At 65.6% G+C, this 94,031-nt stretch carries 78 protein-coding genes, 1 tRNA gene and 1 pseudogene; 52 read left to right on the top strand and 28 right to left on the bottom strand.

The window, feature by feature from the left end; all coding sequences use genetic code 11:
- Positions 1-319: 319 nt before the first annotated feature.
- From BLEFHOIH_RS25115 to BLEFHOIH_RS25100, 4 genes are all read right to left on the bottom strand, one after another.
- Positions 320-3,397: an efflux RND transporter permease subunit gene (locus BLEFHOIH_RS25115; protein WP_088348804.1), complete on the bottom strand. Its 3,078-nt coding sequence runs from the start codon at positions 3,395-3,397 to the stop codon at positions 320-322.
- On the bottom strand, positions 3,394-4,473 hold the full coding sequence (locus BLEFHOIH_RS25110) for an efflux RND transporter periplasmic adaptor subunit (protein ID WP_088348803.1): 1,080 nt from the start codon (positions 4,471-4,473) through the stop codon (positions 3,394-3,396). Before BLEFHOIH_RS25110 ends, BLEFHOIH_RS25115 begins: the two co-directional genes overlap by 4 nt.
- On the bottom strand, positions 4,470-5,552 hold the full coding sequence (locus tag BLEFHOIH_RS25105; RefSeq protein WP_088348802.1) for an efflux RND transporter periplasmic adaptor subunit: 1,083 nt from the start codon (positions 5,550-5,552) through the stop codon (positions 4,470-4,472). Before BLEFHOIH_RS25105 ends, BLEFHOIH_RS25110 begins: the two co-directional genes overlap by 4 nt.
- Positions 5,553-5,754: 202 nt before the next feature.
- Positions 5,755-6,618 (bottom strand): outer membrane beta-barrel protein, encoded by an 864-nt coding sequence (locus BLEFHOIH_RS25100; RefSeq protein ID WP_170937372.1) that lies wholly within the window; start codon positions 6,616-6,618, stop codon positions 5,755-5,757.
- Positions 6,619-6,980: 362 nt separating this feature from the next.
- Here BLEFHOIH_RS25100 and BLEFHOIH_RS25095 point away from each other — a divergent pair, with 362 nt between their 5' ends.
- The 10 genes from BLEFHOIH_RS25095 (at position 6,981) to BLEFHOIH_RS25055 (ending at position 18,691) form a co-directional block, all read left to right on the top strand.
- Positions 6,981-8,597, top strand: a complete 1,617-nt coding sequence (locus tag BLEFHOIH_RS25095) for an ABC transporter substrate-binding protein (RefSeq protein WP_088348800.1) — start codon at positions 6,981-6,983, stop codon at positions 8,595-8,597.
- A gap of 23 nt (positions 8,598-8,620) precedes the next feature.
- Positions 8,621-9,598: an ABC transporter permease gene (locus BLEFHOIH_RS25090; protein ID WP_088348799.1), complete on the top strand. Its 978-nt coding sequence runs from the start codon at positions 8,621-8,623 to the stop codon at positions 9,596-9,598.
- Positions 9,595-10,524 carry an ABC transporter permease gene (locus BLEFHOIH_RS25085; protein ID WP_088348798.1) on the top strand — a complete coding sequence of 310 codons (930 nt, stop codon included), beginning with the start codon at positions 9,595-9,597 and terminating at the stop codon, positions 10,522-10,524. Before BLEFHOIH_RS25090 ends, BLEFHOIH_RS25085 begins: the two co-directional genes overlap by 4 nt.
- Entirely contained in the window at positions 10,521-11,513 is a 993-nt protein-coding gene (locus tag BLEFHOIH_RS25080; RefSeq protein WP_088348797.1) for an ABC transporter ATP-binding protein, read from the top strand. The genes BLEFHOIH_RS25085 and BLEFHOIH_RS25080 overlap by 4 nt, the downstream gene beginning before the upstream one ends.
- Positions 11,510-12,505 (top strand): oligopeptide/dipeptide ABC transporter ATP-binding protein, encoded by a 996-nt coding sequence (locus BLEFHOIH_RS25075; protein ID WP_210191716.1) that lies wholly within the window; start codon positions 11,510-11,512, stop codon positions 12,503-12,505. Before BLEFHOIH_RS25080 ends, BLEFHOIH_RS25075 begins: the two co-directional genes overlap by 4 nt.
- Positions 12,506-12,686: 181 nt before the next feature.
- Positions 12,687-13,034: a hypothetical protein gene (locus BLEFHOIH_RS26460; protein ID WP_125461887.1), complete on the top strand. Its 348-nt coding sequence runs from the start codon at positions 12,687-12,689 to the stop codon at positions 13,032-13,034.
- A 148-nt stretch (positions 13,035-13,182) separates the two neighbouring features.
- On the top strand, positions 13,183-14,610 hold the full coding sequence (locus tag BLEFHOIH_RS25070) for a M20 family metallopeptidase (protein WP_088348795.1): 1,428 nt from the start codon (positions 13,183-13,185) through the stop codon (positions 14,608-14,610).
- 949 nt (positions 14,611-15,559) lie between these two features.
- Entirely contained in the window at positions 15,560-16,009 is a 450-nt protein-coding gene (locus BLEFHOIH_RS25065) for a MarR family winged helix-turn-helix transcriptional regulator (RefSeq protein ID WP_088348794.1), read from the top strand.
- Between the two features lie 58 nt (positions 16,010-16,067).
- Positions 16,068-17,312: an MFS transporter gene (locus BLEFHOIH_RS25060; RefSeq protein ID WP_170937371.1), complete on the top strand. Its 1,245-nt coding sequence runs from the start codon at positions 16,068-16,070 to the stop codon at positions 17,310-17,312.
- On the top strand, positions 17,309-18,691 hold the full coding sequence (locus BLEFHOIH_RS25055; protein ID WP_088348792.1) for an MATE family efflux transporter: 1,383 nt from the start codon (positions 17,309-17,311) through the stop codon (positions 18,689-18,691). The genes BLEFHOIH_RS25060 and BLEFHOIH_RS25055 overlap by 4 nt, the downstream gene beginning before the upstream one ends.
- Before the next feature lie 217 nt (positions 18,692-18,908).
- On the opposite strand, the gene BLEFHOIH_RS25050 is transcribed toward BLEFHOIH_RS25055, so the two are convergent.
- The 3 genes from BLEFHOIH_RS25050 to BLEFHOIH_RS25040 form a co-directional block, all read right to left on the bottom strand.
- A complete protein-coding gene (locus tag BLEFHOIH_RS25050) occupies positions 18,909-19,673 on the bottom strand; it encodes an SDR family oxidoreductase (RefSeq protein WP_088348791.1) in 765 nt (254 codons plus the stop codon).
- A gap of 61 nt (positions 19,674-19,734) precedes the next feature.
- Positions 19,735-21,132 carry a hypothetical protein gene (locus tag BLEFHOIH_RS25045; RefSeq protein ID WP_088348790.1) on the bottom strand — a complete coding sequence of 466 codons (1,398 nt, stop codon included), beginning with the start codon at positions 21,130-21,132 and terminating at the stop codon, positions 19,735-19,737.
- A 79-nt stretch (positions 21,133-21,211) separates the two neighbouring features.
- Positions 21,212-21,664: a hypothetical protein gene (locus BLEFHOIH_RS25040; protein WP_088348789.1), complete on the bottom strand. Its 453-nt coding sequence runs from the start codon at positions 21,662-21,664 to the stop codon at positions 21,212-21,214.
- Between the two features lie 265 nt (positions 21,665-21,929).
- On the opposite strand from BLEFHOIH_RS25040, the gene BLEFHOIH_RS25035 reads away from it, so the two are divergent.
- The 3 genes from BLEFHOIH_RS25035 (at position 21,930) to BLEFHOIH_RS26970 (ending at position 23,425) form a co-directional block, all read left to right on the top strand.
- Positions 21,930-22,667, top strand: a complete 738-nt coding sequence (locus tag BLEFHOIH_RS25035; RefSeq protein WP_088348788.1) for a hypothetical protein — start codon at positions 21,930-21,932, stop codon at positions 22,665-22,667.
- A gap of 131 nt (positions 22,668-22,798) precedes the next feature.
- Complete coding sequence (locus BLEFHOIH_RS27590) at positions 22,799-22,927, top strand: hypothetical protein (protein WP_280950391.1); 129 nt, start codon at positions 22,799-22,801, stop codon at positions 22,925-22,927.
- 339 nt (positions 22,928-23,266) lie between these two features.
- Entirely contained in the window at positions 23,267-23,425 is a 159-nt protein-coding gene (locus BLEFHOIH_RS26970; protein ID WP_170937370.1) for a hypothetical protein, read from the top strand.
- A 51-nt stretch (positions 23,426-23,476) separates the two neighbouring features.
- On the opposite strand, the gene BLEFHOIH_RS25030 is transcribed toward BLEFHOIH_RS26970, so the two are convergent.
- Entirely contained in the window at positions 23,477-23,788 is a 312-nt protein-coding gene (locus BLEFHOIH_RS25030) for a hypothetical protein (protein WP_088348787.1), read from the bottom strand.
- A gap of 122 nt (positions 23,789-23,910) precedes the next feature.
- Between BLEFHOIH_RS25030 and BLEFHOIH_RS25025 the strand changes: the two genes are divergently transcribed.
- Both BLEFHOIH_RS25025 and BLEFHOIH_RS25020 read left to right on the top strand, forming a co-directional pair.
- A tRNA-Ser gene (locus BLEFHOIH_RS25025) sits at positions 23,911-24,000 on the top strand.
- A gap of 235 nt (positions 24,001-24,235) precedes the next feature.
- Positions 24,236-25,399, top strand: a complete 1,164-nt coding sequence (locus BLEFHOIH_RS25020) for a diphosphate--fructose-6-phosphate 1-phosphotransferase (RefSeq protein ID WP_088348786.1) — start codon at positions 24,236-24,238, stop codon at positions 25,397-25,399.
- An 88-nt stretch (positions 25,400-25,487) separates the two neighbouring features.
- Here BLEFHOIH_RS25020 and BLEFHOIH_RS25015 read toward each other — a convergent pair whose 3' ends face one another.
- Entirely contained in the window at positions 25,488-26,201 is a 714-nt protein-coding gene (locus tag BLEFHOIH_RS25015; RefSeq protein ID WP_088348785.1) for an SDR family oxidoreductase, read from the bottom strand.
- Between the two features lie 131 nt (positions 26,202-26,332).
- Between BLEFHOIH_RS25015 and BLEFHOIH_RS25010 the strand changes: the two genes are divergently transcribed.
- On the top strand, positions 26,333-27,286 hold the full coding sequence (locus tag BLEFHOIH_RS25010; RefSeq protein WP_088348784.1) for a LysR family transcriptional regulator: 954 nt from the start codon (positions 26,333-26,335) through the stop codon (positions 27,284-27,286).
- Between the two features lie 11 nt (positions 27,287-27,297).
- Positions 27,298-27,930: a class I SAM-dependent methyltransferase gene (locus BLEFHOIH_RS25005; RefSeq protein ID WP_088348783.1), complete on the top strand. Its 633-nt coding sequence runs from the start codon at positions 27,298-27,300 to the stop codon at positions 27,928-27,930.
- Between the two features lie 93 nt (positions 27,931-28,023).
- Here the strand turns inward: BLEFHOIH_RS25005 and BLEFHOIH_RS25000 are convergent, their stop codons facing one another.
- From BLEFHOIH_RS25000 to BLEFHOIH_RS24965, 8 genes are read right to left on the bottom strand one after another with little or no spacing between them, the layout of a single operon-like run.
- Positions 28,024-28,872 carry an amidohydrolase family protein gene (locus BLEFHOIH_RS25000; protein WP_088348782.1) on the bottom strand — a complete coding sequence of 283 codons (849 nt, stop codon included), beginning with the start codon at positions 28,870-28,872 and terminating at the stop codon, positions 28,024-28,026.
- 19 nt (positions 28,873-28,891) lie between these two features.
- A complete protein-coding gene (locus BLEFHOIH_RS24995; protein WP_088348781.1) occupies positions 28,892-30,139 on the bottom strand; it encodes a DegT/DnrJ/EryC1/StrS family aminotransferase in 1,248 nt (415 codons plus the stop codon).
- A gap of 38 nt (positions 30,140-30,177) precedes the next feature.
- A complete protein-coding gene (locus tag BLEFHOIH_RS24990) occupies positions 30,178-30,945 on the bottom strand; it encodes a glucose 1-dehydrogenase (protein WP_088348780.1) in 768 nt (255 codons plus the stop codon).
- Complete coding sequence (locus BLEFHOIH_RS24985; RefSeq protein ID WP_088348779.1) at positions 30,942-31,661, bottom strand: XRE family transcriptional regulator; 720 nt, start codon at positions 31,659-31,661, stop codon at positions 30,942-30,944. Before BLEFHOIH_RS24985 ends, BLEFHOIH_RS24990 begins: the two co-directional genes overlap by 4 nt.
- Positions 31,654-32,457 carry an ABC transporter permease gene (locus BLEFHOIH_RS24980; RefSeq protein WP_088348778.1) on the bottom strand — a complete coding sequence of 268 codons (804 nt, stop codon included), beginning with the start codon at positions 32,455-32,457 and terminating at the stop codon, positions 31,654-31,656. The genes BLEFHOIH_RS24985 and BLEFHOIH_RS24980 overlap by 8 nt, the downstream gene beginning before the upstream one ends.
- On the bottom strand, positions 32,454-33,287 hold the full coding sequence (locus tag BLEFHOIH_RS24975) for an ABC transporter permease (protein ID WP_088348812.1): 834 nt from the start codon (positions 33,285-33,287) through the stop codon (positions 32,454-32,456). Before BLEFHOIH_RS24975 ends, BLEFHOIH_RS24980 begins: the two co-directional genes overlap by 4 nt.
- 59 nt (positions 33,288-33,346) lie before the next feature.
- Positions 33,347-34,468, bottom strand: a complete 1,122-nt coding sequence (locus tag BLEFHOIH_RS24970) for an ABC transporter ATP-binding protein (protein WP_245297186.1) — start codon at positions 34,466-34,468, stop codon at positions 33,347-33,349.
- Positions 34,465-35,502: an ABC transporter substrate-binding protein gene (locus BLEFHOIH_RS24965; protein WP_170937369.1), complete on the bottom strand. Its 1,038-nt coding sequence runs from the start codon at positions 35,500-35,502 to the stop codon at positions 34,465-34,467. The genes BLEFHOIH_RS24970 and BLEFHOIH_RS24965 overlap by 4 nt, the downstream gene beginning before the upstream one ends.
- A 210-nt stretch (positions 35,503-35,712) precedes the next feature.
- Between BLEFHOIH_RS24965 and BLEFHOIH_RS24960 the strand changes: the two genes are divergently transcribed.
- From BLEFHOIH_RS24960 to BLEFHOIH_RS24945, 4 genes are all read left to right on the top strand, one after another.
- Entirely contained in the window at positions 35,713-36,705 is a 993-nt protein-coding gene (locus BLEFHOIH_RS24960; protein WP_088348776.1) for an aldo/keto reductase, read from the top strand.
- Between the two features lie 12 nt (positions 36,706-36,717).
- On the top strand, positions 36,718-37,305 hold the full coding sequence (locus BLEFHOIH_RS24955) for a DUF1349 domain-containing protein (RefSeq protein ID WP_088348775.1): 588 nt from the start codon (positions 36,718-36,720) through the stop codon (positions 37,303-37,305).
- 23 nt (positions 37,306-37,328) lie between these two features.
- A complete protein-coding gene (locus BLEFHOIH_RS24950) occupies positions 37,329-37,763 on the top strand; it encodes an RbsD/FucU domain-containing protein (protein WP_088348774.1) in 435 nt (144 codons plus the stop codon).
- A 192-nt stretch (positions 37,764-37,955) separates the two neighbouring features.
- Positions 37,956-39,173: a heparan-alpha-glucosaminide N-acetyltransferase domain-containing protein gene (locus BLEFHOIH_RS24945; protein ID WP_088348773.1), complete on the top strand. Its 1,218-nt coding sequence runs from the start codon at positions 37,956-37,958 to the stop codon at positions 39,171-39,173.
- Positions 39,174-39,280: 107 nt separating this feature from the next.
- Here BLEFHOIH_RS24945 and BLEFHOIH_RS24940 read toward each other — a convergent pair whose 3' ends face one another.
- The gene (locus BLEFHOIH_RS24940) at positions 39,281-39,469 is read right to left on the bottom strand and encodes a hypothetical protein (protein WP_088348772.1); all 189 of its coding nucleotides are present in this window, start codon (positions 39,467-39,469) and stop codon (positions 39,281-39,283) included.
- A 287-nt stretch (positions 39,470-39,756) separates the two neighbouring features.
- Here BLEFHOIH_RS24940 and BLEFHOIH_RS24935 point away from each other — a divergent pair, with 287 nt between their 5' ends.
- From BLEFHOIH_RS24935 to BLEFHOIH_RS24900, 8 genes are all read left to right on the top strand, one after another.
- Positions 39,757-42,324, top strand: a complete 2,568-nt coding sequence (locus BLEFHOIH_RS24935) for a calcium-binding protein (protein ID WP_088348771.1) — start codon at positions 39,757-39,759, stop codon at positions 42,322-42,324.
- Between the two features lie 162 nt (positions 42,325-42,486).
- Positions 42,487-44,319, top strand: a complete 1,833-nt coding sequence (locus BLEFHOIH_RS24930; RefSeq protein WP_245297185.1) for a type I secretion system permease/ATPase — start codon at positions 42,487-42,489, stop codon at positions 44,317-44,319.
- Positions 44,316-45,653, top strand: a complete 1,338-nt coding sequence (locus tag BLEFHOIH_RS24925) for an HlyD family type I secretion periplasmic adaptor subunit (protein ID WP_088348770.1) — start codon at positions 44,316-44,318, stop codon at positions 45,651-45,653. Before BLEFHOIH_RS24930 ends, BLEFHOIH_RS24925 begins: the two co-directional genes overlap by 4 nt.
- Before the next feature lie 148 nt (positions 45,654-45,801).
- The gene (locus BLEFHOIH_RS24920; protein WP_170937368.1) at positions 45,802-46,446 is read left to right on the top strand and encodes an acetyltransferase; all 645 of its coding nucleotides are present in this window, start codon (positions 45,802-45,804) and stop codon (positions 46,444-46,446) included.
- On the top strand, positions 46,440-47,546 hold the full coding sequence (locus BLEFHOIH_RS24915) for a DegT/DnrJ/EryC1/StrS family aminotransferase (RefSeq protein WP_088348768.1): 1,107 nt from the start codon (positions 46,440-46,442) through the stop codon (positions 47,544-47,546). The genes BLEFHOIH_RS24920 and BLEFHOIH_RS24915 overlap by 7 nt, the downstream gene beginning before the upstream one ends.
- Complete coding sequence (locus BLEFHOIH_RS24910) at positions 47,543-48,316, top strand: glycosyltransferase family 2 protein (RefSeq protein WP_088348767.1); 774 nt, start codon at positions 47,543-47,545, stop codon at positions 48,314-48,316. The genes BLEFHOIH_RS24915 and BLEFHOIH_RS24910 overlap by 4 nt, the downstream gene beginning before the upstream one ends.
- On the top strand, positions 48,309-49,508 hold the full coding sequence (locus BLEFHOIH_RS24905; RefSeq protein WP_170937367.1) for a glycosyltransferase: 1,200 nt from the start codon (positions 48,309-48,311) through the stop codon (positions 49,506-49,508). The genes BLEFHOIH_RS24910 and BLEFHOIH_RS24905 overlap by 8 nt, the downstream gene beginning before the upstream one ends.
- 12 nt (positions 49,509-49,520) lie before the next feature.
- Positions 49,521-50,696 carry an acyltransferase gene (locus BLEFHOIH_RS24900; protein WP_088348765.1) on the top strand — a complete coding sequence of 392 codons (1,176 nt, stop codon included), beginning with the start codon at positions 49,521-49,523 and terminating at the stop codon, positions 50,694-50,696.
- On the opposite strand, the gene BLEFHOIH_RS24895 is transcribed toward BLEFHOIH_RS24900, so the two are convergent.
- Positions 50,669-51,454, bottom strand: a complete 786-nt coding sequence (locus tag BLEFHOIH_RS24895; protein WP_088348764.1) for a methyltransferase domain-containing protein — start codon at positions 51,452-51,454, stop codon at positions 50,669-50,671. The genes BLEFHOIH_RS24900 and BLEFHOIH_RS24895 overlap by 28 nt on opposite strands.
- A gap of 280 nt (positions 51,455-51,734) precedes the next feature.
- Between BLEFHOIH_RS24895 and BLEFHOIH_RS24890 the strand changes: the two genes are divergently transcribed.
- The 5 genes from BLEFHOIH_RS24890 (at position 51,735) to BLEFHOIH_RS24870 (ending at position 57,912) form a co-directional block, all read left to right on the top strand.
- Complete coding sequence (locus tag BLEFHOIH_RS24890; RefSeq protein WP_088348763.1) at positions 51,735-52,508, top strand: class I SAM-dependent methyltransferase; 774 nt, start codon at positions 51,735-51,737, stop codon at positions 52,506-52,508.
- Positions 52,509-52,594: 86 nt separating this feature from the next.
- Positions 52,595-53,962 (top strand): hypothetical protein, encoded by a 1,368-nt coding sequence (locus tag BLEFHOIH_RS24885; protein ID WP_088348762.1) that lies wholly within the window; start codon positions 52,595-52,597, stop codon positions 53,960-53,962.
- A gap of 196 nt (positions 53,963-54,158) precedes the next feature.
- Complete coding sequence (locus BLEFHOIH_RS24880; protein WP_088348761.1) at positions 54,159-54,689, top strand: (2Fe-2S)-binding protein; 531 nt, start codon at positions 54,159-54,161, stop codon at positions 54,687-54,689.
- Positions 54,686-55,702 carry a xanthine dehydrogenase family protein subunit M gene (locus BLEFHOIH_RS24875; protein WP_088348760.1) on the top strand — a complete coding sequence of 339 codons (1,017 nt, stop codon included), beginning with the start codon at positions 54,686-54,688 and terminating at the stop codon, positions 55,700-55,702. The genes BLEFHOIH_RS24880 and BLEFHOIH_RS24875 overlap by 4 nt, the downstream gene beginning before the upstream one ends.
- 5 nt (positions 55,703-55,707) lie before the next feature.
- On the top strand, positions 55,708-57,912 hold the full coding sequence (locus BLEFHOIH_RS24870; protein ID WP_088348759.1) for a xanthine dehydrogenase family protein molybdopterin-binding subunit: 2,205 nt from the start codon (positions 55,708-55,710) through the stop codon (positions 57,910-57,912).
- Here BLEFHOIH_RS24870 and BLEFHOIH_RS24865 read toward each other — a convergent pair.
- On the bottom strand, positions 57,909-58,895 hold the full coding sequence (locus BLEFHOIH_RS24865) for a zinc-dependent alcohol dehydrogenase family protein (protein WP_088348809.1): 987 nt from the start codon (positions 58,893-58,895) through the stop codon (positions 57,909-57,911). The genes BLEFHOIH_RS24870 and BLEFHOIH_RS24865 overlap by 4 nt on opposite strands.
- A 113-nt stretch (positions 58,896-59,008) precedes the next feature.
- Between BLEFHOIH_RS24865 and BLEFHOIH_RS24860 the strand changes: the two are divergent.
- The 5 genes and pseudogenes from BLEFHOIH_RS24860 to BLEFHOIH_RS24840 form a co-directional block, all read left to right on the top strand.
- Positions 59,009-59,256, top strand: a pseudogene (locus BLEFHOIH_RS24860) (LysR family transcriptional regulator); the annotation flags it as partial.
- Positions 59,257-59,536: 280 nt separating this feature from the next.
- Positions 59,537-62,728 carry an efflux RND transporter permease subunit gene (locus BLEFHOIH_RS24855; RefSeq protein ID WP_088348758.1) on the top strand — a complete coding sequence of 1,064 codons (3,192 nt, stop codon included), beginning with the start codon at positions 59,537-59,539 and terminating at the stop codon, positions 62,726-62,728.
- A complete protein-coding gene (locus BLEFHOIH_RS24850; RefSeq protein ID WP_088348757.1) occupies positions 62,725-64,128 on the top strand; it encodes an efflux RND transporter periplasmic adaptor subunit in 1,404 nt (467 codons plus the stop codon). The genes BLEFHOIH_RS24855 and BLEFHOIH_RS24850 overlap by 4 nt, the downstream gene beginning before the upstream one ends.
- Before the next feature lie 285 nt (positions 64,129-64,413).
- Positions 64,414-64,635, top strand: coding sequence for a hypothetical protein (locus BLEFHOIH_RS24845; protein WP_125461886.1), 222 nt, complete (start codon positions 64,414-64,416; stop codon positions 64,633-64,635).
- A gap of 216 nt (positions 64,636-64,851) precedes the next feature.
- Positions 64,852-65,847, top strand: a complete 996-nt coding sequence (locus BLEFHOIH_RS24840; RefSeq protein ID WP_088348755.1) for an AraC family transcriptional regulator — start codon at positions 64,852-64,854, stop codon at positions 65,845-65,847.
- Positions 65,848-65,929: 82 nt separating this feature from the next.
- On the opposite strand, the gene BLEFHOIH_RS24835 is transcribed toward BLEFHOIH_RS24840, so the two are convergent.
- The 3 genes from BLEFHOIH_RS24835 to BLEFHOIH_RS24825 form a co-directional block, all read right to left on the bottom strand.
- On the bottom strand, positions 65,930-68,413 hold the full coding sequence (locus tag BLEFHOIH_RS24835) for an autotransporter outer membrane beta-barrel domain-containing protein (protein ID WP_125461885.1): 2,484 nt from the start codon (positions 68,411-68,413) through the stop codon (positions 65,930-65,932).
- 126 nt (positions 68,414-68,539) lie between these two features.
- The gene (locus tag BLEFHOIH_RS24830; protein ID WP_088348753.1) at positions 68,540-70,447 is read right to left on the bottom strand and encodes a response regulator; all 1,908 of its coding nucleotides are present in this window, start codon (positions 70,445-70,447) and stop codon (positions 68,540-68,542) included.
- A gap of 18 nt (positions 70,448-70,465) precedes the next feature.
- Positions 70,466-76,765, bottom strand: coding sequence for a HAMP domain-containing protein (locus BLEFHOIH_RS24825; RefSeq protein WP_088348752.1), 6,300 nt, complete (start codon positions 76,763-76,765; stop codon positions 70,466-70,468).
- 293 nt (positions 76,766-77,058) lie between these two features.
- Here BLEFHOIH_RS24825 and BLEFHOIH_RS24820 point away from each other — a divergent pair, with 293 nt between their 5' ends.
- Entirely contained in the window at positions 77,059-77,859 is an 801-nt protein-coding gene (locus BLEFHOIH_RS24820) for a CDP-alcohol phosphatidyltransferase family protein (protein ID WP_088348751.1), read from the top strand.
- A 69-nt stretch (positions 77,860-77,928) separates the two neighbouring features.
- Here the strand turns inward: BLEFHOIH_RS24820 and BLEFHOIH_RS26965 are convergent, their stop codons facing one another.
- From BLEFHOIH_RS26965 to BLEFHOIH_RS24805, 3 genes are all read right to left on the bottom strand, one after another.
- Positions 77,929-78,105 (bottom strand): hypothetical protein, encoded by a 177-nt coding sequence (locus BLEFHOIH_RS26965; protein ID WP_088348750.1) that lies wholly within the window; start codon positions 78,103-78,105, stop codon positions 77,929-77,931.
- Between the two features lie 80 nt (positions 78,106-78,185).
- Positions 78,186-78,572 carry a response regulator gene (locus BLEFHOIH_RS24810; RefSeq protein ID WP_088348749.1) on the bottom strand — a complete coding sequence of 129 codons (387 nt, stop codon included), beginning with the start codon at positions 78,570-78,572 and terminating at the stop codon, positions 78,186-78,188.
- 76 nt (positions 78,573-78,648) lie between these two features.
- Positions 78,649-80,541: a sigma-54-dependent Fis family transcriptional regulator gene (locus tag BLEFHOIH_RS24805; protein WP_088348748.1), complete on the bottom strand. Its 1,893-nt coding sequence runs from the start codon at positions 80,539-80,541 to the stop codon at positions 78,649-78,651.
- 467 nt (positions 80,542-81,008) lie between these two features.
- Between BLEFHOIH_RS24805 and BLEFHOIH_RS24800 the strand changes: the two genes are divergently transcribed.
- From BLEFHOIH_RS24800 to BLEFHOIH_RS24745, 12 genes are all read left to right on the top strand, one after another.
- Positions 81,009-82,052 carry an NAD(P)-dependent alcohol dehydrogenase gene (locus tag BLEFHOIH_RS24800; protein ID WP_088348808.1) on the top strand — a complete coding sequence of 348 codons (1,044 nt, stop codon included), beginning with the start codon at positions 81,009-81,011 and terminating at the stop codon, positions 82,050-82,052.
- On the top strand, positions 82,049-82,390 hold the full coding sequence (locus BLEFHOIH_RS24795; RefSeq protein WP_088348747.1) for a hypothetical protein: 342 nt from the start codon (positions 82,049-82,051) through the stop codon (positions 82,388-82,390). The genes BLEFHOIH_RS24800 and BLEFHOIH_RS24795 overlap by 4 nt, the downstream gene beginning before the upstream one ends.
- A 41-nt stretch (positions 82,391-82,431) precedes the next feature.
- Positions 82,432-82,683 carry a hypothetical protein gene (locus BLEFHOIH_RS24790; RefSeq protein ID WP_245297184.1) on the top strand — a complete coding sequence of 84 codons (252 nt, stop codon included), beginning with the start codon at positions 82,432-82,434 and terminating at the stop codon, positions 82,681-82,683.
- A gap of 166 nt (positions 82,684-82,849) precedes the next feature.
- Positions 82,850-84,514: an aromatic/alkene/methane monooxygenase hydroxylase/oxygenase subunit alpha gene (locus BLEFHOIH_RS24785; protein WP_088348746.1), complete on the top strand. Its 1,665-nt coding sequence runs from the start codon at positions 82,850-82,852 to the stop codon at positions 84,512-84,514.
- A gap of 74 nt (positions 84,515-84,588) precedes the next feature.
- Positions 84,589-85,638 (top strand): 2Fe-2S iron-sulfur cluster binding domain-containing protein, encoded by a 1,050-nt coding sequence (locus BLEFHOIH_RS24780; protein ID WP_088348745.1) that lies wholly within the window; start codon positions 84,589-84,591, stop codon positions 85,636-85,638.
- Between the two features lie 36 nt (positions 85,639-85,674).
- Positions 85,675-86,772 (top strand): aromatic/alkene monooxygenase hydroxylase subunit beta, encoded by a 1,098-nt coding sequence (locus tag BLEFHOIH_RS24775; protein ID WP_088348744.1) that lies wholly within the window; start codon positions 85,675-85,677, stop codon positions 86,770-86,772.
- A gap of 32 nt (positions 86,773-86,804) precedes the next feature.
- Positions 86,805-87,164: an MmoB/DmpM family protein gene (locus BLEFHOIH_RS24770; RefSeq protein WP_088348806.1), complete on the top strand. Its 360-nt coding sequence runs from the start codon at positions 86,805-86,807 to the stop codon at positions 87,162-87,164.
- 39 nt (positions 87,165-87,203) lie between these two features.
- Complete coding sequence (locus BLEFHOIH_RS24765; RefSeq protein WP_088348743.1) at positions 87,204-88,208, top strand: amidohydrolase family protein; 1,005 nt, start codon at positions 87,204-87,206, stop codon at positions 88,206-88,208.
- A 13-nt stretch (positions 88,209-88,221) separates the two neighbouring features.
- Positions 88,222-88,989 carry an iron-sulfur cluster assembly protein gene (locus tag BLEFHOIH_RS24760; RefSeq protein WP_088348742.1) on the top strand — a complete coding sequence of 256 codons (768 nt, stop codon included), beginning with the start codon at positions 88,222-88,224 and terminating at the stop codon, positions 88,987-88,989.
- Positions 88,990-89,013: 24 nt separating this feature from the next.
- Positions 89,014-90,651: a molecular chaperone GroEL gene (locus BLEFHOIH_RS24755; protein WP_088348741.1), complete on the top strand. Its 1,638-nt coding sequence runs from the start codon at positions 89,014-89,016 to the stop codon at positions 90,649-90,651.
- Between the two features lie 176 nt (positions 90,652-90,827).
- Complete coding sequence (trpC, locus tag BLEFHOIH_RS24750; RefSeq protein ID WP_088348740.1) at positions 90,828-91,622, top strand: indole-3-glycerol phosphate synthase TrpC; 795 nt, start codon at positions 90,828-90,830, stop codon at positions 91,620-91,622.
- A 385-nt stretch (positions 91,623-92,007) separates the two neighbouring features.
- Positions 92,008-92,622 (top strand): TetR/AcrR family transcriptional regulator, encoded by a 615-nt coding sequence (locus tag BLEFHOIH_RS24745; protein WP_088348739.1) that lies wholly within the window; start codon positions 92,008-92,010, stop codon positions 92,620-92,622.
- Positions 92,623-92,831: 209 nt separating this feature from the next.
- Here the strand turns inward: BLEFHOIH_RS24745 and BLEFHOIH_RS24740 are convergent, their stop codons facing one another.
- Together BLEFHOIH_RS24740 and BLEFHOIH_RS24735 are read right to left on the bottom strand one after the other, a co-directional pair.
- Positions 92,832-93,038, bottom strand: coding sequence for a hypothetical protein (locus BLEFHOIH_RS24740; protein WP_088348738.1), 207 nt, complete (start codon positions 93,036-93,038; stop codon positions 92,832-92,834).
- Positions 93,039-93,215: 177 nt separating this feature from the next.
- Positions 93,216-93,827 (bottom strand): DUF938 domain-containing protein, encoded by a 612-nt coding sequence (locus tag BLEFHOIH_RS24735; RefSeq protein WP_088348805.1) that lies wholly within the window; start codon positions 93,825-93,827, stop codon positions 93,216-93,218.
- Positions 93,828-94,031: the final 204 nt, after the last annotated feature.

The raw sequence follows: 94,031 nt of genomic DNA, 5'->3' as shown, positions 1-94,031 counted from the left end.
AGTGGAGAGGCGAGTGGGCCCCGGCTCTAACGGCCGGGGCGAAGGAATCGAAGTTTTGCAAAGGTCTTCCATGGGAGCGGGAATTTGGCTGCGGATTGGATCGAGCCGGGGTCGGCCGCGAGGCCGTCGAGGCGCCGTCCAGGAGGTGGCATTTGCCTCTTAAGGCCACCAACAACATTGTCATTTTTTGCGAAGGCGGGGTTCCAGTACCCCGCAGCAACCGCGGCGAGGCAGTGCCGACATACCGAGTTTGTAAATACTGGATTCCCGGCCTCGCGGGGATTTCGGGCTCGTTCGTTTGAACGGATCTCGCGCTGGCCTAGGACGATGCAGTGGGCTCTGCCCCGGCCTCCTTCGCCCCTTCCGGCTTGATACCGAACCACGCCACATAGAGCGCGGGCAGGAACAGCAGCGTCAGGATGGTGCCGACGATGATGCCGCCCATCATCGCATAGGCCATCGGTCCCCAGAAAATCTCGCGCGCGATCGGGATCAGCGCCAAGCTTGCCGCCGCCGCCGTCAAAAGGATCGGGCGCATACGGTGCTCGGTCGCCTCCAGCACGGCCTCCCAGGGCGGGCGGCCCTCCTCGCGCAAATGCTCGATCTGCACGATCAGGATCACCGAATTGCGGATCAGGATGCCGATCAGCGCCAAGACGCCGAGAATGGCGACGAAGCCCAGCGGCGACCCGCTCGGCAGCAGGGCCGCGACGACGCCGATCAGCGCCAGCGGCGCCACCGCGAAAACCAGGAACAGGCGGCTGAAACTCTGCAACTGGATCATCAGCACGGTCGCCATGATGAACAGCATCAGGGGCAGCACGGCGATGATCGGCCCTTGCGCCTTGGCGCTTTCCTCCACGCTGCCGCCGACCGCGACGCCAAAGCCGGCGGGCAGCTTGGCGATGAAGGCGTCCACCTGCGGCTGAAGCTGGCTGACCACCGTCGCGGGCTGGACGGAGTCGAGGATGCTGGCTTTGATGGTGATGGTCGGCAGCCTCGTGCGGCGCCAGATCAGCGGCTGCTCGATGTCATAATGGAAGGTCGCGATGGCGGCGAGCGGGACGGATTGGCCATTCGTGCCCGGCAATTGCAGATTCTGCAGCGTCTCGATGGAACCGCGCTCGGTGGATTTGGCACGGGCGATGACATTGATGAGATAGATGCTGTCACGCACCTGGGTCACCGCCGTGCCGTCGACGATGCCGTTCAGCGCCGTGGCGATGTCCTCGGAGGTGACGCCGAGCTGGCGCGCCTTGTCCTGCAGCACGTCGACCTTGACGACGCGGGCCGGCTCCATCCAGTCGAAGGTCAGGTCGCCCAGATGCGGGTTCTTGCCGACGATGCCCGCCAGTTGCTGGGCGAGCGTCCGCACGGTCGGCACATCGGGGCCGCTGACGCGGTATTGCACCGGACGGCCGACCGGCGGTCCGATGTCGAGCAGATGCACGAAGGCGTCGGTGCCGACGAAGGTTTTGGTCAGATAGTCCTGCAACTGCCAGCGCACCTTGTCGCGCACGGCGAGGTCCTTGGTGACGATGACGACCTGGCCGAAGGTGACGTCGGCGGGCTGCACGTCGAAGGAGAGCACGAAGCGTGGCGCGCCCCGGCCGACATAGGTCGACCAATGGTCGATATCCGGATTGCCCGCCAGCGCCTCGCGCTCGAACCGCTCCATCTGCGCGTTGGTCTCGGCGATGGAGCTGCTCTGCGGCAGGTTCCAGTCGACGATCAGCTCGGTGCGGTCGGAGGCGGGGAAGAATTGCTGCTGCACGAAGCCCATGCCGACCAGCGACAGGGCAAAGGCGGCGAGCGTCACCCCGATGGTGATCCAGCGCCAGCGCATGCAGACGCCGAGCAGCCAGGCGAAAGCGGCACCGAAACGGCCCTTCTGCTCGCCGTGATGCTTCAGCGCTTCGGGCAGGATGGTGACGCCGAGCAGCGGCGTGAACAGCACCGCGACGACCCAGGAGACGATCAGCGACACGGCGATGACGACGAACAGGGTGAAGGTGAACTCACCCGCCGCGCTGTTATTGAGACCGATCGGCACGAAGCCGGCGACGGTGACGAGCGTGCCGGTCAGCATCGGAAAGGCGGTCGAGGTGTAGACATAGGTCGCCGCCTTGTGCAGCGTGTCGCCGACCTCGAGCCGGGCGACCATCATCTCGACCGCGATCATGGCGTCATCGACCAAGAGGCCGAGCGCGATGATGAGCGCGCCGAGCGAGATGCGCTGCAGGGAGATGTCGAGATAGGCCATCACCAGGAAGGTGATGGCCAGCACCAGCGGGATCGAAATGGCGACGACGAGCCCGGCCCGCAGGCCGAGGCTGATGAAGCTGATGGCGAGGACGATGGCGACCGCCTCGAACAGCGCCCTGGTGAACTCGCCCACGGCATGTTCGACGATCAGCGGTTGGTCGGAGACGAGGTGCACGCCGATGCCGATGGGCAGATCGCTGACCAGCCGGTCCATCTCGGCCTTCAGCGCGTCGCCGAATTCGAGCAGGTTGGCGCCGGGCTTCATGCCGATGGCGAGGCCGATGGCGGGCTGGCCCTTGAAGCGGAACAAGGCGGTCGGCGGATCGGCATAGCCGCGCGTGATGGTGGCGACGTCGGTCAGCGGGAAGAAGCGGTCGTTGATCCGGAGATTGATCGCCCGGAGGCTTTCCTCCGACGTGAACTGGCCGCCGACGCGGATGCTGATCCGCTCCGGCCCCGCCTGCAATTCGCCCGAGGGGGTGACGGCGTTCTGGGCACGCAGGGTCGCGAGGATGGCGGAGATGTCGAGGCCGAGCGCGGCGATCTGGCGGGTGGAGAATTCCAGGAAGATCACCTCGTCCTGCGCGCCGATAATGTCGACACGGCCGACATTGCGCACGGTCAGCACCCGCGCCCGCACATCCTCGATGCGGTCGCGCAATTGCCGCTGGGTCAGCCCGTCGCCGGTGAAGGCGTAGATATTGCCGTAGACGTCGCCGAAGCGGTCGTTGAAGAACGGCCCCTGGACGCCGGCCGGGAACTGGCTGGAAATATCCTGGATCATATTGCGAATGCGCACCCAGGTCGGCTGCACGTCGCGCGCCTTGGTGGTCGGCAGCAGATTGACGAAAATGATGGTCTGCCCGCTGGTCGTGATGCTGCGGGTGTAATCGAGCGATTCCAGCTCCTCCAGCTTCTTCTCGATGCGGTCGGTGACCTGCCGCGTGGTCTCCTCGGCGGAGGCGCCGGGCCATTGCGCCTGGATCACCATGGTCTTGATGGTGAAATCGGGGTCTTCCTGGCGCCCGAGGCTGAAATAGGAGGCGAGGCCCGCGATCAGGAACACCGCCATGAAATACCAGACCAGCGAGCGGTGGCTGAGCGCCCATTCCGACAGGTTGAAACCGTTCACCGGAGATCTCCCTGATCGATCTTGACGGTCTCGCCGTCGGTCAGGCTGTGCACGCCGGCCGTCACCACGCGGTCGCCGGGCTCAACGCCCGACAGGATAGTGACGAGCGGCGGCGTCACGGCTCCGAGGCGCACTTCGCGCGGCGAGACGGCATGGGTCTTGGGATCGACGATCCAGACAAAACTCTTGCCGTCCTTGTCGAGGATGGCCGATTGCGGCAGGCGCAGGGTCGGCGCGGCGTCAGTGGTGGCGCTGGCCGTCACCGTGGTGCCGATGCGGAAGACGGCGGGCGGGTTCTGCAGCGTGATCTTGACCCGGCGCGTGCGGGTGATGGCGTCGGCCTGCGGGGCGATCTCGCGCACCTTGCCCGGCACCCTGATCGCGGGATCGAGCTGGAAGGCGACTTCGAAAGGCATGCCGATCTTGATGGGGCCGACCAGCGCGTCCGGTACGTCGATGACGGCCTCGCGCACTTCCGGCCGGGCGACCGTCACCACCGGCTGGCCGGGCGAGACCACCTGCCCGATCTCCGCCGGGGTCGCGGTGACGACGCCGTCGAAATCGGAGGCGAGCTGGGCATAGCCGAGCTGTTCGCGCGCTTTGGTCAGATTGGCCTGGGCGCGCACGACGTTCGATTGCGCGGCGGCGAGCGCCTGCTGCGCCGCCTCGTAGGTCGCCTTGGAGGTGACGTTGGTCTCGAGCAATTGCCGCTGCCGGTCCTCGGTGCCGAAGGCGTTGACGAGCTGCGCCTGGGCGTTCGACAGGTCCGCGACCGCCGCGCGCACCGCCAATTCCAGCGCGGTCGGATCGATGGCGGCGAGCACCTGCCCTTTCTTGACGAGGTCGGCGACGTCGACGGGGCGGGCGATGATGCGGCCGAGCACGCGGAAGGAGAGGTCGGTCTTGAATTGCGGCTCGATGGTACCGGCGAGGGTGAGGCTGCGGCGCGGCTCCGGCGCGACGACGACCGAATAGACCGGGCGCACCGGATCGGGCGGCGCTTTCGCCGTGTCCTTGCAGGCGGACAGGGCGATTAGGCCGGCGACGACCGGCAGCATGGCGGCGGCGCGCTTCATTGACGGGCCTCGCTGACGATGGCGACGGTCTGGCCGGGCCGCAGCAGCTTGCCGCCATCGACGACGACCAGATCGCCGGTCTTCAGCCCGCTGCGCACGACGAAGGCGTTGGACTGATAGGCCTCGATCTCGACCGTCTGCAGGCTGACGGTCTTGGTGGCGGGATCGACCAGCCAGACCGCCGGGCGGCCGGCATCGGCGGTGAGCGCGCTCCAGGGCACGATGAAGGAGGGCTGCGGCTTCGAGCGCCCGACGCCGGTCACCGCGCTGCCGAGCGTCATCGCCGGGGGCGGCGAGTCGAGGCCGATCTTGACCCGCACCGTGCCGGTCTTGGTGTCGACGGTCGGCGCAATCTCGCGGACCTGTCCGATGGTCTTCACGGCCGGATCGCCGACAAGGCTCAACTCGATGCCGCCGCTCGAAGGCTGCCGCGAAAAAATCGATTCATGCACGGCGAAGACGGCGTCGCGCGGCCCGTCCTCGGCGAGGGTGAAGGCTGGCTGCGCCGCCTGCGCCACCTGCCCGACTTCGATATTGCGCGCCGTGATGATGCCGGGCGCGCCCGCCCGCAGCACCGTGTAGGAGAGCAGCTCCTTGGCCGTCTCGGCCTGGGCCTTGGCGGAGGCGAGCGTGCCCTCGGCGGTGCGCAGGGCGGCTTCCGCCTGATCGTAGGTGGGGCGGGTGGTGTAGCCGCGCTGGATGAGGCCCTGCTGCCGCTCGAAGGCCGCTTTGGCCTGCGCCAATTGCGCCTCCGCCGCCGTCACCGCCGCATTGGCGGCTTCCAGGTCCGCCTCCTGCTCGCGCGGCTCGAGCTTGGCCAGCACCTGATCGGCGGTGACATGATCGCCGACATCGACCAGCCGCTCGCTGACCCGGCCGCTGATCCGGAAGGCCAGGTCGGTCTGGATGCGCGCCCGGATTTCGCCCGTCAGCGAAACCACCGGCGCGTATTCCTGCAGCTTGACCTCCTCGACGCGGACCGGGCGCGGCTGCGCCACCGGCCGGCCGTCGCCGTCGTCACAAGCCGAAATGCTCAGCGCGAGGAGGCAGAGACCGCCCCAGCGCAAGCCGTTCATCATCGCGCACCACCCGTTCAGCCGAGAGGCAGATCGCCCAGGATCACTACTTACCGCAAAATGGTTAGCGGCGCTCGGGGGGTTCGGGTCGATTCTCGGCTTTTTAGGTGAATTTTCCGTCGAAACGGTGCGCAGGCACGAAAAACAAAACGCGACCGCGGCAGGGCCGGCGGTCGCGTCGAATGCGGTCGGCGAGCGGTGGAGCTTATTTCAGCTCGTCGTCAAAACCGCCAAGCTGATAGTTCAGGCCGACCGTCACGGCATCGACCGTCAAATCGGTCTCGACGGTTCCGGACAATTCGGAGGCGCATCTGCCACCGCCGCAATCAAATCCCACTGTGTCCTTATAATCATAGGACTGGCTGCCGAAATCGAAATGCTGGTACTCCAGCTTCAGCGATAGCGCCTGCGTCAGTTTGTATTCTGCGCCGACGCCAATGGTCCAACCCAGCATCGTATCGCTGTCGTCGAAGTCGAATTTGGATGTTTGCCTCGAACCACCGCAGGTACGGATCGTACTGCAGTTTTGCCCCTCATAATGCCGTTCGAAATCGGCATTCAGAAACGCCGCGCCGCCCTTGACGTAGAGCAGCGAATTTTCGGTGGCATAGCCAAGGCGAGCGGTCAGGTCACCGTAGAAGCCGCCGGACAGCGAATAATTGCCCGTGATATCACGGTCGCGTTCATATTTTGACGTGCCTTTAGTGGGGTTCGGCAAGTCAAACGTCTCGTCGCCGGACAGGTTCATCCAGCCGAGATCGCCCTCAACGCCGTAGACGAAATTGCCGCGTTGAAAATTGTATCCAAGCTGCACGCCCGCCAGAACGCCGGTGGTGTCAAAGCTGTTATTGCCGGTCGGATCGGCCTTGTAGATAAACGTATCCGTGACGTCGCTATTGCCCCAGCCGCCGCCGACATGGGCACCAATGTGAAGGCCCGCCCAGAGCGGCGACAGCTCGTAATTCGGCTGCGGCTCAGGCGTATCTTTCAGCGACAGATCGGCCGCAGACGCGAACCCGGACACCCCAAAGCACGCCGCAAACGCGGCGGCAAACGCAACTTTGCGCATACAGAACTCCCCCCAAGCCGGGCCCCGATACCCAACACGACGACGCACCCCTCGCGCGCCATCGCCCCATGAGGCCATTACATACGAGTTTAAAGACAGGCGGAACCTCGCCCCTTGAACAAAGACTATTTCTTAACGGCCTGTGGGTGGACGCCGGGTTGTCACATCGGCGGGGACGTGATCGCCGCCGCCTAAGCGCTTATCACGACAATGCATTTTGCATTTCCCGCCCGACCCATGCTGCGACAGCGACGCACAACGTTCTTCTTTGAATTTGAGCGCAACGCATAGTAGCCTCTCCCCTCAGCCACACATCATCCAGCTAGGCGCCGCAGATCCTTCACCACGCACAAGGACCGACGATGACCCTTCACGCCAAGACGATCGCACTCACTGCTGCTTTCGCCGCCTTTGCCGCGACCGCGGCGCCGGCCAAGGATCTGACCATCGGCCTGTCCGCCGAGGCGTCATCGATCGATCCGCATTTTCACCAGCTCACCCCCAACAATCAGATCCGGCAGAACATCTTTGAATCGCTGGTGGCGCAGGACGAGCAGCAGAAATTGAAGCCGAGCCTCGCCACCAAATGGGAAGCGGTGGACGATACGAACTGGCGCTTCACGCTGCGCGAGGGCGTAAAGTTCTCCAACGGCGCCGATTTCACCGCCCGCGACATGATCTATTCGGTCTGCCGCGTGCCGCTGGTCAAGGACAGCCCGTCGCCGTTCACCAGCTATACCCGCATCATCGCCGCCATGACGGCGGAGAGCGATCATTCGCTGCTCATCAAAACCGTCTCGCCCGATCCGCTCTTCCCGGTCGAGATGAGCCAGATCGCCATCCTCTCCGCCGCGGTGAACGGCGTCACCGGCCCCGTCACCTTCAAGCCGGAAGGTTGCGACAATATCGGCACGCCGCCGCAATCCGCCGACTTCAACAAGCCTGAAGTCGCGGTCGGCACCGGCCCCTACAAGCTCGTCAGCTATACGCGCGGCGACCGCATCGTGCTGGAGCCCAATCCGGGCTATTGGGGCGAAAAGCCGGTCTGGACCAAGGTCACGCTGCGCCCCATCACCAGCGACGCGCCGCGCGTGGCCGCCTTGCTCGCGGGCGACGTCGACATGATCGAGAACCCGCCGGTGCAGGATATCGAGCGCATCCGCAAGGCCGGGCTGACCGTCGCCCAGGGCCTGTCGAATCGCCTCATCTATCTGCATATGGACCAGGAAGGCGACGCCCCGAACGTCATCGCGCCGGGCGGCAAGAACCCGCTGCTCGATGCGCGCGTGCGCGCCGCCATGTCCAAGGCCATCAACCGCAAGGGCATCGTCGAGCGCATCATGGGCGGCATGGCGCAGGCGGCGGGCGAGCTGCTGCCGGCGCCGATGTTCGGCACGCTCGGCCGCGAGCCGGAAGCCTACGATCCCGACGGCGCCAAGAAGCTGATGGTCGAGGCCGGCTATCCCGACGGCTTCGAGATCACGCTCGGCACGCCGAACGACCGCTATGTCAATGACGAGAAGATCGCGCAGGCCGTGGCGCAGATGCTGGCGCGCATCAATATCAAGGTGAAGGTCGACACCTCGACCGCCAGCCAGTTCTTCACCCGGCGCAACAAGCAGGAATATCCCTTCTACCTTTCCGGCTGGAGCGCCTCGACGGGCGACACCTCCTCGCCGCTGGTGACGCTGGTCGCGACCTTCGACAAAGCCACCGGCCGCGGCGGCACCAATGCCGGGCGCTATTCCAATCCCAAGATGGACGCGCTGCTGAGCCAGGCCCTCAGCACCATCGACGACGATAAGCGCGCCGACCTGCTGCGTCAGGCGCAGACCGTGGTCCTCGACGATCACGGCATCCTGCCGCTGCATTTCGAGGTGACGGCCTGGGCCTTCAAGAAGGATATCGACTATAAGCCGCGCACGGATCAGTATACGCTGGCCTTCGCCGTGAAAGAGGCGGGCGGCGCGGCGAAATAGGGCGAGCGGCCCGGAGGCGCGCCATGCTGGTCTATATGCTCCGCCGCTTGGGACAGAGCGTTCTCGCTATCGTGGCGATGGCCGTCATCGTTTTCGTCGGCGTCTATGCCCTCGGCAATCCCGTCGACATCCTGATCAGTCCGGAAGCGACGCAGCTCGACATGGAGGCCGCCGTCCAGCGCCTCGGCCTCGACAAGCCGCTCTGGGAGCAGTTCACGATCTATGTCGGCAATGTGCTGCATGGCGATCTCGGCAAATCCTTCGTCTACGGCACGCCGGCGCTGACGCTGATCCTGCAGCGGCTTCCGGCGACGCTGGAACTGGCCTTCGTGGCGCTGGCGCTGTCGGTGCTGTTCGGGGTGCCGCTCGGCGTCATAGCCGGGTTGAAGCCCGACACGGCGGCGGGCCGGTCGATCATGGCGGGCTCGATCCTGGGCTTCTCGCTGCCCAATTTCTGGCAGGGCATGATGCTGATCCTGGTCTTCGCCGTCATTCTCGGCTGGCTGCCGGCGGGCGGGCGCGGGACGATGGTCAGCGTGCTCGGCGTCGAGCTCAGCGTCTTCACCGCCGACGGCCTCGCCCACCTGATCCTGCCGGCGCTTAATCTGGCGCTGTTCAAGATGTCGCTGGTGATCCGGCTCGCGCGGGCCGCGACGCGGGAAGTGGCGCTGCAGGACTACGTCAAATTCGCCCGCGCCAAGGGCCTGTCCGAGCGGCGCATCGTGCTGATGCACATCCTGAAAACCATCATGATCCCGATCACCACCATCCTCGGACTGGAACTTGCCTCGATGATCGCCTTCGGCATCGTCACCGAGACCGTCTTCTCCTGGCCCGGCATGGGCAAGCTCTTGATCGACTCGATCAACCTGCTCGACCGCCCCGTGATCGTCGCCTACCTGATGCTGACGGTGTTCCTGATCGTGATGATCAACCTCGTCGTCGACATCCTCTATGCGGTGCTCGATCCGCGCATCAGCCTCAAGGACATGACGGCATGAGCGACACCGCCCTCGAAACCGTCACGCTGGAGGAAGCGGTCCTCGATGCCAAGCCGCGCGGCTCGCTGCGGGAGGTGCTGACTGCCCTGTTCGAGGACCGGCTGGCTTTCGTCGGCCTGATCCTGGTGTTGCTGACCGCCTTCGCCGCGCTCGCCGCGCCCTGGATCGCGCCGCAGAACCCTTACGACCTCGCCGGGCTCGACATTCTCGACGGCGGCCTCGCGCCGGGCGCCGAAAGCCCCTCCGGCAAGGTCTACTGGCTCGGCACCGACGAGCAGGGCCGCGACATGCTCTCCGCCATTCTTTACGGGCTGCGCATCAGCCTCTACGTCGCGGGCCTTGCAACGCTGATCGCACTGGCGATCGGCATGGCGATGGGCATCATCGCCGCCTATTTCGGCCGCATCACCGAAACCATCATCATGCGCGTCGTCGATCTCCAGCTCGGCTTCCCGTCGATCCTGATCGCGCTGATCCTGCTGGCCGTGCTCGGGCGCGGCGTCGACAAGGTCATCATGGCGCTGGTCTTGTCGCAATGGGCCTATTATGCGCGCGTCGTGCGCGCCTCGGCGTTGGTCGAGAACCGCAAGGACTATATCGCCGCCGCGCAGTGCCTCGCCCTTTCGCACCGCCGGATCATGGCGCGGCACCTGCTGCCCAATTGCCTGCCGCCGCTGATCGTGGTCGCGACCGTCCAGATCGCCCATGCGATTTCGCTGGAGGCGACGCTCTCCTTCCTCGGCGTCGGCGTGCCGATCACCGAACCCTCGCTCGGCCTGCTGATCTCCAACGGCTACGACTATCTGCTGTCGGGCCGCTACTGGGTCGCGGTGTTCCCCGGCATGGCGCTGCTGCTCATCATCGTCGGCGTCAACCTCGTCGGCGACCGGCTGCGCGACGTCCTCAATCCACGGCTGCAACGATGACCGCGCCCCTGCTCCAGGTCGAGAACCTGGCCACGCATTTCTTCACCCGCAACGGCGTCGCCAAGGCCGTCGACGATGTCAGCTTCACCCTCTCGCGCGGCGAGATTCTCGGCCTCGTCGGTGAATCGGGCTCCGGCAAGTCGGTCACCGGCTTCTCGATCCTGCGTCTGGTCGATGCGCCTGGCCGCATCGTCTCGGGCCGCATCCTGCTGAACGGCGAGGATCTGGCGAGCCTCGATGCCGAACATCTGCGCGCCATCCGCGGCAAGCGCATCGCGATGATCTTCCAGGACCCGATGATGACGCTGAACCCGGTGCTGCGCATCGACACCCAGATGATCGAGGCGGTGCAGGCGCATACCAGCCTGTCGCGCTCGGCGGCGCTGGAGCGCTGCCGCGAGGTGCTGGCCATGGTCGGCATCGCCTCGCCGGACGAGCGGCTGGCGAGCTATCCGCATCATTTCTCCGGCGGCATGCGCCAGCGCGTCGCCATCGCCATCGCCTTCCTGCACGAGCCCGACCTCATCATCGCCGACGAGCCGACCACCGCGCTCGACGTCACCATCCAGGCGCAAATCCTCGCCGAAGTGCAAAAGCTCTGCGCCGGCACCGGCACCGCCCTGATCTGGATCAGCCACGACCTCGCCGTCGTCTCGGCGCTGGCCGACCGCATCGCGGTGATGTATGCCGGCCGCATCGTCGAGCAGGGCCGGACCGCCGCGCTGATCGAGGCGCCGCTCCATCCCTATACGCGCGGCCTGATCGACAGCGTGCCGAGCCGCAACAAGCGCGGCGTGCCGCTGCGGCAGATCGCCGGCATGGCGCCGTCCATCCTCAACCTGCCCAAGGGCTGCGCCTTCCGCCCCCGCTGCGCGCGCGGCGACGGCGCTTGCCTGACGCCGCCGCAGGCCGCCGAGCACCGCCCCGGCCAGTGGGCGCGCTGCTTCCACCCGCATCTCGCCGAAATCCGCTCGGAGGTGCCCGCGTGACGCCGATCATCGACATTGCCGGCGTCTCGAAACGCTTCGTGCGCGAACTCGACACCGCCGAACGCATCGCCAAGGCGCTCGGCGCGGGCATCGAAAAGCAGACCGTGCATGCGGTCGAGCAGGTGGACCTCACCATCAAGCCGCGCGAAGTGCTCGGCCTCGTCGGCGAATCCGGCTGCGGGAAATCGACGCTCGGCCGCATGGTCGCCGGGCTGATGACGCCGACCGAAGGCGCCATCCGCTTCCGAGGCGACGATATGGCGGCGCTGAAGGGCAAGGCCGCGCGCGAGGCCGCGCTGAAAGTGCAGATGATCTTCCAGGACCCGATGTCCTCGCTCAATCCCCGGATGCGCGTCGAGACCATCGTCGGCGAGGCGCCGCAGGTACACGGCCTCGTCAGCCGGCGCCAGCGCGGCGCCTATGTCGAGGAGATGCTGCACCGCGTCGGCCTCGACCCGGCCATGCGCCGCCGCTATCCGCATCAATTCTCCGGCGGCCAGCGCCAGCGCATCGGCATCGCCCGCGCCCTGGCGGTCAGGCCCGATTTCCTCGTCTGCGACGAGGCGGTGGCCGCGCTCGATGTGTCGATCCAGGCGCAGGTCCTCAACCTGTTCATGCGCCTGCGCGAGGCTTACGACCTCACCTATCTCTTCATCAGCCACGATCTCGGCGTCGTCGAGCACATTTCCGACCGCGTCGCCATCATGTATCTCGGCCGCATCGTCGAGGAGGGCGCGACCGAGGCGATTTTCACCGGCGCAAACCATCCCTATACGCAGGCGCTGCTCTCCGAGCGTCCGGTGATCTCGACGGCCAAGCGCCGCTTCACCACCATCGAGGGCGAGATCCCCTCGCCGATGAAGCCGCCGCCCGGCTGCCATTTCCACCCGCGCTGCCCGCACGCCTTCGCGCGCTGCCGCATCGAGCGCCCCGCCCTGAAGCAGATCGCGCCCGGCCGCAAATCCGCCTGCCATCTGAACGACGCGGCCTGATGCATGAGCGCGGCCCGACCTCTCGTTATCGTTTCCATCCAAATTTCTGGCGTTTCCTTCCTCGTCGTCCCAGACGGCCATCAGGTCAAGCCGAGACCCCATTGGCCGATCCGCAATTCGCGGCGACGCGGAGGGAAAGCCCCCCTCGAACAGGAACTCGGGCCTCCCGAAGGCAAAGCAGATGGATACTCCGCATCTTTTTAACTTACTCTCGAGCTTTTCGGACGATGCGCCATGGTTGAAGCCCTTAGTCCCCCAGCTTCTGGACGGGCATTTCCAACGAATTTCCCAACCATCCGGCGGCAAATACGAAAGCTTCGCATTAAGAGCAGAGTTGATGATCCGGGTGGCACATGCCCGAGATGCAGGCATCGCAGTTCTTGGTAGCGAAGATCTACTATCGCATCTATCTTCAATTTCCCCAGAAACTGAGATTAAAAACTTTGCTTTTTCTAAAAAAGACACTCTACTTGTAATATACTTAGATGTCTCTGACAAAATTGTTGGAGTAATATTTGTTAGAAAATAATAAGCTGCGTTACGTAGATCTGTGATGAATGTAGGGAAAGGGTCAAATTCGTGGCGAGCAAAGGTTGGAATTGTGGGTAGGGGCACTTACCGCCTCACCCACGCGCGCTAACCGCGCCATTGATCCGTCAGCATAAGAGGTGCATGCCATGAAGAATACCGAGCAAATCTGGGATCTGGTCGACGCCAAGCGGCAAGGCTTTCTCGACCTCAGCGACCGCGTCTGGGGGATGCCGGAAATCGCCTATACCGAGTTCAAGTCGGTCGCCGAGCACACCGCCATGCTCAAGGAGCAAGGCTTTGAGGTCACGGAAAACTATTGCGGCATCCCGACCGCCGTCATGGGCGAGGCCGGCTCCGGCGGCCCGGTGATCGCCATCCTCGGCGAATATGACGCTCTGCCCGGCCTCAGCCAGGAGGCCAATATCGCCGAGCACCGCCCGCTGCCCGGCAACGGCAACGGCCATGGCTGCGGCCACAACATGCTCGGCTCGGCCGCGCTGCTCGCCGCCACCGCGCTGAAGGACTATCTCGCCGCCACCGGCCAGCCCGGCCGCGTGCGCTATTACGGCTGCCCGGCCGAAGAGGGCGGCGCGGCGAAGGCCTTCATGGTGCGCGAAGGCGCCTTCAAGGATGTCGACATCGCCATCACCTGGCACCCCGCCGCCATGACCAAGGTCGACGAGGCGCTGTCGCTTGCAAATACGCGCATGGATTTCACCTTCACCGGCCGCGCCTCGCACGCCGCCGCCGCGCCGCATCTCGGCCGCAGCGCGCTCGACGCGGTCGAGCTGATGAATGTCGGCGTCAACTATCTGCGCGAGCACGTCCCCGCCGACAGCCGCATCCATTACGCCATGATCGATGCCGGCGGCGTCGCGCCGAACGTGGTGCAGGCCAAGGCGACCGTGCGCTATGCCGTGCGCTCGCGCGATGTCGTCGGCATGCGTGCGCTGAACGAGCGGGTGCGCGACGTCGCCCGGGGCGCGGCGCTGATGACCGGCACGCAGGTCGAGATCAAGGTGCTGAGCGCGGTTTCGAACCTGCTCGGCAACACGCCGCTCGAGGAGGCCATGTATCAGAATCTGATGCGCCTCGGCCCGGTGCCCTTCGACGCCGCCGACCGCGAGTTTGCCGCCAAGATCCGCGCGACGCTGAGCGAGCAGGACATCGAGGCCTCCTACCTGCGTGCGGGCGTACCGCAGACGAGCGACACGCCGCTCTGCGATCTCGTCGTGCCGCTCGAGGTGAAGGGCGAGCCGATGATCGGCTCGACCGATGTCGGTGATGTGAGCTGGGTGGTGCCGACCGTGCAGGCGCGCGTCGCCACGCACGCCATCGGCACGCCGGGCCATTCCTGGCAGATCACCGCCCAGGGCAAGGCCGGCGCCGCGCATAAGGGGCTGATTTACGCGGCCAAGGCGATGGCGGGCGTGGCGGTCGATGCGCTCGCCGACCCGGAGCTGATCGCCCGCAGCAAGGCCGATCTGGCCAAGCGCACCGCGCGCCACCCGTATGTCTCGCCGATCCCCGCCGAGGTGCAGCCCCCGCTGCAGCCGCGTCCCGCAGCGGCGTAGGGGAAGGTTATTGAGGTGGACGAACTGCGCCGCGCCGCAGCCCAACCCTCTCCAAGGGGAGAGGGTGGCGTGCGTCAGCACGCCGGGTGAGGGGTTGGTGCCTCTCGGCTGACTCACGAACCCCTCACCCCCGCCCTCTCCCAAGGGAGAGGGAGTCCGGCTACGGATGGTGGAGGGCTGCGCGCATATCCGTGTCAGCGGGTCGGTTTAGACCGATCCGCTGCCAAGTGCCGTCTCCCTTTGGAGAACTTTACAATCTTAACTCCGTCGCCCCGGCCGTCAGAGCCGGGGCCTACTCGCCTCGCCGCAAGCACGGTGCCATCGGTTCCGCCAATGGGTCCCGGTTCGGCCTGAAGGCCGCCCGGGACGACGGGAGTAGTGGTCCGTGTGGACGCAAATGTCTCCATGGGGAGAAGGCAAGGATGCGGCGATCCAGGCACCAGGCCAGACGCCAGGCAAGACAGCGGATGCGCTGGAGCGGCATGGGATCGGGTCCGCCCGCCACCCCAAGACGAAATCCCCGCGAAGGCGGGGATCCAGTACGCCGCAGCGTAAATGCTTGGGCAGAAAGCCAATTTCGAGTTTGTGAATACTGGATCCCCGCCTTCGCGGGGATTTCGAGAAACCGGGTCCCGCCTAATCTCACCAACCTCGAGAGCGGGATTGGCTGTGATGGCATCTGCCGCCGCCATTGGGTTGCGTTGTCATTCCCGCGCAGGCGGGAATCCAGCATCCTTGAGGTGCCGCCGTGGGCGCGGCTGGATTCCCGCCTTCGCGGGAATGACAAAAGGGGACGGAGTCGCGCCTGACGTTTCCAGCTCATGATCCTGCCATAGCGCGCCGCTGTCCTTGCACTTGAGCCGCAGGCCCCATCGCCACTGCGGCCCTTTCGCGGGCATCGCTCGTCCGCCCCTTGCATTTACCTGCATATGCAGCTACCTTCCGGCCCATGTCGGAAGATGCCGAATTCCTCGCGCCCCGTGACTCGACCTGCACATGCCTGCGCATCCGCAAGGCGTCGCGGCTGGTGTCTCAGATCTACGACCAGTTTCTCGAGCCGCACGGCCTGACCATCACTCAATATGGCCTGCTCGCCCATCTGGCCTGGCTCGACGGCATTACCATCGGCGCGCTGGCCGAGCGGCTGATCATGGACCCGACCACGCTGACCCGCAATCTGCGCCCGCTGGAGCGCGACGGCTTCGTCACCCATGAGGCGGACCCGCGCGATCGCCGCGCCCGCCGGCTCAAGCTCACCGAGAGCGGCCGCGAGCGGCTGGCCAAGGCCAAGCCGGCCTGGCTCGCTGCCCAGCGCCATGTCGAACGGGCCATCGGCTCGGACAGATCGCCGTCCGTCAATGCCGCGCTCGACCATGTGCTCCAGCGCCTGTCGCAATGACCGGTTCCGCCAAATAGCTGCATATACAGGAAAATTTTATCAACTTAGGGACGCCGCGATGCCGACCACAAGCTCAAGACCCGCATTGCCGCTCTGGCTGCTCATTCTGATCGTCGGCGTGATCGTCGGCGTCTCGATGGGCCGCGCACAATCGATGGGCCTCTATCTCGGCCCCGTCACTATGGCGCTGCAGATCGGCCGCGAGCCGTTCGGGCTGGCCATGGCGCTGGCGCAATTGATGATGGGCATCGGCGCGCCGCTGTCGGGCGGGCTGATCGACAAGTTCGGCGCCGGCCGCATCATCGTGTTCTGCCTGCTCTGCGCCATTGGCGGCCTCGGCCTGATGTACGGCGCGACCTCGCCGATGCAGCTCTACGCCAGCGGCATCCTGATGGGCATCGGCGTCAGCGGTACCGGGGTGACGGCGCTGGTCGGCACCATCGGGCGGCTCGCCCCGCCGGAAAAGCGCCTCAGCGCGATCGCCTCCATCGGCATGGCGGCGGGCATCGGCGGCTTCATCGCGCTGCCGGTCATGCATCTGCTGATCGAATATGCCGGCTGGCAGGGCAGCCTGTTATGGCTGATGGCGATCACCGCCCTGCTGATCCCGCTCGCCTGGCCGCTCGGCGGCAAGCCGGCCGCACCCGCCCCCGGCATCCGCCGGCAAACCCTGCGCGAAGCCCTCGTCGAGGCTTTCTCCTTTCCCAGCTACTGGCTGCTGACGGCGGGCTTCTTCGTCTGCGGCTTCCATGTCGCTTTCATCATGGTGCATCTCCCCGCCTTCACCGTCGACCAGGGCCTGCCGACCTGGGTCGGGCCCTATGCGCTCTCCGCCGTCGGCATCGCCAATATCGTCGGCACCTTCATCGCCGGACAGTCGGGCCGCTTCATCGACAAGCGCCGCGCGCTCAGCGTGATCTATTTCGGCCGCGCGGTGATTTTTCTCGGCTTCCTCTACCTGCCGATCACGCCCGCCAGCGTCATCATCCTGTGCGCGCTGCTCGGCCTCCTGTGGCTCGCCACCATCCCGCTGACCAGCGGCCTCGTCGCCACCTTCTTCGGCACGGCCTGGATGTCGATGCTGTTCGGCTTCGTCTTCCTGTCGCATCAGGTCGGGGCCTTCATCGGAGTTTGGCTCGGCGGCAGGGTCTTCGACCTGACGCATTCCTACAATTTGATGTGGTGGATCTCCATCGGCCTCGGCGTCGCCGCCGGCCTGCTGAACTGGCCGATCCAGGAGCGCGCCGTGGTGCGGTCCGCTCCACCTGAAGCCGCCGCGATCGGCGCCGGAGGCGGCGAATGACCGTCCATCTCACCACCGCGCCCGCGCCCTTGCGGGTGCTGGCGCCGAGCCCGCTGCTGAGTTCGCCGATCGCGGCGACGCTGATGCGGCTCGCCTGGCCGAACATGATCGCGATGCTGGCGACGGCCCTCGTCGCGGTGGCGGAGACCTCCTATGTCGGGCTGCTCGGCACGCCGCCGCTCGCCGCCATCGCGCTGGTGTTTCCGATGGTGATGCTGCAGCAGATGCTGTCGGCGGGCTCGATGGGCGGCGGCGTCTCCTCGGCGGTGAGCCGGGCGCTCGGCGCGGGCGACGAAAGGCGGGCCCAGGCGCTGGCGCTGCACGCCGTCGTCATCGCGGTTGCGGCGGCGCTGCTGTTCAGCGCGATCTTTCTCGTCTTTGGCCCGTCCATCTACGGCCTGCTCGGTGGCACCGGCCCGGTGCTGGGCGAAGCGCTGCTCTATTCCAACATCTATTTCACCGGCCTCGCCGGCGTCTGGCTGGCCAACACGCTCGCCTCGGTCGTGCGCGGCTCGGGCGACATGAAGACCCCTTCGGCGATCCTGCTCGGCGCCGCGCTGCTGCAGATCGGGCTGAGCGGCGGGTTGGGGCTGGGCCTCGGGCCGCTGCCGCGCCTCGGCATGGCGGGCGTGGCGCTCGGCGCGGTGATCGCCTTCGCCGTCGCCACGCTGGTGCTCTTCGCCTATCTGCGGACGGGCAGATCCCGCGTGCGCCTCGTATTCTCGCCGAGCCTTTTGCATGGCGAGATGTTCCGCGACATCCTGAAGGTCGGCGGCCTCTCCTGCCTGTCGCCGCTGCAGACGGTGCTCGTCGTGCTGATCCTGACCCGCATCGTGGCGCAGTTTGGCCAGGAGGCGCTGGCCGGCTACGGCATCGGCGCGCGGCTCGAATTCCTGCTGATCCCGGTCACCTTCGCCATCGGCGTCGCCTCGCTGCCGCTGGTCGGCATGGCCATCGGCGCGGGCAATATCGCCCGGGCGCGCCGCGTCGCCTGGACCGGCGGCGGCCTGTCGGCGCTGGTGCTCGGCGTCGTCGGGATGGTGGTTTGGCTCTTCCCCGAGCTATGGGCCGGGCTGTTCACCAAGAACCCGCATATCCTCGCCTCGGCGCGCGCCTATTTCGCCTGGGCGGCGCCCGGCTATGCCTTTCTCGGCTTCGGCCTCGCCCTCTATTTCGCCGCGCAAGGCGCGGGCAAGGTGCTCGGCCCGGTGCTCGCCGGAACCGCGCGGCTCGCCATCGTCGCCATTGGCGGCTGGTGGCTCACCGGCTGGGGCGCGCCGGACTGGGCGATGTTCGCGCTGATCGCCGTCGGCATGGTCGCCTACGGCGTGCTGACGGCCTTGTCGGTGGCGCTGGTGCCCTGGGGCGAGCGGCGCTGAAATACGAAAGGCCGCCCCGGATGGGACGGCCTTTCCATTGTCGGCCACTTGAGCGGCGCGAACTACGCGCGGCCAGTCTCCACGGGAGAGGTCTGGCTCACACGATGCGCCCTAAGTGACGCTGGACAATGAGACATTTGACCACCTCCTTTCAAATTGTTAGCGATGTCCACAAAGGTGGGGCATCGGCCGGCTTTCGTCAACCCGCTTGTTGCCATTATCGTGCCGGCCGGGCCGGCACGGCGTGCCCGGCCCAATCGTCGAACCGGATCGAGCCGATGCGCGCGCCCTCGCCGGGCGTCAGCGACCGGTCGTCCAGCTCGAGGCCGTAATAACGGGCATGGGCATCCGGGATAACTTCGCGCGGGTCGTCGGTCGCTCTCAGATAGCGCGCGACAAGCTCGCTCAGGGGCATCCGCTCGGGGCCGGCGATCTCGATGATGCCGCCCACCGGCGCGCCGAGGATGGCGTCGGTCATCGCGTCGGCGACGTCATCGGAGGCGATGGGCTGAATATGGGCGGATGGCAGGCGAACCGTTTGCCCCTCCGTCGCGGACTGGGCGATGGGTCCGACGAATTCGAAGAATTGCGTCGAGTGAACTATCGTATAGGGAATGCCCGAGGCCTCGATCAGCCTCTCCTGCGCCTTCTTCGCGCGGAAATAGCCGCTCGCCTGCAGCCGGTCGGTGCCGACCACCGACAGCGCGACGTGATGGGCGACGCCCGCTTCCTTCTCGGCGGCGAGCAGGTTCCGCCCGGAGGTCTCGAAGAAATCCATCGCCGGCTTGTCCTCGAAGGAGGGCGAGTTCGCCAGATCGACGACGATCCGCGCGCCCGCCACCGCCTCGGCCACGCCTTCGCCGGTCAGCGTGTTGACGCCCGAACTCGGCGAGGCGGCGACGACCTCATGGCCCTTGGCGCGCAGCCGGGCGACCACCTTGCTTCCGATGAGGCCGCTGCCTCCGATGACGACGATTTTCATGTCCGCCCTCCATATGGGGATGGGGCCGGATCTCACGGCGAGCCTCACCGCCCGGTCCGGCCTATGCGCCCGATAGGATTTTCAGTGCGGCAAGGCTAGGCGCGAACAGCACCGCGACGCCTCTATATCGGATGAAATTGGTTAACGGCGCGGCGAAGGGCGGCCCGGCATTCGCCGGGGCGTGCATGGCGGTATTGGCGTTCGGGTCCGGGCGCGTGCCGAGCAGCGCGTCCTGCCGGCGCCGCCCGTCCGGGATCGAGCGGAAGGCGTCGCTGAAGTCGGTGAGCTGCATCCAGCGCAGGATGGTGTAGAACTGCTCATTGACCCGCCCGCAGAAAAACAGCCCGACAAGGCCGCGATCTTGCCCGTCATCCTGCGCGGAGGCGAGCGGCGCTCCATAGGAGAAGCCCCGCCGGATCAGGCGCGGCGAGCCGCCCGGAAAGCGGACCCGGTTGGCGAATTTCAGCGGCTGGTCGCGCGGATAGACGACGCGGATATGCGCCGTGAGCGGGCATTTCACGCCAAGCGGATCGTCCGCATAGCCGAATTCATTGTCGGCGACCGTCTCGGCGGGCTGGCCGCCGGGGTGGAGGCTGAGCGGCGAGCCGTCGCGCCAGCGGCCCATCAGCTTCGCCGCGAGCCATTCCTGCGGGTCCGCCCCGCCGGCCGCGCTCTCGGCCTCCGCCGCATGATCGCGCAAAAATCCGTTGAAGCCGGCGACGTCCTGATAGAGCCAGGTCAGGCAGCCATAGCTGCCCTCGCGGGCAAAATCCTGCCAGGGGCCGGGCGCGCGCGGCGCCGTCGGATAGTCGGCATTGGGGTAGCCGGCGATGAATTCGCGCAGGTTCACCCCGCCCGCCATCCCGGCATCGGCCCAGTCGACGGCCGGCTCCGAAAGGCCGTCGCGGTAGCCGAAATGCAGGCGGCCCTTGGGCGGCCGGTAGCCCGCCAGCGCCTCGCCGGGAAAGGCCGTCACCGGCAATTCCTCCAGACGGCAGCGCCGCGCCGACGCCCGCAGGCGCTCGACCTCGCCCGTCCTGTGCGCATCGCTCTCGAAGCAGCCATAGACGGCGATGTCGATATCGCCCGACTTGAAGCCGCCGCCCCACCAGCCCTCCGGCGCGCTGTCTCCGTGAAAGCCGAGCTGCCGGGCCATGGCAAGGCTGTCCGCCGAATGCGAGGCATCGACGAAGAACGACTCAAACTCCACCCGGCCACGCGCGACGTCGAGCAAGGGATGCCCGGCAAGCAGGCGCTCCATCCCTTTCCAGCCGAAGAGGAAATGCAGCGCGCCCTCTCCCGCGACCTCGGGCGCCATGCCGCCGGGCGCCGACGGCGTCCACTGCCGCAGGAAGGCGCGCGCCGCCATGGGGTCGCCGATGCGGAACAGCAGCACGGCGAAAAACTCCCGCGCCGAGCGCCGTGCGACGATGGCCTGGACATTGGAGAGATCTGCCAAGGGGTCACCTCGATGGACATGGTCGGCCGGCGCCAGCCGAAGGCCGCGCGGCGCGGGGAGCGGCGACGGACGTGCCGGGCTAGTCGATGGCCTCGAGCATGGTCTCGACAGTCCTGCCGTCATAGGCCGAGAACAGCCAGCCGGCGGGCTTGCCGTCGAATGACGTCGAGCCGGATGTGGTCTCGCCCAGCGAGCGCAGATTGTGGTCCCTGGCGAACGCCCAGAACGCGTTGGGGTCGTCCACATCCGGCACGCCGTCGGCGAGTGCGAAGATCGCGGCGAAGACCGGCGTCAGCGCGCGGCGGAAGAATTCGGTGTACTCCTCGTGGGAGCCTTCATATTCGGTGATGACCTGGATGTATTTGTCGTCGATGACGACCACCCGGGCGAAATGCACGATGCGCGATTGTTTCAGCGCGGCGGCGATGGCAGGCTGAACCTGAGCCGCGAAGATCTCCTTCAGATGCGCGAGCGCCGCTTGCGTTTCCGCATCCTGCTTGATGGGGAGGGTCAAATTCAGTGCATGGGTCATGGCGCGTTTTCTCTCCGCAAATGCTGGGCTGGGCGAGGTCTGTTCACCCTCTCACACGGACGTAAAATTCATCCTCACATGCGGAGTTAAATACCGCCGGATTTGCCCGTCATCCCGGGTTGGCTACGTATGACGGGCCAGGCGCGGCTGCCGGAGCGCGCGCTTCATGGCGGGGCCCGCTTTTGAACTTGACGGTTTATGGCGTCGGTTTACCTTCCCCTGGCTTTGGCAGCGGCAAGATGCCGCCTCGAGAGGGAGAGAGACGATGGCTGATGCGCAGCTCGACAGCGAACCCACCCTGTACCGGCCGAGCCGCGGCCTGCAGACCATCCTCAGCGTCACCTTCTTCCTGATCATGCTGTTCATGGTCAACGCGCTGGCCGGGGCGCTCTGGCTCGCCACCCATAATCTGCAGGGCGATAGCGCCATCTTCCTGTTCATGTTCGTCACCGGCAGCGTCATGCTGCTCTATGCCGGCATTTTCCTGTTCGCCGCCTCCCATTCCGAAGTGCATCTCGGACCCGACAAGGCCGTCATGGTGCTGCCGAACTGGCGCGGGCCGACGCCCTTCTTCCCCTATACCGAATGCGAGGTGCCCTATAAGGACCTCGCCTCCGTCGAGACGCGCGGCGAGATCTACCGCTATCTGGTGCTGCCGGTGATCGTGCAATCGGCCTGCCTGGTGCGCAAGGACGGCAAGCGCCTGACGCTCGGCTATGTCCGCGAAAATCCGGAGGACCCGTCCATGCCGTTCCACACCATCGCCGAGCAGATCGCCCGCCGGGCCGGCGTGCCGCTGGTGCACAAGGGCATCGTCGAGGGCAATTCGGGCCTGCGCGCCCTGATCCAGGACGAGCCCGGCTGGGACGCGCCGCAACTGGCCCCGGAACGGCTGGAGGTGCTGCGCAAGGCCGAGCGTTTCCGCTGGACCGCGCTGATGGGGGCGCTGGCGGTGGCCATGGTCGCGGCGGTGGCGTTCCAGGCCTCGCGGCTGCTGGGCTGAGGAGCGGCGCTTTCACGAAGCATCACCTTTCATCACGGCCTTGGGATGGGCTCTTTTGCACGCCCAAACCTTTGCTATTTCTTGCGCAAGGTCAGGTGAAGAGCCGGCCGGATAATAAGGAGATGCATTTCATGAGCACGTTCATTCGTTCAGTACTGATTGTGACCGTCCTTCTCGGCAGCGTTTCGGCTGCCTCCGCCGGCCCATCGACTTGGAATGCCGATCAGTTCTTCGACGAGCTGCATAAGGTCGGCGCCTAAACTTCGCGCGGCGTCATAAGCGCCGCCCGAGAAAGGGACGCGCCCCATGAAGGCGCCGTCCCGAATTTGCCCGATGCGGCCGGCGCGAGCGATCACGCCGCCTTTTTTGTGCCCGCTATACGTCCAGCATGTTGATCGCGCCGACTGTGCAGCGAGGGCCGTCGTTTTGCATTCAAGATATCAGGATTTGTGCGTTCAACCGTCTGTTCCGGAAGGGTTATTCACGCCGCCATCAATGCCGATCACGGCTGCTCGACGAGGCCTTTTCCGGCGCCGATCCGACCTCATTTGTATCGCAGCGGGGCATAAACGCCCCGCATCAAAACAATGGAGATCGTCATGACCAATCTCATCCGTTCCGCGCTGATCGCCCTGGCCATTGCCGGCGCCGCCACGACCGCCGCTTCCGCCGCCTCGCGCCACCACGTCAACAGCCATCACTACACGGCCACCGACGCCAAGACCTTCTTCGCCGAACAGCAGGCCAACGGCAATTAATCGCCCTGCCCCGACACAGCCCCGGACTCCTCTGCCGGGGCTGTGCCCTCTCTAAATAGCGTCGGGAAGATCGGGCCGGGGCGGCCGGTAGCCCGCCAGATAGAGCAGCGTCCCGATGCCGCCCGCCACCATCCAGGCCGGCAGCACCAGCACCGCCATGATCAGCGGACTCCACAAATAGCTGTTCACCTGTTCGACCGCGGCCTTCGCGGCGGCAAAGCTGCCCGGGCTCAGCGTCAGCCAATGCCGCTCGAGCGAGGTAAAGGCGAAATGGCCTTGATCGGCGATCATGCGCGTGCCGTCGAAGGCGAGCGCCGCCACCGCGATGCAAAGAAACAAATATCCGGCCAGCCGCAGGATCATCACAACCGCCCCCAGCGATCAGGCTCCTAGCTAGCAGCCCCGCGATTTTCCTGCAATATCCCCTTTGGATGGCGTCCGATCCGCTTGCGCCGCGCAAAGTGCGCGCTATAGTGCGCCCGACTGGAGAGGTGGCCGAGTGGTTGAAGGCGCACGCCTGGAACGCGTGTGTGCGGGAAACCGTACCGAGGGTTCGAATCCCTCTCTCTCCGCCAGATGGCTGTGCCTAGCAATCGTTTTTGGGTATGTTATTCGGGACTCTAAAACGGTCTCGCTTCCGTGCTCACACTGATTAATTCGCGGCATGGCCCTATCGCATTTGGTCGGCCGCGCTCGGCCCCGCTTGGGTTCCAATTTTAATTTCGGGGTTCGTTACGCGACGGGTCGCTGCGCAAGCGTCAACATGACGGCCGCTGAAACCGGGATTTGCGGAAGGGACGGAGGCGAGGAATGCGCCAAACCATCGTAATTGCGCAGGGAGGCGGCCCGACGGCCGTGATAAACCAGACGCTGGCGGGGGCGGCACTGGAGGCGCGCAAAGCCGGCATGACCGTTTTGGGAAGCTTGCATGGCGTGCGCGGGATCCGCGACAACCGCTATGTCGACCTGACCTCCATTCCCGAAGCGCAGCTCCTGGCGATCGCCGGCACGCCGAGCGCAGCGCTGGGCTCCACCCGCGACAAGCCCGACCAGGCCTATTGCGACGCGGTCCTCAAAGGGTTGCAAACAGTGGGCGCCGACGCCTTCGTCTATATCGGCGGCAACGACACGGCGGGGACGCAAGCGATCCTGGCAGACGCCGCCGGCGGCGCGATGACCTTCGTGCATGCGCCCAAGACCATCGACAACGATCTTGAAGAGAACGACCACACGCCTGGATTCATTTCCGCGGGCACGTTCGTGGCGGGCGCCTTCCTGTCCGTCGATCTCGATTTCCGGGCTCTGCCGGGCATCTATGTCGGCATCGTCATGGGCCGGCATGCCGGCTTCCTGACCGCCGCCGCATCCGCCTGGAGGATCGAAGAGGATGCGGGACCGCACCTGCTCTATGTGCCCGAGCGCAGCTTCGATCACGCGCGCTTCATCGACGAGGTGAAACGCACGATGGACCGCCACAAGCGCTGCATCATTGCGGTGTCGGAGGGGGTGTCGACGGCGGACGGCCGCGCGCTGGTGGAAAGCCTCGTGCCGGCCGATAAGATCGAGCGCGACGAGCATGGCAATCTGCAACTGTCGGGCACCAGTCTCGCCTCGGCTTTTGGGCACATGCTGGCCGAAGGCGTACCGGGCAAGCGCGTGCGGGTGGACACGTTCGGCTTTATGCCCCGCGGCAATATTGCCACGATCTCAGCCGTCGATCAGAAGGAGGCCTTCGAGGCCGGCGCCTTCGCCGTGCAAGCGATCGCGGAGGGCAGCGCGTCGGTGGCGCTCCAGTTCGACGGGCAGAGGACGATCATGAAAACCGTGCCGCTTGGCGCTGTCGCCGGCAGGACGCGGCTGATGCCAGACAATTTCCTGCAGCCGGACGAGAATAAGCTCTCGGCGACAGGCGTCGCTTACCTCCGGCGTCTCCTGCCGCAGAATTTCACGGTCGCAAAGCCGTTCGTTGGTTAGTCCAAGGGCACTCCGCTGGCGATCCGCTACGACCGAAATGGCCCTCCGCTTGACGGCGGCGATACGGATCGATGGCCCGGACGGGCGTTTACCACGCAACGGTGCGCCCCTCGCGATCGAGATAGTGCAGACCGGGTTTGCCCCGCTGCGCGAGCAGCACGTCCACGACCTTCGGAATGGCCTCCTCGGCACTGACCGGCGCGTTCGGACCGCCGAGGGCGGTACGGATCCAGCCCGGAGCCATCAACACCAGCGCGCGCGGCTCTCCGGCGTGACGGGCGGCGTAGCTCCGCATGCACTGGTTCAGCGCTGCCTTGCTGGCGCGATAGACCTCATGCCTGCCCTTCTCGTTGTTGGCGACGCTGCCCTGGCCCGATGACATGACGCCAATCAGGCCGTCCGCCGGAACAAGGGTCTGCAACGCTTCCACGACCCGCATCGGGCTCAACGCATTCGTGACCATCACGCGCGCGAACTCTTCAATCGGCACCTCCGCGATGGTCTCGTCATCGGGGTTGGCGGTACCCGCGTTCACGAACAAGATCTCGAAGCTGCGGCCAGATAGACGGTCGCGCAGCATCGCGATCTGATCCGGCTCGGTGATGTCCAGGGACGCGATCTCGAGACGCCCCCCATGGGCGTCCGCCAGGTCGTGCAGCCTGGTTCTGGCGCCGCCGCGTACCGTACCGACGACGGCCCAGTCCCGCTTCAGGAATTCTTCGACCATGGCGAGGCCAAGGCCGCGTGACGCGCCGACGAGGAGGATCCGGCCGGCAGTGCCGCGTGGCGTCGTTGGGTGCATGGGATGCCTTTCACGAATGATGTCGCAATCGACAATGATTGTTCCCTTCGACTGGCGCCAGACGCAGCGGATGCACAATATGGTTGCGCTAAACGCTATGTCGCCAAGCGCGGATAACCTAAAGTTTGGCCATGGACAGTGTGGACCTGAACCTGCTTCTGGCGCTGGATGCGCTGCTGAGCGAAGGCAGCGTGACCGGGGCGGCCCGCCGCCTCGGCTTGAGTTCTTCCGCCATGAGCCGGACCCTGGCGCGGCTGCGATCCGCGACAGGCGATCCGCTGCTCGTGCGCGCCGGGCGCGGGCTCGTGCCGACCCCCAGGGCCGCCGAATTGCGCGGCCGGGTTCACGAGCTCACCCGTGAGGTGCGAACAGTTCTTCGTCCGCAGGCCGGCCAGGTGGATATTGGCTCGCTTGCGCGGACCTTCACCATTCGCGCCAGCGAGGGATTCGTCGCATTGTTCTCGGCCCCCTTAGTGGCGGCCGTCACCCAAGCTGCGCCGCGGGTCCGGCTGCGTTTCGTGCCCAAGCCCATCAAAGATGCGCATTCGCTCCGGGAAGGGCGGATCGATCTGGAGATTGGCGTGCTCGGTGTGTTCGCGCCGGAGGTGCGCACCCAGTCCATCTTCCGCGACAATTTCATCGGTGCGGTTCGGGCGGGGCATCCGTTGCTGACCGGCCCCGTGACCCCGGAACGCTATGCGGCATGCAAGCATGTCGTGGCATCGCGCAAGGAGAGCGTCACCGGGCCGGTTGATGACGCTCTGAAGGCGCTCGGCCTCGAGCGGGATATCGTGGTCGTCGTGCCCGGATTCCCCGACGCCCTGCGCATTGCGCGCCACTCGGATCTTGTCGCGCTCGTGCCACGTTCATGTCTCGGCGGCGGCCTGATAGGGATCGACCCGCTCAACGATGACCTTGTCGGCTTCGAATTGCCCGTCCGGACCCCGGAGATCGTGATATCGGCCTTATGGCATCCCCGCATGGATGCCGATCCGGCCCATCGCTGGCTGCGCGACTCCGTTATCGCGGCGTGTCGCGCGGCGCCGCCGCCGCTGACAGCGCTCTCGTCGAATGCCCAACCGTAACGGAGATCCCAATGTATGACCGATCCAAGCGATCCGAGTTGATCCGGTTTGCCCGCATAGATGCGGGCTCCACCATCATCGACGTTTACCCAGGCGACGGCGACTGGACCCGTCTCTTCTCCGACGTGGTGGGGCCCCAAGGACGGGTCTTCAGCTTCGTGCCGGCCGAAGTCGCCCACTTCAAGACCGATCCGGTCGGCCGCATGCGGACGCTTGCGAAGGAGCCTGGCCGGGAGAACGTCGAAGCCGCCTCGGCGGACCTCGTCGCAATGCCGGAGGTCACGCAGCCCGCGGATGTCCTGTGGCTGCACCTGTTCTACCACGATCTCCACACCGCGCTGATGCAGGCCAGGGGCGCGACGGCCGCTGACTTCAATCGGGCCGTCTATGAAGGGCTCAAGCCCGGCGGGTTTTATGTCATCGTGGACCACGTCGCTGCCGCTGGGGCGGGCGAAAGCCTGGCCAATTCGCTGCACCGGATCGAGCCGTCGGCGGTTCGCGAGGAGGTAGAAAAGGCAGGGTTTATGCTGGACGGGGAAAGCACCGTCCTGGCGAACGAGAACGATCCCCACTCCGTCAAAGTGTTCGATCCTTCGATCAAGGGCGAGACCGATCGCTTCGCCTATCGGTTCATCAAGCCCTGACACCGAGCCGTCCGTCCTTTGGGAGGACCACGGTCGCGCCATCTCGGTCAGACCGGGCACATGGGCCCCAAAGGCGCTCCGCAGGCCGCTGAGTTAGAGCCGATAAAACCCGATCGCCGTATCTCGATAGAGCTGCCGCAGCTCGGTATCCGTCGCGCCGCTGGTGACGCGGTCGACGGTGGCGACCCAGGCGGGATAAGTTACGGCCGCTTCGGAGACGGGCCAGTCGCCGCCGAACATCACGCGCGCGAAGCCGAAGCTGTCGATGGCGTGCGCGATGAAGGGGGCCACGTCGTCGTAGGTCCAGCGCTGCGGGTCCGCTTCGGTGGCAACGCCGGAGATCTTGCAGACCACGTTTTCCGCGCGCGAAAGTTCGCGGAGCTGAGTGCGCCAGGGCTCGTGCTGTCCGTCGCGGATTGCGGGCTTGCCGATATGGTCGAGCACGAAGCGGGTGTCGGGGCAGCGGCGTACAAGCTCGATGGCTTCGGCGAGCTGACCGGCCCGGATGCAGATGTCGAACGGCAGGTCGTAGAGCGAAAGCGACCGCACGCCGTCGACGAAATCCGCCTCCAGCGCCCAGCCCGGCGGGCGGTCCTGGATGAGGCGGCGCACCCCGCGGGCCCGGGGCAAGGCGGCGAAGGCATCGAGCGCGGGGCCGGCGCGAGCGCCCAGCTCCAGCGGCAGCGCGCCGACGATGCCCCGAAGCAGCGGCACGCCGGCCGCATGCTGTTCGACCCAATGCGACTCGTCGAGATGCCGCCCGTCATCGGCCGCGACTTCGACGAAGACGATGCCCTCGACATCCACGCCGGCCGATGCCGCCGCGAATTCCGACAGGCCGTGACGGCGGTTAAGCGCCGGCTCGCCGTCCATCCAGGAGAAGCGGATGGCGGTGGGATCATACAGGTGGACATGCGCGTCGATGATCGGGAAATTCGGCATGGCGCTGCCTCTAGCGGGTTCAGATGGCGTAGGCGGCGACCACCTTGGCGATCGCCCTGGCTATGACATCGGCATGCGGCTCCTTCAGCCCCTCGGTCCACCACATGCAGACCGTCTCCCGGCACGCTTTTTCCGCGACGGGGCAGATTTCCTGGCTGAAATCCCAGTCGCGTCCCGGCTTGCCAAGCCCGAACGGCCAGCCGGAGCTGCCAAAAGTCCGGCGCTCGCGGATCACCGGATATTTGTAGAGCGGGATCGGACCGGGATAGCCGATGAAGCCATCGATGCCCTCCGCCGCCAGCGCCTTCATCACCTGCGGGATCGGTTTCGAGAGCCGCTCGGGCATCAGGCGGAAGCAATAGAAGAAATAGGTGCCGACGCTATCAGGCAGCAGGGACACCGGCTGCACATCGACCTCCGCGAGCCGCTGCGTCAGCCAGTCCGCGGCCTGGATGCGGGCCTCGACCAGATGCGGCAGCTTGCGGAGCTGGGCGATGCCCACGGCGGCCTGCAATTCGGTCATGTGGTAGTTCGGCGCAAGGAAGAGGTGATCGCGCCCGCCCTTCTCGCGCGGCCAGCCCTTGTCGCTGCATTGGCGCATGCTGCGCCCGAACCGGTTGTCCTCGCTGAAGATGACCATGCCGCCGTCGCCGGTCGTCATATGCTTGGATTGCTGGAAGCTGAAGCAGCCGACATGGCCGATGGTGCCGCACAGCCGGCCTTTGTAGGTCGCAAGCTGCGCCTGCGCACAATCCTCGATGACGAAGAGATCGTGCTTTGCGGCAATCGCCATGATCGCGTCCATGTCGGCCGGATTGCCGTAGACATGGGTGACGACGATGGCCCGCGTGCGGTCGGTGATGTTGGCTTCGATCGAGCGCGGGTCGATATTCTGGGTGCCCGCGACGACGTCGGCGAAGACGGGGATGGCGAGCTGCGCCAGGATCGGGATGGCGGTGCCCATGTCGGTGATGGGGGAGAGGATGATCTCGTCGCCCGGCTCGGGGTTGAGGTAGAGGATCGCCGTATGCAGGGCCGCCGTGCCGCTGCTGACGGCGACGGCCGCCTTGGCTCCGAACAGCTCCGCGAACGCCGCCTCGAACTGCCCCGTCTTCTTGCCGTGCAGGAAGGAGAGCGAGCCGCTCGCCAGCACCTCGGAAAGCTCTGCCATCTCCTCGGCGCCGATGGAGCGGCCGGAGGCGTTGCGGATGCTGGGAAGGGGATCTTTGATGACCGGGCTGCCGCCGTCGATCGCAAGCTCTGACATGGTGACGCTCTTTGTGAAGTGCAGGAAAGCTGTGAAGGTCAGCCCTGGGCGGAGTAGCCCCCGTCGACGGGAATTGCGGTGCCGGTGACGAAGTCGGAGTCGGCGCTGGCGAGGAACACGGCCGCGCCCGCGAGATCGCCCGGCTGGCCCCAGCGACCGGCCGGGGTGCGGGCCTGGATGCGCTCGCGCAATTCGGGCGTGATGCCGTCGCCCTGGCGGGTCAGGTCGGTGTCGATCCAGCCGGGCAGGATGGCATTGACCTGGATGCCATCCCTGGCCCAGGCGCTCGCCAGCGCCTTGGTCAATTGGACGACGCCGCCCTTGCTGGCCCCGTAAGGCGCGGCGAAGGAGGCGCCGAACAGAGAGGTCATCGAGCCGATATTGATGATCTTGCCGCCGCCCGCGTCGCGCATGGCCGGATAGGCGGCGGTGGCCATCATGAACGTGCTGGTCAGGTTGATGTCGATCAGCAGGCGGAACTCGGCGGCGCTGTAGTCCTGCGGCTGCTTGCGGATGTTGGTCCCGGCATTGTTGACGAGGATGTCGAGGCGGCCGAACCGGTCCAGCGTCTCGCCGACAAGCCGCCGGCACTCCGCTTCCTCGACGACGTCGGCGATGCTTGCCGCCGCCCGGATGCCCTGCGCGGTCAACGCGGCCAGCGCCGCTGCGTTCTTGCCCGGGTTCCGCCCCGCGATCGCAACCGCGCAGCCCGCCTGGCCGAGCCCCTCCGCGATGGCGAGGCCGATGCCGCCATTGCCGCCGGTGACGAGCGCGACCTTGCCGGTCAAATCGAATGGCGATGTCATTCCTCGTCCCTCCCCGGCTCCATCGACAATCCGCGCTCGCGCGCCGCCTTGGCCTTGAGGATTTCCCGCAAGGTCTGGGCAAGGTTCGGCGTGGCGCTGGAGCAGGTGACCAGGAGCCGGCTGCTGGCATGGCCGACCGACATGAAGCCGTGCTTCATGGTGCTGTCGATATAGATCGAATCCCCGGCTTCGAGCTCGATCTCCTCGTAATATTCGCTGTAGATGCGCACCCGCCCCGCGATGACGAGGATATATTCCTCGCCCACATGCGAGGTCAGCTCGCCCATCTGCTCGCGGTTCGTGGCGCGGACATCGATGTAGATCGGGATGATCCGCTTATGCGCCACGTCCGAGCAAAGATAGGAATAGGAGTAATGGCTGGTGTCGATCCGCTGCCCCTCGAACTGGCGGCTGACGCTGCGCCGGGCCAGCACCACTTCGGGCCGCTCGCTCGGCACTTTCGGCTCCAGCAGATCGGCGACTTCGACATTCAAGCCGCGGCAAAGCTGCAAGATCTTGTCATAGGTCGGCGAGAGCAGGCCGTTCTCGATCTTCGACAGCGTCGAGACGGATATCCCGGTCATGCGGGCGACGTCCGCCAGCGTCCAATTGTGGTGCGCGCGCCGCTCGCGCAGCAATTTGCCGATATGCTGCGCATCCTCGGACATCGAGGTCTCGGGCGCCGCGCGGCGGGTGGGGGATGCTTTCTCAGCCATGGACCGGTATCCGAACCAGGCGCTTGAGCGACAGGGCGCCGACGGTTGCGAGGCACGTCGTCATCAGCAGCACCACCGCGACCAGCGCATTGATTTCCGGCGTGAAGCCGACGCGCACCATCGCCCAGAGGCGGATGGGCAAGGTCATCTCGCCGCCGACCAGGAAGAAGGTCACCAGCGTCTCGTCGAAACTCAGGGTGAAGGCGAGCAGTGCGCTCGTCACCATGGCGGAGGCCAGTTGCGGCACCACGACATAGCGGAAGGTCTGCATCTTGGTGGCGCCGAGGTCGAGCGAGGCTTCGAGCTGGCTCCGCTCGAGGCTTTCCAGCCGGGTCATCACCATCCGGTAGATGATGGCGATGATGATCACGATGTGGCCGACGATGACGGTCAGGAGCCCGCGCTCGATGCCGGCCTCGCGAAAGGCGATCAGCAGCGAAACGCCGGTGATGATCGCGGGCAGGATGAAGGGCAGGAAAATCATGAATTCGACGAAGCGCTGCCCGCGCCGGGATTCGACATGCATGTAAAAAGCGAGGCCGACGGCGATGAGCAGCGCGCAGGTGACGGCGGAGAAGCCGACGATCAGCGTGTTGGTGAGCGCGGCGACGATGTCGTGATTGCCGGCGAGGCCCGCATAGGCGTCGAAGGAGAAGCTGGACCAGTCCACCCGCTGCCGGTCGATCCGGAAAAAGGACAGCGTGACGACGAGCAGCGCCGGTCCGTACATCGCGACGAAGGCGAGGCCGGCGACCGCCCAAAGCAGTGTCAATGTCAGGCGTTCGAACCGCGTCATCGCACCCGCGCCCGGCTGGAGATGGCGCCCGCCACGGCCATGATGGCGAGCGAGGCGAGGAGCAGCACGACGGCCAGCGCCGTGCCGAACGGCCAGTTGAAGGCCATGCCGAACTGGCTCCAGATGGCCCGCCCGAAGGTGAAGCCCTGGTTGCCGCCGACCATCTGCGGCGTCAGGAAGTCGCCCAGCGCGATCACCATCACGAACAGCGCCCCGACAATCGACCCCGGCAGGCTCATCGGCAGCACGACGCGCCGAAACGTCTGGCCCGGCCGCGCCCCGAGATCGGCGGAGGCGGCGATGAGCGAGAGCGGTATCCGTTCGAGCGACAGGAAGATCGGCAGGATCGCGTAGGGCAGATAGATGACGGCCATCGTAATCATCACAGAGGTCTGATTGAAGAGAAACAGCTTACTCGGCTCGCTGATCAGTCCCGCCGCCAGCAAGGCCGAGTTCAGGAAGCCATTGTAGCCGAGGATGCTGCGCATCGCGTAGATCTTGACGATATAGCTCATCGAAAGCGGGATGACGCTGAACAGCAACAGGAAATAGCGCAGGCTGCTCCGCACGCGCCAGATCAGATAGGCGATGACGTAGCCGAGCACCAAGCCGATGGCGGCGACTGTCGCCGTGAGTTGCAGCGTGCCGAGGAAGACGCTGCGGTAGCTGGGATTGCTGAGGAAGGTTGCGTAGTTCACCAGCGTCAGCTCGCGCGAGAGCCGGCCGTCCTGCACAGACCAAAAGCTGTAGAGCAGGAAGGTCACCATTGGCGCAAGGATCAGCACCGCCGGCACGCCGTAGACGGCGACCGCGACCAGGGCTTCGGTCATGGTGCACCTGATGCCGCCGAACGTTGCGCGCCGATGCGGAAGCGGGTTGGCGGTGGTACTCATCCTGCCAGCACCGAAATGTCGGCGGGCGTCCAGGCGACCGTCAGGCTGTCGCCAACGGCGAGCTTGCCGCTGATCTCCTTCGTCGCCGCCCGGACCTTGATCGTTTCCCCCGGCGCACCGGCGATGCCGACCACAAGCTGCGAGGTCGCGCCGAGGAAGGTGATCGCCTCGACCGTTCCCGACACGTCGCATTCCCCCGCACGCGGCCCGTCGCCAGCGACCAGCCGGAAGCTCTCCGGCCGCGCCGCCAGGGTGACGGCGGTTCCGGCATTCAGTCCCGCATGGCCGGGCTTGGTCAGCGTTCCCAGGGCGCTCTCTATGACGGCATCGGTCCCGGCAAGCGCGGTGACGCCGCCCGCCAGCAGATTGCTTTCCCCGAAGAACTTCGCCACGAACACGCTCTTGGGGTGGTAGTAGATCTCCTCCGGCGTCCCGACCTGTTCGACCCGGCCGTGGTCCATCACCACGATGCGGTCGGAGATGGAGATCGCCTCGTCCTGGTCGTGGGTGATGAAGATGAAGGTCGTCCGGATCCGCCGCTGCAAATCCTTGAGGAAATCGCGCATGCTGCGGCGCAGCTCGGCGTCCAGCGCCGCCAGCGGCTCGTCGAGCAGCACGACCCGCGGCTCGCAGATGATCGCACGTGCCAGGGCGACGCGCTGGCGCTGTCCGCCGCTGAGGTCCGCCGGATAGCGCGCGGCCTTGTCGGAGAGATCGACGACGGCGAGCGCCTCCGCGACCTTCCGGCTGATCTCGGCCTTGGGCCGGCCGCGCACCATCAGCCCATAGGCGATGTTCTTGGCCACCGACATGTGCGGGAACAGCGCGTAATCCTGGAACACGGTGTTGAAGGGCCGGTCGAAGATCGGCTGGTCCACGATGTCGCGGCCGTCGAGCAGGATGCGGCCGCTGGTCGGCCGGGTAAAGCCGCCGATCATGCGGATGATCGTGGTCTTGCCGGAGCCGGAGGGACCGAGGATGGTGAGAAACTCCCCATCCTCGATCGACAGGTCGACCGGCTTCAGCACCTCGACATTGCCATAGCGTTTGCCGACGCCGACCATCTCGATGACGCGGGCTCTGGCCTGGTTTTGCTGCGGATCGGGCACGGTGCTCACTGGACGGGCGTTGCCTTGACCTCGTTCCACAGGTCGATGCGCTTGGCCTGGTCCTCGGGCGCCTGCAGGAACACCAGCTTATCCGCATAGTCGAGGCCGATCTTGGCGTTCGCCTCGGCGTCGGTGGTGTTGCCGTAGCCGGTCTTCTCGCTGATATAGGTGCCGACCTTCCGGTCGAGCATCGCGTCGATCCAGGCATGGGCGAGATCGGAGTCGCGCACGCCGACGCTGATGGCCCAGCAGTCGATCCAGCCGATGGCGCCTTCCTTCGGGATGGTCAGGCCGACATCGATGCCCTTTTTCGCCAGCATCGGCGCCTGCGGCTCGCCCATCGACATCATCAGGTCGATGCCGCCTTGCGCGAAAATGCTGACCCCGTCGTCGAAGCCGGCATAATAGGTCGAGACATAGGGTTTCTGGGCCAGCAGCTTGGCCTTGACCTGGGCAAGCTGGGCGGCGTCGAGGTTGAACGGATCCTTGAGGCCGAGCGCCAGCGCCGTGGTGACGATGGCGTTGGTCGCGTCGTCCATGGCGATGATGCGACCCTTATATTTGTCGTCCCAAAGGACGGACCAGCTCGTCGGCGCAACCGGGAATGCCTTCTTGTCGTAGATCAGCGGGATCGATCCCCAGGCGAAGGGCGCCGCGTAGAGCTTGCCATCGAAGACGATGGAGAAAACGCTTTGGAAGGCCGGCGACAGGTTTGCCAGATTGGGGATCTTGGCCTTGTCCAGGGGCTTAATCAGCTTTTCCTGCACCAGCCGCTTATAGGAGGAGGTCTCGATGGCGATGACGTCGAAATCCTTGCCGGCGGACGCGTTCATTTTGGCAAAAATTTCGTCCACGCTGCCGGTGTAGCTGACCTTCACCTTGGCGCCGGTCTTGGCCTCGAACGCCTTCACCCAGGGCTCGTCGGCATAGCCTTCCCAGGTCAGCACCCGCAATTCGCGCTCGGCCGCCTGAAGGCCGAAAGTTGGAGCCGCCAAGGCCGCGATGCCGCCGAGCAATGCACCGATCGCATATCGTCTGTTCACCACACTCTCCCCCATACCCGATACTCTCAACTTGGATCGCGATCGCAACCGGCGCCCGTTTCGTGGCTCGAAACGATTTTCGACTTTTGCAATCACGACCGGCAGGATGACAAACTATTAACCTTTCAGCAAGAAATTTTCGTATGCGAAAAATTTATTGATTTTTTTGAGGATCAGCGCATTTTTTGCGCAGGGCAAGGGAGAGAGACAGTGCCAGAAACCACACGTCCGACGCAGGTCGGCTCAACCTCCGTAACCGTTCCGGCGCTCGGCCTGGGGACAGCGCCGCTCGGCGGATTGTTCACCCCGGTCGGGGAGGCGCAGGCGCTCGAAACGCTCGAACGCGCCTGGGCGCTCGGCATCCGCTTCTTCGACACCGCTCCGCAATATGGCAACGGCCTGGCCGAGCGCCGGCTCGGCGCATTCCTGCGCACGAAGCCCCGCGACAGCTTCGTTCTGGCGACCAAGGTCGGCCGACTGCTGCGCATTCCCGACGCGCCCACCGGCGAGGACGCCTATTACAAAGGCACGCCCTCGGAGCGCCCGGTTTTCGATTTTAGCTATGACGGCGTGATGCGCTCCTTCGACGAGAGCCTGGAGCGCTTCGGGCTCGACCGAATCGACATCCTGCATATTCACGACCCGGACGATCATTACGAGGCGGCCATCGGCGGCGCCTATCGCGCCCTCGACCGGCTGCGTGCCGATGGCGTTGTGAAGGCGGTCGGCGCGGGCATGAACCAGCATGAGATGCTGACCCGCTTTGCCCGCGACGGCGTCTTCGACTGCTTCCTGCTGGCGGGCCGCTACAGCCTGCTCGAGCAAACGGCGCTGGACAGCTTCCTGCCGCTCTGCGTGGAGAAGGGCATCTCCGTCTTTGCCGGCGGCGTCTATAACAGCGGCATCCTGGCCAACCCGGACGCGGGGGCGAAGTATAATTACGAGGATGCGGCTCCGGCGCTGATCGCCCGTGCGCTCCGGCTGCAGGAGGTCTGCCGCGACCATGGCGTCTCGCTGAAGGCGGCGGCGATCCAGTTCCCCGCCGCGCATCCGGCGATCGCGTCGGTCCTGACCGGCGCCCGCTCGGTCGCCGAGCTGGACGAGAATTTTGACCTCTTCCAGCAGCCCATCCCGGCCGCGCTATGGGATGATCTCAAGCGGCAGGGTCTCCTCGACCCAAAGGCGCCGGTAGCCAATGATTGAGCGAGGCTGGTGATGGAAAGGGTTTCCCTGGACGGCGGTACTTGGCTGAACCGCCCGAGCAGCGCATCGTTCGCCGATGGCGTGCTGACGGTCGCGACCGACGCAAAGACCGATTTCTGGCGCGACACCTATTACGGCTTCACGCGTGATTCCGGCCACTGCCTGCAATTCGCGCAAGGCAGCGGCTTCACCGCCGAAATCAGGGTGCGCGGACAATACGAGACGCTGTACGACCAGGCCGGGCTGATGGTCCGGCTGGACGAGCGCCGCTGGGTGAAGACCGGATGCGAGTTGACCGATGGCCGCCTGTTCCTCAGCACCGTCGTCACCGATGGCCGCTCCGACTGGTCCGTCACCGATCTTGCCGGCGACCTCTCCGACATCCGGCTCCGGGTGACGGTGGCGGGCGGCAGCATCCGGGTCCAAGCCTCGCTCGACGGCGTGTTCTGGCCCCTGCTCCGCCTCGCCCCCTTCCCGGCCGCCGACGCCTATCGCGTCGGACCGATGGCGGCGAGCCCCGAGCGCGCCGGTTTCATCGCCGCCTTCTCCGACTTCCGCTGCGGCCCGCCGACCACCAACGCGCTGCACGACCTGACCTGAGCGCCGACATAGGAGACACGCATATGCTCATCGGCATCGATCCCATCCTGAGCGCGGACTTGCTGCACGGCCTGCGCGCCATGGGCCACGGCGACACCATCGTCATCGCGGACGGAAGCTTTCCCGCCGCCACGGTCGCGCAGCGCCTCGTCAACATGGAGGCCGCCGACCTGAAGCGCGCGCTCGGCGCCATTCTGAGCGTCCTGCCCATCGACGAGGACGAGCCCGGCCCGGTCATCGGCATGGAAGTCATCGGGCAGCCGGAGCAGAACATGCCCGCGCACGATGTCATCCGGGCCGAAGTGGCGGCGGTCAACGACCGGGTGGCGCTCAAACTGGTCGAGCGCTTTGCGTTTTACGAGCTGGCGAAGCAGGCCTTCCTGGTGGTCGCAACGGGCGAACGCCTGTTCTACGGCAACGTCATCATCCGCAAGGGCACCGTCGCGCCGGACGCTTAGGCAGCGCCCTGCGCGGTGCTGATCGAGAGCACCGACGCGATCCGTGCGCTCTCCCTCCCGCAAGCGCGCCGGCCGCCGAACTACGGCTGTAACGCCCCGGCCCAACCCTGTCATCGCAGTGAAACTTTGAGCGCCCACGCCTGACTCTGCTGCTTTCCTCGCAGCCCGTGATCAGACGGGAGACGATTGACTATGCTCGAGGCCGACGCACTGCACGCCCCCGCCAAGCCAATGGCGGACCCCCAAGATGCGCGCGTAGCCGCGCAGCGTCTGCACATCATCGACCTGCTGCGCGGCGCGATGATCGTGCTGATGGTGCTCGATCACACGCGCGATTTCTTCCACTATCAGGCGATCGCCTTCAGCGCGACGGATCTCGAAAAGACGACGCCGGCCTTGTTCCTGACCCGCTGGATCACGCATATCTGCGCGCCGACCTTCGTCTTTCTCGCCGGCGTCTCCGTCTATCTCCAGCGCGTCAATGGCAGCAGCGGCCGGCGGCTGGGACCGTTTCTCGTAACGCGGGGGCTCTGGCTGATCGCGGTGGAGATCACCGTGGTCTCCTTCGCATTTTTCCTCGCATGGCCCTTCGCCTTCCTGCAGGTGATCTGGGCCATCGGCGTCTCGATGATCCTCCTTGCCGCCGTGATCCGCCTGCCGCAGGCGGCGGTGCTGGCGCTCGGCGCGGTCATCGTCGCCGGCCACGGCTTACTGACGCCGCTCGATCCGGCCGCTCTCGGCGTGCCCCAGGTGCTTTGGACGCTGGCGCTGAAGCCGGGCCCGCTCGCGGTCGCTCCGGGCACCGTCACCTATCCGTTCGTGCCCTGGTTCGGAATCATGTGCCTGGGTTACGGCCTCGGTTTCGTCTTTAAGCAGGAGCCGGCGGCGCGGCGCCGGAGCCTCACAGCGCTGGGCCTGGGGGCGTTTGCCCTGTTCGCCGTTCTGCGTACCGTCAATCTCTATGGAGACCCGAAGCCCTGGGCCGCGCAGACCAGCGAACTGTTCACCGTCCTGTCCTTCATCAATGTCTCGAAATACCCGCCCTCGCTCGATTATGTGCTGCTGATGCTTGGCATCTCGCTTCCGCTGGCGGCCGCCCTCGACCGGCTGCGCGGCCCGGCCGCGAATCTCCTGCTGACATTCGGGCGGGTGCCGCTCTTCGCCTATGTCCTGCATCTCTACATCGGGCGGGCGATCAGTTTGCTGATCGGCCTGGCCATGGGCATGCCGGCGTCCGTGTTTCAAAACCCGCTGGCCAATCGCGAGCAGATTCTCGCCCTGCACTGGGGCTTCGGACTTGGCGGGACCTATGCCTTCTGGCTGCTGATCGTGGCCCTGCTCTACCCGGCGGCGCGCTGGTATGCGGGGGTCAAGCGCCGGTCGTCCCGCTGGTGGCTCGCCTATCTCTGAGCCGGGTGTCCGCGCCCACCCGATCTCGCGCAGTTGCCCTAGGGCCACCATGAAAAACAAACGGCCGCAGGCAGTTGACCCGAGCGCGAACGCTGAATAGGGTGGCCTCAGTCGCGAGCGCGGGTTTCCTCGAACCGGCCGGAGCACCGCCCCATGAAGGCAATGCGAAAGCGAATCGAGGCCGCGATAAAAAGCCGTCCCATGAAGGCGGCTTTTTTTATGCCTGCTCGCCAGCGAGCGGCTGCCGCCCCGGCCTGCGCCCCCGGCTGCAATAAATTCCCAGTCTCGCCAAACATTCCCAATTCGTTAGTTGCGGCAAGCCAAGTCGAGGCTCTTGTACAATCCTCCAATAACTAAAGACACAGCGATCAGTTTTATTTTCTAAAACTTTCATTTATCCTCCTCAATACGAGGGCCGGTGCATTCGCCGCGCCCGCAGCGCTCGCGTCCGGCACCATGCATTACGCATCGGCTGACCCGCCGGCACGCCGCTATCCACGTCAATTCTGACGCTCACAATGTGCGGGTCCCCTGGCACGAGGCCAGCCGCGTCCCGCCTCATCCATGAGTTTGAGGAGACACTTTGGTACAGGAAATCCGTCTTGCCTCCGGTGCGACCGAGGCCGACATCATCCAGGCGCTGGCGACCGCGCAAACAGGCACCACCATCATTCTGGCCGAGAATCAGACCGTCGCGATCAGCCGCGGGCTCACGGTCAACGTGCAGAACCGCGATATCACGCTGGACCTGAACGGCTCGACCCTGCAACAGGTCGGAGCCGTCGGCGTCATCACGGCGAAAGGCCAGCAAACCACCGCCGAGCATGTCGGCGTCGGCCTCGACGCGCAGGGCAATACCACGATTGCCTACGGCGCGCCGCCGGCGGCGCTGGCGGTCGGCGGCTGGGTCAAGGTGGTCTCGGACGATCTGCTGCCGGGCGACAAGATCACCGAGCCCGGCTCCTTCATGGGCCAGGCGATGCAGATCACTTCGATCACCGGCAATGTCGTGACCTTCAAGGGCGCGCTGATCGATCAGTCGCATTACCAGACCAATGTCCGCGCCGCCGGCTTTCAGAGCGGCGAGTTCACCGTCAAGAACGGCGAAATCATCGGCGACACCCGCAATTTCAACTCCACGCCCTCGCTGGTCGAATTCCGCGACACCATCAATTCGCATCTCGACAATCTCGCCATCCACGATGGTGTCGGCATGGCGGTCAGCGTCGTCAACGGCGTCAACGCTGTCGTGCACGACCTCTCGGTCATCAACATGGCCGACGGCGCCATTCAGGGCGTCGCGGTCCACTCGCTGAGCTCGACGGGCACGACCGTGCAGGGCCTTTACGCCCAGAACGTCACCCACGCGGCCGACGCCAACGGCATCCCGGTCGCCGCCGGCAAAGCCTATATCTCCAATTTCGGCGCCGATATCGGCATGGACGTCTCCGACAGCGTCGCCTATGGCACGCGCAATTTCGCCTGGACGTGGCATTCGGAAACCGTGAATGGCAGCTTCGACAATGTCATGGCCTTCGACAGCCATGGCTTCCTGATGGCGCGCGGCATCGACGGCTCCATGACGGACAGCGGCGGCGCGGGCAACGCGCGCGGCGTCGCCTTTTACGAATGGGGGCACGAAGACGCCCGTGGCATCGACCTCGACCACATCGCGCTGAGGGAGACCCAATCCTATTCGACCATCGGGATTGAGCATCCGCTGAACAACACCATCGCGCATTCCACCTTCGAATCCTACGACGCCGGCAATCTGGCGACCGCCGCCGCCGTCACCGTCACCGACACCACCTATGTCCGCGCCTTGGCCAATCCCGACGACCTGATCACCGGCACGGCGGGCAACGATCTGCTTTTGGGCGGCAAGGGCAACGATACGATCAACGGCGCGGCGGGCGCCGATTATGTTTGGGGCGGCCTGGGCACGGACGTGCTCACCGGCGGCGCCGACCAGGACCGCTTCGCCTTCCACAGCGCGCAGGAGGGCGGCGACGTCATCACCGACTTCCAGGCCGGCGCGGGCGGCGATCTCATCGATCTTTCGGTGATGTCCGCGCGGCTGAACTGGGGCGACGTCGATGTGATCGGCGACGGCTATGCGCGCTTCGTCCAGGACGGAAGCAACGTGCAGGTGCAGCTCGATCAGGACGGCGGCGGCAACAGCTTTGTCACGCTCGCGACCTTGCAGAACAGCAATGCCGCCGCGCTCGGCGAGGCAAGTTTCCACACCGACCTCTGGGCGCCCGACCCCGTCGCACCGCCGGTCGATCCGAACCCCTTCAACTATGCCCATATCGCCACCGCCAGCACCTTCAACGGAGGCGCGGGCGATGACACCATCAATGGCGACGCCGCCAACAACCAGATCTACGGCAATGCCGGAGCCGACCGGCTCAATGGCGGGGCGGGCGACGATCTGCTGGTCGGCGGCGCGGGCGACGACCAGATCAATGGCGGCGACGGCAACGATCTGATGAGCGGCGGCCTCGGCGCCGACACCATGAACGGCTTCAACGGCTTCGACACCGTCACCTATGCGGGCTCGGACGTGGCGGCGGTCGCCAATCTGCTCGACAGCAGCAAGAATGCCGGCAGCGCCGCCGGGGACCGCTATCTCGGCGTCGAGAACCTCACCGGCACCGCTTTTGGCGACACGCTGACCGGCAATGACGGCGAAAACCGGCTCGAGGGCGGGCTCGGCAACGACCGGCTGAGCGGCGGCATCAAGATGGACACGCTGGTCGGCGGCGCGGGCGACGACTGGCTCGACGGCGGCGCCTGGAAGGACGCCCTCACCGGCGGAGCCGGCAAGGACGGCTTCTACTTCGCCTCCCCCGCCGAAGCCGGAGACACCATCACCGACTTCACGCCCGGCCAGGACAAGATCCTGCTTTCGGCGAGCGGCTTCGGCCTCGCGCCGGGGCAGGCGGTGCATTTCGAAAGCGCCTTCCACGTCCCGCTCTACGCCAATAATGCAGCCTACACGACCACGACCGGCCCCTCGCTGCTTTACGACACCTCCAACGGGCGCCTGTTATGGGACGCGGATGGCCGCGGCGATCAGAAGGTCCAGCTCGTGGCGGTGTTAACGGACGCCCCGCAAATGACGCATGACGATTTCCTGATTGTTTAGACCGGAAATGCCAAGGTGGGATCGGATGCATCCCGCCTTGGCCGGAGCGCCCTGGCAAGTCCGGCGCCGGTTTTCGAGAGCCTACGCCTTGGAGGCGGCCGGTCAGTCCAACCGGCCAAGCCCGGCCGCTCATTTTCGCTTCTCAACGCGTTCGCCCGGCCAATGATGAGACGGTTTTTTCGATCGTGCTGGACCTTCCTCTCCAGGCGCGGCCATGGGGCGAACGCTGATCCGCCCGCGCCGAGCGCGCAGGCGGCCTCGATCCGCACCGTCCTGTCCTCGATGCGCGGCGCCTTTCTCGGCATCGCGGCCTTCTCCGGCATCATCAACCTGCTGGCGCTGACCGGCTCACTGTTCATGCTCCAGGTCTATGACCGCGTGCTGCCGAGCCAGAGCGTGCCGACCCTCGTCGCCCTGACCGTCGTCGTCGCGGGGCTGTTCCTGTTCCAGGCCGGCTTCGACGTGATCCGCTCGCGGCTCCTGGTGCGCGTCGCCTCCCGCGTCGACGAGAGCTTCGGCGAGCGCACCTACCGCGCCGTGCTCGGGCTGCCGCTGCGCATGACGGCCTCGGGCGATGGCTTGCAGCCGATCCGCGATCTCGACACGGTGCGCGGCTTCCTCTCGGGGCCCGGGCCGGCCGCCATCTTCGACCTGCCCTGGATCCCGATTTATTTGATCTTCGTCTATCTGCTGCACCCGCTGCTCGGCCTCATCGCCACCGGCGGCGTCGTCCTGCTGCTCATCCTGACCTTCCTCACCGACCATCTCTCGCGCGCCTCGACCGCCGATGCGACGGCGCACGGCCAGCACCGCGCCGGGCTCGCCGCCGAGGGCCGCAAGAACGCCGAGGTGCTGCACAGCATGGGCTTCGCCGACCGCATGGTCGAACGCTGGCTGGCGGCGAGCGAGCGCCATCTCACCGCCCAGCAGGCGGCGAGCGATGTCTCCGGCGGCTTCGGCTCGGTGGCGAAAGTCTTCCGCAGCTTCCTGCAATCGGCAATCCTGGCGACTGGCGCCTATCTCGTCATCAAGGGCGATGTCTCGGCAGGCGCCATCATCGCCTCCTCGATCACCTCCTCGCGCGCGCTCGCGCCGATCGACACCGCCATCAGCCATTGGAAATCCTTCCTCGCCGCCCGGCAGGCCATCGCCCGCCTCGAAACGCTGCTGCGCTCGCCCTTCGCCGCGGTGAAGCCGATGCCAATGCCGCTCCCCGCCCCGACGCAGGGCCTCACGCTCGACGCCGTGGCGGCCAGCGCCCCCGGCCTGACCGAGCCGCTGATCCAGAATGTCAGCTTCCGCCTCAAGGCCGGGCAAGGGCTCGGAGTGATCGGCCAGAGCGCGGCGGGGAAATCGACGCTGCTGCGCGCCATCGTCGGCGCCTGGCCGCTGCTGCGCGGCACCGTGCGGCTGGACGGCGCCACGCTCGACCAATGGCATCCCTCCCAGATCGGCCGCCATATCGGCCACCTGCCCCAGGACCCGGCGCTGTTCGACGGCACTATCGCGGAAAACATCGCCCGCTTCGATCCCGCCGCCGACCCCGCCGCGATCTTCAAGGCCGCCCAGGCCGTCAATGTCCACAAGATGATCCTGATGCTGCCACAGGGCTATGAGACCCGCATCGGCCCCGAGGGCGGCGCGCTCTCCAGCGGTCAGCGCCAGCGCATCGGCCTTGCCCGCGCCTTCTACGGCGACCCGTTCCTGATCGTGCTCGATGAGCCGAGCGCCAATCTCGACACCGAAGGCGAGGACGCGCTGACCGTGGCCATTCGCGGCGTCATGGAGCGCGGCGGCATCATCATCGTGGTGACGCACCGGCCGAGCGCCATCGCCGCCCTCGATCTGGTCGCCGTGATGAGCGAAGGCACGCTGCAATATTTCGGCCTCAAGGCGGAAGTGCTGCGCCAGACCCTCAAGCCGGCGTCGAAACCCGCGCCCTCGCTGCCGGATGGCGGCGCGCTGGCCGAGGCCGCATCGAGGCGCAAGGCATGAGCCCCGCCATCCTCGCAGCGCCCGCATCCGCCAGCCGCCGCAACGCGAGCAGCGCCGCGATCAGGCGTCACGTCCAGCTCGGCTGCCTGCTGCTCGCCCTGCTGGTCATCGGCATCGGCGGCTGGGCGGCGACCGCGACGCTCGCCGGCGCCGTCATCGCCCCGGCGGCGGTGATCGTCGAGACCGACGTGAAGAAGGTCCAGCACCAGATCGGCGGCATCGTCTCCAAGCTCAATGTCCGCGACGGCGACCATGTCGAAGCCGGCGCGGTGCTGATCCGCCTCGACGACACGCTGACCGGGGCCAATCTGGCCATGGTGACCAACACGCTCGACGAACTGGCCGGCCGCCGGGCAAGGCTGCTCGCCGAACAGGACGGCGCCGCCGCCGTGACCTTCCCGGAGGACCTCACCAGCCGCGCCGGCGCCGGCAATGTCGCGCGCCTGATCGCGGGCGAGCTGAAGCTGTTCGAGGCGCGCCGCGCCGCCCGCGCCGGACAGGAGGGCCAGCTTCGCGAGCGCATCGCGCAATTCTTCGAGGAGGTGAAGGGCCTGGAGGCCCAGCGTAACGCCAAGGCCCAGGAGATCGCCTTCATTCACGACGAGCTGCGCGGCGTTGAGAGCCTTTACGCGCGCAACCTGCTGCCGATGAGCCGGGTCACCTCCATGCGCCGCGACGCCACCCGCCTCGAGGGCGAAAAGGGCCAGATCATCTCCTCGATCGCCCAGGCCAAGGGCAAGATCGCCGAGACCGAACTGAAGATCATCCAGATCGACCAGGATCTGCACACCGAGGTGCTGCGCGACCTGCGCGACATCGACGCCCGCTTCGGCGAGCTGATGGAACGCCGGATCTCGGCGGAGGACACCTATCGCCGCGCCGAGATCCGCGCGCCGCAATCGGGCATCGTGCATCAGCTCGCGGTGCAGACGGTCGGCGGCGTCATCGGCCCCGGCGAGACGCTGATGCTGATCGTGCCGCAGGCCGAGGGGCTGTCCATCGAGGCGCGCGTGCCGCCGCAGAGCATCGACCTGGTCCGCCTCGGCCAGGACGTGCAGATCCGCTTCTCCGCCTTCGACCACAATGCGACGCCGCGCCTCAACGGCTCGGTCCGCGTCATCGCCGCCGACGTCACCCGCGACAGCCGCACCGGCCAGACCTATTATGCCATCCGCATCGCCATCTCCGACGCCGAGATCGCCCGGCTGAAGGGTTTGCAGCTCGTGCCGGGCATGCCGGCTGAAGCCCACCTCCAGACGCATATGCGCACCGTGCTCTCCTATCTGTCGAAGCCGCTGACCGACCAGTTCGCGCGCGCCTTCCGCGAAGATTGAGACCCGCGTAGGGATTTCCACTGAGTCGCATCGCCATGCGGCGCCGTGCTACGCAAAAGGGATTGCGGCCCCGCATTTCGCAACTTAAGGTTGCGGCAAGTTTCATGGGCAAAATCTGCTTAAAACTCGGCAAGGCGAATTAACCGAAGTGAATCGATTTTGTATTTACGGCGCGGGCGGCCATGCGAAGGACCTCCTGGCCCAGCTCATCTTTGATTTCGGCCGGGACGGCGTGCTCTGCCTTGTCGACGATTTCGAGTCCGGGCGCCAGCAGGCCGGTTTCGACGTGCTCGATTTCGAGACCGCCTGCCGCCGCCATCCGAAGGCCAATTGGCTGATCGCGGTGGGCGACCCGTCGCAGCGGCTCCGCATCACCCGCGCCATCGAGAGCCGGATCGGCGAGGAAAGCGCCTTCGTCAGTTCGCGCGCGTTCGTTGCCTATGATTTCGCGCCGGCGCCCGGCGTCCAGGTGCTCGCCGGCTGCTGCATATCGGCGGAGGTGACGCTCGGCCGGGGCACCATCGTCAATCTCGGCTCGACCATCTCGCATGAAAGCCGGATCGGCGATTTCGTCAGCATCTCGCCGGGCTGCACCCTGGCCGGGCGCGTCCGCGTCGAGGATGAAGTCTTTCTCGGCACCGGCGCCACCATCATGAACGGCACCGCCGAGCGGCCGATCACCGTCGGCAGGAAGTCCGTCGTCGGGGCGGGCGCGGTCGTCATCCGGGATGTCGCGGCGGGAAGCACGGTGGTCGGCGTGCCGGCCCGGCCGATGGGGCAAGCCAAATGCTGACCGTTTCCCAGCCCATCGTCCCCGATTTCGAGCGCTTCACCAGCTATTTGCGCATCGCCTTCGCGGAACGCCGCTTCACCAATAACGGGCCGCTGCTCTCCCTGCTGGAACTGCGTCTGCGGGAGCTGGTCGCGGCGCGCAATCTGATCCTGGTCAGCAACGGCACCATCGCGCTGCAACTGGCCCTGCAGGGGCTCGGCGTGAAGGGCGAAGTCATCACCACGCCCTTCACCTTCTGCGCCACCACGCACGCCATCGTCTGGGCCGGCGCGCAGCCGGTCTTCGTCGATATCGATCCGCATAATCTGACCATCGATCCCGCCCGGATCGAAGCCGCGATCACCCCGCGCACCGAGGCGATCATGGGCGTGCATGTCTATGGCCGCATCTGCGATGTCGACGCCATCCAGAAGATCGCCGACAAACATGCCCTCGCCGTCGTCTACGACGCCGCGCATTCCTTCAACGCCGCCTTCCGGGGCACGCCCATCGGACAGTTCGGCAATGCCGTCGCCTATAGTTTCCACGCCACCAAGATGTTCCACACGGGCGAGGGCGGCGCCATCGAGACGTCGAGTTCGGCGCTCGCCGAGAAGCTGCGCGGCCTCCGCAATTTCGGCATCGAATCGGAGGATTCGATCACCCAATGCGGCACCAACGCCAAGATGTCCGAGCTGTCCGCCGCCATGGGGCTCGCGGTCCTCGACAAGATCGGCGAGGAGGGGCGCGCCCGCTCGCAATTGCGCCTGCTTTATAACAGCGTCTTTGCCGATCTTGCCGGCATCTCCCTCTTCCCCGGCCCGGAGGACAGCGCGACCGATATCTACTACATCATCCGTTTCGACGCCGACCGCGTGCATTTGCGCGACCATGCCCAGGCCCAGCTCAAGCTGCGCGGCATCCTCGCCAGGAAATATTTCTACCCTCTCACCAGCGACGTCTCCTTCGGCTACAGCCATCCGCAGGACGCCGCGATCCCGGTTGCGCGCCAGGCCAGCCGCGACGTGCTCGCGCTCCCGTTCCACAGCGGCGTGAGCGGCGCCGACGTCGAGAATATCGCCGCCGTGCTGAGGGCCGTTCTGGGCACCAATGTCAGATGATCACCGTCATTATCCCCGTCTACAACAATGAGCAGACCCTGGACGCGGCCGTCGACTCCGTCGTCCGGCAATCGATCTTCCGCGACATCCGCGTGCTGATCTGCGACGACGCCTCGACCGACCGCTCCGCCGAAAAGGCCGCCGCCTGGGCGGCCCGCCACGACAATATCGAACTGCTCGTCAACCCCGCCAATCTCGGCGTGATGGGCAATTACCGGAAGCTGCTCGACCTCTGCGACAGCGCCTTCGTCGCCCCGCTCGAGGCCGACGACGTCTGGACCTCGAACACGCGGCTGCAAATCCTCGCCGCTTTTCTCGCCCGCTCGGAAGCCCCGTCCTGCTTCAACCGGTTCCTGATCCGGGACGGCGGCCGCTACCGGCTCGGCGCCGCGCAGCTCCATCCGGAGCGCTATTCCAGGCTCTCCGCCTTCGATCTGATCGAGGAAAACTACCCCGCCTCCTTCACCAATTGCTTCTACAAGACCTCCGTGTTCCGGGACATCCTCGCCGACACGCAGGAAAGCTTTGGCTACGATTGGATGGTCAACACCATCATGGCCGCCAGGGGGCTCGGCATGGATTTTTTCCCCGCCGTGCTCTCGACCTATCACATCTCGCCCAATGGCGCTTGGTCCTCGCTCGACCGGGGCCGCAAGATTTCGAAGACGCTGGAGACATTGCTGGCGATGCAGACGCATCTGCCCGCGCGCTATTCTCAAAATATCGGCCGCCGTGCTGATGCGCTCCGCCGGGAGGTCGCAAATGCCTGAGATTTCGGTGATCGTGCCGTCCTATAATCACGCGCCCTACGTCCTGGACGCGGTCGCCAGCGTTCTCAACCAGACCCATCCCGTCGCCGAGATCATCGTCGTCGAGGACGCCTCCTCCGACGACAGCCTGACGCGGCTGCGCGGGCTGGACGATCCGCGCATCAAGATCATCGCGCTCGACCGCAATGCCGGCGGCAGCGAGAGCCTCAATATCGGCATCCGGGCCGCGCGCTGTCCCCTGATCGCGATCTGCAATTCCGACGATCTGTGGGAGCCCGCCAAGCTGGAGCGGCAGCTCCCCTGGCTCATATCCGATCCCAATATCGGCGCGGTCTTCACCAACGTTTCCTGGATCGGCAAATATAGCGAGGAACTGGGCGACAAGGGCGGCGGCCACGGCGATGTTTTCCGGGTGGAGAACCGGTCGCGCCATGCCTGGATGCGACGGCTGCTGGAAGGCGGCAATTGCTTCTGCCACCCCTCCGTGCTGATCCGCAAGAGCCTCTATGACAGCGCCGGCCTCTACGACAATCGATTGCGGCAACTGCCCGATTACAAGATGTGGCTCGCCATCGTGAGGCGCGCCGAGATCCATGTGCTCGATGAAAAGCTCGTCCGCTTTCGCATCCACGACAATACCAGCGCGCCCTCCCCCGCCGCCTCGACGCGCGACCGCAACGAGTTCTTCGACATCTTCTCCGAATTCATGCAGTCGATGTCCGCCAGCGACTTCTTCCTGGCCTTCGGCTCGCGGCTGCCGCCGAGCGACCCGCGCTACGATCTCGCCGTCGAGAAAGCGCTTTACCTGTGGTCGATGACCGGCGCGATCTCGCCGATTGCCTCCTGGGTCGCCAACGACATGTGCATGCGGCTGCTGGACACCGACGCCGGCAGGGCGGCCTGGGCCAGCTACGGCTTCACCATGGTCGATTTCCATCTGCTTCGCGGCATCGAGAGCCCCTGGCTGCGGGGCCGGACCGAGGGCGATTTCACGGCCGGCGAATGCTCCGTGCTGGCGCGCATCGGCGCCATCGCGAGACTGGGCCCGCAGGCGCCGCTGGTCCAGAGCAGGCGGGCGCCGCTGCAATTCCAACACAAGGTCAAGCGGGAAATTCTGAGACTCGGCCGCCAGTTGCGAGGCCTTTATGCGATGATGCGCCCCGGCGAAGCCAAACCCGATCCCAGCGGCTGAGCAGGCGCCTTCGTGGACCGGCCGCGGACATCCCCCTCGGACAAAGTAACCGGGCTCGACGCGATCCGCGGCGCGGCGGCATTCATCGTCTTCACCGGCCATTTCTTCCGCAATTTCGCGCCGGGCTTGGAGCGAAGCGCCAACGGCACGCCGTTTTATACCCTCTTCAATGGCTCCGCTGCCGTCATCGTGTTTTTCGTGCTCTCCGGCTTCGTGCTGAGCCGCCGCCCGCTCAGAAGCGGCCGCGTTTTGGACATCGCCGACGCCGCCATCAAGCGCTGGCCGCGCCTCGCCGGGCCTGTGCTCCTAGCCGGCTTCGCCTATATTTTCGGGGCCGTAAGCGGGGCTTTTCCAAGACCCGCACAGGTGATTGCGGGCAGCGAGCCCTACCTGCCGTTCCTGCTAAGGGGCTATGGCCGGCACGCGGAAAACATCGGCGGGGTGCTGCAGGAAGCCTCCTTCTGGGCGTTTCTCGGCAGCGCGCCCAAATTCAACGAAGTGCTTTGGACGATGCACTGGGAACTGATCGGCAGCTTCGTCACCTTTGCGATGGCCCTCGTGATCTGCCTGCGGCTGCCGCTGCTGCTGCTCGCGGTCGTTGCCGCCGCCGCCGCTGCCCATCACCCCTATCTGAGCTGCTTTCCTCTCGGCATGATCTTCTGTTTGCTGCATGAAAGATATGGCCGCGATGCCAGCATGGCCAATTGGCTTGCCATCGGGCTCGTTTCACTCGGCCTCGTGCTATTTTCCTACAACCTGCTCGACCCTGCCGGCCTCTGGGGCTGGGCCGCTACGCTGCCGGCCGGCACGCAGCTTTGGGCCTGGGTCATCATCCAAAATGTCGCCGCCATGTGCTTCATGAGCGTCGCGCTCTACCATCCGGGGCTTCGCGCGCTGCTCTCCGGAAGGCTCGGCGCTTTTCTCGGTGGAATGTCCTTCCCCTTCTATCTCCTGCACGTCTTCGTGCTGTGCTCGTTCACGTCATGGATGTGCATTCTGGCGGGCGCAAAAGTGCCGCCGCTCTGGCTGGCCCTCGTCCTCTATGCGCCGACCGCGCTGGTCGTGTGCCTTGTCGCCTACCCGCTGATGCGGTTCGACGGCTGGTGGGTCGGAATGCTGAATGCCGCGGTGCCGGCCGCTCGGCGGGCGCTGGCCGCGCTTTACCGGCGGCCGGCGGCCGCGCGCTGAATCTCCGCCGACCGGATGCCGACGAACATGCCGCGATGATGGGTGCTGTAATAGCCGCCCTCCATCGAGGGCCGGATGCCGTCATGCAGCCAGTCCGACTGCTCGAAGACCAGATCGAAGCCGCAATCCTGCAGTGTTTGCAGGATCGCCGGCTTGGTCAGCCAGAAGGACAGTTTGTTCATCCAGCTCGTCCATTTGAATGCCTCGATCTCGCTTTCGGACTCGGCATTGTGCTCGGCATACCATTTGCCCGGCAGTCCCTCATTCTCGGTGAGCGGCGACAGCTTGAACACCGCGCTCTCCTTCTCGACCGCATAATGGGTGTTGATGATGACGACCCCGCGCGCATGGTCCGCCATCAGACGAATGAACTTTGCCGGCTGGTCCAGATGATAGAGCAGCCCGCAGCAGAACATCGCGTCGAACTGGCCATATTCGGCCAGATTCCAGACGTCGTCCTTTTTGAAATCCAGATTCGGCAGCCCGAGCTCCTGGCGCACGCGCTGGCAATTTTCGAAATTCGCCTGCCGGACTTCGATGCCCACGGCCCGCATCCCCATGCGCGAGAACTCGGCGGTGTAGCCGCCCTCCAGACAGCCCAGATCCGCGATCGATTTCTCCGGCAGCGCCTCGCCATAGACGACCCTCAGCACCCGCGCCGCCGCCTTCATCCAGGTGCTGTCCGCGACCAGATATCCGATTTCCGGGAAGGTCTCGCGTCCGTCGGGAAGCCTGATGTTGTGGGCGGTAAAGCTCAAAACTGTGTCCTCGCGCTCAAGGGAAATCGTGCAGGCCAAGTGCAAATCGCCCGAACGGCCGCGGCAGGGGTCGCCGCCTGCTCCGCCCAAGGCTCTAAATTCGCAGGCGGCATGATTACCAAGCAAAACCTGTGGTTGCAATGCGCGGGCGCCACGAATTGACAAGCCTTCACGCACGCCCCGCGCCCCCGGCGCGCAAAACCGTTGCGCCCGTGGATAAGTTTGGCCTCGCCTGGATGTGCGCTTGGCATGCGCGAAGCGCACGCATAGATTGTGCCGCATGATTATTGCATTTGCGGATCGGCATGCGCTGATCGAATTCATCGGCCCCGGCGCGGTCTCGACCATGGTCGAGCTCGGCGTCTTCGAGGGCGCGTTTTCCGACCATTGCCGCCGCGTCCTCAATCCCGGCCGGCTGACGCTGATCGACCATTGGGATTACGCGAAATATGATTTCGTCCTGGAAACGGCGCCGCAATCCAGGCATATCCGCTCCATTTTCAAGGATTATTTTGGCGGCAACCCGGACAAATCCTTGCAGGCGGCCTATGCCAAGGTGATGGAGCGCTTTCGCGGCGACCCATCGGTGCAGGTGCTGCGGCTCGACATTGCCGAGGCCGCAAGCCGGTTCGCCGACGCCTCCCTCGACGTCATCTATCTCGATGGCAGCCACACCTATGAATATGTGCTGCGCGACCTCAATCTCTGGTTCCCCAAGCTCAGTCCGGGCGGCCTCTTCATCTGCAATGATTTCTGCGAGTCGCAAACCGCCTCGCTGCAGAATATCGGCGTCATTCCGGCCGTGCTGACATTCGCCAAGCGCAACAAGATCTATCCGATCGTGCTGTCCGCTTCCGAATGGTCGGATTTCTATTTTTCCAACCGGCCCTCGTCACCGCTGATCGACCGGCTCGGCGCCGGCCTGCTCGCCTCCGGGGCCAATACGGTGGAAATCCCGGTCGAGCTGCTGGGCTCCTACCATCATAATGTCGTGCAACCATCCATGCGCTGGATCCCGTCGTTCCGCGCCAAGGATATCGCGCTCACCGGCTAAAGGCCGGGGTGAGCAAGCGGGCATGGAGATGCCGCGGGCGCCGGGACGCGGGTCGCGCTTCCGGGAAATTGTGCGGAGGCGTAGCTTTGCAGAACACCGATGCGGCGGGACATCACGCCGACCTGCTCATATTCGACGACAGCCTTCCCACGGGATACTCGCCGTTCCGCAACCTGGAATACGGCCATTACCTGTCGTTCTTCGACGCCAAGATCGTCTCCACCGAGCAGCATCCGCGCGACCGCGATCAGCGTTTCGCGGCAGCCCTCGAGGCGCTCAAACTCGATCCGGCGCTCAAGGCCAGGATCGTGCCGTTCGGCGATGGCTCCGCCGCCAATGGCCGCCTCGCCTATGTCACCTTCCTCGCCAACGCGTCGGCGCTGCTGCCGTTTTTCGAGGCGCTCGAGCTGCCATTCATCTTTCAGCTCTATCCGGGCGGCGGCTTCGGGCTCGACCAGGCGGAGTCCGACGCCAAGCTGCTTCCGATCGTCGCCTCTCCCTTGTGCCGCAAGATCATCGCCACGCAAAAGGTCACGAAGGACTATCTGATCTCACGCTTCGGCTGCGATCCGGCCCGGATCGCGCTGGTTTTCGGCGGCGTCTTCGAGAGCCGTGGCGATTTCGACTTCCACCGCGACAAGCAGCAATTCGGCCGCCAGAAGGACACGCTCGATCTCTGCTTCGTCGCGCATAAATATGCCGGCGACCTCGTCTCGAAGGGCTATGACGAATTCGTCCGCATCGCCACCGCCCTGGCCTCCGGCGATCCCCGGCTGCGGTTTCATGTCGTTGGGAATTACGGCGCCGGCGATATCGCGCTGGGCGGCGCGGAGGCGCAATTCGTCTTCCACGGCAGGCAGCCCAGCGATTTCTTCGCCAGCTTCTATGCGTCGATGGACGCCATCATTTCCGTCAACCGGCCCCATGTTCTGGCGCCGGGCGCCTTCGACGGCTTCCCGACCGGCGCCTGCATCGAGGCCGGCTGCCGCGGCGTCCTGAACTGCATCAACGATCCGCTCGAGCTCAACCCGTCCCTCACGCCGGGCGAGGATTTCATCCTGCTGGATTTCGACCTGGACCGGACCGTCGCCAGCTTGCGGCGCCTGCTGGATGACCCGGATGAGCTCTACCGGCTGGCCTATGCCAACTGGCGCAAATATCTCACCGTCTTCGACACCGATCGCCAGCTTTGGGCCCGCACCCGGCTGATCGTCGCCGAACTCGCCCGCCAGCCTCCCGCCGCCATGCCGGCCGCGCGGACGAGCATCTTCCACCCCGATCCCGTCCAGGCCGCGATGGAGAAGGAACGCCGGCGGCTCGTGGCAGCGTACCAAAAGCTGGAAGGCGAAGGCAAGCGCCTCGCGGAAGCCTACCATGTCCTGGAAGGCCACTATCATGCCGCCGAAGGCGAGCGGAAGCGGCTGGAGCGCTATATCAAGGTCAACGACCTCTAGCGACGTCAGCGCCTTTGGCGCGCAGGCGGAACCGCGTCGCAACCTTGGCGTTCAGACAAGAGCCAACCATGGCCGTACTCCAGCCGGGTTCCTCTCTCACCGGCGCTCCCATGGTCCACCGCCTCTTCCGCCAGCCTCGCGCAACGGACGGAAGCTAAAAGGCACGGATGAGTTCGTCATCACGCGGAGAACGCTAATGGTGCGCACGATCGAAGCAACACGGCCGATCAGCGAATCCATACCCACCCCCCCAAAAATCAAAGTTTCCTTGAAGATCAATGGAGACTTAAAGCAGCTCCAGATTGCGCCATGGACGAGTTTGCTCGACCTTCTGCGCGACACTCTCGACCTCACCGGCACGAAAAAGGGGTGCGACCACGGCCAGTGCGGCGCCTGCACCGTTCTGGTCGACGGGCGCCGCGTCAATAGCTGCCTGACGCTGGCGGTCATGAAGGACGGCTCCGAGGTGACGACCATCGAGGGCCTGATGGCCGACGGCAAGCTGCATGCGCTGCAGCAGGCCTTCATCGACCATGACGCCTTCCAATGCGGCTACTGCACCCCGGGCCAGATCTGCTCGGCGGCGGGACTGCTCGCCGAAGGCAAGGCGCACACGGCCGAGGAAATCCGCGAATTGATGAGCGGCAATATCTGCCGCTGCGGCGCCTACCCCAACATCGTCGCCGCGATCCAGCAGGCCATGTCCGCAATGGGTGGCAATTCATGATCAATTTCCAATATGCGCGCCCCAATGAAGTGGCCGACGCCGTGCGCCAGATCGCGGCCGACCCGAGGGCGCGGTTCATCGCCGGCGGCACCAATCTGCTCGACCTGATGAAGAGCGACGTCGAACAGCCGAGCCGGCTGATCGACATTTCCCGCCTGCCGCTGAAGAGCGTCGAGGAAACTCCCGATGGCGGCCTGCGCATCGGCGCGCTGGTGCCGAACACCGACCTTGCCTATCACCCGCTGGTCGAGAGCCGCTATCCGCTGCTTGCCAGCGCCATCATGGCCGGCGCCTCGCAGCAATTGCGCAACATGGCCTCGACCGGCGGCAACCTGATGCAGCGGACGCGCTGCTACTACTTCTATGACATCGCGACGCCCTGCAATAAGCGCGAGCCGGGCAGCGGCTGTTCGGCCATCGAGGGCCTCAACCGCATGCACGCCATTCTCGGCACCAGCGAAAGCTGCATCGCCGTCTATCCCTCCGACATGAGCATCGCGCTCGCGGCACTCGAGGCGACGGTGCGGGTGATGGGGCCAGGGGGCGAGCGCACCATGGCTTTCGCCGACTTCCACCGCCTGCCCGGCGACACGCCGGAGCGCGACAACAATCTCGAACCGAACGAAATCATCACCGCCATCGAGCTTCCGCCTCAGGGTTTCGCCAAGAATCACAGCTATCTGAAGATCCGCGACCGGCTGTCCTACGCCTTCGCGCTGGTCTCGGTCGCCGCCGCGCTGGAGATGGACGGCGAGGCCGTCAAGGAAGCACGGCTGGCGCTCGGAGGCGTCGCGCACAAGCCCTGGCGGGTCGAGGCGGCGGAAGCCGCGCTCGCCGGACAGCCCGCCAATGAGGCCAGCTTCGCCAAGGCGGCGGACATCGTGCTGAGTGGCGCCAAGGGCTTCGAGCATAATGCCTTCAAGATCGATCTCGCCCGGCGCGCCATCATCCGCACGCTGACCCAGGCGGCCAACGGCACGCCGCAATCGCAATCCAGCAAGAAGATCCGGTGACCGCCATGGCAGCTTATATCGGCACCCCGACCTCGCGCATCGACGGCCACGCCAAAGTGACCGGCGCGGCGAAATACGCCGCCGAGTTCAATGCGCCCGGCCTCGCTCACGCCAGCCTCGTGACCTCGACCATCACCAAGGGGCGCATCGCCAAGATCGACGCCAGCGAGGCCATGCGCGTCGCCGGCGTGATCGACGTCATCACCCACAAGAACCGTCCGACGATGGCGAGCCGCGACAAAGCCTACAAGGACGATGTGGCCGCCGAGGGCTCGCCCTATCGGCCGCTCTATGACGATGAGATCAAGTTCAACGGGCAGCCCGTCGCCGTAGTGGTGGCGGCGGATGCCGATATTGCGCGCTTCGCCGCCTCGCTGGTGCGCGTCGAATATATCGAAGACCCCTTTGTCACCGATCTGCTCGAGCAGCGCGACACGGCGCATGAAGTCGAGCGGCCGTCGCGGCCGCGGGGCGACGCCGAGGCGGCTTTCGCCGCGGCCGAAGTGCGCCACGAAGCCGACTATTTCATCCCGACCGAGTATCACAACCCGATGGAGCTGTTCGCCACCACCGTCACCTGGGAAGGCGACGGCAAGCTGACCGTCTACGACAAGACGCAGGGCGTGCAGAATGTGCAGCGCTATCTCGTCAGCGTCTTCGGCATGAAGCCGGACGATTTGAAGGTGGTGTCGCCCTATGTCGGCGGCGCGTTCGGCTCGGGCCTGCGGCCGCAATTTCAGGTGGCGCTGGCGGTGATCGCGGCGCGGGCGCTCGAGCGCTCGGTGCGCCTCGTGCTGACGCGCCCGCAAATGTACGGGCTCAGCTACCGCCCGGCGACCATCGAGCATCTGGCGCTCGGGGCGAAGGCGCTCGGTCCGCTGGAGGCCGTCATGCACGAGGCCATCGCCCAGACCTCCGAATATGAGGACTTCAACCGCAACGACGTCGCCTGGGCGGACCAGCTCTATAAATGCGGCAATACCCGCTACAGTCACAAGCTGGCCAAGCTCGACGTCTCAACGCCGAGCGACATGCGCGCCCCTGGCGCCGCCTCCGGCGTCTACGCGCTCGAATGCGCCATGGACGAGCTGGCCGTCGCGCTGAAGATGGACCCGTTGCAGCTCCGCTTCGTCACCTATTCGGACCGCGAGCAAAATGCCGACCGACCCTATAGCAGCAAGAAGCTGCGCGAATGCTACCGCCAGGGCGCGGCGGCTTTCGGCTGGGAGAAGCGGAACCCCGAGCCGCGCTCGATGCGCGACGGCAGCGAACTGGTGGGATGGGGCATGGCGACGGGCGTCTGGGAAGCGCTGCAAATGCCGCTCACCGTCCGCATCGTGATGACGGCCAACGGACATGCCGAAGTCAGTTCCGCCACCTCCGACATCGGCACCGGCACCTATACCATCATGGCCCAGGTCGCCGCCGACATGCTCGGCCTGCCGATCGATAATGTCAGCATCAAGCTCGGCGATTCGACCCTGTCGGAATCCCCGGTCGAGGGCGGGTCATGGCTTGCGGCCTCGGTCGCCAACTCCATCGCCACGACCGCCGAGGCCATCCGCAAGACGCTGCTCGGCGTGACCAAGACAATGCCGGATTCGCCGCTCGCGGACGCCAAGCCGAAGGACGTCATGCTCGCGGACGGCAAGATCGTCAGCAAGAAGGACGCCTCGCGCGCGATCCCGATCGCCGATGTGATGCGCGCCGGCAAGCTGGACCGCATCGACCAGAAAGCCGCCGCGCCGGTCAAGGACGACGGCAAATATGCGCGCAACACCCATTCGGCGGTCTTCGTCGAGGTGAGGGTGGACGAGCAGATCGGCGTCATCCGTGTCACGCGGGTGGTCAGTGCGGCCGCGGCGGGGCGCATCCTCAACACCAAGACGGCGCATAGCCAGCTCCTGGGCGGGGTGGTCTGGGGCATCGGCATGGCGCTGCACGAGGAGACGCTGACCGATCACCGCTTCGGCCGCATCATGAACGCCAATCTGGGCGAGTATCATATGCCGGTGAATGCCGACATTTACGACATCAACTGCTTCTTCGTCGACGAGCCGGACGCCACCATCAACCCGATGGGCATCAAGGGCGTCGGCGAGATCGGCATTGTCGGCGTCGCGGCGGCCATCGCCAATGCCGTCTATCACGCCACGGGAAAGCGTGTCCGCGACCTGCCGATCACCATCGACAAGCTGCGCCGTGACTAGCCGGGCGCGCCGATATCGATGACGAGCTTGCCGGTGGCCGAGCGCGCCCTGATGGCGTCATAAGCCTGCTCGACGGTTTGCAAGGTGAAACGGCGGGGATCGAGCTGCGGCACGATCCCGCCGGCTTCGACCAGGCGGGTCGCTTCGCGCATGATCTCGCCAAAGTGCTCGCGGCCCTCGCCGGTCAGCAGCGGCAGCAGGGTGAAGACGCCGGAATAGGTCGCGGCGCGGAAGGAGAGCGGGGCGAGCGCGTGCGTGCCCCAGCCGAGGCAGCTCACCACATGGCCGAAGCGGCGCACCGCCTGGAACGAGGCATCCAGCACCGCCCCGCCGACCGTGTCGTAGACGATGTCGAACCCTCGCCCGCCAGTATGCTCGTCGACATAATCCGCGACCATCCTGGCGCGATCGATCGCGCTGGCACCGAGGCGCGCGAGGAAGCCCGCCTTCTCGGCGGAATCGACGGCGAAGACCTTCGCCCCCAAGGCGCGCGCAAGCTGCACCGCTATATGGCCGACGCCGCCCGCGCCGCCCTGCACCAGCACCGTCTGGCCAGCCTGGACGCCCGCGCGGTCGACCAGCCCTTCCCACGCGGTGATGAAGGACAAAGGCAGCGCCGCCGCCTCGCGCCAGCCGATCGCGTCCGGTTTGGCCGCCAGCAGGCGGGCATCCACCGCGGCGAATGCCGCCAACGAACCTTGCAGGCCGCCGACGCCGCCGGTCATCCCGTAGACCGCATCGCCGGCCTTGAAGCCGGTCACGCCGGGGCCCACCGCTTCGACGATCCCCGCCATGTCGATGCCCAGCACGGCCGGTGCGGGCTGCTTGGCGTGGGCCGCCGCCCCGGCCTGGATCTTGAGGTCCAGCGGATTGACACCGCTGGTTCTGATCCTGACCAGCACCTGTCCCGCCTCCGCTTGCGGGCGGGGAAATGGCGCCAGCCGCAGAGGCGCCCCATAGGCCTCCAGCAGTGCCGCCTGCATCAATTCATCGCTAAGCATAATGACCCTCGATGCTGCCCTTCAGATCGCGTTTTTAGACTGGTTTGCGAACCAATGTTACTGCACGATTTCCATTCCGTTTGGATGGGTGCGCGATGGAATCGAGCGATTTCCGGATTTTCCTCGCCATTGCCCGGGAAGGCACTCTCGGCGCGGCAGCGCGGAAATTGTGCCAGCCGACCATGGGGCGGCGTCTGCGGCGCTGGAGCGGGCGGTCGGCCAGACGCTGTTTCAGCGCACCGGAAAAGGCTTGGTACTGACCGACGAAGGCGCGGCGGTGCTGGCCAATGCCGAGCGGATCGAGGAGGAGGCGCTGGCCTTCGAGCGCCAGCTCGGCGCGCGACCAGGCTGAGCTTTATCGCACAAGACTTTGTTTTTAAGAGACAAAACGTCGCAGCCAAAGGCTCACGCCGCATTGCAGCAAGATTGCCCTAAACGCTGCAAATCCGGACAAGCGCCCTGCCCCACTCCCTCCCTTATCCCGGTGACGACAGGGCTAGCTATTCCGCCGGCGCAAGCCGAGCATCGCGGGGCTTCGGCCGCGCCAAATTGCCCAAAGTGATCGTCTTCCAAAGCAGGTGACGCCCCTGGCGCCCCTGCCGGTGCCATGTTGGAGCTGACTGATGGGCCTCGTCCGGTTTGCATTGCGCTATCCGCACACATTCTACGTGATGGCGCTAGCGATGCTGTTCATGGGCATCAGCTCCATCCTGAACACGCCGAAGGACATCTTTCCCAGCATCAACATCCCCGTCGTCACCATCATCTGGCAGGAGACCGGCCTCACCCCGAAAGAGATGGACGCCCGCGTCACCACCTACAGCCAATATGCCATCAGCGCCAACGTCAACGACATCAAGAACATGGAGGCGCAGACCTTTTCGGGCATCTCCGTCATCAAGGTGTATTTCCAGCCCAATGTGAATATCGATCTGGCCATCACCCAGATCGTCTCGGCGAGCAACGCCATCCGGGCGCTGCTGCCGCCCGGCATCCAGCCGCCGATCGTGGTGCAGTTCAACGCCTCCAGCGTGCCGGTGCTCCAGCTCAGCCTCACCTCCGACCGGATGAACGAGCAGCAGCTCTATGATTACGGCATCTACCGGCTGCGCCAGGCGCTGGCGCCGATCCAGGGCATCACGCTGCCGACGCCCTATGGCGGCAAATACCGCCAGATCATGGTGGATCTCGATCCGGCCGCGCTCCGCGCCAACGGCATCTCGCCGAGCGACGTCGTCAACGCGGTCAACGCGCAAAGCCTGACGCTGCCATCGGGCGACGTGAAGATCGGCGACAAGCAGTACATCGTCAGCGTCAACACATCGGCGCCGACCATCGATGCGCTCAACCAGATGCCGGTGCGTCAGGTCGGGCCGACCACGGTCAAGCTGAGCGACGTGGCGCATGTGCGCGACGGCTGGGCGGTGCAGCAGAACATCGTCCGCTCGGAGGGGCGCCGCGCGGTGCTGCTGACCATCATCAAGAACGGCGACGCCTCGACGCTCGACGTCGTCAACCGTGTCAAGGCCGCTCTGCCCGAGATCAAGGCCGCCGCGCCGCCGGGTATGAATATCGACCTGTTGTTCGACCAGTCCGTCTTCGTCCAGCAAGCCATCGACAGCGTTCTCAGCGAAGGCGCCATCGCCGCCGGCCTGACCGCGCTGATGATCCTTTTGTTCCTCGGCTCCTGGCGCTCGACTCTGATCGTCATGGTGTCGATCCCGCTCTCCATCCTGACCTCGCTCGCCGTGCTCTCGGCGCTCGGCCAGACCATCAACACCATGACGCTCGGAGGACTGGCGCTGGCCGTCGGTATCCTGGTCGACGATTCCACCGTCGCCATCGAGAACACCTACCGGCTGTTCGAGGAGAAGATGCCGTTCGACCAGGCGGTGCTGAACGGCTCGGCCGGCATCGCACTGCCCACGCTGGTTTCGACGCTCGCCATCTGCAGCGTCTTCGTTTCGGTATTCTTCCTGCAAGGGGCGGCGCGCTATCTGTTCACCCCGCTCGGACTCGCCGTGGTCTTTGCGATGCTGGCGTCCTACACGATCTCGCGAACGCTGACGCCGATCATCATCCGCCTCTTGCTGCGCGGCGAGCAGGCCGCCCACGATGCCGGCCAGACCAGTGTGATGAGCCGGTTCCACGACCGCTTCAACCGCGCCTTCGACCGCTTCCGCGATGGCTATGGCTGGGTGCTGTCGGGGCTGCTGCGCCGGCACATCATCATGCCGCTGGTGGCAGCCTGCGTCATCGCCGGGGCGGTGGCCATGGCCTACACGGTCGGCACCGATTTCTTCCCGCAGGTCGATGGCGGGCTGATCCAGCTCCACGTCCGGGCGCCGGCGCGGACCCGGATCGAGACCACCGAGGCGATTTTCCAGAAGGTCGAGGACAAGATCCGCACGCAGATCCCCAAGAAGGATCTCGGCCTGATCCTGGACAATATCGGCCTTCCCGCCCGGACCTATAACCTTGCCTTCACCGACGGCACCACCATCGGCGTCAATGACGGGCAGATCCTGATTTCGCTGAAGGAGGGCCACCGGCCGACGGCCGAATATGTCAAGCGGCTCCGGCGCGAGCTGACCAAGGCGTTCCCGGACCTGATCTTCTATTTTCAGCCGGCGGACCTCGTCACCCAGATCCTGAATTTCGGCGTGCCGTCCCAGCTCGACATCCAGATCGTCGGCTATGACGCGGAAGGCAATAAGAAGCTCGCCAAGCAGCTCCAGCAGAAGATGGCGGCGGTTCCCGGCCTCGTCGACGTGCATCTGCAGCAGGAGCTCGACGCGCCCTCGCTTTATTACAATATCGACCGCTTGCGCGCCCAGCAGCTCGGCCTGAACGTCAACGCCGTGGTCAGCGACCTCAATACGAGCCTGAGCTCGTCCGAACAGGTCTCGCCGAATTTCTGGACCGATCCGGCCAATGGCACGCCGTATTATCTCGCGGTGCAGACGCCCGAATACCGGATCAGCAGCCTCGACGAGCTCAACAACACGCCGCTCGCCAGCACCACGCCCGATGCCTCCTCGCCGATCCCGATTCCCAATCCCTTGAGCAATGTCGCCACGATGGAACGGCGCCCGGTGCAGTCGGTCTACAATCAGTCGAACATCCAGCAAGTCTACGACGTCTATGCCAGCACCCAGGACAGCGATCTGGGCGCCGTCGCCAAATCGGTGAACCAGATCGTTGCCGAGTTGCAGCCGCAATTGAAGCCGGGCAACCGCTTCGTCGTGCGCGGACAGATCGAGAGCATGAACCTCGCCTTCGCCGAGCTGACCATCGGCCTGATCTTCGCGGCGGTCTTCGTCTACCTGCTGATGGTGGTGAACTTCCAGAGCTTCCTCGACCCGCTCGCGGTGATCCTGGCGCTTCCGGGAGCCGGCGCCGGCATTCTGCTGATGCTGTTGGTCACCGGCACCGCGCTCAGCGTCCCATCGCTGATGGGGGCGATCATGTCGATCGGCGTCGCCTCGGCCAATTCGATCCTGCTCGTCTCCTTCGCCCGCGAATTGCGCCAGCAAGGGGCGAGCGCCTTCGATGCCGCCCTGCAGGCCGGACGCACCAGAATCCGCCCCGTCCTAATGACGGCGGGCGCCATGATCGTCGGCATGATCCCGATGGCGCTCGGCGCTCCCGGCGAGGAGCAGAACGCGGTTCTCGCCCGGGCGGTGATCGGCGGCGTCATCGTCGGCACGATCACGACCTTGCTCTTCGTCCCCTATCTCTACTCGCTCATCGGCCGGTTCGAAGCCAAGCCGCCCGAGGAGATCGGCGATTTACCTGAAGGACAGACAACATGAACCGCGACGCTCCCGGCCCGGAATCGGGTCAGCCCCCTCAAGCCGGAACGGATGAGACCGCGAAGGCCGACCGCGACCGGAAGGCGCAATCCGAGGCGGCGCAGCATGCGAAGACCGAGAATGGGCAGACAGCGCAATCGGGCAACGGCCAGAACGGCAACGCGCCTATGGTGGAACCCGAGCCCGCGCCGCCGCCGAAGGGCGTCGTCCGCGGCGTCGGCCTCTTCGCGCTGTTGGCGCTGGCCCTGGCGGTCGGCTACGGCGTCTGGGGCAAAATGGAGCGCAGCGCCGCAGCCGTCGACACGCAGCAACAGCAGCAGGCGGCCGTGCCGATCGTGCGCACCAGCGCCGTGGAATCGGTCACCGCTCCGCGCACCTTCTCCCTGCCGGGCACCACCCAGGCCTTCGACAGCGCCGTCATCTTCGCCCGCGCGACCGGCTATGTCTCCAAGCGCGTCGTCGATATCGGCAGCAAGGTGAAGGCGGGCGACACGCTGGCCATCATCGCCGCCCCGGACCTCGACCAGCAACTGATCCAAGCGCGGGCGCAGGTCGTCCAGCTCCAGGCCACCATCGATCAGGCGCAGGCCAATCTTGAGCTCGCCGACGTCACCAACAAGCGCACCGCCAAGCTCGTGACCGAGGGCTGGAACACCAAGCAGCAGGGTGATGTCGACCGGCTGACCTATCGGGCCCAGGAAGCGGCGCTCAGCGTCGCCCAGGCCAATCTCAAGGTACAGCAGGCCGCCGTCGCACGGCTGGAGGAACTGACCAAGTTCGAAAATGTCGTCGCGCCCTTCGACGGCGTGGTGACGAGCCGCCAGATCGACACCGGCAGCCTGGTCACGGCGGACATCTCGTCGGGCACCTCGATGTTCACCATGGACCGCACCAATGTCCTGCGCGTGCTGGTCTATGTGCCGCAGGACGCCGTCTTCAACATCAAGGATGGCGACGAGGCCGAGGTGACCGTCCCCGAACAGCCGGGCCGGATCTTCAAGGGCAAGATCGCCCGCAATGCCGGATCGCTGCAGGCGGGCACGCGCACGCTGCTGACCGAAGTCGACATCGACAATGCCGATGACGCGCTGCGGGCCGGCGTCTATTGCACCGTCAAACTGTCTGTGCCGCGCCTGCGGCCGACCATCATCATCCCGTCGCAGGCGGTGATCTTCGACGAGAAGGGCCTCAGTGCGGCCGTCTTCGACGATGGCGTGGCGCGGCTGCGATCGTTGGACGTACTCCGGGACGATGGCGCCAAGCTCGAGATCCGCGCCGGGCTCAATCCTGGGGACACCATCATTCTGTCGCCGCCCGTCGGCATTCGCGACGGCATGCGGGTGGAAGCGGCCCCGGCCGAGGGCGCTCCGGCCGAGAAGGTCGCTTCGGAGGCCAAATAGCCTCGCTTGCCCTCGTTTTTTTGTCGCGACGCTCGGCGCAGCTTGGCCCGCTTCGGCAGGGGTGGTGCCGCCGAAATGCCCGTTTTTGGACGGTCGACAGGAATTGCGCAGCATCGAGCCAATGACAGCAAGATCGCTGAAGACCTGCGGTTTCCGCACCCCACATTTCATATAACCGGAGACGGTGACGGCCTGAATCAGCAGCTCAAATGCGCCCGCGGCAGGCGCTCCGGACTCCAGAATGAACCCAACTGAGATGCGACAAGCATCCCTAAGGAGAGTGTGGTGTTGAAAAGAGTGATGATCGTGCTGGCCTGCCTGGCCTTGAGCACTGGACTTCAGACCGACGCGTTCGCTCATGGCGGCGGCGGCTTTCACGGCGGCCGCGGATTCCATGGCCATGGCTTCCGCAATTTTGGCGGTGGCGACGGCTTCGGCTTCTACGACGATTATTGGGGCTACGACGATTGCTACCGCGTCCCTGGCCACCGTTACGTCTGCTATTGATCGAATCCACCGAGCGGGGCTCTGGTCCCGCTCGGACCCCTTTCCGGCTAACGCCTTCAGCCTCTTGGCAAAAAGTTCCGACCGGCAGCGAAATCTTAGGTATAGGCCCGTCACACCCTTGTGCAATCGAGCCGCGCGCCTGCCAACCCCATCTCAAAACCTTGGATCATGAAGGACCGCGATTAGCGCAGGTCATCAGGCCCGAGGATAGTCAGCATGTTCGACCCGCATTCAGACGCGATGTCTCAAGCCGATTTCGGCCCGGAACCCCACCAGCCCCTGGCTGCCGACCCGATCTGGGAGAAGGCCGCCAATCCGCAATTGCCGCAGACGCGCGCCGCCGGCTCGATGCGCACCGTCGAGATCCGCCCGTCCGATCTGGTCGAGCGCCGCGTGGTCGCCGGCCAGGGATTTGCGGCGGAGATCGTCCAGTCCAGCGGCCGCAGGCGCATCGAGCGCCGCTTCCATGCGCCGCTTCACCTGCTCGTTCTATGTGAGCGCGGCGCCCGCGATGACGGCGAAACCTGCCTCGATGGGCTCGCTCCGTCAAAATTGCGCGACCAGGGCGGCAAGCTCACCTTCGTCCCCGCCGGCCATCATTATTACGAATGGCAGCAGCCCCGCACGCCGGTCCAGCTCACCTATTTCTATTTCGATCCCGCCAACTTGCGGGGCCTTGCCGATTTCGACGCCGACGAGGTCCTTGTCCCGCGCCTGTTCTTCGAGGACCGGGCGCTATGGGAGACGGCGCTGAAGCTGAAGCGGCTGATCGAGAATCCGACGCCGGAAGAGCGGCCCTATTTCGAAGCGCTCGGCACCGTGCTCGCGCATGAGCTCATTCGCCTCGGACGCGAGGCCCGGCAGGGCGAAGGCCCCGTCAAGGGCGGGCTCGCCGCCTGGCAGCAGCGCGTCGCCGCCGCCTATATCGAGGAACATCTGGCCGAGCCGATCCCGCTGCTGACGCTGGCGCGGCTGGTTCGCCTCAGCCCGCATTATTTCTGCCGCGCCTTCAAGCAATCCTTCGGCGTGCCGCCCCACCGTTACCACAGCACCCGGCGCGTCGAACACGCCAAGGCGCTGCTGGCCGACCCGGCCATCACGGTGACCGAGATCGGCTTGCGGCTTGGCTTCAGCGAGACCAGTTCCTTCAGCGCCGCCTTCCGCCGCGCCACCGGCCAGACCCCGACGGCCTATCACCGGAGCCTGGGCTGAGGAGACCGCCGCCGCCTCCCCTCCGATGTCATTCCCGCTTTCGCGGGTATGGCAAAAGGGTTAGAGGCCGCTGTTCGGTCCCTCACCAAACCACGCGCAATCCGAGATTGCCGCCATAGGCTTCGCGCTCATCCTCACCGAGGCCGGTGAGGTAGTCGGCGGTGCCGTAGAGGCTGACGCCGCCGCCGAGGGCGACCGACAGACCGCCGCCGACTTCGAAGGCGGGAGCCTGGCTGTCCGCGACGATGGCGTCGCTGTCGAACGTGACCTTGCTGCGCGAGGCAAAATCCTTCCAGAAATTGATCTCGACATGCGGGCGCACCAGCAGTCCGGCGAAGCCGAAGCCGCCGCTGAGCCGTGAGCCGATGCGGCCGGTCCAGCCGTCGGACGGACTGAAGCCGATGCGCGCGAACGGGTCCGAAGTGTCGTCGAGCGAAAGATCCTGCCAGATGACTTGCGCCTGCGGCTCCAGCACCCAGCCGAAGCCGACGCCGACCGGATAGCCGCCTTCCAGGCTGAACAGCCCGCCGCTGCCATCGGTGCCGATGCCGAAATTGCGGCGGGAATGGGCGTCGGCGTCCAATGCGGTCGCCATGCCGACGGCTTCGACATACCAGCCCGGCTGTCCCATCTGGGTCCAATAGCCGCCGAAACTGTTGCCGGTCAGCTTGACGTCGCCCGCATCGACATCGCGGCGGGCGAGCGCGTCGCCATTGACATCACCGCGCAGCCGCGCCTGACCGGCGAGGAAACCGGCGCGCGCCAAGCCCGCCTGTCCGAGATCCCAGCGGGCGAGATCGTGGCCGGCCTGAAACCCGGCGATGGTGCCGTCAAAGCGCGGATCGACCGTGCCGGACCAGCTCTGCCTGCTGCGCTCGCCAAAGATCCGCCCCCAGCTTGCGCGGCCGGACGGGTCGTCCCCAGCCAGGAATTGATCGCCGCGCCGCTCGTGGAAGGTGCCGACGGCCGAACGGGTCAGCTCGCGCGCGAGCGCGGACAGTGCGGAATAGACGGGGACTTCGAGCCGGTAGAGCGGGATCGCCTCGCCGCCGCCGCGCGGCAGGAACGGCGTGCCGGGCGCGGCGATCGGACCGGCGACGAGGGAGGAGCGCAAATACCAGTTCTGGCCGGTGCCGGGCGTGACGCCGCCCTTGAACAGGAAATATTCGAGCGCCCCGGCGGCGACGGGCCGGTTCAAGGAAAAAGCGCCGTTCGCCGTCGTCGCGCCGCCGATGGCCTCGACCACCTCGATGCCGTCGACCACGGTCGGTGCCCCGCCGCCGCCGCGATTGACGATGGTCAGCCGCGTCCAGCCCGTCGCCGTGCCTTGCGAAATCACCAGCCGGTCGGAGGGCGCGCCGTCTCCCGCCAGCACCGTGTCGAGCACCAGCGTGCCGCCCGCGCCGATATAATTGCCGAAGACGGTGAAGCGGTCGCCGCCGCCGCCGCCGGCATTGGTCAGGTTGATGCTGCCCGCATTGGTCAGCACGGCGATTTGTCCGGCGATGAACGGCGCGACGCCCGCATCGAAGCCGCCGCCGAACATGGTGCTGCTGCCATCGACGGCCATCACGCCGGTGCCGGTGCCGGCATCGCCGAGCACGGCGTTGCCGGTAAGCGTCCAGACCGAATCGCGGGTGAGCGCGATGGATTCCCAATTGATGAAGCGCCCCGCGCCGGCGGCGCTGCTGTTGTCGAGGACGAGCGTGTCGGCCTCGGTGCCGCCATCGATGACCGGCGTCGCGGAGGTCTCGGCCAGGCTCAGATTGCGCAGCGTGGCACGGTCATTGTCGCCGGCCATGAGGATGGCGCCGTTGATGATGCCGCCATCCACCCAGAGCAGCACGTCGTTGCCGGTGCTCATGCGGATTTCGCCGGCGATGCGGCCGCCGGAAATGGCGACCAGATCGGTGCCGCCGCTGACGCTGAGATTGCCGCCGATCAAGCCGCCGGACAGGCCGATCGTGTCATTGCCGAAGCCGGTGACGAGATTGCCGAGGATGGTGCCGCCCGACATGTTGAAGACGTTGTTGGCCAGGTTCATGTCGACGCGGCCGATGGTGCCGCCGGTCATCACGGCGGCGTCGCCGTCCTCGAAGGCGCCGACAATGGTGCCGCCGGACATCAAGAACACGTCGAGCCCGTCGCCCTGGAACAGCGAGGCGATCTGGCCGCCGGTCATGATGAAGCTGTCGATGCCGGCGCCTTGCGTGACGCTGCCGAGAATGGTCCCGGCGCTGATCTCGATACTGTCCGCGCCGTCGCCCGTATCGACGGTGCCGGTGATGCTGCCGGAATGCATCTCGACGCGGTCATTGCCATTGCCGAACAGCACGTTGCCCGCGATGGTGCCGGTACCGAGCGCCGGGAAGATCAGCGTGTTGTTGCCCTGGAGGTCTGTGAGCGAGCCGCTGACGCCGCTCGAGCAGGTGAAGACGTCATTGCCCGGCGTCGGGATGAGCACGCATTGCGCCCTTGCCTCGCCGCAGGTGAGCAGCAGCGCGAGGAAAGCGAGCCCGGCCCAGCGCCGTCTGCCCCTGGAAGCAAACGCATTGCGCCCTGTCATGCCAAGCCTCATCCATGATCGCGAACCGAAGGCCGCCCGCACCGCCTAGGCGAGTCGGCTGGCGCAGGGCTGACGGGGTTTTGGAGCAAGTTCGGCGTATTAAGCGGGGGCAGAGCGGATTGCGCCCTACTCGGCGGCCCGCGGGGTCAGCAGGTTGGCGAGCAGCCGCTGCACTTCGTCGGCGGCATAGGGCTTGTTGATGCGCGCGATGGTCTGCAGATGGGTCGGCAGCAGGGCCATGTCGGTATAGCCGGTGGTGAAGGCGAATGGGATCCGCCGCATCAGCAGTTGATCGGCGATCGGCACGCTGAGGTCCTGGCCGAGGCTGACATCGACGAGCGCCGCATCAACATCCTCGTTCAGCACCGCCTCCAGCCCCTTGGCGAGGCTGCCGACGGGGCCGACGACGCAAAGGCCCTCGCGCTCCAGTTCGATCTGCAATTGCATCGCGACCAGCGGCTCGTCCTCGATGATGAGAATGCGCCGCCCCGTCATCGGCAGGGCCTCGCCGATCGCCTCCGGCCGCGCGGCAACCGCCACCTTGCCCGGCGCCTTCTGCCCGGCCGCGTGGAGTTTGACGCCCCTCTGCTCCAGCGCGCCTTCGAGCGTGCAGATCAGCCCCTCCTCGCGGAAATCGCAATCCAGCGTCGCGCCGAACTCGGCGGCGGCGGCGCGCAGCACGGTCATGCCAAAACCCATATGGTCGGGCTCGCGGACGGCTGGTCCGCCGGTCTCCCGCCAAGCCAGCTTGACGCGGCCCGAGCCGCCATTGGCCATGCGCTGCCAGGATATCCGGATCGCGCCGCCGGGCACCGAGAGTGCGCCATATTTGACGGCGTTGGTCGCAAGTTCATGCAGCACCAGCGCCAGAGACTGCGCCGCCTTCGGGCCGAGGCGCAGCGGATCGCCCTCGATCTGGATATTGCCGTGGCCGGCGGAGCGGAACGGGCTCAGAAGGGCATCGACGAGATCGGCAAGGTCGGCGCCGTCCCAATTGCCGCGCTGCAGAAGGCTATGCGCCTGCGACATGGCCTGGATGCGCCCGTCCAGCGCGTCGACGAAATCCTGCACCGACAGTGCGCGCGATTTCGACAGCCGGGCGATGGCGCTGACATTGGCCAGCACGTTCTTGACGCGGTGATCGAGTTCGGCCATCAGCAGGCGCTGGCGGACTTCGGCCTGCTTCCTGTCGGTGATGTCGAGAATGGTGCCCATCAGCCGGTCGTCCTGGCGGCCGTCAGGGTCGGTCGAATGGAAGATGCCGCATCGATTGAGCAGCCAGCGCACCGAGCCGTCCGGCGCGACGGCGCGGAATTCCTGCTCATGCCGTTCGGTGCGGCCTTCGCACAGCGCCAGCATCCACTGCTGCACGGTCTCGCGGTCCTCGGGATGGATAAGGTCGAGAAAGGCGTTGAGCGTCAGGTCGCCATCGGCCGCGACGCCGAGCATGGACTTGAGATTGTCGGAATAATGGAAGCGGTCGAGCGGCACGTTGTAATCATAAGTGCCGAATTCGGCGGCTTCGCTGGCGAGCCGCATCCGCTCCTCGCTCTCGCGAAGCTGGGCGAGCGATGCCGTCAGCTCGGCGGTGCGGGTGGCGACGCGTTCCTCGAGCTCGCGGTTGAAATGTTCGAGCGCCCGGGTCTTGCGGTGCAGATCGACGAAGATGCGCACCTTCGCCCGCAAGATCTCCGGCACGACCGGCACCGGCAGATAATCCACCGCGCCGGTCTCATAGCCGCGCACGAGATCGAGTTCGGACATCTGGATGGCGGAGATGAAGATCACTGCGATCTTTTCGAAACGCGGATGCTCGCGCAGCATCTTGACCAGCTCGAAGCCGTCGAGCTCCGGCATGCAGACATCCATCAGGATGACCGCGACGTCGTTCTTGAGAAGGCACGCCAAAGCCTCCGACGCCGATCCCGCCGCGATCAGGTTCTCGCCCAGATCGCGCAGGATGACCTCATAGCCCAGCAGTTTCGCCGGCTGGTCATCGACGAGCAGGATATTGACGGGGCCTTCGAGGCTCATCGACTACCGCCGCCCCGCCTAACGATGCAGCCACATCCGCAGGGCGGCGAGAAGCTGCTCGGTGTTGACGGGCTTCGCCAGATAATCCGACGCGCCGGCCTCAAGACATTTTTCACGGTCGCCTTTCATGGCTTTCGCCGTCAGGGCAATGATCGGCAAGCGCCGCCAATCCGCATTGCCGCGAATGAACTGCATGGTCTGATAGCCATCCATCTCTGGCATCATGATGTCCATCAGCACTACGTCTATATCGGGCGTCGCCTGAAGCATGCGGATCGCCTCATTGCCGGTGGTCGCCGTCAGGACGCTCATGCCGCGCCGCTCGAGCACGCTGCTCAGCGCGAAAATATTGCGCACGTCGTCGTCCACCAGCAGCACGGTCTGCCCGATCAGATTTTCATCCGAGCCGTGCAGCTTGTCGAGCATTCTCCGCTTTTCAGTGGGCAGATCCGCAACAACCCTGTGCAGGAAAAGCGCTGTCTCGTCGAGCAGACGCTCTGGCGATTCGACGCCCTTCACCACGACGCTGCGGGCAAGGCTGTGGAGCTGGGCGTCCTCCTCGGCCGACAATTCGCGGCCGGTGAAGACCACGACGGGGATGTCGGCCAGCAGCCGGTCGTCGCGCAGCTCGGTGAGGATGTCGAAGCCGGAAATGTCAGGCAGCTTCAGGTCGAGCACGACGCAGTCGATGAGCTCGCTGCGCAGGATCGACAGGGCCTCGGCGCCCGTCGCCGCCGTGACGATGTCGAGATCGTCATGGCCGAGAAGCTGCGAGATGGTGGCCTGGGCGTCGGAATCGTCCTCCACCACCAGCAGGCGGCGGCGATGCGGTTCGGCGAAGCTTTTCAGCTTGGAAAAAGCGGTTTGCAGGCTCTCGGTGCCGGCCGGCTTGGTCAGGAAGCCGAAGGCGCCGCGCCTGAGGCCGTGCTGGCGGTCCTCCTCGAGGGTGACGACCTGGACCGGGATATGGCGGGTCTGCGGGTTCTGCTTGAGCTGGCTGAGCACCATCCAGCCGAGCATGTCGGGCAGGAAGATATCCAGCGAGACGGCGGTCGGCTGGTATTCATTGGCGAGCGCCAGCGCCTCGCTGCCCCGGCTCGTCACCAGCACCTTGAAGCCTGTGTCGCGGGCGAGGTCGAGCAGGATGCGCGCGTAATGCGGGTCGTCCTCGGCGATCAGCAGCACCTGATCGCCCGGCTGGATGTCGGCGCGGTCGTCGGCGATGCGCTCCTCGGTCTCCTTCGGCAGCAGCGCGGCCAGCGCCTCCTGGGAGGCGGGCAGGACGTGGCCCTTGGAGGCGAAGCTTTCGTCGGCAGGCCCGGCGTAGTTTTGGGGCAGATAGAGCGTGAAGGTGCTGCCGGTGCCGGGCGTGCTGTGCAGCCGGATCTCGCCGCCGAGCAGGCGCGCCAGTTCGCGGCTGATGGCGAGGCCGAGGCCGGTGCCGCCATATTTGCGGCTGGTGCCGGCGTCGGCCTGCTGGAAGGCCTCGAAAATGATGCGCTGCTTCTCCGGCGGGATGCCGATGCCGCTATCGGTGACCTCGAACGCCACCACCGAGGAGGCAGCCGAAAGCACCGGATGATCGGCGCTCCAGCCTGAGGTGGCGGCGGCGACGCGCAGTTGCACCCGGCCTTTTTCGGTGAATTTGAAGGCGTTGGAGAGCAGGTTCTTCAAGACCTGCTGCAGGCGCTTGGAGTCGGTGAGGATGTTGCGGCCGACGCCGTCATTGACGTCAAGATCGAAGACCAGGCCGCGCGATTCCGCCTCGTGGCGGAACGGACGGGCGACGCTTTCGAGCACGTTGGTCAGCTTGATGTCTTCGACATCGACGCTGACGGTGCCGGATTCGATCTTCGACAGGTCGAGGATGTCGTTGATTAAGTTCAGCAAATCGGTGCCCGCGCCGTGGATGGTGCGGGAGAATTCGATCTGGCGGCCGGTCAGGTTGCCGTCGGCATTGTCGGTGAGCTGCTGGCCCAGGATGAGAATGCTGTTCAGCGGCGTGCGCAGCTCGTGCGACATGTTCGCCAGGAACTCGGATTTATATTTCGAGGTCAGCGCCAGCTCGGCGGCTTTTTCTTCCAGCGCGCGGCGGGCGTGCTCGATTTCCTGGTTCTTGCGCTCCACTTCGAAATTGCGCTCGGCGAGTTGCTGCGCCTTCAGCTCGAGCTGTTCGTTGATCTGCTGCAGCTCCTTCTGCCGGGTCTGCAACTCGGCGGCGAGTTGCTGCGACTGTTCCAAGAGACCTTCCGTCTTCATCGTCGCTTCGATGGAGTTGAAGACGATGCCGATGCTCTCGGTGAGCTGTTCGAGGAAGGTCAAATGCGCCGCGTCGAACTCGTTCAGCGAGGCGAGCGCGATCACCGCCTTGACCTGATCCTTGAAGATCACCGGGAACACGACGAGGCTGCGCGGGATGGCATCGCACAGCACCGCATCGACGCGGGCGGAATCTTGCGGCATGTCCGGCACGAGAATACGGCGGCGATCGACCGCGCATTGCCCGATGAAACTGTCGCCGAGGTCGAGGCGGCGCGGATGGCCGTTGCGCGGATCGTCGGCATATTTGGCGAGCAGGCGCAGATGCGGATGCTCGCCATTGTCCATCTGGTAGATCAGCCCCTGATGCGCGCTGACCAGCGGCACCAGCTCCGACAGCAGCGTGCGCCCGAGCGTGGCCAGATCGCGCTGGCCTTGCAGCATCGAGGTGAAGCGGGCGAGGTTGGTCTTCAACCAGTCCTGTTCGGTGTTGCGCTCCGTCGTCAGGCGCAAATTCTCGATCATGGTGTTGATGTTGTCTTTGAGCTCGGCCACTTCGCCGCGCGCATCGACCTGGATCGAGCGGGTGAGATCGCCTTTGGTCACGGCCGTCGCCACGTCGGCGATCGAGCGCACCTGGCTGGTCAGGTTTTCGGCCAGCAGGTTGACGTTGCCGGTCAGCGCCTTCCAGGTGCCCGCCGCGCCCGGCACATGCGCCTGACCGCCGAGCCGCCCCTCGACGCCCACTTCGCGCGCCACGGTCGTCACCTGATCGGCGAAGATGGCCAGCGTCTCGGTCATGTTGTTGATGGTCTCGGCGAGAGCGGCGACTTCGCCCTTCGATTTCACCGTCAGCTTTTGCTTCAGGTCGCCGTTCGCCACCGCGGTCACGACCTTGACGATGCCGCGCACCTGCTCGGTCAGATTGGCGGCCATGACGTTCACGGTGTCGGTCAGGTCTTTCCAGGTGCCCGCGACGCCCGACACTTGCGCCTGACCGCCGAGGCGGCCTTCGGTGCCCACATCATGCGCCACGCGCGTCACCTCGCCGGCGAAGCGGTTGAGCTGGTCCACCATGGTGTTGATGGTGTTCTTCAGCTCGAGGATTTCGCCCTTCACATCGACGGTGATCTTGCGCGAGAGGTCGCCGCGCGCCACGGCGGTCGTCACCTCGGCGATGTTGCGGACCTGCGCCGTCAGGTTCGACGCCATCGAGTTCACGCTGTCGGTCAGATCCTTCCAGGTGCCGCCGACGCCCGGCACGATGGCCTGGCCGCCGAGCCGCCCTTCGGTGCCCACCTCGCGCGCGACGCGCGTCACCTCGGCGGCGAAGGAGCGAAGCTGCTCCACCATGGTGTTCAGCGTGTCCTTCAGCAGCAGGATTTCGCCGCGCACGTCCACGGTGATGGTCTTCGAGAGATCGCCGCCGGCAATGGCGGTCGCGACTTCCGCGATGTTGCGGACCTGGGCGGTCAGGTTGTTCGCCATCAGGTTCACGTTGTCGGTCAGATCCTTCCAGGTGCCCGCGACGCCCGGCACTTGCGCCTGACCGCCGAGCTTGCCTTCGGTGCCGACCTCGCGGGCCACGCGCGTCACTTCCGAGGCGAAGGCGTTGAGCTGGTCCACCATGGTGTTGATGGTGTTCTTCAGCTCCAGAATTTCGCCGCGCACATCGACGGTGATCTTGCGCGAGAGATTGCCGCGCGCCACGGCGGTGGTCACTTCGGCGATGTTGCGGACTTGCGTCGTCAGATTCGCGGCCAGCAGGTTGACATTGTCGGTCAAATCCTTCCAGGTGCCCGCGACGCCCGGCACGTTGGCCTGACCGCCGAGGCGCCCTTCGGTGCCCACTTCGCGGGCGACGCGCGTCACCTCGCCGGCGAAGCGGTTGAGCTGATCCACCATGGTGTTCAGCGTCTCTTTCAGCTCCAGAATCTCGCCGCGCACGTCGACGGTAATCTTGCGCGACAGGTCGCCGCTGGCGATGGCGGTCGCCACTTCCGCGATGTTGCGGACCTGCGCCGTCAGATTGCCGGCCATCGAGTTCACGCTGTCGGTCAGATCCTTCCAGGTGCCCGCGACGCCCGGCACTTCGGCCTGACCGCCCAGCTTGCCATCGGTGCCGACTTCGCGCGCGACGCGCGTCACTTCGGCGGCGAAGGCGTTGAGCTGGTCCACCATCGTGTTGATGGTTTCCTTCAGCAGCAGGATTTCGCCGCTGACATTCACGGTAATCTTCTTGGACAGATCGCCCTCGGCCACGGCGGTCGCGACCTCGGCGATGTTGCGGACCTGCCCCGTCAGGTTCGAGGCCATCGAATTCACGCTGTCGGTCAGATCCTTCCAGGTGCCCGCGACGCCGCGCACCACGGCCTGACCGCCCAGCTTGCCCTCGGTGCCGACTTCGCGCGCCACGCGGGTCACTTCGCCGGCAAAGGCGTTGAGCTGATCGACCATGGTGTTGATGGTCTCTTTCAGCTCCAAGACCTCGCCGCGCACGTCCACGGCGATCTTCTTGGACAGATCGCCGTTGGCGATGGCGGTGGAGACTTCGGCGATGTTGCGGACCTGCGCCGTCAGGTTCGACGCCATGGAATTCACGTTGTCGGTCAGGTCCTTCCAGGTGCCGGCGACGCCCGGGACCTGCGCCTGACCGCCCAGCTTGCCCTCGGTGCCGACTTCGCGCGCCACGCGCGTCACTTCCGAGGCGAAGGAGTTGAGCTGGTCCACCATCGTGTTGATGGTTTCCTTGAGCTGCAGGATTTCGCCGCTGACATTGACGGTGATCTTTTTCGACAGATCGCCGCCCGCGATGGCGGTCGAGACCTCGGCAATGTTGCGCACCTGGGCGGTCAGATTGCCGGCCATCGAGTTCACATTGTCGGTGAGGTCTTTCCAGGTGCCCGCGACGCCCGGCACTTGCGCCTGACCGCCGAGCTTGCCCTCGGTGCCGACTTCGCGCGCCACGCGCGTCACTTCCGAGGCGAAGGCGTTGAGCTGGTCCACCATGGTGTTGATGGTGTTCTTCAGCTCCAGGATTTCGCCCTTCACATCGACGGTGATCTTGCGCGAGAGGTCGCCGCGCGCCACGGCGGTGGTGACTTCGGCGATGTTGCGGACCTGCGTCGTCAGATTGGCGGCGAGCAGGTTGACGTTGTCGGTCAAATCCTTCCACGTGCCCGCGACGCCCGGCACCACGGCCTGTCCGCCCAGCCGGCCTTCGGTGCCCACTTCACGGGCGACGCGCGTCACTTCGGCGGCGAAGGAGCGGAGCTGGTCCACCATCGTGTTGATGGCTTCCTTGAGCTGGAGAATCTCGCCGCGCACGTCCACGGTGATTTTCTTGGACAGATCGCCATGCGCCACGGCGATGGTCACCTCGGCGATGTTGCGCACCTGCGCGGTCAGATTGCTCGCCATGGAATTGACGCTTTCGGTCAAGTCCTTCCACACGCCGGTCACTTCGCTGACCTTGGCCTGCCCGCCGAGCTTGCCGTCGGTGCCGACCTCGCGCGCCACGCGCGTCACTTCGGACGTGAACACGCTGAGCTGACGTATCATTGTGTTAACGATGTTTGCCGAGCGCAAAAACTCGCCCTTGAGCGGGCGCCCGTCGACCTCCAGCCGCATGGTCTGCAACAGATTGCCCTGCGCCACGGCCTCGATGGTGCGGGTCATTTCCGCTGTCGGCCAAAGCAAATCCTCGACCAGCGTGTTGACGGATTCCTCCATGGCCAGCCACGCGCCGCCCTTGGCGCCGAGCCTGACGCGCTGGCGCGTGCGGCCGTCGCGGCCGACATGCTGGCCGACCTGCTCCAATTGCTGCGCCATGCGCTGATTGGCCGAAACGATCTCGTTGAAGGCGTCCGCCACCTTGCCCCACAGATGGGTCCAGTCGCCCGGCAGCCGCACCGAAAAATCGCCGTCGCGCACGCTATGCAGGATGGCGAGAAGCTGATGGATCTGCGGGTCCGCCTCGCCGTTTTCGAAGCTCGGATAGGGAATCGCCTTGGAGGCGGCGGCGGCTTTATCGGCGGAGATCGGCGGCGTCGATGTCATTTACGGCTCCCTTGCCGGTCATACGAGACATGGCGTCCCGGTCGGCACCGATCCGCCAAGATTTGATGATCTAATACAATACGCCCTTGCCCCAGGGGGCCTGATGATCCGAAAGCCGGGCCGCGGCCGAAGAAAACCAGCCAGCTGGAACGCACGGGCCCCAGTTTGGTTCCAAAGAAATTTACGGGCCGCGTCAGTTTCGCCCTGGCCTGATCCCGTAAGCGCTCTTGGGAACATCCGTGGCCGGAGCATCATTCGTCCCAAGACGAAATTCACCAGTGAGTAGAAGTGGCATGGCAAATTATGCGGAAAATTGGCGGAATGCCACCCCCTTGCGGCCTATCGCATCGCGTGTGCGGCTGGAAGCGGGGCTGGAGCTGGCCATACTCGCCGTGATCGGGGCGGCGATCATCGGGCTCGGGCTGATGCCGCTGAGCTGGCGCGGCACGATGGTTTCGGCGGCGGTGTTCGCGCTGCTGGCCTGTCTGGTGAACGCCGGACTGAGGCTTCACGCGCCTCATCGCCATTTCGGCATCGCCAACTCGATCACGCTGAGCCGCGCGGCTTTCGGCGTGCTGCTGGTGGGCCTCGCGGTGCAGCAGGCCGAGGGCGGCGGGCTGCTCACCGATGCCGCCTTCCGGTGGAACCTGATCGCCGCCGCCATCATCGCCCTGCTGCTCGACGGCGCGGACGGGTGGATCGCGCGGCGGGGCAGAATGACGAGCGAATTCGGCGCCCGCTTCGATACCGAGACGGATGCGCTCTTCGTCATGGCGATGACGCTGATGCTGACGGAGGCCGGCATCGTCGGCGCCTGGGTACTGGCGAACGGGCTGATCTATTATGTCTTCCGGCTGGCGAGCCATATCTGGCCGGTGCTGGGGGGTCCGCTCTTCCCGAGCTGGCGGCGCAAGGCGGTCTGCGTGGTGCAAATCGCCTTGCTGGTTGCGGCCTTGACGCCGGTCATGCCGGGCTGGGCTGCAAGCCTATGCTGCCTGACCGGCCTGGCGCTGCTGCTGTACTCTTTCGGCATCGATACGGTCTGGCTGATCGGCCGCTCGCGTTTCCGCTATGCCGAGATGTTTTCGCGGTAGAAACGCGGCCGGCGGTACTAGCCGCTGCCGACCAGCGCATGGTACGGCTCGCCGTCCCTGCGCTTGGCTTTACTTCGCCTTGCGGTCGCCCTTGTCGCCCTCGCCTTTCTTGCTGACGGTCTTGGCATGCTGGCGGCGGTCGGCGGCGAGCGACTTGCCGACATCGTCGCTTTCCTTGAACTGGCCCTTTTCATTGCGCCGCACATAGCGCTTGTCGGTGCCGGTATCGATGAGTTCTCGTGGCATGGTGGCCTCCTTAAACAGAGGCAACGCCCAGCAACGCCGTTGGGTTCGGCGCAGTTTGCTTCAAATCTAAAAGATAGGAATTAGCGCTTGCCGCCATGCAGCGCGGCGAGAACCGCATCGCGCAGCTCTTCCGGCTTGACCGGCTTGTTGACGCAAGGCGTTTCGGCCGCATCCGGGTAGACTTCGAGGCCGGCGCCATAGGCGGTGCAGAACACGAAGGGCGTGCCCTGGCTGCGCAGACGCGAGGCGATCGGAAAGGTCAGCGTGCCGTTGAGATTGATATCCAGGATGGCGCAGTCGAAATTGTCGCGGTCGAGCGCCTGGCGCGCCTGCTCGTAGCCGTAGGCGATGGTGCTGACGGTGCCGCCCATTTCAGACAGCATCTCGCCCGTGCGCAGCGCCTGGACCATCTCGTCTTCGATGACGAGAAAGCGATATCCGGTAAGGCTCTGTGCGGTCTGCTGCAATTCCGATCTCCCAAGACGCGGGTTGACAGGTTATGGAGAACACTTGGAGTTGCAGTCAAGTTCCTGGCCGAAGTTGCTAACCGGCGTCGGCCGGCTCGTCCGCAGCGCCGATGCCAGCCCCGATGATGCGGTAGACCGTATTGCGAGATACGCCGAGCCGGCGGGCCGCTAGGCTGATATTGCCGCCGGTCTCGGCGAGCGTCGCGCGCACCCGTTCCTTGCGCAGATCGCGCAGCGAGGCCTCGGCGGCGGCCGGCGCATTGAGGTCCACCGTTGCTGCGCGGCGCTCGCAGGCGGCTTCGATCAGCGGCCGGTCGATGACGCCGTCGATGGCGCCGAGGCTGGCGCGCAGCAATTCATTGCGCAGCTCGCGGATATTGCCGGGCCAGTCATGGCTCGCCAGATGCTCGACCGCGCCCTGGGTGAGCTTGCAGCCCGGCGCGTGGCTCGCCAGCAGATGGCGGGCAATGGCCTCGATGTCGCCGCGCCCGGCAAGGCTCGGCAGGGACACTTCGAGCGTGTTCATACGGTAGAGGAGATCGGAGCGGAAGCGCCCGGCGGCGATGGCGGCGTCGAGCTTGACGTTGGTCGCCGAGACCAGTTGCACGTCGACCGTCCGGCGCTGGCCGCCGATCGGGCGCACGGTCCAGTCGTCGAGCAGCCGCAGCAGCACGGCTTGCAGCGGCATCGGCAGGTCGCCGATTTCGTCGAGGAACAGCGTGCCGCCATCCGCCTCGCAGACAAGGCCCAGCGAGCCGCCGCGCCGCGCGCCGGTGAATGCGCCCTCGGCATAGCCGAACAGCTCGGCCTCGATCAGGCTGTCGGGGAGCGCGGCGCAATTCACCGGAACGAACGCGCCCTTGCGTCCGCTCGCGGTGTGGGCATGGCGGGCGAGCAGCTCCTTGCCGGTGCCGGTCTCGCCCCGGATCAGGATCGGCAGCTTGCGCGCCGCCGCCGCCTCGACGCGCGCGACGATGGTGGCGACGCGCTCGTCATCCGCGACGAAGCCCGGCTTCACCGTGCCCGCGATTTTGCCGATGGCGATTGGCGGCGGCTTCTCGCGCCGGTGCAGCGGGTCCAGCACGGCGAAGAAGGACGCGCCCGCGCGGTCCTTCAGCCGGACCGGGGAGCGCTGGCGCAGGTCGCGGAAGACAGCGTCGAAGCCGGTGGCGAACACCGCTTCGAACTCGGCGGGCTCGGCGAAGGAGCGGCCGTGCAGAAAACTGCGCGCCTCCTTGTTCGCGCCGACGACGCAGCCATCCGAGCGCAGCGCCAGCAGCCCTGCGGTGAGGCTGTTCAGATATTCGCTGCGGTGGTGGAAGGCGATGATGCTGTCGTCGCGGTGGCGGTCGCGGAACAGGCCGTTCTCGATCTGGGTGGCGGCGAAGCGGACCAGCACCTGCGTGTGATATTGCCGCGAGCGCGTATAGGAGGAGGCGTCGATCACGCCGGCCAGCGCGCCGTCGGGCGAGAACACCGGATGGGCAATGCAGGTCAAATCGAGGTGGCTGACGAAGAAATGCTCCGCGCCGTGCACGATCATCGGCCGCCGGTCGAAGGCGGCTGAGCCGAGCGCGTTGGTGCCGCAGGCGTCTTCCGACCAGACGCCGCCCGGCTGCAAACCGGCGGCGCGGGCGGTGGTCATGAAATCGGGATCGGAGAACACGTCGAGCAGCAGGCAGTCGGCATCGGCGAAGGCGATCATGAAGCTGGTGCCGGCGAATTGCTCATGCAGCCCATGCAACTCGGCGAGCGCCAGCTTGCGCGTGAGGCCGCTCTTCTCCCGCGCCGCTTGCAGCTTCGGCGCCTCGGCGATGCGGGGCGCGGGCGGTCGGCGCGGATCGAGGCCGAGCGCGAGACAGCGCTGCCAGCTCTGATAGATGTCGGCGGACAGCAGCTCGGCCGAGGGCTTGCCCTTCTTCTGTAGGATGCCGTGGGCCCTGAGAGCCGCCGTGTCGCTAATTCCCATGCTGCGCCTCCAACCGGGGCCGCCGGTTCCGTCGCTGGACGATGGTCACAGGCGCTTCCGTCAAAAACGATCCCAACAAACAAGGGGGAAGCGCGGAACGTTTCCTTCCGAGGTCGCGCCGAGGCCGGAGTGGAGTGAGGCCCGGCGGACATCGCCGTTGCGCGGCGTTTCATGCGTTTCTTGCATATGATCGTAGCATCCGCGCGGAATGCTGGCCAGCAGCTTCTAGGTCGCGCCCTGGCACTGCTCCATAACTGTGAAGAAACGCAACAGTTTGTTCCGGCTATTGTTGCGAAAGACAACAGTGATCGGCGGCACAGGCGGAAAATTCCATATATATTTCAGCGCATTTCAATTTGGCATGAAACTTGGAATACATCCGAAGCCGGACGCCGCCGGGCTTTCAACTGGGAACAGCGGAAGGCCCGAGCATCATAGCGGAAAATACTTATGGGAGCGAAGACGCCATGAAAGCAGCCGTCCTCCACCGCTATGACGCCCAGCTCGCCGCCGACCGCTTCGTGGAGTTCGAGGACGTCGCCGATCCCGTCATCAAGAAAGCCACCGACGTCATCGTGCGCGTCGGCGGCGCGGGCGTCTGCCGGACGGACCTGCACATCGTCGAGGGCATCTGGCGCGACAAGGTGGACATCGCCCTCCCCTACATCATGGGCCATGAGAATGCCGGCTGGGTCGAGGCCATCGGGCGCGGGGTGACGAGCGTGCGCGTCGGCGATCCCGTCATCTGCCATCCGCTGGTGACGAGCGGCCATTGCCTCGCCTGCCGCCGCGGCGACGATATGCACGCGGCCGAAAGCAGCTTTCCCGGCATCAATGCCAATGGCGGCTATGCGCAATATCTGCTGACCGGCGAGCGTGCGCTGATCAAACTGCCCCGCAGCCTCGCGCCGAAGGATGTTGCGCCCTACACCGATGCCGGGCTGACCGCCTATCGCGCGGCCAAGAAGGCCTCGCGCCATCTGGTGCCCGGCGAATATGCCGTGGTCATCGGCGCGGGCGGCCTCGGCCATATCGGCATCCAGGTGCTGGGCGCGCTCTGCGCCGCCGAGATCATCGTGGTGGACCGCTCGGAGAACGCCCTCAAGCTGGCCGAGGAATGCGGGGCGCATCACCTCATCAATGGCGTGGCCGATCCGGTTGCGGCCGTCATGGAGCTGACCAAAGGCAAGGGCGCCGAGGCCGTCATCGATTTCGTCGGCGAGGGGGACGCCATCGCGCGCGGCCTCGCCATGACCCGCAATGGCGGCGCCTATTACATCGTCGGCTATGGCGGCCGCATCGACCTGCCGGCCATGGACATGATCACCTCGGAAAAGACCATCGTCGGCAATCTGGTCGGCACCTATGCCGAGCTGGTTGAGCTGATGGCGCTGGCCGATCGCGGCCGGGTGCATCTGGCGACGCGCGAATACAAGCTGAGCGAGGCGAACGAGGCGCTGCACGATTTGCATCACGGCCGCATCAAGGGCCGAGCGGTGCTGATCCCGTGACGACGCCCGCGCCCGGAGACGATGCGCGGGAAGAAGCCCGCATCGCCGAGCGGAACCGGCTGATTCTCAGGGTGATGGAGATCGACGCCAAGCGCCGGCATTTCGAGAGCCTGTCGATCGGGCTGGCTCTCGAGGCGGAACACGCCAAGCGCCTCGCCGGCGCACCGGACGCGACCGAGGCGCGGCGCGATGCGGCGGAAGGCTTGGCGAAGCAGTTCGAGCTGCTCACGCGGCAGCTCGAGAAATTCGCCGTCGAGCGGGAATGGCTGGACCGGATGCTGGCCGAATTGGATGGCGCGGCCCCGCCCACGCGCGATCCGCGCCAGGGCCATGCATAGGGGAGAGTTGGATGGGCAATAAACGGAACCGGCAGGCTGCAATGGCGCCGGCGGCGGCAACCCCAGACGCACCGCCGCCGGCCGCCGGTTTCCAGCCGATGCCGGAGCTGACGAGCGATGATCGCTTAAAGGACGATTTCTTCGTGCGCCTGGCCCTCGTGGCCGATACCGGGCTGAAGGCGCACGGCAAGGACTTCACGATGGGCGCGCTGCTCTTGTGTGCGCGCTTCATCGCCGAAGGCAAGCCGCTGATCCGGCCGCGCTCCGATGAAGGCGGGGCGGAACCGGGCTGAGGCCTGCTGGTCGGGCACGCCGACAGTAGCGTGCGAGCTTCGAGAAGAGGTCGGGCATGCCGACGGTAGCATGCATCACACAGCGTGAATCCGCGCGCCAAGCGGGCTGGAGCCTTCGTTCCTCCAGCCGGCCCGCGCGCAGTCGGACCTTGAAGGAGTTTTGAACATGGCACCCATGACCCTGAACAAGATCACCGCGCAGAAGGGCATCTCCATCGGTGAGGCCGCGAGCCGCGTCGCCGATCTCGGCTGGACGCCGAGCTATGTCCAGGAGGCGATGACCTTCCCCACGGACTACAAGATTTCCAAAGTCCCGAAAGACCCGATGAAGCAGGTGCTTCGCTCCTATTTCCCGATGCAGGAGGAAAAGGACAACCGCGTCTATGGCGCGCTCGATGCAGCGCTGCGCGGCGATATGTTCCGCAATGTCGAGCCGCGCTGGGTCGAGTGGATGAAGCTCTTCCTCGCCATCATCCCCTTCCCGGAGATTTCGGCGGCGCGCTCGATGGCGATGGTCGGGCGGCTCGCCCCCGGCGAGGAGCTGCGCACCGGCTTCACCATGCAGATGGTCGACGAGTTCCGGCACTCCACCATCCAGATGAACCTCAAGAAATGGTACATGGAGAACTACATCGATCCGGCCGGCTTCGACATCACCGAGGCCGCTTTCGGCAAGTGCTACGCGACCACCATCGGCCGCCAGTTCGCCGAAGGCTTTTTGACCGGCGACGCCATCACGGCGGCGAATGTCTACCTCACAGTGGTCGCGGAAACGGCCTTCACCAACACGCTGTTCGTCGCCATGCCGTCAGAGGCCGCCCGCAATGGCGACTACGCGCTGCCGACGGTGTTCCTGTCGGTGCAGTCGGATGAATCCCGCCATATCGGCAACGGCCATTCGATGCTGATGGCGATGATCAACGACCCTTCCAACCATCAGTTGCTCGAGCGCGACCTGAGATACGCCTTCTGGCAGAACCACGCCATCGTCGACGCCGCCATCGGCACCTTCATCGAATACGGCACCACCAACCGCGACAAAAGCAAGGAGTCCTATAGCGAGCTGTGGCATCGCTGGATCTATGAGGACTACTACCGCACCTACATGCTGCCGCTGGAGAAATACGGCATCAAGATCCATCACGATGACGTCGCGGCGGCCTGGGACCGGCTGGTGAAGAAGAATTACGTCCACAAGACCGCGCAGTTCTTCGCGGTCGGCTGGCCGGTGAATTTCTGGCGCATCGAGGCCCAGACCGAGAAGGACTTCGAGTGGTTCGAGCACAAATATCCGGGCTGGTACAACGAGTTCGGCGCCTTCTGGAAATGGTATGAGAAGCTCAGCCATCCCGGCGAGCAGAACATCCTGTTCAACACCGATTGCGGCTATGTCTACCCGCATCGCTGCTGGAGCTGCATGGTGCCCTGCCTGATCCGCGAGGACATGTGCACCGACGAAGTCGACGGCAAGCTCTACACCTATTGCTCCGACCAGTGCCGCTGGACGCATAAGGTCGCCTTCGGCGCCGAGTATGAGGGCCGCCCGACGCCCGCCATGGGCCGCTTCAGCGGCCGGCGCGAATGGGAGGACTGCTACCACGGCTGGGACCTCGCCGACGCCATCAAGGATCTCGGCTTCGTCCGCCCCGACGGCAAGACGCTGGTGCCGCAGCCGCATCTGCGCTTCGACGACAAGGAGATGTGGACGCTCGACCATGTGCGCGGCAACACGCTGGCGAGCCCCTTGCGCGGCATCCGCGCCTTGAGCCCCGAGGACCGGGAGAAAGCCGTCGCCGAATACCGCAAGGGCTTCACGATGCGGCCGATCTGACGCGAAAGCTTTGCGGGGGGCACGGGCGCTCCCCGCAAACGCCGGTTCCTGCTCTGGTTGGAAGGCTGTCCTGAATGCCGCTCAAGCACATGCACACGGTCAGGCTGGAACCGGTCGGCATCGAGATGGATGTCGAGGAGGGCGAAACCGTGCTGGAAGCCGCCTTCCGCCAGGGCATCGCGCTGATGCATGGCTGCAAGGAGGGCCAGTGCGGAAGCTGCAAGTCGCTGCTCGTCGAGGGCGACATCGAGCTGATGAAATATTCGACCTTTGCGCTGCCGGATTACGAGAAGGAGACGGATCACGTGCTCCTGTGCCGGACGCACGCCTATAGCGATCTGATCGTCGAGCTGCTGAATTTCGACGAGGATCTGCTGCGCCGCTCGATCCCGGTGCGCTCATACGAGGCGGAAGTGCGCGCGGTGTCGCCGCTGACGCAGGACATCCGGCTCTTGGAAGTCGCTATTGAAGCACCGCTAAAGTTCTGGGCGGGGCAGTATGTCGATCTGACCATTCCCGCGACCGGGGACACGCCCGCGATCACGCGCTCCTTCTCCATGTCGAGTGCGCCGAGTTCGCCCGAAGTGCTGAGCTTCATCATCAAGAAATACCCGGATGGCGCCTTTTCCGCGCGCCTCGACGGCGGCCTGAAACCCGGCGACCGGCTCACCGCCAAAGGCCCCTACGGCACCTGCTTCCGCCGCGAGGCGCGGCCCGGTCCGATGCTGCTGATCGGCGGCGGCTCGGGCATGTCGCCGCTCTGGTCGATGCTCGCCGACCATATCGAGAGCGGCGAGCAGCGCCCCGTCCGCTTCTTCTACGGCGCGCGCACCGCCGCCGACCTGTTCTACCTCGAAGAATTCGCCGCCATTGCGCGCGGCCTCGACGACTTCCGCTTCATCCCCGCGCTTTCCGATGCCCCGCCCGAGGGCTGGCATGGCGAGCGCGGCTTCATCCACGAGACCGTGCGCCGCTATCTCGCCACGGCGCAGCTCGGCGGCGAGATCGACGCCTATGCCTGCGGTCCTCCCGCGATGATCGACGCGGTGCTGCCGGTCCTGCAGATGGCCGGCGTCGAGCCGTTCAACATCCATTTCGACAAGTTCACCCAGCCCAGCAGCTAGCGAGTGCCAACAACCAGAACCACCAGGGAGGTCACGATGGGTGCCCAGCAGAAGCCTGACAGCAACACCGCCAGCCCCACCAAGTCGGGCGCGGCGGGCGCCGCCTCCTTCGCCGGCTCGGAAAGCCGCAAATATAATTACTTTGAGCCGAAGGGCCGCAAGGCGACGCATTACGAGGACATGACCGTCGATGTGCAGCCCGATCCGGAGCGCTACCTGCTCCAGGACTGGATCATCAATTTCCCCGATGGCACGCCGACCTATTCCAAGGACTGGACCAAGGTCAAAAGCGCTGACTGGCACAAGTTTCGCGCCGTCGACGAGGAATGGGAGCGCACCCATTACCAGCGGCAATCGACCATCTGCGGCATGGTGCAGAACGTCATCGCCAATGGCCGCAAATCCGGCGCGACCGCCCGCTTCGACAAGGCGTGGGTGAAGGTGCTGCAGGATCACCTCGGCGCTTACAAGCACGCCGAATTCGGCCTCGGCACGGCGACCATGCAGGCGCAGCGCTACGGCTACACCCAGATGATCAACAATGCGATCCTGACCAATTCCTCCTACAAGCTGCGCTTCGCCCAGGATCTCACGCTCTATCTCAGCGAGATCGCGCTGGACATCCCGGGCTTCGACACCGCCGCCGGCAAGAAGCATTGGCTCGAAGACCCCACCTGGCAGGCGACGCGCAAGCTGATCGAGTCGATCATGGGGGCGTCAGATTATCTCGAGCAGTATTTTGCCGTGAACATCGTTTTCGAGCCGCTGGTGGGCGAGTTGTTCCGCTCCGGCTTCGTCATGCAGCTTGCCGCCGCGCAGAATGATTTCGTCACGCCCGCCGTCGTCTCGGCGGCGGAGGCGGATTACGAGCGTAACCTGGCCAACACGGTCGAGCTGATCAACCTGCTCGTCACCGACCCGCAATATGGCGAGTACAACAGGGGCATCTTCTCGAGCTGGCTCGGCAAATATGGCGCGCTGGCGCTCGACGCCGCCAACAACCTGCAGCCGATCTGGTCGCAGCCGCGCGTGAAGGTCGCAACCTTCCAGGAGGCGCTGGCCAAGGCCAAGAGCCGGGTCGGCGCGATCTGTTCCGAGATCGGATTGAACCCGGCCGGCGGCTTGGCGAACTGAGCGCCCCGAAACCCCTATTGATGGAGCCGACCATGTCCCAGGCGCAGACCAGCATCTTCAAATCGATGAAGGACGTGCAGTTCGAGGAGACCATTTCCGACGAGTGCGGCATCACCATGAACGACAGCGTCGAGGCGCGCGTCATCGCCGAGGTGATGGGCCGCAACCCGGGCGTCATCGTCACCTACCTGCCGGCGATGATCCGCATCGACGGCCGGGGCAAGCTCGTCTTCAGCATGCCCGAGATCAGCCAGGAGCTAGGGCGCGAAATGACCCCGCATCTGTTCGAGATTTCCACCTCCACCCATTACGGCCGGATGGTCATGGTCGACGACGAGACCGTGGTGCTGTTCGGCCGGATGGAGGACGCCTTCCAGTATATCGGGCAATAGCGGGCGCAAGAAAAAATCAAGGGCGAGGAGGAGGAGACGATGTTCAGGACCAAGACGGGCGAGGAAATCTTCGTCATCGACGGGCACACCCATTTCTGGGACGGCAGCCCGGCCAATCAGAAGAACATCCACGGCAAGCAGTTCATCGACTGCTTCTTTGCCTATCACACCAATCTCAGCCCGCCGGAGGAGCGGTGGCCGAAGGAGAAATTCGAGAAATACGACGCCCGCACCATGTATGACGACCTGTTCGTGCGCGGCTATGACGACATGGCGATTTTGCAGCCGACATATCTCACCGACTTCTATAAATCCGGGTTCAACACCACCGAGCGCAATGCCGAGCTGAAGAAGACCCACCCCGACCGCTTCATCCTGAACGGCGCCTTCGACCCGCGCGACGGGACGAAGGGGCTGGAGCACATGCATGAGCTGAAGGAAAAATACAACATCACCGGCGCCAAGCTCTACACGGCGGAATGGCGCGGCGAGTCCAAGGGCTACAAGCTCTCCGACAAGGAGAGCTACCGCTTCCTCGAAGAGGCGCAGAAGCTCGGCATCCGGAACATCCATGTGCATAAGGGGCCGACCATCATCCCCCTCAACCGCGATGCCTTCGACGTCGCCGATGTCGATGACGTTGCGACGTCGTTCCAGGACCTCAATTTCATCGTCGAGCATTGCGGCCTGCCGCGCCTCGATGATTTCTGCTGGATCGCCACGCAGGAGACCAATGTCTATGCCGGCCTCGCCGTCGCCCTGCCCTTCATCCACACGCGCCCGGGCTATTTCGCGCATGTGATCTCGGAGCTGCTGTTCTGGGTCGGCGAGGACAAGATCCTCTACGGCAGCGACTACGGCATCTGGACGCCGAAATGGATCGTCGACCGGTTCATGGCCTTCGAGCTGCCGGATGATGTGGTCAAGGAGACGGGCGTGCCGCTGACCATGCAGGCGAAAAAGAAAATCCTCGGCCTGAATGCGGCGCGGCTCTACGGCATCGACGTCGATGCGCAGAAGGCCAAGCTGAAACGCGCCGCCTGACGGGAGCTTGACGATGCCGACGCAGCCAGCTTCCGCCGGAGCGATGAGCCATGCCTCAAGACTTGCCGAGGTGTGGGACAGCCTTTCGCGCGTGACCGACCCCGAGCTCGACCGCTCGGTGACGGAGATGAAGTTCGTCAGCGCCGTCACGCTCGGCGAGGATGGCCGCGTCGGCATCCGCTTCCGCCTGCCGACCTATTGGTGCGCGCCGAATTTCGCTTTCATGATGGCCGACGACATGCGCGCGGCGGTCGCGGCGCTGCCCTGGGTCAGCGCCGTCTCGGTGGTGCTCGACGAGCATATGTATGCCGAGACCATCAATCGCGGCATGGCGCAAGGCTGCTCCTTCGCCGATACGTTCGGCGAGGAGGCCGACGGAAACCTCGATGATGTCAGGCGCATCTTCCTGCTGAAGGCGTTCCAGCGGCGGCAGGAGGCGATGCTGCTGCATCTGCGCGACCTCGGCTTTGCCCCGGATGCGCTGGCGCGGATGACGCTCTCCGAACTGGACGCGCTCACGCTCGACGAGGCAGGCGCGCTCGCCCGCACCCGCTATCTCGAACGCCGCGACGCCGCCGGGCCGCTCGCCGCCGACGCCCTCGCCTTCGTCACCACCGAGGGCCAACCGCTCGCGCCAGCCGACTTCGCCGCGCATCTCAAGCGCCTGCGCAGCGTGCGCGTCAACGCCGAGTTCAACGGCGCGCTCTGCTCCGGCCTGCTCGCCGCGCGCTACGAGTTCGACACCACCACACCGCTGAAATCGCAACGCCCCCACTCGTAACCAAAACCGCCCGGAGGACGCGCCATGCCGAAAATGCTGCTGCACGACGAAGCCGCCCGCGAAGCGCTCGGACGGGGCGTGGCGAAACTGGCCCGCGCCCTGCGCGGCACGCTCGGCCCGCGCGGCATGAACGCCTTCATGGACCGCCCCATCGGCTCGCCCATCGTGTCGCGCGACGGCGTCAGCATCGCCGCCGAAATCGAGCTGGAAGACCCGTTCGAGAATATGGGCGTACAGGTCGTGCGCGAAGTCTCGCGCCAGACCAACGAGGTGGCGGGTGACGGCACCACCACCGCGACGCTCTTGGCGGATGCGCTCGTGCAGCAGGGCCTCGCCGCCATCGCCAAGGGCGCCAATGCGGTCGAACTGGTCGAAGGGCTCGCCATCGGCACCGAAGCCGCCATCGCCGCGCTGAACCGCTCCGCGCGCGACCTGGACGGGCCGGAACAGGCGCGCGCCGTGGCCAGCATCGCGGCGAATGACGAACGGCTCGGCGCCATGGTGGCGGAAGCCTTTGCCCGCGTCGGCGCGGACGGCATCGTCGATGTGCAATTCGGCGTCGGCGTCGATACCGCGCTGGAGATCATCGACGGCATGGCCTTCGACCGCAGCTATCTCTCTCACCACATGGTCACCGATGTCGAGCGGATGCAGGTGGTGCTCGACCACCCGCTGATCCTTCTCACCGATCACAAGATCGGCGGCCCGGACGAACTCGCCGCCGCGCTGGCGCTGTCGGAGAAGGCCAAGCGCCCGCTGCTCATCATCGCCGAGGACATCGCGCCCGGCGCGGTGATCCATCTGCTCACCCGGCGCGAGACCAGCAAGCGGCCCATCGCCGCGATCAACCCGCCCGAATATGGCCATTGGCGCAAGGCAATGCTGGAAGACATCGCCATCGCGACCGGCGGCCGCGTCATCGCCCGCGATCTCGGCGGCAGGGTCGATCAGGTTCAGCTCGCCGATCTCGGCGGCGCGCGGCAGGTCCGCATCTCGGCCAACCGCACGCTCATTACCGCCGGCGAGGGCGACGAAATCGCCATCGCCGCCCGCCGCGAGCAGGTGACGCGGCAATGGGAGGCCGCGCCGGAAAATATCGAGCGCGACAAGTTCCAGGAGCGGCTGGCCAAGCTGTCGGGCGGCACGGCGGTGATTCTTGCCGGCGGCGCGACGCCCGTCGAGCAGAAGCGGCGGCTGCAATTGATCGAGGACGCCATCAATGCGACCCGCGCCGCCATCGCCGAGGGCGTGGTTCCCGGCGGCGGCACCGCGCTGGTGCGGATCGCGCCTGAGCTTGATGAGCTGATCGGCCGCCAAACGGGCAGCACCCGCACCGGCGTCGAGCTGCTGCAATGCGCGCTCGCCCAGCCGCTCTTGACCATCGCGCGCAATTGCGGCCTGGACGCCGCAGCGCAATTGAAGCGGGTGCAGAAGGCCAAGGGCGCGGTCGGCCTCGATGCGAGGACCGGCGAGTTGCTCGATCTCGCCACAGCCGGGATCATGGACCCGGTCAAGGTCGCGACCACCGCGCTGCGCAACGCCGCCTCGGTCGCCGGGCTGATCCTGACCACCGACACGCTGATCGCCAAGCAGCCCGAGGATTTCGACCCCACCGCCGGGCCCGCGCTCGGCGGCGGCGCGGAAAAGCTCGGCCGGGCGTAACGGCCAAGGGCGTGGCTGGCGCATTGCCGCGCCACCCCTTGCGACATAGCGGCATCGTTACGGTCGTAGCGCGTCCCGGGCGATCCGGAATATTCGGGTAGCATCGCCCGCAGACGATGGACGTCGACGGCGCCTGTGCTAAGACGGACGCGATTTCAGCAGATGGACGATCGACGATGAGCAACATCCTCGCCAAAATCGAGCGCTATAAGCGCGAGGAAATCGCGGCCGCCAAGCTCGCGGTGCCGCAAGCGGAGGTCGAGCGGCGCGCCGCCGCCGCCCCGCCCGTGCGCAGCTTCGCGGCGGCCATTGAGAAGCGCCTCGGCGAGCGCCGCACCGCCCTGATCGCCGAGATCAAGAAGGCGAGCCCGTCGAAGGGGCTGATCCGTGAGGATTTCGATCCGCCGGCGCTCGCCCGCGCCTATGCCGCAGGGGGCGCCACCTGCCTCTCGGTTTTGACCGATGGCCCCTCCTTCCAGGGCAAGCCCGAATATCTCACCGCCGCGCGCGAAGCCTCCGGACTGCCTGTGCTGCGCAAAGATTTTATGTTCGAGCCCTATCAGGTTTTTGAGGCGCGGGCGCTCGGCGCGGATTGCATTTTGATCATCATGGCCGCCATCGACGATGCCGATGCCCGCCGCCTGATCGGGACCGCGCGCGATCTCGGCATGGACGCGCTGATCGAGGTGCATGACGAGGCCGAACTCGATAGCGCACTCACCCTCGACGGCAAGCTGATCGGCATCAACAACCGCGACCTGCGCAGCTTCGAGACGAGCCTCGAGGTCTCGGAAAAGCTCGCGGCGAAGATCCCGGATGAGCGCATCGTGATTTCCGAGAGCGGCATTTTCGCCAATGCCGACATCGTGCGCCTCGGCCGGGCCGGCATCGGCTGCTTCCTGGTCGGCGAAAGTCTTATGCGCCAGGCCGACGTTGCCGCCGCGACGCGGCAGTTGATCGGCGAGGTCTGAAAGTTTCGGAGAAAGATGAATTTGTGTAGACGGCAACAGATCGCTACCCCCGCCCTTGTCATTCGCGCGAAAGCGGGAATCCATTACGCCGCAGCGGTCGTAATTGCGGCAGAGAATTGCGGCTGACTTTGCCCTTTACTGGATCCCAGCCTTCGCGGGGAAGAGCAAGCTCTGGTTCCTATACCCAGTACGCCAGCACCGGCCAGAGCAGATCCCGGCCGGCCTGCCCTCGCCCGCGGTCCGCAACCGTCCGTCCTCGGTGTTTGCTACGGGGCCGCAGCGTCACGTCACAGCCGCCGGGCGAAGACGGCGCTTGCAAATTTAAACAATCGCCTTAATTTTGGAGAAACGGCGGACGTGCCGACGCTATCTTTCCGGAATATCGATGGTCAAAAGCATGTATTCAAAGGGCGCCGACAATCGCTCCGACCTTGTTGCAGCAGCGACGAAACTATTCCTGACGCGCGGCTTCGAAACCACATCCTTCCAGGATTTGGCGGAAGATTCCGGTGTCCCCAAAGGCAATATCTATTACTATTTCAAGAGCAAGGACGAGCTGCTTGAAGCTGTCATCGCCGGCCGGATGCAGGTGCTGGACGTGCAGCTCGAACAGCTCGACGTCTCCTCGCCCGACCCGCTGCAGCGGCTGAACAATTTCCTTACCGCCCTCTTCGCCGACACCGGCGAGCTGGTGCTTTATGGCTGCCCGCACGGCTCGCTCTGCCTGGAGCTGGCCAAGGGCAAGGACAGTCTGCTGCCGAAGGCGGCGGTGGTGCTGCGGCGGCTGGCGGAATGGTTCACCCAGCAGATGCGCGCCGCCCATGTGCCGGGCGACCCGGCGCAGCTCGGCCAGCATATGCTTTTGCGCATCGAGGGCATCACGCTGCTCGGCGCCACCTTCCGCGACCCCGAATTCGTCGGCCGCGAGCTTGCCCAGCTCCGCGCCTGGATCGACGACCTCCGCCCCGCGACCGCATCGATGGCGGCGGTGAGCCGGTAGGAGACTCCCCGGCAAGCTGGCTGAGGGTTGCGCGCCTGTAAAGCGGGCAATGCTTCTGCCTCCCGTTGTCCCGGACGCCGCAAAGCGGTGAGCCGCTGCGGCACGCGGTGATGCGAGTCGGCCCCGGCTCTTACGGCCGGGGCGACGCATGAGATGCAGACCTCCATGGCGAGAGGCGCCGCTGGGGGAGGGATTGGGCGTCCGGGCCGTCAGTCCGCGATCATGGCCAGCGCTGCCTGGCGGTCACCGGGCTTGAGCTTCAGGAACAGCGCGCGGGCCGCCTTGATGTCGCGCTCGGAGCCGCTGTCGGCGGCGGTCTTGAGGGCGACCGTGGTCGGATGAGTGGCGCCGCAGATGAAGACCAGCGCCTTGGCCAGACGCGCCATGGTGGCGCGGTCGATCGCCGTTTCCGCCATCGAAATCTCTCCTAGACCAATGCGTTCTCTCGTATCCGAAATCGCCGCGAAGGCGGGACCCGGTATTCACGAGCGCTGGATCGGCTCGCGACGTGACGTCTATGCTGCGGCGGACTGAATCCCCGCCTTCGAGGAGATTCGGATGCAGTGTACCTCAAATCCGTCCGCCGATCCCGCCTATGCGGTCCGGCGGAAAATGACGCACAGATTGTTCGACGGCATCTCGACGACCACGGGCGGCGCAAAGCCGTTTTCCTTGGCCACCGCCGCCACCGCTTCGAGGTCGCGCAGGCCCCAGGCGGGATTGCGCCGCTTCAGGTCGAGGTCGAACTCGTCGTTGCTCGGCGCGGTGGGCACGTCCGCGCGGCGGTAGGGGCCGTAGAGGAACAGCACGCCGTCCGGCGGCAGCACGCGCGCCGCGCCGCGCACCAGGCCGACGGCGGAGTCCCAGGGCGAGATGTGGATCATGTTGATGCAGACGACGACATCGGCGCGCTCGACCGGCCAGACGTCCGACGCCGCGTCGAGCGGGATGGCCGGGCGGATGTTGGCAAGGCCGAGTTCGGCGGTCCAGGCGTCGGTGCTGGCCCTGGCGGCTTCGTCGAGATCAGTCGGCTGGAAGACCAGTTCGGCAGGGCTTGCCGCCGCGAAAAATGTGACGTGCTCGCCCGAACCGCTGGCGATTTCCAGCACGAGGCCGCGTTGCGGCAGATAGGTCCGCAGCACGTTGAGGATCGGCTCGCGGTTGCGGGCGGCGGAGGGGGCGTAAAGCCGGGCGTCTTCGGTCATTTGGCATTTCATCGGGTTGGAGGCAGGCGTCAGGGCCGCATATGGCGCGCTCGCCGGAAAATCGCAACGCGCGCGGAGGTTTTCAGCGAGGTCCGGTTCCAACGGTAACGATTCCAACCAAACCAATCCGCAGCCAGACTCCCTCTCCCATGGGAGACCTTTGCGTATCGAAGGTCCTCTCCCCGTCGTCCCGGACGGCCGTCA

Origin of the sequence: Rhodomicrobium sp. R_RK_3, from assembly GCF_002198715.1 — a bacterium.
Classification (GTDB): domain Bacteria; phylum Pseudomonadota; class Alphaproteobacteria; order Rhizobiales; family Rhodomicrobiaceae; genus R-RK-3.
This window is presented reverse-complemented; position numbering and strand designations above follow the sequence as displayed.

Excerpts from the sequence above, each read along its gene's own strand:
- BLEFHOIH_RS25110 (WP_088348803.1), bottom strand. The coding sequence starts at position 4,473 with ATGAAGCGCGCCGCCGCCATGCTGCCGGTCGTCGCCGGCCTAATCGCC.
- BLEFHOIH_RS25105 (WP_088348802.1), bottom strand. The coding sequence starts at position 5,552 with ATGATGAACGGCTTGCGCTGGGGCGGTCTCTGCCTCCTCGCGCTGAGC.
- BLEFHOIH_RS25100 (WP_170937372.1), bottom strand. The coding sequence starts at position 6,618 with ATGCGCAAAGTTGCGTTTGCCGCCGCGTTTGCGGCGTGCTTTGGGGTG.
- BLEFHOIH_RS25095 (WP_088348800.1), top strand. The coding sequence starts at position 6,981 with ATGACCCTTCACGCCAAGACGATCGCACTCACTGCTGCTTTCGCCGCC.
- BLEFHOIH_RS25090 (WP_088348799.1), top strand. The coding sequence starts at position 8,621 with ATGCTGGTCTATATGCTCCGCCGCTTGGGACAGAGCGTTCTCGCTATC.
- BLEFHOIH_RS25085 (WP_088348798.1), top strand. The coding sequence starts at position 9,595 with ATGAGCGACACCGCCCTCGAAACCGTCACGCTGGAGGAAGCGGTCCTC.
- BLEFHOIH_RS25080 (WP_088348797.1), top strand. The coding sequence starts at position 10,521 with ATGACCGCGCCCCTGCTCCAGGTCGAGAACCTGGCCACGCATTTCTTC.
- BLEFHOIH_RS26460 (WP_125461887.1), top strand. The coding sequence starts at position 12,687 with ATGGATACTCCGCATCTTTTTAACTTACTCTCGAGCTTTTCGGACGAT.
- BLEFHOIH_RS25070 (WP_088348795.1), top strand. The coding sequence starts at position 13,183 with ATGAAGAATACCGAGCAAATCTGGGATCTGGTCGACGCCAAGCGGCAA.
- BLEFHOIH_RS25065 (WP_088348794.1), top strand. The coding sequence starts at position 15,560 with ATGTCGGAAGATGCCGAATTCCTCGCGCCCCGTGACTCGACCTGCACA.
- BLEFHOIH_RS25060 (WP_170937371.1), top strand. The coding sequence starts at position 16,068 with ATGCCGACCACAAGCTCAAGACCCGCATTGCCGCTCTGGCTGCTCATT.
- BLEFHOIH_RS25055 (WP_088348792.1), top strand. The coding sequence starts at position 17,309 with ATGACCGTCCATCTCACCACCGCGCCCGCGCCCTTGCGGGTGCTGGCG.
- BLEFHOIH_RS25050 (WP_088348791.1), bottom strand. The coding sequence starts at position 19,673 with ATGAAAATCGTCGTCATCGGAGGCAGCGGCCTCATCGGAAGCAAGGTG.
- BLEFHOIH_RS25040 (WP_088348789.1), bottom strand. The coding sequence starts at position 21,664 with ATGACCCATGCACTGAATTTGACCCTCCCCATCAAGCAGGATGCGGAA.
- BLEFHOIH_RS25035 (WP_088348788.1), top strand. The coding sequence starts at position 21,930 with ATGGCTGATGCGCAGCTCGACAGCGAACCCACCCTGTACCGGCCGAGC.
- BLEFHOIH_RS27590 (WP_280950391.1), top strand. The coding sequence starts at position 22,799 with ATGAGCACGTTCATTCGTTCAGTACTGATTGTGACCGTCCTTCTCGGC.
- BLEFHOIH_RS26970 (WP_170937370.1), top strand. The coding sequence starts at position 23,267 with ATGACCAATCTCATCCGTTCCGCGCTGATCGCCCTGGCCATTGCCGGC.
- BLEFHOIH_RS25030 (WP_088348787.1), bottom strand. The coding sequence starts at position 23,788 with ATGATCCTGCGGCTGGCCGGATATTTGTTTCTTTGCATCGCGGTGGCG.
- BLEFHOIH_RS25020 (WP_088348786.1), top strand. The coding sequence starts at position 24,236 with ATGCGCCAAACCATCGTAATTGCGCAGGGAGGCGGCCCGACGGCCGTG.
- BLEFHOIH_RS25015 (WP_088348785.1), bottom strand. The coding sequence starts at position 26,201 with ATGCACCCAACGACGCCACGCGGCACTGCCGGCCGGATCCTCCTCGTC.
- BLEFHOIH_RS25010 (WP_088348784.1), top strand. The coding sequence starts at position 26,333 with ATGGACAGTGTGGACCTGAACCTGCTTCTGGCGCTGGATGCGCTGCTG.
- BLEFHOIH_RS25005 (WP_088348783.1), top strand. The coding sequence starts at position 27,298 with ATGTATGACCGATCCAAGCGATCCGAGTTGATCCGGTTTGCCCGCATA.
- BLEFHOIH_RS25000 (WP_088348782.1), bottom strand. The coding sequence starts at position 28,872 with ATGCCGAATTTCCCGATCATCGACGCGCATGTCCACCTGTATGATCCC.
- BLEFHOIH_RS24995 (WP_088348781.1), bottom strand. The coding sequence starts at position 30,139 with ATGTCAGAGCTTGCGATCGACGGCGGCAGCCCGGTCATCAAAGATCCC.
- BLEFHOIH_RS24990 (WP_088348780.1), bottom strand. The coding sequence starts at position 30,945 with ATGACATCGCCATTCGATTTGACCGGCAAGGTCGCGCTCGTCACCGGC.
- BLEFHOIH_RS24985 (WP_088348779.1), bottom strand. The coding sequence starts at position 31,661 with ATGGCTGAGAAAGCATCCCCCACCCGCCGCGCGGCGCCCGAGACCTCG.
- BLEFHOIH_RS24980 (WP_088348778.1), bottom strand. The coding sequence starts at position 32,457 with ATGACGCGGTTCGAACGCCTGACATTGACACTGCTTTGGGCGGTCGCC.
- BLEFHOIH_RS24975 (WP_088348812.1), bottom strand. The coding sequence starts at position 33,287 with ATGACCGAAGCCCTGGTCGCGGTCGCCGTCTACGGCGTGCCGGCGGTG.
- BLEFHOIH_RS24955 (WP_088348775.1), top strand. The coding sequence starts at position 36,718 with ATGGAAAGGGTTTCCCTGGACGGCGGTACTTGGCTGAACCGCCCGAGC.
- BLEFHOIH_RS24950 (WP_088348774.1), top strand. The coding sequence starts at position 37,329 with ATGCTCATCGGCATCGATCCCATCCTGAGCGCGGACTTGCTGCACGGC.
- BLEFHOIH_RS24945 (WP_088348773.1), top strand. The coding sequence starts at position 37,956 with ATGCTCGAGGCCGACGCACTGCACGCCCCCGCCAAGCCAATGGCGGAC.
- BLEFHOIH_RS24940 (WP_088348772.1), bottom strand. The coding sequence starts at position 39,469 with ATGTTTGGCGAGACTGGGAATTTATTGCAGCCGGGGGCGCAGGCCGGG.
- BLEFHOIH_RS24930 (WP_245297185.1), top strand. The coding sequence starts at position 42,487 with ATGATGAGACGGTTTTTTCGATCGTGCTGGACCTTCCTCTCCAGGCGC.
- BLEFHOIH_RS24925 (WP_088348770.1), top strand. The coding sequence starts at position 44,316 with ATGAGCCCCGCCATCCTCGCAGCGCCCGCATCCGCCAGCCGCCGCAAC.
- BLEFHOIH_RS24915 (WP_088348768.1), top strand. The coding sequence starts at position 46,440 with ATGCTGACCGTTTCCCAGCCCATCGTCCCCGATTTCGAGCGCTTCACC.
- BLEFHOIH_RS24910 (WP_088348767.1), top strand. The coding sequence starts at position 47,543 with ATGATCACCGTCATTATCCCCGTCTACAACAATGAGCAGACCCTGGAC.
- BLEFHOIH_RS24905 (WP_170937367.1), top strand. The coding sequence starts at position 48,309 with ATGCCTGAGATTTCGGTGATCGTGCCGTCCTATAATCACGCGCCCTAC.
- BLEFHOIH_RS24890 (WP_088348763.1), top strand. The coding sequence starts at position 51,735 with ATGATTATTGCATTTGCGGATCGGCATGCGCTGATCGAATTCATCGGC.
- BLEFHOIH_RS24880 (WP_088348761.1), top strand. The coding sequence starts at position 54,159 with ATGGTGCGCACGATCGAAGCAACACGGCCGATCAGCGAATCCATACCC.
- BLEFHOIH_RS24875 (WP_088348760.1), top strand. The coding sequence starts at position 54,686 with ATGATCAATTTCCAATATGCGCGCCCCAATGAAGTGGCCGACGCCGTG.
- BLEFHOIH_RS24870 (WP_088348759.1), top strand. The coding sequence starts at position 55,708 with ATGGCAGCTTATATCGGCACCCCGACCTCGCGCATCGACGGCCACGCC.
- BLEFHOIH_RS24865 (WP_088348809.1), bottom strand. The coding sequence starts at position 58,895 with ATGCAGGCGGCACTGCTGGAGGCCTATGGGGCGCCTCTGCGGCTGGCG.
- BLEFHOIH_RS24855 (WP_088348758.1), top strand. The coding sequence starts at position 59,537 with ATGGGCCTCGTCCGGTTTGCATTGCGCTATCCGCACACATTCTACGTG.
- BLEFHOIH_RS24850 (WP_088348757.1), top strand. The coding sequence starts at position 62,725 with ATGAACCGCGACGCTCCCGGCCCGGAATCGGGTCAGCCCCCTCAAGCC.
- BLEFHOIH_RS24840 (WP_088348755.1), top strand. The coding sequence starts at position 64,852 with ATGTTCGACCCGCATTCAGACGCGATGTCTCAAGCCGATTTCGGCCCG.
- BLEFHOIH_RS24835 (WP_125461885.1), bottom strand. The coding sequence starts at position 68,413 with ATGACAGGGCGCAATGCGTTTGCTTCCAGGGGCAGACGGCGCTGGGCC.
- BLEFHOIH_RS24830 (WP_088348753.1), bottom strand. The coding sequence starts at position 70,447 with ATGAGCCTCGAAGGCCCCGTCAATATCCTGCTCGTCGATGACCAGCCG.
- BLEFHOIH_RS24825 (WP_088348752.1), bottom strand. The coding sequence starts at position 76,765 with ATGACATCGACGCCGCCGATCTCCGCCGATAAAGCCGCCGCCGCCTCC.
- BLEFHOIH_RS24820 (WP_088348751.1), top strand. The coding sequence starts at position 77,059 with ATGGCAAATTATGCGGAAAATTGGCGGAATGCCACCCCCTTGCGGCCT.
- BLEFHOIH_RS26965 (WP_088348750.1), bottom strand. The coding sequence starts at position 78,105 with ATGCCACGAGAACTCATCGATACCGGCACCGACAAGCGCTATGTGCGG.
- BLEFHOIH_RS24805 (WP_088348748.1), bottom strand. The coding sequence starts at position 80,541 with ATGGGAATTAGCGACACGGCGGCTCTCAGGGCCCACGGCATCCTACAG.
- BLEFHOIH_RS24800 (WP_088348808.1), top strand. The coding sequence starts at position 81,009 with ATGAAAGCAGCCGTCCTCCACCGCTATGACGCCCAGCTCGCCGCCGAC.
- BLEFHOIH_RS24790 (WP_245297184.1), top strand. The coding sequence starts at position 82,432 with ATGGCGCCGGCGGCGGCAACCCCAGACGCACCGCCGCCGGCCGCCGGT.
- BLEFHOIH_RS24785 (WP_088348746.1), top strand. The coding sequence starts at position 82,850 with ATGGCACCCATGACCCTGAACAAGATCACCGCGCAGAAGGGCATCTCC.
- BLEFHOIH_RS24780 (WP_088348745.1), top strand. The coding sequence starts at position 84,589 with ATGCCGCTCAAGCACATGCACACGGTCAGGCTGGAACCGGTCGGCATC.
- BLEFHOIH_RS24775 (WP_088348744.1), top strand. The coding sequence starts at position 85,675 with ATGGGTGCCCAGCAGAAGCCTGACAGCAACACCGCCAGCCCCACCAAG.
- BLEFHOIH_RS24770 (WP_088348806.1), top strand. The coding sequence starts at position 86,805 with ATGTCCCAGGCGCAGACCAGCATCTTCAAATCGATGAAGGACGTGCAG.
- BLEFHOIH_RS24765 (WP_088348743.1), top strand. The coding sequence starts at position 87,204 with ATGTTCAGGACCAAGACGGGCGAGGAAATCTTCGTCATCGACGGGCAC.
- BLEFHOIH_RS24760 (WP_088348742.1), top strand. The coding sequence starts at position 88,222 with ATGCCGACGCAGCCAGCTTCCGCCGGAGCGATGAGCCATGCCTCAAGA.
- BLEFHOIH_RS24755 (WP_088348741.1), top strand. The coding sequence starts at position 89,014 with ATGCCGAAAATGCTGCTGCACGACGAAGCCGCCCGCGAAGCGCTCGGA.
- trpC (WP_088348740.1), top strand. The coding sequence starts at position 90,828 with ATGAGCAACATCCTCGCCAAAATCGAGCGCTATAAGCGCGAGGAAATC.
- BLEFHOIH_RS24745 (WP_088348739.1), top strand. The coding sequence starts at position 92,008 with ATGGTCAAAAGCATGTATTCAAAGGGCGCCGACAATCGCTCCGACCTT.
- BLEFHOIH_RS24740 (WP_088348738.1), bottom strand. The coding sequence starts at position 93,038 with ATGGCGGAAACGGCGATCGACCGCGCCACCATGGCGCGTCTGGCCAAG.
- BLEFHOIH_RS24735 (WP_088348805.1), bottom strand. The coding sequence starts at position 93,827 with ATGACCGAAGACGCCCGGCTTTACGCCCCCTCCGCCGCCCGCAACCGC.